The sequence below is a fragment of the Shewanella baltica genome, assembly GCF_900456975.1.
GTDB classification, from domain to species: Bacteria; Pseudomonadota; Gammaproteobacteria; order Enterobacterales; family Shewanellaceae; genus Shewanella; species Shewanella baltica.
This window is the reverse complement of the sequence record NZ_UGYM01000002.1, coordinates 1,038,087-1,153,429: the sequence shown is the minus strand read 5'-3', so window position 1 is coordinate 1,153,429 and position 115,343 is coordinate 1,038,087. Positions and strand designations below refer to the sequence as shown.

Below are 115,343 nucleotides of genomic sequence, written 5' to 3'. Positions count from 1 at the left end.
TAATCCCCTCTCAGCGCTTTCTTCATGCCACTAAACTTACTGTCTAAAAAGCCTAATGACATTTGATATTCAAGGGCATTTTGCATGAATGCCGATTGTTCCTGTTGGATATCAACGGTATTGCCATCACCGGTATCGGGTTGATTTGGCACACGGAACTTAACAAATTGACCTGTCAACTCAGCAAGACCAAAATGCTTGTCTGACTCTTGCATTTCAAGACTATTACGCTGCTGTTGTTGGCCACGGGCGGCCTGCATTGCCGCAGAAAAATCAACATCACGGGCTTTATAATGTGGCGTATCGGCGTTAGCGATATTGCTCGAAATGACTTCAGCTCGCTGCGCTCTAATACCGAGAGTGTACTGATGCACACCCAGTGCATTATCAAAATTGATCGCCATAAAATTGCCTCCTCGTGTTACTCACGGAAATAAAGCAATTCATGTGCCAACATAGGGGAATAATGATAATAACAATAGAGATGAGCAAGTGATGGGTAAAAAATTACCGACAAATGTCGGTAATTTTCTTTAAAGCAGCAGACTTAAGTCTTTTTCTGGTAATAAATCCCAGGGTTACAACGGACCATGTCAAACTCATCCGTTAAACCAGCTATAGATTCAGAAGCACCAAGAAATAAGATCCCTTTGGGATTAAGAGCGGCAGCGAATTGCCGCAAAATTTTTGCCTTTGCCTCAGGCGCAAAATAAATCAGCACATTGCGGCAAAAGATAATGTCGAACTTACCAAGTAAGCTATAACTTTCAAGCAGATTATGTGCCCTAAAGTTCACCAAACGCTTAACATTATCCTTTAACTTCATATTGCCTGAAGGTAAAGCATCAAAAAACTGACGCTTTCGCTCTTCGGATAAACCGCGCGCTAATGCCAAGCTATCGTACTCAGCATTTTTGCAACGTTCCAACATGGAAGGCGATAAATCCGTGGCTTGAATTGACGCACTGCCCGCAAGCGCACCAGGCTTCTTCTGCTGATACTCAAGAATCGTCATCGCCAATGAATAGGGTTCTTGCCCAGATGAACACGCGGCTGACCAAATCTTAAGTGGACGACCTAAACGACTGTACTCAGGTAACAAAACGTTATGCAATAACTCAAATGGATAACGATCACGAAACCAAAGGGTTTCATTGGTCGTCATAGCATCGATCACTTCAGCCCGAAGCGCACGTTCCGTTGGCTTCATCGAATGCTTAACCACATCGGATAAGGATGGCAGGTTATATTTCCCCATCAGAGGAGCTAGACGACTGCGCACCAGATATTGCTTATTTTCACCCAGTACGATGCCGCTGTGTTGCTCTAAGAACAACCTAAATTGATTATATTCAGCTTCAGCGAGTGATTTATTTGGCACATTCACATCCTAAATCCTATAGCAAGCACCAAAATCAGTGCGAAACCATCATGTTATAAAGTCGAGATTATAGCGTAAAGCGTATCTAGGTACTAACTACTGCACTTACAAACTTAAGTGTTTATTCACGGCAGCAGCCAGTTCGTCGGGATTAAACTTAGCGATAAAGTCATTGGCCCCCACTTTTTGAACCATTGCCTGATTGAATACACCACTTAACGATGTGTGCAGTACCACTTTAATATGCTTGAGCTTAGGATCATCTCGGATCTCAGCGGTCAGGGTATAACCATCCATTTCAGGCATCTCAATGTCTGAGATAATGAGAGGGATTTCATCGGCAACATTGTCCATTTCTTTGGCGATTTCTTTAAGCTTATCTAATGCTTCTCGACCATCTTTTGCGGTATCAATTTGTAAGTTCAATGACTCGAGTGAACGAATAATTTGCTTACGCGCCACGGCAGAATCATCGATAACCATAATATGGTAATGCTGGGTTCTGTCGAGGGTCAGCTTTTCATTGGCTTCTTCACTGATAGCGGTTTTAACCGGTGAAATCTCATCTAAGATTTTTTCTACGTCGAGAATTTCAACCAATTCACCTTCAATCTCAGTTACAGCCGTCAGATAAGAATAACGACCGGCGCCTTGAGGCGGAGGCATAATCGCTTCCCAATTCATGTTGATAATCCGCTCAACAGAACTGACCAAGAAGCCTTGAACGCTGCGGTTATATTCAGAAATAATGATGAAACAGTTTTCAGTACTCGCTAAAGGTCTACCACCTGTTGCCGCACTCAGATCAATAACTGAAATAGTCGTACCGCGAATATGCGCGACACCTTTAACATAAGGATTAAGTTTAGGCAAAGTTGTCAGTGGCGGGCACTGCAGTACTTCTTTCACCTTAAACACGTTAATCCCAAACCGTTGACGACCGTTTAATTTAAAAAGCAGCAATTCTAAACGGTTTTGACCAACGAGCTGGGTTCGTTTGTTGACTGAATCAAGAATACTCGACATAACTCTGCCTTGTTGTTCTGTTTATGTACGGCCCTATGACTCGTTTGAGTATAGGCATATTAATTGCTTACGTCTTATCTATCGATAAACATAGTCGAAACTGAGTCAATCTTCTGACAGTGATGCAAAATATTATTACAGTGGTCAGCTTCGAACTTGATAAAAGTATAGGTGCATTCTGGCGTTACAAGCTAGTCTCTTCATTATGAAAGTAAATTTAGTCTGTTTTTTTAGTGTTTTCGCCCTCTTCATGCCCGCTTTTGCGAGTGCAGAGCCTATTGTTCCCACCGTATCGGCCATCTCAGAATTAGCTAAAGCGCTTATTTCAGAAAAGATATCCGTGCCAGCGAATGCCAAAGTCGATATTTCGCCGCAAATAGTTGACGCAAGAATGCTGCCGTCACAATGTTCGTCGCCAATTCAGGTTGAATTGGCTAGTGACAGGGAAATTAGCCGTAATAACACCCTAAAAGTCAGCTGCAATACGCAAGAGCTCGCTTACCCTTGGCAAATTTATATCTCGGTTAGAGTGGATATTTTATTCCCCGTTGTTGTCACAACTGAAACCTTAGCACCTGGCGAACTCATCTCCCCTAGCCAAGTTGAAATCCGTTACATTGAGCAAAATAGTTTACGGGGCGCTGAATTTGATGATCCAAGTAAATTAGCTGGTGTGCGAGTCAAACGACGCGTCTCGAAGGATTATCCTATATTGAGCAATAACTTATGCTTCGTGTGTAAAAACGACTCGGTATCTATTTATGTTCGTTCTAACTCATTCGAACTTAAAACTGCGGGCGAAGCCCTACAAGATGGCAATAAAGGCGATCGGATCAGAGTCAAAAATAGCAGTTCAAACAAAGAACTAGATGCTATAGTCACGGGCATTGGCGAAGTTGAAGTAAGAATGTAAAATAATCTAAAGCTTTTTTATAAGCTGCCGATACCCCAGTTAAGAAATCCCGTACACACGACGCTGGAGCCGAAAATGGCAATTGATATTAGCAAACTCAACACTGCAACGACCACACAAGTTCGTTCAGGTGCAACTAAAACTAGCAGCGATCAATCTGCTCAAGTTGCCACAAAATCGACAACACCACAAAGAAGCGACTCAGTGGTGATTACAGCGCAAGCGCAACAACTTCAAGGAGCTCAGACTAAAATGGCGAGCCTTCCTGAAGTTGATCAAAAGAAAGTGGCCGAAATTAAACAGGCTATCGCCGAAGGCCGCTATAAAATTGACCCTGAAAAGTTGGCTGCCAATATTGCAAGTTTTGAAGCCGAACTTAATGACTTGAATAAAGAGTAACTATGACTGAAATAGCTAAACTGGTAGATCTACAACACGCCCATTTGGCTGTTCTTAAGCAAATCATACTCAAGGAAAAAGGCGCTTTGGTTGACCAAAACGCCGATTTACTGCTTTCTCTTGCTAACGAAAAATCACAATGTCTGAAAGAACTCAAGACTAATGACGATATTCTGGCAAACCACACTGATAAGTCTCAACTCACTCAGCAAAGTGAACTCGTGCATAAAATGGCCGTTGTCAAAGACGCATTAACTGAATGCAAAGAACTGAACGATCAAAATGCCAGTTTAATTGAGATGAATTTAGCCAGCCTGAATCGCTTCGCTCAAGCTTTACAAGCTAGCAGAAACGCCTCCAGCCTTACGTATAACGATAAAGGCAAGACCTCAACTATCTCAAGTTTAGGCAATGATTTAAAGGCCTAACAGGCGCATCAATTTCCACTCTGTATTTCCCGCTTCTAAGCTCTGCTTTGATTAAAGATTAGACTTTGATACTTGTGCAGAAAAAGAAAAGCCGCATAACTACTCGCATAGTACGCGGCTCAATAGAGTCATGTAGAAATGACTAGAAATACGTGACTTCTTTCACTCGCTGTGGACGACTCTGTTGTTGATACAGCGCCCATACCTGTGAAAAATCCAGTTCTAACTCAGTGACATAATGATCGCCAGCTGGATAACTCTTAACGACCCGCGCCCCACGGATCACACCAGAAACCGACGCTTTAACATTATCGTCCGTCAACATCCAATCACTGACACTGCTGTTTGCCGTTATTTTCTGCCCATAAACTTGTTCTGCTAATTCACGATAGGCCACAATTTTTGATGCTTGCATGGCCATCAACACTCTTTGTGATTGCTCTTTAGCCGGTTGAGTCGCTAAGGGCGCATATCCTATGGCCGTTAACTTAGGAAAACTCGGCGGCGGCACATCTTCCCATTGCACATATCTATCTTTAGCAGCGCAGCCAGTTAGCATTAGCGCCGCAATAACTAAAAGGTAGCGTTTCATTTTCCATCTCCTAAAACACGGACTTCATTCATGCCTGGACTCGCCTGACGATATAAGATGCCATTTTGTGACACAATTTGCTCCGAAGGCTGCATGTAGTTTGCCAACTCTTTTTGAGTCACAAAAGTTTGAGAGGCTGATACCACACGATTGTTACTTATGTTCACAATCCGAGTATTGATCGCCATACCATTGGTAACGGGGCTCATAGTCGATACAACAAGATGCTCAACGGGAAGATTTTTCGACAATTGTTGCCAATCTCGCGTCAAAATAAAATCCCCATTAGCCGTCACTCTCAAGCCATCAGCTAAATTTAAATCCACTACATTAAACTGAAAGCTATGGAGCGACGTCATTAATCCTTGCTGTAACTGCTGCGCCAACGCATTTGTGCCATTCATGTCACCCACTAATACAGGGGTTGCGACAACAATTGGTTGATCAGAACGCAGAGCATCATTTTGCTTAACGAGCTCTGTCACAATTCGCTGTGCTAAATGGTTGATCACTGCCGTTGGCGGCAACCCATTGCCATCCACTAAACTCGGCTTGGGCGGTGTAACCGATTTAGCCACACATCCACCTAACATCAGTAATGTTAAGGGAATAATCACACGCTTTAGCATTGGATTTACCTCATCTGTGGGTGTACTGGCAATTAAATCACTCACACTCTACGCGTCTCATTTTTGTGAGTAACAAAAGCCAGCAATCTTCGGACCAAAATTGCTCCAGCCCGACAATATTATGCTCATACGCTGTATATCGACTGCGCCAATGGAAACTTTATCGAAAACTCTCGTTACTCAGGCATGAAATTTGCTTTGTCGGTATATTAGATTAAGTGTCAGGAAACTGGCTCGATTAGCAAGCTCGCCAATAGCTTAGCGATAAGGATTGTATTGATGCACATACCACGTTCAGCTTCGCTCATCATTTTGAGCCTTGCACTGCTGTCTTTGCCTACTCGGGCCGAATGGATAGAAGCCAGTGGTGAAGCGACTATTATCAATGGTAATACGGCTCAAGCAAGGGAAGAAGCAATTAATCAAGCCGTTAGCTACGCTACATTAAGCACAGGCATTCAAATCTCCAGTGAACAACAAACCTCTAACGGAAACCTTACACAGAATAACTTCGCGATAAATCGCAACGCCCAAGCCATCAGCATCCAACTCGTTAGCGAACGAATCCAGGGAAACAAAATTTATGTGTCCCTACGACTCGATCTAAATGATGATCCTACGCAGCAGTGTCCAAATGGACAATTAAAGGCCGCGATTCTAATCCCTCAAGCACAAATCAAAGATCGTACTCAGCTCAGATACGGACAGCTTTCAGGCTTTGAAGAAGTGATCTCAGAAAAATTAGGCAGTGTTATAGAAGATTACTCTTCCACAGGTTTTAGCCACACTCACGCTAAAGAGCTGCTCGATATTAAACAAGATCTAGTGGATATTCGCGGTTATCGACTCCCAAGCTGGCTCAGTGAAATTACCGACAGCCAATATATCCTCCAACCACAAATCATGGATATCTCAATGGAGCCATTGCAGCCAACCTTCCTAGGATTCTGGGATGAAGCTCCACTCAGGCAATTCCAGTTCAAACTTAGCCTTTATCATGGGATCAGTGGCGAAGAAGTCTGGAGTAAAAGCTACAGCACATCATCGCCATGGGAATTTGAAGAACAAGCCATTATTGCCCCGAATACGGACAGATTCTGGCGATCATCCTATGGCAAAAATATTACTAAGTTAATGCAACAGGCTACCCACGATTTAGACAGTACACTCAATTGCAGACCCTTACTCGGCCAAGTCGTGAGCCGCCAAGCGGACAGGATCATTTTAAATCTCGGCCGTAAACATGGCATTCGTGTTGGGGATAAATTCCAAGTCGTATTACAGCAAAACCTACCCGATCGACTCAATGAAATGCGCGCAGTCGCAACCAAAAGTCGAGCCACGGTAAAAATCGAACAAGTGAGTGAAGAAAGCTCTACAGCAGTACTTTTAGACCAAAATGCAGCCTACAATGTGCAGATAAACGACATAGCGCTTAAGATTTAAGCAACTAAATCATAAGCCTTTTAATCAGAGATAAAACCAGTATAATCACTGTCGTCTCTCTATAGCTCAACAGGATAGAGCAGCCGCCTCCTAAGCGGCCGATCGGGGTTCGAGTCCCTGTGGAGAGACCAGATAGTGATCGAACTGGCGTCTGAAATAAGCAATTCCAGAGGATGCGGAATGACCGACCTGTTCACATCAAACATTGCCATTATCGAACGTCGCTGGCCTATCGTCGCGGCAACAATTAAAAGCCAATCTATCAACCACCTAGATTCGCACCTAGTTCAAGGCCAAAACCAAACAATTAGCGTTAATGGTATTCAATTGAGCAGTCGCCATGACCGTATGGCAGAAGTGAATCTCAATATTGATCAGTTACCTTCTCATAGTCATATCGTTCATTTGTATGGCTTAGGCTTAGGCGATTTACCTCGAGAACTCTTACTTAGCTACCCGCTAGAAAAACTGAATGTAACCTTGCTTAATGTGGCGATCACTCAATTAGTGCTCAGCTATACCGATCAAACCGATTGGTTATCCAATCCTAAATGCGAATTGCATCTCGCCACACCAGAAAGTACATTAATCTTACCTTTCATTACCTCTTCAGCGGAATTGGTGTTAGCCGATGATGATGGTGCAGTGTTAAGAAATAAAATATTAATCCACTACCAGACTCTCTTTGCGGCAAGATCACATCAAACCCAAGACCCTCAAATTCTGGCGCGCTTTCAGCAAAATACAGCGCTAGTACAGCAAGACGATGATGTTTCCGAGCTTTACCTTGTACCTCGACAGCAAGTCATCGTAGTCGGTGCTGGCCCTTCTTTAGAGGCGGCGCTATCTCAGCTTGAGTGTATTTCTAAGCGTAAAAATCGGCCACTTATCATTGCCGTTGATACGGCATTAAAACCTTTATTACAAAATGGTATTAGACCGAATATAGTAGTGAGTATCGATGCAGATATTAATGAGACACATCTGTTGCCAACTCAATCGGCGGGGATCAATTTAGTCTATTTTCCAAGATTGTCATCAGAGGTACTAATACGTTGGCAGGGAAAGCGATTTGTAGCCTATGGCAAACACGCCTTATATGACAGTCTGCGAGCGATTAAGCATCATGATACTCTTTATACTGGAGGCAGTGTGCTTCACCCAGCAGTTGACCTAGCAGTAAAAATGCAAGCAAAAGAAGTGTTTTTAATTGGCTGTGATTTGAGTTTCCCCAATAATAAAACCCATACATGTTGGGCCGATGGCGAACTTAATATGCACATTGCATCGCAAGCATCGCACCAATGGGTGTTAAATAACCAAGGCAAAAAGGTAACTACCAGCCTTAGTTTCATTAGCTATATCGATGCCCTCGAAGCTTATATTAGAGTTCATCCCAACACCGTTTTTCACACGACCAGTACACTCGGCGCCAAAATTAAGGGGTGCCAACATATGGACATTAAAAACTTAAGGTCAAAGTTATGACAGTAGATGTCGATAATGTACTCATGGATTTACGTGCTGCTGCTAAGCATTTTTTACTGGCAGAAGAATCCTTCGGCGCTGAATCAATGTTACAGGTAATTGATCGACTGATTGCACTTTCTAGTCAATTGTCGCCCCAAGCACAATATACACTGAATCAACTTGTTGGACAGGCTTTCGCGGCTCAGCAACGACACGACTTAATTGGATTAGCGGATTATCTTAATGTTGAATTATACGACTTCATTCAACAATTCGACGATTCTAGAGATTAGTTGAAACGCTAGGCCCTGATGCCTCTTTCAAAAGCAAAGGATTATCATGAAAAAAGTACTAGTGACTGGAGCGGATGGGTTTATCGGCTCTCACCTTGTCGAAATGCTAGTTGCACAAGGTTATCAAGTAAGGGCACTTAGCCAATATAACTCCTTCAATTATTGGGGTTGGCTTGAAAACATTGATTGTCTCGATGAGGTTGAAGTCATTTGTGGAGATATTCGTGATCCGCACTTCTGTAAACACTTATGCAAAGATATCGATGTGATTTATCACCTTGCAGCGCTTATCGCAATTCCTTATTCCTATATAGCCCCCGATAGCTATCTTGATACCAACGCGAAAGGCACCCTCAATATTTGTCAGGCCGCACTTGAAAATAACGTTTCAAGAGTGATTCACACCTCAACTAGTGAAGTCTACGGCACAGCTAAATACGTCCCCATTGATGAACAACACCCTCTGCAGCCACAGTCACCTTATAGTGCCTCAAAAATGGCGGCAGATGCGATGGCAATGAGTTTTCACAATAGCTTTGAGTTACCGCTCACTATCGCTCGACCATTTAATACTTATGGTCCGAGGCAATCGGCACGAGCTGTGATCCCGACGATTATTAGCCAAATTGCTGCGGGAGCGACACAAATCAAGTTAGGCGATATCTCCCCTACCCGTGATTTCAACTACGTGTTAGATACTTGCCGTGGCTTCATCGCATTGGCGGCGCATGACAATTGCATCGGTGAAACGCTCAATATCTCGTCCAATTATGAAATATCAATTGAAGACACTCTGAACATTATCAAGCAAAACATGCATAGTGATGTGGAATTCATTACGGACGACGCACGCTTAAGACCTCAACAATCTGAAGTGTTCAGATTATGGGGAGATAATAGTAAAATCAAAACACTAACTGGATACCAACCTCAATTCGACATTCACATAGGATTGAAAGAAACCATTACTTGGTTCACCGAACCAGCTAATCTGAGCAAATATAAGTCTACTATTTACAATAGATAATAGGAGTGTGGCATCAATGACGGCATCATGGGATCCAGTATGGGAAACAGTATTCACAACCCAAGCTTGGGGAAAATACCCAGGTGAAGACTTAATTCGATTTGTTGCCCGTAACTTCTATAAAGCGCCAAACCGAATCAACGTCGAATTACTTGAAGTCGGATTTGGTACTGGGGCAAATTTATGGTTTATTGCCAGAGAAGGATTCACAGTTCATGGTGTAGAAGGCTCCCCTTCGGCATTGAACATGGCGATTGAGCGACTCAATCGAGAAGTACCTGATTGGAATGGAGATTTATGTCAAGGCGATATGCTCAATCTTGACTATCCCGACAATCGCTTTGACGCGGTTATTGATAATGAGGCTATTTATGCGAACAGTTTCGAACATGCGCAAACAATGTATAAAGAAGCTCACCGAGTGTTAAAACCAGGTGGACTAATGTTCAGCCGTATGTTCACAGATGAAACCACGGGATATGGGACAGGGCAGCAAGTTGGCCCCCATGCATTTATGGTTGATACCGGGCCCATGGCTGGCAAAGGATACACTCGATTTACCACAAGAGAATGCTTAACTACCTTATTTTCACCATTCACATTAGTCGAATTACAATTAATTAGTCGCGAAAATGATCATGGAGAAAAAGTGAGTGAATGGATTGCCATTGGTCAAAAAAACATGGTTGAATAGCATGAAGACATCATCCATTGATCACACCATCAAATTTATCCGTGAACTTTACAACATCAATGGAATCTTGCCGTTGCATGCCCCCTATTTTGACAGTGATGAAATCAATATGGTCACTGATACGATACACAGTACATTTGTATCGAGTGTCGGAAAGTACGTCGATCAATTTGAGGGATTAGTCCAAGAATACACCCAAGCTGGTGCAGCAGTGGCAACTGTTAATGGCACGGCTGCGCTTCACGCTGGCTTATTTTTAGCAGGGGTCAAACAAGGTGACTTAGTGATCAGCCAGTCACTCACATTTGTCGCAACATGCAATGCAATTCATCATTTAGGTGCCCAGCCACTGTTTATCGACGTTTCATTATCACATTTGAGTCTCTGCCCTGTCTCACTCGACAACTATTTAACTGACCACGCTCAAGTGACAGACAATAATGAGTGCCGTCATAAGTTGACAGGAAAAATCATCAGAGCCATGGTTCCCATGCATACATTTGGACATCCGGCAGACCTCGATGCATTAGTCGCTTTGGCCCAGAAGTGGTGCATTACCTTAGTGGAAGACGCTGCGGAAAGTTTAGGCTCATTTTATAAAGGCAAACATACAGGTACCTTAGGTAAATATGGTTGTATTAGTTTTAATGGTAATAAAATCATTACGACAGGCGGTGGCGGCATGATTTTATGCCAAACCTCGTCCGAGGGCATTTCAGCTAAACACATTACAACAACTGCAAAACAGCCCCACTCTTTTGAGTTTTACCACGATGAAGCCGCATTTAATTACCGAATGCCCAATTTAAATGCGGCACTAGGATGCGCGCAAATGAACAAGCTCAATCGGTTCCTTGTGCAAAAAAGAGCCATAGCCAATCAATATGAGGTTTTTTTTGCCAACACTGAATATCAATTTATTAAGGAACCACCGGAGTGCAGCTCTAACTATTGGCTAAACGCTATATTGCTGCCGGATCCAGCACAAAAAAGCACATTTCTTGAGCAAACAAATCAAGCTGGCGTCATGACAAGGCCTGTTTGGCAGTTAATGCACACATTACCCATGTATTCAAATTCGCCTAAAGGACCACAAAGTAATGCCGAATGGCTTTCGCAACGACTGATTAATTTACCCAGCAGCCCACAAGCAAAAGCAAAAAAATATGGATGCTAACACTCTGATTAAAGACATCTACTATCAAGATGCATATGCCAAGCTTTACCTTAATGCCATAGACTCACTGAGCCACTTTGAATATAGTGAAGGCAACCAATGGTTTAGGTGTTTAAGTATTAAACGCCCCATTCCTCACACTCTTGAAGTTGGACTTGAAGACCCACTCTTTGATTTAGAAACGCCCTATGGGTATGGTGGGCCTGTCACCAACAGTGATAACATCAACTTCATCCGCCGCGCAATGCAACATTACCGTACTGATTGCCAAGCCAACCATATTGTGTGTGAATTTATTCGTTTTCATCCACATAACCCACTTGCAACGAACGCTAGCTTGTTTGATTTTCATCTCCAAGAACGTCGGGTCGTTAGCGTCAATCTGCTCGCAGATGAACAACTGCGCTGGCAAGGCTACTCGAAGACAACTCGTAATATTATTCGTAAATGCCAACAGAAACTAACGTTAGATGACAACATCAGTGTGGATGAGTTCATCACTCTCTACCGTCAAACTATGGACAAAAATAACGCTGAACCCTTTTTTTATTTTCCCCGAGCCTATTTTGAAACCCTTAGACAACAGAGTCACTGTCAGCTTTTAGGCGTTCGAACATTAGATGGGGCGTTAATCTCAGCGGGCTTTTTTTTCCACATAGGACCCCTTGCCCACTATCACTTATCAGCCAACAACTTGGAACGGCAACACGAAAATGGCAATTACTATTTGCTTGAGCAGGCCTTTATTTGCGCAAAAGCGGCTGGTTGCAAAAGTATGATCCTCGGTGGCGGAAGAACATCAGCAGAAGATGACAGCTTATTTAGATTTAAAGCTAAGTTTTCAAAAGATATTTTACCTTTTTACATTGCCGGATTAGACTTTAACCCTGAGCAACGACAACGGCTCAACGATGCATGGCAAGCGCGTCATCCTGATTTGAACCTTCATCGATTTCAAAAGTATCGGCTGATACCCTAGGATATTTAATGACGAACAAAACCTTCATCATTGCCGAAGCTGGCGTTAATCATAATGGTGATATTCAGCTGGCAAAGGCACTTATCGACGCAGCGGTAGCCGCTGGAGTGGATTGCGTTAAATTCCAGACATGGAAAACAGAGCTATTAGTCACGCAAAAAGCCGAGATGGCACAGTATCAAATTGAAAATACGAAAGAGAACATATCCCAATTTGATATGCTCAAAGCACTAGAATTAAGCTATCCAGATTTTGTTGAACTCAAAGCCTATTGCGAGCAACGTAGCATTATATTCATGTCAACGCCTGATGAAACTGAAAGTGCCACCTTTTTAAATGGCCTGCAAAATCAATTTAAAATTGGTTCGGGCGAGCTTACCAACCTCCCCTTTTTAGCGCATATTGCCAGCTTTGGTAAGCCTGTGATCCTTTCTACAGGAATGAGTAACTTAAGCGAAATAGAACTGGCTCTGGAAGTACTGCAACAACACGGTATTTCGTTAGAGATGATCACCGTCTTACACGCAACAACGCAATATCCAACCCCAATGGATGAAGTGAATTTATCGGCAATGAATACCATTAAACATGCATTTCCTGGTATTAAAGTGGGCTATTCCGATCACACATTAGGAATTGAAATTCCGATTGCAGCGGTTGCACTTGGCGCAACCATTATCGAGAAGCATTTTACGTTAGATAAGCACATGATAGGACCGGATCATAAAGCAAGTCTCGAACCACCTGAGTTAAAGCAAATGGTCAATGCTATACGAAATTTAGAAGTCGCGCTGGGTAACGGCCAAAAGATTCCTAGTAAAAGTGAAATAGATAACAAACGGATCGTGCGTAAAAGTATTGTCGCAGCCAAGGTCATAAAGAAGGGGGCAATACTAACCGAAGATGCATTAACTATTATGCGTCCAGGCACAGGGTTACCTCCGAGTCGCTGGAATGAAGTGATTGGTTCAGCAGCTAAAGTTGATTATGCGGAGGGGGATCTTATCCAATGAGTCGTAAAATATGTGTCGTGTCAGCGACTAGAGCCGAATATGGACTGTTAAAACCCCTGCTAACGGCTATACACTATGATGTTGATTTGATATTGCAACTTGTTGTTACAGGGACACATCTTTCACCTGAATTTGGGTATACCCTCAAAGAAATCCAAAAAGATCCCTATCCAATTGCAAAAAAAATTGAAATTTTACTCTCATCCGACTCAGCCGTTGGCGTTAGCAAAAGCATGGGATTGGCCCAAATATCCTTTGCAGAAGCCTTCGATGACCTACGTCCAGATCTCGTCCTAGTGTTAGGGGACAGGTATGAATTATTACCAATTGTATTAGCTGCGAATATTGCACACATCCCCGTAGCACACCTTAGTGGTGGCGAGCTAACAGAAGGCGTTATGGACGAATTGTTTCGCCATGCCATAACGAAATTGGCTCACCTGCACTTTGCCGCCATAGAAGACTACCGCCAAAGGATCATTCAGATGGGGGAGCATCCCAGCAGAGTGTTCACAGTTGGAGAAGCTGGCTTAGATAATATTCGCGAAATGACCTTGATGAATAAAGCGGAAATTGAAGAGAGCTTGCAATGCCCGTTAAAGTCCAAAAACTTAATCATCACCTATCATCCCGATAGTCACGATAATCTAGAGGCCATTAAACAATCATTCCGTACGATACTGGCAGCACTTGATACGCTTGAGGATACACTACTCATCTTTACGAAAGCCAATAGTGATATTGGTGGCCGGCTCATCAATGAGCTTATTGATGAGTATGTTTCGTTAAATCCACGCAAATCTCTTGGATTTACCTCTCTGGGGCAAAGAAGATATCTGTCTTTACTTCAATATGTCGATGCTGTGGTCGGTAACTCATCCAGTGGTATTGTCGAAACACCGTCATTTAAGTTACCGAGCATCAATATTGGTCCTCGACAGCAAGGTCGGATCCGTGCGAACAGTACTATCGATGTGGAATGTGAAACACAAGCGTTAACCACTGCTCTTTCTACAATTTACAATGAGGCATTTTTAGCAACGATCAAACAGACTCAAAATCCTTACGATCAAGGTGGAAGTTCTCTCAAGATTAAAGAGATAATCAAGCAGTTTGATCTCAGTAATCTAGAAATGAAACGCTTTTATGACTTACCCAAACATTAAACCCATCGGTGGAGAGGCTGAATATGAGGCGACTCACTTTGAGGCGATCACCCAAACAGGGCGTTCATCGCTACGATTGATCATTGAAAGTGCCAAGTTACAAGGTAAACACATTGCCTTGCCTGATTATCTTTGCAAGATTATCGTTGATATTTTTAAAGAGTATCAATCAATTATTCACTTTTACCCAATAACTCAAGATTTATCACCCGATTTTAGCGCTCTAACAGAACAATTTGATGTGTTATACATCATCAATTACTTTGGAATGGATTTTGGAAAAAGGTTAACACTGCCACTCAAGGATGGGCACACTGTCATCATCGATGATGTTTTTTATCCGATACCACGCATGATAGAAACTGCCACCGCATGCTATGCGTTTAACAGTCTGAGAAAAATATCAAAACTTGCTGATGGCAGCCTTATTATGGCTAATAGACCTTTACAGCTGGAACTAATCACCAGCGCAACAGATTCTCAATTTTCAGCGCAAAAATACTCAGCAAAAGCCTTGAAACATCAATTCATTCATCAACACATAAAGCCGCAAATACATTTATCTGAGCTGCAATATCTCGCTGAATTTAAACAAGCCGAACAGCTGCTCGATAGCCAAAAAAGCATCGTTGCGGCCTCAATGCAGAGTCAAATAATGGCTATGAGATTTTATAGACAATTACAAGATAATGCACAGACTAGGCAACAAAACTACTTGTGTCTTAAACATCTGCTAACAAAGAAATTAGTGCCCATTGATACTGACTTTTATTCATTTGCGGTGTTCAAACATACACAAAAAAACGAGTTAAAACAGTTTCTTGCTAGCCAAAGCATCTACCTCCCGACGCATTGGCCCGTGTTAGAAAACGATTCACTGAAGGCAATCAATGCTATTAGTGTTAATTGGCTATCAATTCCACTCGATACTCGCTATACAGTTCAGGACATGGAACGATTATCAAAAGTCATATTAGACTTTGACCAACGCTCACCTTGTTTCTAAGCTAATTTTCCAATCTGCAGTAGCATTGTTGCTGCTAGCTTATTTTGCGGCTCAACATCCAATACATAATCACATGCAATTTGTGCAGACTCTATCGCACCTAGCTCAAAGAAAATTTTCGCTAACGCCATCCACGCTTGGGTATCATCTCCGAAAAGAGTCAAATACTGGTTATAAGCATCGATAGCAGCCATTGGCTCATCGGTTAGATACTGCAAATGCGCTAACTTAATAAAGTATCTCGGAGAGAATGCACATAACTCTCTTAAACCGACGATGGCCTCAGCGAAGCGCTTTTCCCCAAGCTCTATTCCCACAATATGATTAAGCGCATACATACGATGACTATCGACATTAGTTTGCTGAAAATGAGCTAGTGCTTCATTATTATCATCTAACAGCACATAAATATAACCAGATAACAGATGAGCTAAAGAGTCTTTAGCCACATCATTCTGAGGCTGTAACGATAAACTAAGTGCAAGCTTCTTCAACCCATTTAAATCTCGTTTTGCGAAAAGCTGCGTAGCCTTATGCTCAACCCCATCAACACTGGCTCTTTTTGCGATAAATTGAGCATGCTCGGTGTCATTTGAATTAATCACGGCATGATACTCGGAAAATACCCGCTCAAAGCTTTGTTGAGTAGCAAGGGACTGTTCTGCTAAAGGATGTTTTTGTGCCCAAATATAAGCTCGCCCAAGCTGTTTATCTCGTATCCAAGCGGAAAAAATCAATTCAAAATCTGGATGAATTTTCATTTCTTCTTTACGAGATAGCACACGATCAATACTCGCATCGATTAGCTTTAACAGTTTTTTTGCACTTTTCTTATACGCTTGATAATAAAGGTCACCGCTTTTTTCTAACTTAGCATCATCCCAATGGTCAATTGAACTAGGATCCATATACTCCACAAAATAACTAAGCCCATAGGTTTTAAGCAGCCGTGCAAGATACGCAAAATTTTTATCTAGCTTGCTCTGGATCTTATTTAATTTAACTGTAATGCGATCCTTTTGATGTTGATCTTTACTGCCATACAACTTCTTATTAGCCAATATTCCTTCATTGGCGAGTAATATTATTTTCTTCAGATCATTTTGAACCTTAGACAGCTCTTTAAAGACCATATTACTATCTTGATATCTATTTTCCTCGGTAAAACTATGGCAGTAATCATGCATTTTTTGCTTGGCACTATCAGGAAAACCAACAATTTCAACATCCTTGATATTTTGATAATTCACACCCTTTATTTTGGCTGCATTCAACGCAAGATTGATAATTTCGAATTTATCATCTGGCTGTTCAGCAATCATAATTTCAAATTGCTCACGGGCAGAGGCCAATGGAAATGATGTTTCAGCCATCTCATTTGCATTGGTTTCGACCCACAATCCATCAGCAGTAAGTAAAGGACCTTGAGCTGTTTCAATACTGCCTTTTGCATGTGTATAACCTTCCTTAGAAAAGCACAGATCCACACCCGCAAATAAAATTTTAGAGCAACCAATTCCTAACGTAAATGACAAAGCAGAATTGGTCACTGTTGGCCCTGCTGAATAAAAGTTTTCACCATTATTGGGTGTTTTCCATGGGAAACGTAAACCAAGATAAAGATTTGGCCCCCGCCACTGCGCTAATAACTTTGAAACAACATGATATGAATTTACAAATACGACGGAAGGCGGAAACTCCAACATCTCCTTGCTGACATCAAAACTATCATCGAAAGGATCGACTGATACAAACACATCAGGGATTAAATCAACTTCTCGTAGGCGTTTGGCAATCCTTGATACCGCGATAACGACCAGTCGTTCGCGATACTCAATGACCCAAGGAAGTACCTCATCTAATGATGGACCACCAGCTAGAATAATGGCCGTGCACCCTGAAAATACATCTTTGAGCGGCATCGCGGAAAGATAATTTTCAGAGATATTTTGTAGCTGGCGCACGATAAAGTTTTCACTACCTAGCGTAACGCGATTTAAATAGGAAAGCTGCTCTAAACTGGCATGCACTTTAAACTTTAGCGCATGATAATCATCCAAGTATTCATATCTAGCGCCTAATGAGTCAAAAAAACGTAATTTATTTTTATAGATGAATTGCGCTATTTCCGAACGCTTTACCGCCGATTCCCACTCATCGGATCCATAGATGTAAATATTGGAATCTTCTTCAATAAAGCAGTTTGTGTTAACAGCTCCCACCAAAGACTGTAATTCAACAAATATATACACTGAATTATCTTGCTTACGGTGTTGCCTAACATAATCAACCAGCAATCCAGAGTCAGTCCCAATAATGACATTAAATGTATCATCGCCCCATAATGCTTCATGATAGTGTGCCTTGAAAACACTGTGTGAATCGTACCGGTCAAAACTGATTTGATTGACAGGATATAAATATCTCTCACCAAAAGCATTAGTTGAGAAATCTAATTTTCCTTCAGAGGGGGTCATTATATTATCCTTTAAATACGGAGGGTTAACTATTTTTTAGATACCAAAAATTCACCAAATTGAAAATCAATCTCGGTATCAATATCAATGGAGTCTTCTTTACTCATCACATGAGCAAAAACGTTTGGGGAATAGAAAAATGACTTTCTTAGCTGTAACTGTTGCACATCAAATAAATAGATAGCGCCATTAAATCGATAGTAAGCAGGCAAATCCTGGCTGCGCAATTCACTGATTTCAGATGCAATAAAACTATCGAGTGACTTAGATTCAGACAAGACATTAGCCCACAAAGGACTATGTTCGCACTCACAGACTGAAATCACCCCTTGCGCATTACTAAGCATAAAAAAATCAATTGCACTGGATATATCCGATGAACTTCTTAATGGAGATGTGGGCTGCAACAAGAGTAATAGATCATAATCTCTCCCACTCTCAGACAAAAAGTCGATAGCATGCAAAACTACATCAATTGAAGATGCAGTGTCCGATGACAAATTATCAGGACGCATAAATGGTGTTTCGGCCCCATATTGTCTTGCTATCGCAGCGATATCTTCACCATCGGTGCTTACAACAACATCCGTGATATTCTCACAAGCTTTAGCAGCTTCTATGGTCCAAGCTATTAATGGCTTACCAGCAAAAGGCTTAATGTTTTTGTTTACAATACGTTTACTGCCCGCGCGTGCGGGAATAAGGGCTAATACGCGTTTATTCATTTGTTAAATCTCTAGCATGGCAATATCGGCTTGAGCACGGTCAAAATCATCTAAACGGCCGATATCCAACCAATACTCATGGATGGGAAACATGAGCACTTGTTCCATTTTATCAATCGTATTTTGTAATAACGTTGGCATATCGATTTTAATGTCTTGCCGTACTTCTCGAATCAATTCTGGCGTTAATACATAAATGCCTGCGTTCACAAAGAAACGTTGAATAGGCTTCTCTTCCATCGACAAAATATGATGACCATCGCCAACAATGACACCATAAGGAACTTGGTATTCATAATCTCGCACGCACATAGTTGCCGTCGCGCCATTATCATTATGGAATTCGATTAATCTTTCAAAATCAACATTGGTGAGGATATCCCCATTCATCATAATCATGGGTAAACTCGGCATATCTCGAGGCAATAGACTTAGAGCACCAGCAGTACCTAGTGGCTGATCTTCCTGAACATACTGAATGCTAACGCCCCATTTGCTTCCATCACCAAAGTAACATTTAATAATCTCTGGTTTGTAGAAAACCGAAATATAGAAATTTTTAAACCCAACCCGAATAAAACTTAACAAAATGGTCTCTAGTATAGGACGACCACCAACACTCAACATTGGCTTTGGGGCATGGTCGGTCAGCGGCCTTAATCGTGTACCAAATCCCCCTGCCATTAAAAAAACTGGATTATCATACACATTTTTCTTTGAGACTGATTTTAACGTTTGAACATCTATGACTTTGCCATTATCAAGGATAGGTATCGATGTGATCGATTTTTGATCCATGATTTTAGCGAGTTCACGTTTAGGTGTCCCATTGATTGCGGTAACGGGATTAACAAACATGATCTCCTCTACAGAAGACTGTAAAGAGACGCCTCGCAAAATACCTCGTCTGATATCCCCATCTGTTATCGTGCCACGCAAACAGCCAGAATCATTAACGACCAATACGACTTTGAGTACTTCATTGTTCAATATCTCAATAGCCCTCAATATTGTGTCGCTAGGCTTAATTACTGACTTTTTCCAACCATTATTCATGACTATCTCCCGCCAAACGACTACAGTACTGTTAGCATAAGTTATTTTATTGACAACATAGTAAAACATTGTACTTCAAGCAAAAGTTACGCCACCTATACCGTAAGATATGATGCAATGTAACACCACAAAAAACAAAATAGATAAATACCAAAAATATTATTACCACTCTGATAAAATGATGCGTTGTACAATCCTTCTCTCAGCACTTGTTCCTTGATGGTATAAATTTAAACATGAATAGTTACATAGCCTTACAGAATTTCAAACGTAAGTGGATTTTCAACCACAAAGACTTGCCTGTCACTGACGAAGACAAGGCGCATATCCTGCCGTTAACAGATAAAAGTGCGATGAAAATCTGGAATCAATGGATCAGTAACAAGAGTAGTCGTGCGGAGCAATTTACTAAGGGAGACTGGGCGGCGAAGGCAGATGCTTGGTTGGAAACAGATCATTGGCAGAGTGCTTGGGATAGTGAAGATAGCTGTTTACCCGACATGTTAGCCGAGTTCATTCAATGGCCCGATGAGACAACCGTCTATTTTTGCTATGAAAAATATCAGATTATTGAAACTCGTTGGGATGTGTTCGTCCGTAATTGGAAGTGTTTTCTCTTCTTCGACGACGGTCCAATTTTGATCTCACCAAAACAGAAACAAGCTGTGATGTTCGAACAGAGTGGTCAGTACAAACTGGGCACTCGGGGATAATTTTCACGCAGAAAGTGTAACGTTGGTGATTTGCCGCCGATAGTTTTACGTCAATACTTTTACGCGATAAGTCATCTTGTTGGCATGCTCATACTTAATGATGAGTATGTCATATTTAACCATTTTCGAATGATGCTTTGGCACAATTAGCCTATCTCTCCCCTCTTCTTTAGATTAACATCCATTTTCGGTGCCGAGTATTTGAGAAGTTGGGGTCAACTTTCTGCTGTAAATACTCATAAAGCTTTACTTAAAACCCAATAATTAAAATAGAAAAATGAGGTGTATTATGAAGTTACTCTCCACTCTTACCCTAGCAAGCGCGCTGTTATTACCCCACACATTAATGGCCAAAGAAGTATCAGGTGTGCAAGTCGCCGATACTGTGACGTTAGATAGCCAAGCATTACAGCTCAATGGCGCGGGCGTTCGCAGTAAGTTCTTTATGGATTTATATGTGGGCAGTCTGTATTTGCCAGCAGCCTTGAGTAGCACAGCAGCGGTTATCGATGCTCCGATTGCGGCAATCCGCCTTAATATTACCTCTGGCATGATCACCTCAGAAAAAATGCACGATGCGATCACTGAAGGTTTTGAGCACGCGACCGCAGAAAACACCGCCGATATTCAACCGCAAATCGATGCCTTTATGGCGCTGTTTAACGAAGAAATTAAAGAAGGTGACCAATTTACCTTAGTCGCCAATAAAGCCCGCGGCGTGACGGCCTATAAAAATGGTCAGGAACAAGCCACCATCGAAGGTGAAATGTTCCGTCAAGCACTGTTAAAAATTTGGCTAGGTGACAAGCCTGCCCAGAAAAGCCTCAAAGAGGCCATGCTGGGTAAATAACTGACATTAACGTTAGAATTTGAATTCGATATCCAAGGCCGCAGCGCCTTGGCTATCCATTTCAAGTGCGGCTTGGTCGGTCACTTCTAACTCACCATCAAAGTAATAACCGGCGTAAAGATTCACTGTTAATGCTGGGGTTGCTTGCCAACCGCCACGTAAATAACTCACCCATTCGTTCGTTTCTACCACAGTGTCATCATCTTCGATAAGGAATCGCTCAGTACGACGCGAACTACCAAAGCCGACATTCCAATCGGAATTAAATCGATAACTCAGCTCTAATCCTGCAGGTCCACTAAACCCGGCTTGGAAAGGATTGGCGAGTGCCCAATGTTCATCTATCTGCCAGCGCATGGCGAGATATGGTACTGTGCGAACTTCATCGATATCATTAAGATACGCGACGCCAAAGCCAATCATATTCCCCGAATCAAATGCATACATGGCAGACGCCACAATACCGTAACTCTGGGCTTCGCTGGCCGATGCAGTGTCGGCGTAGGCATATTGGATCTGCGGCGCTAAAAAGAAGGTCCAATGTTTATCCATGCGATAATTTAACGACACTCCGGCACGGTAACGATTGATATGATCCCAATTCTGCCCGTCGGTACCAAAAAGCGGTGCGACATTGTTAGCCCCAGTGAGCGTGATATTGCGCCAATCATAATCCAGCCTGTCGTAACCCACACGAAAGCCCAAAGACCATTGCTGATTTAACGGAACATTCATCCCTGCACTCAGTAATAAACTGTCCCTTTGTAGCTCAGTATTACCATTGGCAACCTCGGCACTCTGGGTGCTGATCTGCGCGACACTTAATCTAAAAGGCTTATATTCCTGCGAAGGTTTATCCGCTGCAATAGCAGCACAGCTCATTAACGGCAACAGTAATACAGCGCTTTTCAGCAGGCGCAGTTTTGCGCTCGATGGTGAGAGTTCTCGATTAGCCACGTCAGCTCCTTGCATTTAAAATGATTAACAGATTTTTGCGCATAATACGCGCTATCAAGCTAAAAGGTTCATGCTTTCAATATTGAGATACAAAATGATACTTTTATATTGTGCAAGTTTTATTAAACCCGATGCGCCTTCAGGAACATGTCTGCACAACCCAAAATATACTCATTTCTATCGCCAACGAGTTCATCTGCCGCTAAGCCCAATTCTAATTTGAGTTTTAGCTCACCAAACAACATTAAACATAAACGCACCGCACTATGGTGCGCATTACCGAAGCGATATTGCCCTAGCGCTTCTACTGTTACTAAATAATCAGCCAATAATCCCACTATATGTTTCGGGCCCGCGTCGAAGAACAACTGCGACACTTCAGGATGGCTTTCGGATTGCGCCACACAGGCTTTGAATACCGTAATAGCTTCAGGGCTGACAATCATCTCTCCAAATTGCAGGGCAAACTGAGTCAATGCCGATTCAGGCTTAGTGGGATCACTTAACAAATCATCATTAAGATTATGGCCAACACACTTAGATTCGATTGCCGCAACAAATAATTCATCTTTGCTGCCGTAATGGGAATAGACGGTTTGTTTTGACACGCCCGCAAGCTTGGCAACCTCATCCATACTGGTATGGGGAAACCCTTGACGACAAAATAAATCAATAGCAGCCACAAGCACTTGCTGACGTTTTTGTTCGCTACGGCTCAGAGGTAACTGCGTCTCAGAGGAATGCGTCATATCGACTCTCGAATAGATAGAGATAATAAATTGGCATTAGTTAAGCATAAAATAGACTAGACAGTCTAGTTGTGCAGAACTAGACTAGCAAGTCTAGTTACATTGCATTAACGTTTAACTTACAGCGGAAGCACTTAAAATGGATCGAACTGCCCGACGTTCTTGGCGCACTATCAGCGTCTGCGTGTTTGCTTTAGTCACATTATCCGCCTGTCAAAAGGAAGTCACTGAACACGCCACGACAACCATACTGCCCACAGTCACAAGCAAAGCGTTGATCCTGACCCCAAGCTATCAGCACGAGCAAACCTTCACGGGGACTATCCGTGCGGGTAACACAACTGGCGTCGGCTTTGAACTTTCAGGAAAGTTAAACGAGCTACAGGCCGATTCCGGTATCAAAGTGAAGCAAGGTCAAATACTGGCAATCCTCGATACCCGACTACTCGAAGCCGAGCGTCAAGAGATCCAAGCGAGTCTGGCGCAAACCCAAGCCGATGTTGATCTGGCCACCAGCACTCTAAAACGTAATCAAGAATTGAAAAAATCGGGTTATGTCTCTGAGCAGCTATTAGATGAAAACCGCTCACAATTAAATAGCTTAGCCGCGGCGAAAAACCGCCTACTTGCCTCACAGCATGCCAATCAACTTAAGCTCGATAAATCCATCTTAATGGCGCCCTTTGACGGCACCATCAGCCAAAAACTGCATAACTTAGGCGAAGTGGTTGCTGCGGGTAGCCCTATTTTCACCTTAGTGGGCAATATCAATCCTGAAGCCTACATTGGCGTACCTGTCGCGTTAGCGGAGCAGTTTCACGCCGGACAGCAAGTACAAGTCAGCTTGCAAGACCAAACCTTTACCGCCGAAATCGCCGGTATCAGCGCCGAAGTCAATCCCGTCAGTCGCACCCTACAACTCAGAATAAGCCTGCCACAAGATGCCCGTGTGATTAACGGTGAAATTGCATATCTGCATCAACTGCAGCAAATTAAGCAAGCTGGGTATTGGGTGCCAATTTCAGCGCTAACGGATGGCATTCGCGGATTATGGAATCTGTATGTCATCGCAAATGATGAACAGCAATCCATCATAGAGCGACGAGATGTGGAAATCCTCTACACTACCCAAGACATGGCCTACATTCAAGGCGCGATTCAGCCCAATGAAATCTATGTTAGCCAAGGACTCCATAAGCTGGTCGTAGGCCAAGCTGTATCTCCCATTGCCGCAGCCACGAGGTAGTTATGATTAAAGCCTTTGTTGAAAACGGCCGCTTAGTCAGCCTCGTTATTGCACTATTACTGGTCGCGGGCTTTGGCGCTATCTCGAGTCTGCCGCGCACTGAAGACCCACACATAACCAACCGTTTCGCCTCTGTGATCACCCAGTACCCTGGTGCCTCTGCCGAACGGGTCGAAGCCTTAGTCACTGAGGTGCTCGAAAATCAGCTCAGACGTTTAGAAGAAATTAAGCTGATCCAATCGACCTCTCGGCTGGGGATTTCAGTCATACAGTTAGAATTGAAAGACACAGTCATGGAGACAGATCCCGTGTGGTCACGGGCGCGGGATTTATTAGCCGATGCGAAGATTAATCTGCCCGAGGGTATACAATCCCCGACACTTGATGATCAAATTGGTTATGCCTACACCGCCATTTTAAGCTTAGTGTGGAATAGCAATACGCCCGTTCGAGTCGATATGCTCAACCGCTACGCGAAGGAATTACAGAGCAGACTCAGGCTGTTGTCAGGCACGGATTTTGTCAAACTCTACGGCGCACCGACCGAAGAAATGCTAGTGCAGCTCGATGGCAACAAGATGAGCCAGTTACAACTCACTCCAGCTTCCATCGCCCATATTCTCAGCGACGCCGACAGTAAAATTGCCGCGGGTGAAATTAATAACAGTGAATTTCGCGCCTTAGTCGAAGTCTCGGGCGAACTCGACTCATTAACACGCATTCGCCAAGTGCCACTAAAAATTGATAACCAAGGCCAAATTATTCGCCTTGGGGATATTGCCACTGTCACGCGCCAAGCCAAAACGCCCGCGGACAGCGTAGCCTTAGTCGATGGTGAACAAGGCGTTTTTGTCGCCGCGCGCATGCTTAACAATAGCCGTGTCGATCTCTGGCAAGCACAAGTGAATAGCGTCGTCGATGAACTTAATCACGAAGTGCCCGCCAATATCCAGATCCAATGGCTATTCGAGCAAAACAGTTACACCAGCGATCGCCTTGGCGGACTCGTGGTTAACCTGCTGCAAGGATTTGTGATCATCTTGCTGGTATTGCTACTCACCCTCGGACTACGAAACGCCATCATAGTGGCGATTTCATTGCCCCTTACAGCACTGTTTACCTTGGCCTGCATGAAATATATCGGCCTGCCCATACATCAAATGTCGGTGACAGGCCTCGTCGTCGCCCTTGGGATCATGGTGGATAATGCGATTGTGATTGTTGATGCCATCTCACAACGGCGCCAACAAGGGATGAGTCGCCTAGCCGCAGTGAGCGAAACCATACACCACCTTTGGCTGCCCTTAGCAGGTTCAACGATTACCACGATTTTAGCCTTTGCGCCCATAGTGCTGATGCCCGGTGCCGCAGGAGAGTTTGTCGGTGGCATTGCCATGTCAGTGATGTTTGCGCTGCTGGGCTCTTACCTGATTTCCCACACGATAATTGCGGGACTCGCGGGACGATTTAGCCATGAAGGCAAACATGATGCCTGGTATCAACACGGGATCAACCTCCCACTGGTGAGCCAATATTTTCAAGCGAGCCTCAGAATCGCCCTTAAACGCCCTATTCTCAGTGCGCTGCTTATCGGCATTACGCCAGTATTAGGTTTTTACGCCTCGGGCAAGATGACAGAGCAATTCTTTCCGCCATCGGACAGGGACATGTTCCAAATTGAAGTCTATCTTGCGCCCCATGTGAGTTTAGAAAACACTTTGAACCAAGTGCAACTGATGGATAAAAAGCTCCATGCCGTCAATGGGATTACCCAAGTCGATTGGGTGGTGGGCGGCAATACGCCCTCATTTTATTACAACCTGACACAGCGCCAACAGGGCGCGACTAACTATGCGCAGGCCATGGTGAAAGTGACCGACTTTGAACGTGCCAATGAGCTGATCCCCGAATTACAACAGCAGTTCGACAGTGCTTTCCCCGAGGCACAAGTGCTGGTACGCAAACTCGAGCAAGGTCCGCCCTTTAATGCGCCGGTAGAGTTGATGATCTTCGGTCCAAATCTCGATACGTTGCGTTCACTGGGCGACGAAGTCCGCAATATCCTCGCGCAAACGCCGGACGTACTCCATACCCGAGCAACCTTGAGTGCCGGTGCGCCTAAGCTGTGGCTGCAAGTGAATGAAGATGCCAGCTTAATGAGTGGTTTAAGTCTGACGGATATTGCCAAGCAGATCCAAATGTCGACCACGGGCGTTATCGGGGGCAGCGTGCTTGAGCAAACGGAGTCATTACCCGTTCGAGTGCGACTCGGTGATGGCAGTCGCGAACAAGTCACCCGCCTTTCAGAAATTCAATTAGTGACCCCTTCGGGTGAGTCGGTCGCGCTCTCTGCCCTCGCCCACAACGAAGTGCAAGTAAGCCGCGGCGCCATTCCAAGACGTAACGGCCAAAGGGTGAATACAATAGAAGCCTATATTGTCAGTGGTGTGTTACCCGCCCAAGTGCTTAACGATGTCAAAGATAAAGTGGCTCAACTCGCGCTACCATCGGGATATCGCATTGAAATCGGCGGTGAAAGCGCGAAACGTAACGAAGCGGTCGGCAATTTACTGTCCAATGTGATGTTAGTCGTCACCTTGCTATTGGCCACTGTGGTGTTGTCGTTCAACTCCTTTAGGCTCACGGCCATCATTTTGTTGAGCGCGATACAATCAGCGGGACTTGGCCTATTAGCCGTGTTTGTGTTCGGCTATCCCTTTGGATTCCCTGTCATCATAGGTTTGCTAGGCTTGATGGGACTGGCCATTAACGCTGCCATAGTGATCTTGGCCGAACTTGAGGATATGCCGAGTGCCAGACTCGGCGATATGGAAACCATAGTCTCAACCGTCAGCAGTTGTGGCCGCCATATCAGCTCGACAACCATCACCACAGTAGGCGGGTTTATTCCGCTTATCATTGCTGGCGGTGGATTTTGGCCTCCCTTTGCCATTGCTATCGCGGGCGGCACGCTACTGACGACTTTGCTCTCTCTGGTTTGGGTACCGACTATGTATTTGCTGTTGATGAAAACCCGTAAGGCGAACAATCAGTCCGCCATTCCAGCTTAAATCGCATCGTGGACTAGGTATTGATACAGTTTATCTTTGAGGTTTAACCGCTCTAATTTTAACGCTAAAAAGTGCTCATCGGCGGTGGGCACTTTAGTTAACTCAAGCGCCCTAATTTTATTGTCGAGCTCATGATAACGACTGGCCATAGTCGCAAAGGAGCTATTATTGACTTTTAGATGCTTAATTTGATCGACAAAATCAGGAAACTCATAAACTAACGCATGATTCTCACCTAGCATATACACTTCCCCTATAATGGTTCTGACTCAATGAACTCCATTCACCTTAAGCAGCTTAGTCCATGCCATCACAATACGGCCAGTTAGCAGGACTTTTTATCTGCCGACATGTCTGTGGAATGAATCCATTAACTCAAGTCTAAAACTGTTAAAATATCAAATAATTGACTATACAATTGCTTAAATACTAGACCCATATCAAGACCATGGAGTGAAACTTAGGCTACATTGATGTAACCGTTACCTATAGGATCGTACGATGAATTATAAAAATTGGCCTATTGCAAAACAAATAGGTGCCCTTGCGTTTATTCTCACACTCACCATTTTTGGCATACTCAGTACCGTTTCCTACAAAGCCGCTTCAAATGTATTAGAAGATAAAGGCATGAGTGCCATGAAGTCCGAAATGCGAGCCGTTTCAGACATGTTAGAACTGCAATACGATAGCCTTTTGCAGCTTGCAAGGCGCAACGCCGATGTGTTTAAGGAAATGTATCCAGGGCAATTTAGTAAACCAAATAAAACCGTCAATGTGATGGGAGTCAGCTCCCCCGCCCTCATGCACGAACAAGAACAAATTAACTCCTCAAAAAGTAAAGTCGATCGTTTTGCTAACCTGACAGGCGGCACGGCAACGGTATTCGTGCGTGATGGCGATGATTTTATGCGGGTGTCGACCTCACTCAAAAAAGCCGATGGTAGCCGTGCATTAGGGACCTTCCTCGGCAAAACGCATCCAGGCTATCAAGCGCTGATCAGCGGCCAAGAATACGAAGGCTACGCCAAACTCTTCGGCAAAGACTATATGACAGTCTATCGCCCAGTAAAGGACGTCCAAGGCCAAGTCATTGGTATCTTGTATATTGGTTTTGATATCACCAGCTCATTAAAACAATTACAAGACGCAGTAAACAGACTCACCCTAGAAGAAAGCGGTCATTTTCTGTTAGTGCGTAAAGCGGACAATGTACTTGTCGCGCATCCTAAATTTAATGCGGGCGACGTTATCACCGAAAGTATGCTCGATGGGTTAAGTGTGGCTGAGGCCACGAAGGATGATTCTGAGTACAGTTATAGCAATAGTAAAAATGAGCCTATGTTTGCCTATAGCCAAACCGTAACCGGCTGGAATTGGATGTTGGTAGGCCAAGTTAAGGCAAGTGAACTCAATGAAGAAAGTATGCAGTTACTCACTATCAACGCTATCGTTGCCCTCACAGGGATTGCGCTGATCACAGCACTGCTGTCTGTGGTATTAATCCGTGCACTTAAACCGTTACATGCCCTACAAGTGCATATGGAAAGGCTAGGCAGTGGCGATTTCAGTCATCACTTAGCGCCATCAGAACCACAGAGTCAAAACGAAGTTGATCGCATCACCACCAGTGTATCGACCATGTCCTCAGAGTTAAGGCAGTTAATCATTGCCCTGCAGGATTCGGTAATGAGCTTAGAGCAGCAGGCTTCTAAGGCACAAAGTATCGCCAAACAGAATGGCGAAGAAGCTCAGGCCTTAATGCTACAAACGGATCAAATTGCTACTGCCATTGAAGAAATGTCGACCTCTATTCGCGATGTGGCGAACCATGCCCAAGATGGCGCAGTTCAGAGTCAGCAAGTGGATGCCGCGGCGAAAGAAGGCCAAGATCAACAAGTTAAAGTAGTGCAAGATTTACTCAAGCTCAGTGAACAGCTCAGTAACAGTCATCAGTCGGTTGAAAAAGTCAGCCACGAAAGTGAAGCCATCAGTAAAGTCACCGAAGTGATTAACAGCATTGCCGAGCAGACAAACTTACTGGCACTCAATGCGGCGATTGAAGCGGCGCGCGCAGGCGATCAAGGTCGAGGTTTTGCGGTCGTTGCCGATGAGGTGAGAACCTTAGCTCAGCGTACCCAATCATCCATTTTAGAAATTGGCCAAACGATTGGAAAGCTACAAACCCAAGTGAAAAGCACCACAGAGCAAATGGGCCAGAGTCATCAATTAGGCATGGAATCCGCAGCACAGGGTGAAGCTACTGGCAAGCAGCTTAAGGAAATCACCCGCCGAATTGGCGAACTTGCCATTAGTTCACGCAATATCGCCTCAGCTACCGAGCAGCAAAGCAGTGTTGCAGAGGAAATTACTCATAATCTGCATCAGATCAGTGAACTGGCAAATGAAGGCGAGCACCGTGCCACTGAAACCGTGCAGTCAGCTAATGAACTGTCATCCTTAGCTGCGGCCTTAAAACGCCAAATAAGTCAATTTAAGGCCTAGATAGACTCGCTCGACAGGTTCAATTAACACCACTAGCGCAAATGTCTAATGAGTTATGTATCTAATGCCACCCACACTGGGTGGCATTTTTATGGGAGCGAGGCACGGGAGTTTTGAGGCATTATTTAAGAAAGTGATAGGAGACCATTATTGAGGATAGCTTTTAGATGAACCCAACACAGGTTAAACCTTGCCTTATCCAGCAAATAAATCCCAATAAAAAACCCCGCAAGTGCGAGGCTTTTTAAATCGAGTTTAGACGTTACTCGGCATCATCAGCCGATCTGTCCATGTTCTCAGTATTCTCAAGCCACAGGGCATTGATAATCCCGAAAGAACAGGCCAACAAAACCCCTAATATCCACGTAAAATACCACATAGCAGATGCTCCTTAATGCCTAATAGAGAGAGGCTTTGTTATCTTCAATATGTTTACGACCGATACGGCCAAACATTTTGAAATAAGTCCAAACAGTGTAGCTCAATACTATAGGGACGAAAATCGCAGCGGCAGCAGTCATCACCCCTAAGGTAGTTTTACTGGCTGTTGCATCCCACATAGTCAAACTGACGTTAGGGTCTAGTGATGATGGCATGACGAATGGGAACATAGCTGCACCGCACGTCAAAATAACCATAGCGACAGTCAGCGAACTGAATAGGAACGCAAAACCTGAACGGTTAAAGCGGCTCACCAGAATCACTAACAGCGGCAATAGCACACCTAAGAAAGGGAACAACATAGTGATGGGGTATTTGTCATAGTTGGCAAGCCAAGCACCCGCTTCAATCGCGACTGTTTTCATTGCTGGGTTAGACACCGCATTATGGTCAAGGACTGATGTCACGACATAACCATCAATACCATTGGCTAACCACACGCCCGCCGCAGCAAACAACACAGCCACTAATAGTGCGAAGAATTGCGTGGCTTTCGCAGCACGAACTCGCAGCTCGCTATCAGTCTTCATTTGTAGCCAAGAAGCGCCTTGCATCATAAACATGCTCACGCTCACAAGACCTGCCAGTAGACCGAAAGGATTCAACAGACCGAATAGACCACCGTGGTAAGTCGCACGTAGGAACTCGTCGAATTCAAACGGTACGCCTTGTAACAAGTTACCAAAGGCTACGCCTATGATCAGTGGAGGTACAAAACCGCCGGCAAACAAGGCCCAGTCCCACGACTTACGCCACTTTGGATTTTCAATTTTAGAACGGTAATCGAATCCGACTGGACGCATGTAAAGGGCAAACAGCACTAACATCATGGCGACATAGAAGCCAGAGAAAGACACTGCATACACCATAGGCCAAGCGGCAAATAACGCACCACCTGCTGTGATTAACCACACTTGGTTGCCGTCCCAATGGGGAGCAATAGTGTTGACCATGATACGGCGTTCAGTATCGTCTTTACCTATGATTGGCAGTAACGCACCGACACCCATGTCAAAACCGTCAGTAACCGCAAATCCGATGAACAGTACGCCGATCAGAGCCCACCAGATAACTCTTAATATTTCATAATCAAACATAATGAAATCCTCTGCTTAGGCTTCTAGGTTCTCGAAATGATAACGACCAGTTTTTAAACTGCTCGGACCAATGCGGGCAAACTTAAACATCAAGAACATCTCAATCACCAGCAGCACAGTGTAGAACAGGGTGATAGAAAGGATACTGAACCATAAGTCGCCAGTCGTTAAGCTTGATGCAGACATAAAGGTCGGTAGTACCTCAGAAATCGTCCAAGGTTGACGACCATACTCAGCCACAAACCAACCACACTCAATCGCGATCCAAGGTAATGGCAAGCTATAAAGTGCAGCTTTAAGTACCCATTTTTTCTCAGCGATTTGATGACGTGTGCTTTGCCAGAATGCCGCAGCAAATACGAACAACATGATAAAGCCTAGACCCACCATCACACGGAAGCTCCAGAAAATCGGTGCTACGTTCGGGATAGAATCTTTAGCCGCTGCTTTAATTTGCTCTTCAGTGGCATCGACCACTTTGTCTGTGTAGCGTTTCAACAAGAAACCATAGCCTAAGTCGACTTTCGCTTCTTCGAAGGCCGCACGCAGTTCAGGTGTTTCTTCACCCGCACGCAGCTTCACTAACATGGCATAGGCTTTCATACCGTTACGGATGCGCACTTCATGCTCAGCAATCAAATCATGGATACCCGTGACTTCTTCATCCAATGAGCGTGTTGCCACAATACCCATAGCATAAGGAATTTTGATCGCATAATCCGTGTGCATGGTTTCTTGATTTGGGAAACCAACCGCAGTAAAGGCCGCAGGAGCAGGTTCAGTGTGCCATTCAGCTTCAATCGCCGCTAACTTAACACGCTGTGCTTCACCGACTTTATAGCCAGATTCATCACCTAACACGATAACCGATAGAATTGCCGCCATACCAAAGCTTGCCGCAATCGCGAATGAGCGACGGGCAAAAGGTAAGTCACGTTTCTTGAGGATGTAATAAGCACTGATTGCCAGTACAAACATGGCACCCGCGACATAACCCGAAGCCACAGTGTGAACAAACTTCACCTGCGCGACAGGGTTAAACACCACTTCGGCGAAGCTGGTCATTTCCATGCGCATGGTTTCGTAATTGAACACTGACCCCACAGGGTTTTGCATCCAACCGTTTGCCACTAAAATCCACAATGCCGACATGTTAGAGCCAAAGGCCACTAACCAAGTCACCACTAAATGTTGACGTTTAGTGAAACGATCCCAACCGAAGAAGAACATACCGACGAAGGTAGATTCGAGGAAGAAGGCCATTAAACCTTCAATAGCCAGAGGCGCACCAAAGATGTCCCCTACGTAATGCGAATAGTAAGACCAGTTAGTACCAAACTGGAATTCCATTGCCAAACCTGTGGTAACCCCCAAGGCAAAGTTAATACCAAATAACTTACCCCAGAACTTAGTCATATCTTTATAAATTTGTTTATCCGTCATCACATACAGTGATTCCATGATAGCCAGCAAAAATGCCAACCCCAACGTCAAGGGAACAAACAGGAAGTGATACATGGCTGTCAGCGCAAACTGCAACCGCGATAGCTCAACAACCTCTTCAACAATCATCGGTGACTCCTTACTTGGTGCGTCCAATTGCTATGATAAAACCCGCGTTAATCACAGCAAGTGCCTTTGTAGGATAGTGAGTTTTCATTTTGTGTTTATATCTGAACATCAGTATAAACCGTTAAATTTAATCTTTTGCATTAGTTCGAAGCAGCAAGGGCTAAAAAGTACCAATATCCGTCGCATATTGAGACGCGAGTCACACTATCGCAAGTAACTGAGACCGACACCTTACCACTCAATCAATCAAATGATCTCATCGATATAAATATCAGATAGTTAAGATATTTATTCGTTTTCATTTGTGGCTATTTTATACCACCTCGCTTTGATGCAAATCAATCAAACTCAGTGGTTTAGGTGGGTTTTGCGGTGAGGCACACACTTCCCCATTGAGAGGGATTGACAACTACATAAAACAGGAGTAGTGAGCAAGCGTTAATTAATATAAACCCCTACTTTTATTGATTAGCCGCCACAAATCAGCTCCAGCCACCAAAAAACTAACAAACAAATAATGTTGCAACAAATTAACTAAAAAAACTTAAAAATATTTTTAGCGTAAATTAATTTAAAACCTTTAAAATCAACAGTTAAATACATATATTGAAATGGCGATATAAAAACAGCATTAAAATTCATTAGTTTTAATAATGAATAATTGTATTTTTTCTCGTTTGAGAAGCTTATCAGAGTTGTTTAATATATGTCCTGTGTTAAGGAGACAATTTGGTAGAACTGGTGTCGTAGCCCAGTCAATGCCAACTTCGCGCACATAGGTATTAACTTTTGGTGTGGAGATATCGATATGACTAAATTATTTGAACGTGTGGTTAACAGCTACAAGCGTGTTTTTGTTGAACTTTATACAGCTAATGAGCTGAAATAATTCCCCGAATTACTCGTGAAATTTATTGCATTAATTTGAAGTTTTGTTAGCGCAAAACGAGCCCCCCTCTCCTTGAGAGTGGGGGCTTTTTCTATTCTAAAGCCACAAAATCTGCCTTCAACTCTAGAACCCCATAAAACGTCACTCTCAGTATCAAGTACGCAACATACCTATTAATAGGTATTTACCGTAAAAAGATGCTGTTTTATCACTTTGGTCCATTAGATTATTTGCAACAAGTGTTAATGATTTGAAATGCAAGATATTTCATAAAAGTGCATTTTAAATATAAAAAAAGGAGCGAAATTATCGCTCCTTTTTTACGATTAACTAAACCCGTTTTTACCCTTCAAAACTGGTAAAAGCCGCTGAGTTTACTCGCTTAACCTAAGGTCACTCGCGCATTACGGAACATACGCATCCAAGGGCTATCTTCACCCCAAACATCCGGATGCCAAGAGTTCGCTACAGTCCTGAACACACGTTCTGGGTGTGGCATCATCAACGTCACGCGGCCATCAGTCGTACAAATCCCCGTCAAGCCATTTGGCGAGCCATTCGGATTTTGTGGATACTGAGTCGCGATATCACCCTTACCATTGACAAAACGCAGGGCAATTGTGCCTGACGCTTCGGCAATCGCCAGCGCTTCAGGGCTGGCAAACTCAGCCAAACCTTCACCGTGCGATACAGCGATAGGCATACGCGAACCAGCCATACCTTGGAAGAATAACGACGGGCTCTGTTGCACTTCAACTAAGCTGAAACGCGCTTCAAAACGCTCTGAGCGGTTACGCACAAAACGTGGCCAATGTTCGCTTCCTGGAATGATTTCTTTCAGGTTTGACAGCATTTGACAGCCGTTACACACGCCGAGGGCAAAGCTTGAATCACGTTCAAAGAAACGTGAAAACTCATCGCGTGCACGGTCATTAAACAGAATCGACTTAGCCCAACCTTCACCTGCGCCTAATACGTCACCATAAGAGAAACCACCACAGGCCACTAGACCTTGGAAATCCTCTAGGCTGATACGGCCAGATAAAATGTCAGACATGTGCACGTCGCGGCTTTCAAATCCAGCACGGTCAAAGGCAGCGGCCATTTCCACGTGGGAGTTAACGCCCTGCTCACGCAAAATCGCCATCTTAGGCGCAGCGCCTTTAAGAATATAAGGCGCGGCAACGTCAGTGCTTGGATCGAAGCATAAGTTAACCGTTAAGCCCAAATCGGTTTCGTCTTGCTTAAGTTTGAACTCTTCCAGTGCACACGCTGGGTTATCACGCATGGCTTGCATACGATAAGTGGTTTCTGACCACAAGGTACGCAGCGCAACACGGGTATCACTGAAAATTTCACGCGCGCCATCTTTAATGGTGATGCGTTGATCGTCAGCTAACGTCCCGATCACGTGGCAAGGTACGCCCGCGATTGCAAACTGAGCGGCAATTTTCGCAGCGTTGTCGCGGCTTACTTGCAGCACAGCGCCGAGCTCTTCATTAAAGAGTCGCTCTAAATCCGTGCCCTGCAAATCTTCTACATCTATGTCTAAGCCAGTATTACCCGCAAAGGCCATTTCCACTAAGGTGGTAAATAAACCACCGTCGCTTCGGTCGTGGTAAGCGATAACGGATTTCTTAGCCACTAGATTTTGCATGGTTTCAAAGAAACCGCGCAGCAGTGCAGCATCATCAAGATCCGGCGCAATATCACCCAGCTCACCAAACACTTGGGCTAAACAAGAACCGCCTAAACGATTTTTACCCGCACCGAGATCCACTAACAGTAAAGACGTTTCGCCTTTATCTGTGCGAAGCTCTGGCGTCACTGTATTACGAATGTCTTGTACCACGCCAAAAGCAGTAATCACCAATGACATTGGCGACGTCACGGTTTTATCCGCGCCATCTTGCTGCCATGCGGTCTTCATCGACATAGAGTCTTTACCGACCGGAATGGTTAGGCTGAGCTCTGGACACAGTTCTTCACCTACGGCTTTCACCGCTTCATAAAGACCCGCATCTTCACCGGGGTGACCCGCAGCAGACATCCAGTTAGCAGAAAGCTTGATACGCTTAAATGAACCGATATCGGCACCGGCGATGTTCATGATTGATTCAGCCACTGCCATACGGGCAGATGCGCCAAAATCAAGCAGAGCCAGCGGTGTACGCTCGCCCAGTGACATTGCTTCACCGGCGTAGGTATCAAAGCTTGCCGCAGTGACAGCGCAATCGGCCACAGGCACTTGCCATGGACCGACCATTTGGTCACGGTTAACTAAACCCGTTACAGTGCGGTCGCCAATGGTGATAAGGAAGGTTTTATCCGCAACTGTAGGCAAGCTCAGCACGCGTTTAACCGCTTCTTTAACATCAATATTATCTTGCGCTAGCGCTGGAGATACCGCTTTGGCTGATACCACATCGCGGCTCATCTTAGGCGCTTTGCCTAATAAGACTTCGAGCGGTAAATCGATAGGATTATTATCGAAATGGCTGTCGCTAAGGGTCAGGTGTTTCTCCGCCGTCGCTTCACCCACAACCGCAAACGGTGCGCGCTCGCGCTCACAAATGGCAGTAAATAGTTCGAGGTTTTCAGGGGCAACTGACATCACATAACGTTCTTGTGATTCGTTACACCAGATTTCCAGCGGGCTCATGCCTGGCTCATCTGAAGGCACGTTACGCAGATTAAATAAACCGCCGCGCTCGCCGTCATTCACAAGTTCAGGGAAAGCGTTCGACAAACCGCCCGCGCCCACATCGTGGATAAATTGGATAGGGTTTTTATCGCCAAGCTGCCAACAGCGGTCAATCACTTCCTGACAACGACGTTCCATTTCTGGGTTTTCACGTTGCACTGAAGCAAAGTCGAGATCTTCACTCGATTGACCCGATGCCATAGATGAAGCAGCGCCGCCGCCCAAACCAATGTTCATCGCAGGGCCACCCAGCACAATCAGCTTAGCGCCGACGGTGATTTCGCCCTTCTGTACATGCTCTTCACGAATGTTGCCCAAACCACCGGCTAACATAATCGGCTTATGGTAACCACGGACTTCTACGCCGTTATGGCTGCTGACTTCCTGCTCGTAGGTACGGAAATAACCGACCAGCGCAGGACGACCAAACTCGTTGTTAAATGCCGCACCGCCCAGTGGGCCTTCGGTCATGATATCGAGCGCGCTAACGATACGATCTGGCTTACCGTAGTTACCTTCCCATGGTTGAACAAAACCCGGGATTTTTAAATTTGATACGCTAAAGCCCGTTAAACCTGCTTTAGGTTTAGAACCACGACCCGTCGCGCCTTCATCACGGATTTCACCACCTGAACCGGTTGCAGCGCCAGGATAGGGGCTGATGGCGGTTGGATGGTTGTGGGTTTCCACTTTCATCAGGATGTGCATAGGTTCAGTGTGGTAGTTGTACACCCCATCTGGATCGGGGAAGAAACGACCGGCTACCGAGCCTTCCATCACAGCGGCGTTATCTTTGTAGGCAGATAACACGTGATCTGGTGTGGTTTCAAAGGTGTTCTTGATCATTTTGAACAATGACTTAGGCTGAACTTCACCGTCAATTGTCCAATCTGCGTTAAAAATCTTATGACGACAATGCTCAGAGTTCGCTTGAGCAAACATCATCAATTCGATGTCATGGGGATTACGGCCTAAACGGACGAAGTTTTCGACTAAATAGTCGATTTCATCTTCGGCTAAGGCAAGGCCCAATGCTGTGTTAGCCACTTCAAGTGCGCGGCGACCTTCGGCAAGAATATTGACGCTCTTAAACGGCGCAGGTTCAGTGCGTTTGAATAACACATCGGCTTTGGCAAAATCATCAAGCATGATTTCAACCATGCGATCGTGCAACAGCACATTTAAGGCTTGTTGCTGCGCCACTGTCAGTGCATCTGACTCGACATAATACGCAACGCCTCGCTCCAAACGCTTCACTTTACCAAGGCCACAATTGTGCGCGATGTCAGTGGCTTTTGAAGACCAAGGAGAAATAGTACCGGGGCGAGGAGTGACAAACAGGAGTGAACCTTGGGGGATATGAGCTTCTATCGCAGGTCCATAGGTGAGAATTTTTTCAAGTTGCTGGCGTTCATTTGTATCAAGCAACTCGCTCAAATCCGCTAAATGGACATACTCAGCATAGATTTGGCGTACCGGAAGCGCAGCGTTTTCGCAGGCCTCCATCAGCTTTTGCACCCTAAACGTCGAGAGTGCAGGGGCTCCGCGGATGATCTCCATCACGTCTATTCACCTTATTATTTATTATTGCAGGGGTCAGAGGTGGCGCTATTATAAGGAAATGTCTGCCACAAATCACCTGTGACCTTACGCAAAACAGTGTTTCCTGTGATATAAAAAACGCGACCATTTTAAGTCGCCATTTTCCCCCACGAATGATTTTTTTACGTTATCGCAGACAAACGGATATAATCCCACCAATGTCGGCCAGTTCACCACGCATGCCCCACTGTTAACTCGCTATCTATAATATTGATTTTATTTACTATAAGCACATTTAATGACACGATTCCTGTTCGCTCTTATCTTAGGTTTCTTACTGACTGCCTGTCAGCAGGTGACCGTGGACGAAACAGAATTCGTGCCGAAGAAATTAACTGAGTTAAGAGTCGGCACACTTTACGGCCCACAGATTTATATGACATCGGGCCAAGGTGATAGCGGTTTCGATTACGATATGGCGGTACTGTTCGCCGAATACTTAGATGTGCCCTTAAAAATGGTGCCCTACACTAACCGCACCGAGCTGTACGAAGCCCTTAAAAAGAATGAAATCGACCTGATTGCTGCGGGCATGACAGAAACACCCGCAAGGCGAGAACAGTTCCGCCTAGGACCGCCGCTGTACCGCGTTAATCAAGTATTGGTGTATCGCGAAGGCATGCCAGCGCCCAAAGACATCAGCGACTTAAAAGGTAAGATCACTGTCATCGCTGACTCTTCCTTTGTCGAGACATTAACTCAATTGCAAAAGCATTATCCGACGCTGGTGTGGGATCAAATTACCGACAAAGACAGTGAAGAATTGCTGGCCATGATCGCGAATAAAGAAATTGACTACACTATCGCCGACTCCAGCAGCGTACAAATCAACCGCCGCTACTTGCCCGATCTGCGTTCAGGCCCCGTACTTGAAGAAAAGCTCGATGTGGTCTGGCTATTGCCGCCGACCCGCAGTGATGAACTCATGAGTCAGTTACTGGCCTTTTGGCACCAAGAAAAACTGGCCGGCACGCTCGATCATCTCAACGAGAAATACTTTGGTCATGTGAAACGCTTCGATTATGTCGATACTCGGGCATTTATTCGCGCCATCGAAACCGTCTTGCCCCGCTATCGTCAGTTATTTGAAACCCATGCGGGCAATTTAGATTGGCGTAAGCTTGCGGCGACTAGCTATCAAGAGTCTCATTGGAATCCCCATGCCCGATCGGCAACGGGGGTACGCGGCATGATGATGTTGACTCAACCTACAGCAAAAGAAATTGGCATCACCAACCGTTTGGATGCGGAAGAAAGCATCCGCGGCGGCGCGGCTTATTTGAACGATATGATCAATCGTCTGCCGGAATCCATTCCCGAGAGTCAACGCATGTGGTTTGCACTGGCGTCCTACAACATAGGGTATGCCCATGTTGAAGATGCGCGAAAGCTGGCCGAATCGATGGAATTAAATCCAAATGCGTGGCGAGATTTAAAGAAAGTGCTGCCACTGCTGCAAAAACGTAAGTACTATCAAAAAACCCGCTACGGCTATGCCCGTGGCAGTGAAGCCGTCCATTACGTCGACAGTATTCGCCGCTACTACGACACATTAGTCTGGGTGGATAATCAGTCGAAACAGCAAAACCCCGAAGAAGAACCGAGCGATCTTGCGTCGGAAGAACCCGCCATTCCCGCTGGAACATTAAGCCCAGAACAACCTAAGTAATCTGCATTGCCTGAGCCAAGCGTTAGAGCTAGGTTTCTAGACAATGATGAATAGAACCAGCTTCTAGATCTAAGCTCAGTGATCTCAGTGAGCTTAGGTTTAGAAGCTAGAGCTAGAGTCAAAACTAGATCCAAGCTGGCTTAACTGGGCTGGATCCAACTCAGGTTTACGATTAAAACATCACTTAGTTCAGCTTATCTGACCAGTGCTATTGCTGCACTCAAGTGCAACTGCTACTGTCTTGGGGTTATGACCTGCGATACATCTCTGCAGGGCATCGATAATAACAATGAATGGGGTCAATATGAGAAGAAAAACCATCAGCAATACTGTCGCGCGTCGTCGTACTTTACTCAAAGTTCGCCATCGTCGTATTTTGAATCGTCAGAAACTGTTCTTTACTTTTATTCAGTCTCAGGATTAATCCTGTCGCTTTTACCGCTGTTTACTCAATCGCTTGCTGCGCCTTTTGAGCCTGTTTCAGGGCTTTTTTCTCCTTTCTACGCCGTTTAAAAAAACGACTCAATTGCGCGCTACAGGCGTCGGCCAATACACCCGATGTCACTTCAACTTGATGATTAAATGCCGGGTGTTGCAGTAAATTCACTACAGTCCCCGCTGCACCGGTTTTTTCATCCCGAGCACCAAAAACCACCCGCGCGATCCGGCTGTGCACCATGGCACCTGCACACATAGCACAAGGTTCAAGCGTGACATATAAAGTCGCGTCTAACAGGCGATAGTTTTCGACCAAACGCCCCGCTTCCCGTAAACATAAAATTTCCGCATGGGCGCTAGGATCGTGCTGACTAATGGATAAATTGTAACCGGTCGCAATTTGCTGGCCGTCTTTGACCAATACCGCCCCCACAGGCACTTCGCCCTCAGCTTCGGCTTTCTCGGCCATCAGCATCGCGACTTGCATCCATTGCTCGTCTTGCTGCGATTGTTCATTTTGCTGCGTTTGATCCACTCATGCCCTCTACCGATTAGCCAAAAAATAATGCCGGATTATATCAGTCAAACACAGATATTTCACGTTTGAGTCATTCAACTTAAATTAATCTATCAAACAACAAAAAAGGCGCACTAGGCGCCTTTTAATCGTTAATTCAAATAATTAACTTATTCCCATTCGATCGTCGCTGGCGGCTTGCCAGAGATATCGTAAACCACGCGGGAAATGCCATCGACTTCGTTGATGATGCGGTTTGATACGCGACCTAAGAAATCATACGGCAAATGTGCCCAATGGGCAGTCATAAAATCAACGGTTTCAACAGCGCGAAGTGACACAACCCAATCATATTTACGGCCATCACCCATAACACCGACTGAGCGTACAGGTAAGAACACGGTAAAGGCTTGGCTGACTTTATTGTACAGGTCAGCTTTATGCAGTTCTTCGATGAAGATAGCATCGGCGCGGCGCAATAAGTCACAGTATTCTTTCTTCACTTCACCTAAAACACGCACACCAAGACCTGGTCCTGGGAACGGGTGACGATAAAGCATGTTGTATGGCAGACCTAACTCTAAACCAATTTTGCGCACTTCATCTTTGAACAGTTCGCGCAGTGGCTCAACTAAACCCAGTTCCATATCGTCAGGCAAACCGCCAACGTTATGGTGCGACTTGATCACATGTGCTTTACCTGTGGCGCTGCCAGCAGATTCAATCACGTCAGGATAAATCGTGCCTTGCGCTAGCCATTTTGCATTAGCGCATTTTTTCGATTCTTCATCGAAAATTTCCACGAATACGCGGCCGATGATCTTACGCTTAGCTTCTGGATCGGCTTCGCCTTTCATCGCATCGAGGAAGCGATTTTCCGCATCAACATGAATGATATTCAGGCCGAAATGATCGCCAAACATTTCCATCACTTGCTCGGCTTCGTTCAAACGCAATAAACCGTTATCAACGAATACGCAGGTCAGTTTTTTGCCGATAGCGCGGTGCAGCAACATAGCCACAACCGAAGAATCGACACCGCCCGAAAGCCCTAAAATCACTTCATCATCGCCGATTTGCTTCTTCAAGCGCTCAATCGCATCTTCGATGATAGAGGAAGGTTTCCAGTTAGCCGCACAACCACAAATGTCTAAGGTAAAGTGCGATAACATCCGCATGCCTTGGCGAGTGTGGGTCACTTCTGGGTGGAACTGTACGCCGAAGAATTGCTTCTCTTCGTTTGCCATAGCGGCAAAGGGACAAGTATCCGTTTTAGCGACCGCCACAAACCCTTCAGGAATGGCCGACACTTTATCGCCGTGGCTCATCCATACGTCGAGTAAGGGTTTACCTTCGCTGCTAACCGCATCTTCGATGCCTTTGAATAGCAAGGAATCTGTTAGCATTTCAATTTGAGCGTAGCCGAATTCACCTTCGCCCACACCTTGGATCACTTTACCACCCAGCTGCTCAGACATGGTTTGCATGCCGTAGCAAATGCCCAGTACAGGCACACCCGCAGTAAATACGTATTCAGGCGCACGCGGCGAGTTTTCAGCCGTTACACTTTCAGGTCCGCCAGCAAGAATAATACCGTTCGGGGCAAATTCGCGGATTTGGGCTTCTGTTACGTCCCAAGCCCATAATTCACAGTACACACCGATTTCACGGATACGACGGGCAATCAGTTGAGTGTACTGAGATCCAAAATCGAGGATCAGTATCTTGTGCTCATGAATATCGCTCATGGGTAACCTTTATCTCATCTATTGTTTTAACATTGCTCAACGCGGCGAGAGCCAGCCTTGAGTATTGGATCACACGCTTTACAAAGGGGCGGCTTATTGCCGCCCCCTCTTATCAAACGATTAAGAACCTGAACGGTAGTTCGGTGCTTCTTTAGTGATAGTAACATCGTGCACATGGGACTCGCCCATGCCTGCTGAAGTCACTTTCACAAATTGGGCTTTTTCATTCAGTTCTAGAATGGTGGCACAACCCGTTAAGCCCATGCATGAACGCAGACCGCCCATATGTTGATGGATGATTTCCTTCAACTTGCCTTTGTAAGGCACGCGCGCTTCAACACCTTCTGGGACTAACTTATCGGCAGCATTATCGGATTGGAAATAACGGTCAGAAGATCCTTGAGACATAGCGCCTAAAGAACCCATGCCGCGATATGACTTGTATGCACGGCCTTGATAAAGTTCAGTTTCGCCTGGCGCTTCCTCAGTTCCCGCAAACATTGAGCCCGCCATGATGCAAGATGCACCCGCGGCTAATGCTTTGGCTAAGTCACCAGAGAAACGAATACCACCATCGGCAATAACAGGAATACCTAGGCTCTTCATGGCTGCGGCAGCATCTGAAACGGCTGTGATTTGTGGCACGCCAACACCAGTTACGATACGAGTCGTACAGATAGAACCAGGGCCAATGCCCACTTTAACTGCGTTAACGCCCGCTTCGACCAGCGCTAATGCGCCTTCAGCCGTGGCAACGTTACCGCCGATAATTTGCAAATCAGGATGTTTTGCGCGAGTTTCACGAATGCGCTGTAAAACGCCTTCTGAATGTCCGTGGGAAGAATCGATAAGTAATACGTCAACGCCAGCTTTAACGAGTGCGTCAACTCGCTCTTCGTTACCTGCGCCCGCACCAACTGCAGCGCCAACACGTAAACGGCCTAACTCATCTTTACAGGCGTTAGGTTTACGTTCGGCTTTCTCGAAGTCTTTAACTGTGATGAGGCCTTTCAGCTTATAGTTATCATCAACCACAAGCACTTTTTCGATACGGTGTGAGTGCATCAACTTTTGCACTTCATCTAATTTAGTGCCTTCGGCAACTGTGACTAAACGCGCTTTAGGCGTCATCACTTCCTCTACCGTTTTGCTCCAATCCGTCACGAAACGTACGTCACGGCCAGTAATGATACCGACCAGCTCGTTTGCTTCGTTAACCACGGGATAACCCGCAAAACCATTCTTCAGTGTTAACACTTTCAGATCGGCTAAGGTCGTTGATGGTGTCACAGTTACAGGTTGTTGAACCACGCCCGCTTCGTAAATTTTTACTTTACGAACTTCTTCGGCTTGTTTTTCAATGCTCATGTTTTTATGAATAAAGCCTAAGCCGCCTTCCTGCGCCATAGCGATCGCAAGACGAGCTTCGGTAACTGTGTCCATAGCGGCAGACACAAGTGGGATATTCAATTCTATGGTATTGGTCAGGCGAGTTTTAAGAATGGCGGTATTTGGGAGTACAGTCGAATGCGCAGGAACAAGCAACACATCGTCAAAAGTAAGCGCTTCTTTAATTAAACGTAGCATATGCAACATCTCCCCAGTTGAGTAGGATTTAGAGGTGAAATATTGCGGCGGGATTATACCTTGCATATCGGCACTGGTAAATGGAAAATAGCAAATATCCCCATTTAATTGAGTAATTCGATGCAAGGCACCAAAAACAATATTTATACTGTCTCGCGGCTCAATGGTGAAGTCAGACAAATTCTCGAGGGACAACTGGGTAAAATTTGGCTCAATGGCGAAATATCCAACTTTTCCTCCCCCAGCTCAGGTCATTGGTATCTCACCTTAAAAGACCACTCTTCCCAGATCCGTTGCGCCATGTTTAAAGGCCGTAACCAAACGGTCAGCTTTAAGCCCATCAATGGTCAGCAAGTGTTAGTCAAAGGCGCGATCAGCGTGTATGAACCCAGAGGCGACTATCAATTATTAATTGACTCCATGCTGCCCGCAGGGGATGGATTACTCGCCCAGCAGTTCGATGCGCTCAAAATGAAGCTCGCCGCCGATGGATTATTCGCCGCCGACACCAAAAGACCATTGCCGAAAAATATCCAACGTATTGGCGTTATTACTTCGCCAACCGGCGCAGCGATTCGCGATGTTCTACACGTACTCGCAAGGCGCGACCCTTCAATTGAAGTCATTATCTATCCGACTCAAGTTCAAGGCGAAACTGCAGCGCAGAGTATTTGTCAGGCAATCAATATCGCCAACCAGCGTTTAGAGGTCGACGTATTACTGCTTACCCGTGGCGGCGGTTCGCTTGAAGATTTGTGGTGTTTTAACAGCGAAGCCCTCGCCCACACAATTTATAACAGCGCCCTGCCCGTAGTCAGCGCCGTCGGCCACGAAGTCGACACCACCATCAGTGATTACGTTGCTGATATTCGCGCCCCAACACCGTCTGCAGGTGCCGAGTTGTTATCCCAAGATAGCGACAATAAGGCGCAAAAACTCGCAACAGCCTTATCGCGCCTGCAACAAAGTGCGAAACATTATCAACTTAAGCAAGAAAGACGGCTCAGTTTGCTTGAGCACAGACTACAGCGCCAAGATCCCAAACGCACCTTGCAACAGTTCGAGCAAAGATTCGATGAGATGCAATTAAGACTGGAGTCGGCGCTGTCGAATCGCTTGCACATACTCAGCCGCCGTCAGCAGTTGCTCGCAAGTCGCCTTGAACAGCAATCTCCCAAGCATAAGCTCACCATTGAGGGTAACCGCCTAAGTTATCTTGCGAGTCGCTTACAGGATGCATTACAGGACAAACTGAGCCAAAGTGAGCAACGGATAAAATACGCGGCCCATCAACTCGAAACCGTCAGTCCGCTTGCTACCTTGAGCCGTGGTTACAGCATCACCACTGACATCCACAATCAAGTGGTCGACTCCACGGATAAACTGACAATCGGTGATAGCCTGCAAACCCGCTTGCGCCATGGACAAGTAATATCAACCGTCACTCAGATCAAGCCGCTCGAATAAATCTATATGACGCAGAAATAATCTAACCAAGGCTGGCATAGTTTAAGTAAGGCTGAAATAGTCTTAAAACACAAAAGGAACCCTAAGGTTCCTTTTGTTTCAAATGTGTCTGGTAAAAAACACTATTTGGTTTTTCTGTCTTTGATATGGCTTTGTGCGCGCTTGCGGCGACGCTCTTGGCTCATAGTCAACTTCTCAGTCTTGTTTTCAAATGGGTTATCACCCTCTTGGAAACGTAGCTGGATTGGTGTGCCCACCACTTTCAATGAACGACGGAAGTAGTTCATCATGTAGCGCTTATACGAGTCTGGCAGTCTACTCACTTGGTTACCGTGAATGACCACGATTGGCGGATTATAACCACCGGCGTGAGCGTATTTAAGCTTCACTCGGCGACCATTCACTAATGGCGGCTGGTGATCGTCCTGCGACATTTGCATGATACGTGTCAGCATAGAAGTACTGACGCGGCGCGTAGCACTGTCGTAGGCTTCTTCAATCGATTCAAATAAATGGCCAACACCGGTACCGTGCAGCGCCGAAATAAAGTGAATACGGGCAAAGTCGATAAAACCAAGACGACGGTCAAGCTCGCTCTTAACGCGATCTTTAATACCTTGGTCGATACCATCCCACTTGTTGACGGCAATAACTAAAGCGCGACCCGCATTGAGTGCGAAACCTAACAGACCTAAATCTTGCTCGGCGATACCTTCACGGGCATCGATGATAAGTAACACCACGTTAGCATCTTCAACCGCTTTCAAGGTTTTGATCACTGAGAATTTCTCAATGACTTGATGTACTTTACTGCGACGACGAACACCCGCGGTATCAATAATCACGTACTCGCGACCTTCACGTTCCATTGGAATGTAAATACTGTCACGGGTCGTGCCGGGTTCATCAAATACCACAACGCGCTCTTCACCTAGAATACGGTTAGTCAGGGTTGACTTACCGACGTTAGGTTTACCGATGATCGCCAGCTTGATAGGCAAATCTTGCAGACGCTTTTGCTCAGCTTCCGCTTCTTCTTCGGTATATTCACGCTCTTCAGTAACTTCGTCTTCGCCTTGACGCACAATGCCCATCGCTTCGGCATAAGGAGTCAGCGCGTATTCAATCATGTTGGTCACGCCGCGTCCTTGAGACGCCGCCATTTGGTAAACTTCACCTAGACCTAAAGACCAAAACTCAGCACAGGCCGAATCGGCATCGATACCGTCTACTTTGTTCGCAACCACGAAAGTGGTTTTTTCACGGCTACGTAAGTGCTGTGCAATCGACAGATCCGCAGCGGTTAAACCCGCGCGCGCATCGGTCATAAATAGAACAACATCGGCTTCTTCAATGGCGGCAAGGGATTGCTCAGCCATTTTCGTCTCGATCCCTTCTTCAGTGCCATCGATACCGCCGGTATCGACCACAATGAACTCATAGCCGGATAAGAATGCTCGACCATATTTACGGTCACGTGTTAGGCCAGGAAAGTCAGCAACCAGCGCATCACGCGTGCGCGTAAGGCGATTAAATAGGGTGGATTTACCGACGTTCGGCCGACCAACAAGGGCCACTACAGGGATCATGATTTTGCCTCTAAAAAACTTTTCAATAAAAAGCCCCCGGAACACACTTCCAGGGGCTCTACAAGGATAACACTTTTAACTATGGAAGTGTTACAACAGCTAACTTTCCACTGCGACCTTGAACATAGATTTTATCGTCAACCACTAATGGCTGGCTGTATAATCCAGAGCTGTCCACTTGGACACGACCCACAATCGTCCCTGTACTGCGATCGATGAAGTGTAAATAACCTTCGAAATCACCCACAACTAAATAGTCTTTATACACAGCTGGTGACGTCAGAGTGCGGTTAGCTAACTCTGAGTTGCTCCACAGTTCTAGACCGTTACGTTTATCAACTGAGTAGATACGGCTGTGATCGTCAACGACGAACAAACTTAAGCCCGCTGATGCTAACTCGTTAAAGCTAGAATACTTACGTGTCCACACAACTCGACCCGTGCGCAGTTCCATCGACACTAAGTTACCGTTGTAGCTCACCGCATATAAGTTGTCGCCAAGGATCAGCGGCGTCATATCCACGTCGGCCATACGCGTAAACTCATTACCGCCCGTTGGATTGTAAATTGCCTGTTCCCATGCAGCTTGACCATTGTTTTTAATCACAACAGCCACTTTGCCATCGGCAGTACCGATGAAGAAACCGCCCGCTTCATAAGCTGCAGAACCTGTACCGCGCAGGGTCAGATTCGGCAATTGCATTTCATACACCCATAACTTAGCGCCAGTATCGACGTTAAAGGCTTCGAGTGAACCTGAGCTGGTGCTGACAACCACGACGTCATCGGCAACCGTTGGTGCTGATAATAATTCTCCGCCCGCAATCACATGCCATAACACTTGGCCATCTTCGGCGTTCAGCGCAGCTAACAGGCCGCTTTCACCACCTAAAAAGACTTTATTACGCGCAGCAGTCACGCCGGCGGCAATACGCGCACCTTTGTTTTTTGCTAACGCGTTATCACGAAATTCTTCGCTGAAATCTTTAGTCCAAACGCGCTCGCCAGTCGCTTCATCAAACGCGGTGACTTCGCCATAACGATCGGCAGCAAAGATTTTTCCATAACGGACTGCGGGAGCGAGGCGAGAATAATAATCACCCACACCATCACCGACAGAGGCGCTCCAACTTACTTCAGGGAACACTGTCGCCTGAATGGCAGTTAACTCACTGACAGGCTCGTCTTCAACATCGCTCGACGAACAGGCGGATAACATGGCCAGACTTAATCCGGCGGCTAGCAGGTTTTTGCACCAAGACTTCATCAAGGGATCCCTTATGCCTGATTTAGGCTATCAAGTTTGATTTTAAGCGCTGGGCTTGTCACCACACCACCATTGTCCATGGCAGCTTGATAAGCTGTTTTCGCTTTCTCAACTTCACCTTGACGTACTAAGAAATCACCTTTTAATTCATCGCGCTGGGCGAAGAAGGCTTTATCTGTGACTTGATCTAAGGTCGCCAGAGCGGCGTCAATTTGACCTTGTTCGGCTTGGATTCGGGCTACACGTAAAGTTGCAATCACATCTAAACCAGCACCTGGCTTAGCCGCGATAACCTTGTTCAAGGCTTCGATTGCTTTAGGGTAATCCTTGGCTTCTACCGCCGTTTTAGCCACGATCAGTTCTAACAACGCCTGATAGCCCTTTTGATCATGACTTTTAGAAAACTCGGCGACGCCCGCAAGCATTGCAGCTTCGTCGCTTGATTTAGTGGTCAACTCGTGGAAGGCTTTTGAGGCTTCTTCCGCTTGGGCCACTTTAACGTCAGAATAATAATTCCACGCATACAGGCCGCCTAAACCGACGACGGCACCGATTAAAATTGAATTTCCGTAATCTTTCCAGAACTGCTTGATAGCATCAACTTGTTGTTCTTCTGTGCTATAAATTTCCACGCGCACGTCCCCTTATATGATCTATTACTTAATGGCCAGTTCAGCTAAAAATGCGCCTAAGGCACTTCGAGCTACCCGTTGTTGTTCGATGTCATTGCGTAAATGTTTAACCGTCACCATACCTTCGGCAAGTTCATCTTCGCCTATCAGTAACGCCACACTCGCACCGCTTTTGTCGGCACGTTTCATTTGTTTCTTCACGTTGCCGCCACCGCAGTGACTCATCACTTTAAGGTTTGGCAGCGCGCTGCGTAATTCCTGCGCAATTTTAATCGCTTCAACCAGACAGCTATCGCCCATGACAGTGACATACACATCCACTTCTGACGGAATATCTTTGTTCAGCTCTAAGGTTTCAAGCAGCAAGACAATGCGCTCTAAGCCCATAGCGAAACCCACCGCTGGGGTATCTTTACCGCCTAATTGGGCAACTAAGCCATCGTAGCGACCACCCGCAAGTACTGTACCTTGCGAGCCTAAACTCGATGTAACCCATTCAAATACAGTGCGATTGTAATAATCTAAACCACGAACAAGGCGCGGATTAATGGTGTATTTGATACCCACTGCGTCAAGTAGTTCACGCAATTGTGAAAAATGTGTCTTCGATTCTTCACCGAGGAAATCCATCAACTCAGGTGCACCAGCCAAAATAGCTTGGACATTTTGGTCTTTTGAATCCAATACTCGCAGCGGATTGCTGTACATGCGACGCTTGCTGTCTTCATCGAGCGCATCTTTATGCTGCTCTAAAAACGCAATCAAGGCATCACGGTAAACCGCGCGCTCAGCAGGATCGCCTAAGGTGTTCAGCTCTAACGATACGTGATCGCTAATACCGAGTTTTTCCCACAGGCGGGCTGATAGCATCAAGACTTCAGCATCAATATCCGCCGTGCCTATGCCATAGACTTCCACGCCAAATTGGTTAAATTGGCGATAACGGCCTTTTTGTGGACGCTCGTGGCGGAACATAGGACCCATATACCAAAGACGTTGTTCTTGGTTATACAGCAGACCGTTTTCGTTACCCGCACGCACTGTCGATGCCGTACCTTCTGGGCGCAGCGTTAAGCTATCACCGTTATTATCTGCGAAGGTATACATTTCTTTTTCAACAATATCAGTCACTTCACCGATAGAGCGTTTAAAGAGATCGGTATTTTCCACTATTGGAGTGCGGATTTCGCTGTAACCGTAAGCACTGACGCTCGAACGTAGTACCGCTTCCACTTTTTGCCATAGAGGACTTTGAGTTGGCAGAATGTCATTCATTCCGCGAATCGCTTGGATCTGTTTTGCCACTGTATCGACTCGTCCGATTTAGCTAAATTAATAAAAAATGTCACGCATTATAGGCTTTTGAACGTAAAACGTAAAACGACCCCGTCGGTTTCGGGGCCTAGCTCAAAATCATTAGGCGTAATCTATGCCCAAATGCAGATGCATATTACTCAGTTGTGTCTTTTATTTGAATCCGGTTCGCCATTTGACTGGCCTTAGCGCGAATTTTCGCTTCGAGGGAATCGACAATGTTGTCGTTATCAAAACGTTCTTTTTGACGTTCGCCCTCGTCGTAATATCCGCTCTTATTGTGTCCGCCGGTTAAACCGATATGCGACACTAAGGCTTCGCCAGGACCGTTCACTACGCAGCCGATAATAGACACATCCATGGCGGTAGTCACGTCTTCGAGGCGACGTTCTAACTCATTGACTGTGCTTATCACATCAAACTCTTGACGGGAGCAAGATGGGCAGGCGATGAAGTTAATCCCGCGGCTACGGATACGCAGCGATTTTAAAATGTCAAAACCGACTTTGATTTCTTCGACGGGATCGGCGGCAAGGGAAATTCGCAGGGTATCACCGATACCTTCAGCCAATAACATGCCTAAACCCACTGCCGATTTAACTGAACCTGCGCGTGCGCCGCCCGCTTCGGTAATACCCAAATGCAACGGCTGACGAATTTGCTTTGCCAATAAACGATAGGATTCAACCGCTAAAAACACGTCGGAGGCTTTCACGCTGACCTTGAATTGGTCGAAGTTCAATCTATCAAGAATATCCACATGGCGCATGGCTGATTCGAGCAATGCTTGTGGCGTGGGCTCTTTGTACTTGTCCATCAGATCTTTCTCTAATGAACCGCCATTCACCCCAATACGGATGGGAATATTGTGGTCACGGGCGCATTCAACCACGCTGCGAATACGCTCTTCATTGCCAATGTTACCCGGATTAATACGCAAGCAATCGACACCATACTCAGCAACTTTTAAGGCAATGCGATAATCGAAATGGATGTCGGCCACTAAAGGCACGTTGACCGCTTGCTTAATGAGTTTAAAAGCTTCAGCCGCATCCATAGTCGGTACTGAGACACGTACTATGTCGGCACCGACTTTTTCCAAGGCACGAATTTGAGCGATAGTCGCTTCAACGTCTGTGGTCTTAGTATTGGTCATTGACTGAACGGCAATCGGCGCCCCATCACCAATCGGTACATTACCCACATAGATGCGGGTGGAAGGACGTCTTTTTATGGGAGTTTCATTATACATGCTTAATACGCTCTATTTCGGTACGTGCTGCAGATCATTACGCGGTCGTTAGGCTCTCGGCAAGGTTAAACGTGCGACACGTCCCTTGGGGAAATCCGCTAAGCTAACCATTTGACCATCTAAGCTTAAGGTCGCCACATGGGGCGCCCCTAAAATAATTTTAAACGGTGGCACACCGCTCACTTGTACTGCAGCGCCGGCGCCTTTCACACCATCGACTAAGGCTTTGCCTTTAGCATCGACAATGTTTATCCAGCAATCACCGGTTAACTGGACATCAATAATTGATTGTCCAGCAACAGCGACCAGAGTGTTGACTGAGGTGGCTGGCGATGTTGAGGCAGGTGAAGGCGTTGCGGTGGCAACTGGCTGTTGAGCTACAGGTTGTTGAACTACAGTTTGTTGAGCTACGGGAGCAGCCGTTTGCGGCGCTGTGGTGGCCGCGATAGCTGAGCCACCATCTTCATTGCTCGTATCCGTCGTTTGAGGATAATTGTTGTCAGTAGGCCCTGTGCTCACATCGATAGTGCTGGCATCAGTATCTTTAATCGGACCATCGATTGACATAGAGCCGTTAGCCGCTATTTCAGTCAATTGCTGGCTGGCATCAGTTTCGGTCAATAGCACGTCACCGGGCAGCGTTTGATTCACCGCAGCGACCTCTTCGGCCGTAGGCTGTGACACATCGATAGTGCTTAACAAGGTCGTTTTTTGCATCCACCAGACGACTAACGAGCCGAGTAACACAATAACGATAAAAATACTCAGCCAAGTTAAACGTGTATCGCTAGCTTGGTAAGTCGTCTTACGTGAAAAGCTTTGCATCGCTGGCTCAGTCACCACCGGCACTTGCCGCACTAAACACGCTTCAATCAAGCCCGCATCGGCACTGACCATGCGAGCATAGTTTTTCACATAGCCACGAACATAAGTGGATGAAGCTATATTGGTAAAATTGTCAGCTTCAATGTCTTCAATAATGCGAGGACGTAGATGCAGTTTAACCGCCGCATCTTGAATGCTAAGGCCCATTTTTTCGCGGGCGTCTTTTAATAAGGTTCCAAGCGTTACATCTAGCGCGACTGATTGCGGAGCTACCGACTCAACTGGCGCATTGGTTTCATGATCTTTCATTGATGCAAATTAACTCTGTATTGCTTGGCCTGAGGTGATGCTGGGAATTTGGCAAGCAATAAAATACCAAATCTCTTCACAGCGGCATCATCATTCACTGCCTGCTCTATTTTGATTCCGAGCGCTAAACTTTCTGGAGTTTGCTCAGCCACTTGGTGATATCGCGCTAATTGGTTTCGCGCCTGAATAAAATCACCTTGGTCGACTTCTAACTCTGCCATCTCCAGCAATGACACCGATCTTCTCGGGTCATACTTTAACGCCATCTGAAAATACTGTCGTGCCTTTTCTGCTTGTCCTGCTTCACGGCTACAGAGACCTAAGTTCTCGTAGCTTGAGGCCGTTCGCGTATATTTAGGCATCTCGATTGCGGCCAAAAACATTTTTTCAGCTTTGTCGTATTGCTTTTGTTGACACAAAAACACCCCGAAATTATTCATGGAATCGCCAGAGGCGTCCTTGGTACTAATGGCATTCATGTACGACTCTTCGGTACGTACTAGATCGCCCACGGTTTGATAGTAATAAGCCAAAGCAGTATGCACATCTTCGAGCTCTGGAGCATATTCTAATGCTTTATCAAGATTGTATTTGGCTTGTTCCGAGTTACCTCGATTTAAATAGGTTAAGCCGAGCTGCAAACGCTCGCGCGCGGCGGCGACTTTGTCTAACTTTCGTTCCGAAACAGGAATATCTGTCCCAGTATAAGTACGCTCAGTGACGCACCCTGTCATCAATAATGACAGGGTTAAAATCAACGAAAACCTTGGCAATCCATGCTTCATGGGCAAGCCTATAAATCTGTGCAAACAAAGAGTTAATTCATTGTGACTGAAATCTGGTTTTCTTGCATGCGTTTTTTTGCTAAACGTTTCGTTCTATCGCGAATATCACCAGCTAACTGACCACAAGCAGCATCAATATCATCGCCACGGGTTTTACGCACGATCACTGTAAAACCGTACTCCATTAGCACCTTAGAAAAACGGTCGATACGTGAGTTAGACGAACGGCCGTAAGGCGAGCCAGGATACGGGTTAAATGGGATCAGATTTACCTTACAAGGTGTATCTTTCATCAACTTAGCTAACTCATGGGCTTGATCTGTGCTGTCGTTGATGTGATCTAGCATCACGTATTCAACCGTCACGCGGCCACGGTTTGCATTAGATTTAGCGATATAACGACGAATACCCGCTAAAAACTCATCCAGCGGATATTTTTTATTGATTGGGACCAGAATGTCACGCAGCTCATCATTTGGCGCATGGATACTGACGGCAAGTGCCACATCGATGGCATCGCCCAGTTTATCTAACGCTGGCACTACGCCTGATGTTGATAAGGTCACGCGGCGTTTTGACAAGCTAAAACCAAAATCATCGAGCATGATGTCCATCGCAGGGATCACATTAGCTAGGTTGAGCAATGGCTCGCCCATACCCATCATCACGACGTTAGTGATAGGACGCTCGCCCGTGTCTTTAGCAAAACCTAAAAAGTGCGATACACGCCAAATTTGGCCGACGATTTCAGAAACCGTTAAGTTACGGTTAAACCCTTGCTGACCCGTTGAGCAGAAAGTACATTCGAGGGCACAACCCACTTGGGATGAGACACACAAGGTCGCGCGGTCATCCTCAGGAATATAAACCGTTTCAACTTCTTGGCCTTGGCCAACGTTGATCGCGAATTTAATCGTCCCATCGGTCGATTTTTGGAAACTCGAAATTTCTGGCGCAACGATCTCGCAGCGTGCCGCCAATTTTTGACGTAACACTTTGTTGATGTTGGTCATCTCTTCGAAGTCACTGACACCGAAATGATATAGCCATTTCATGAGCTGATCGGCACGAAAGGGTTTCTCTCCCATGTCCGCAAATAATGCGCGCATCGCCTTACGATCAAGGTCTAATAAATTGATCTTCTTTTCACTCATATAGCTAACCTCAACACCAAAACCGGATCCTGTAACAGGGCGGCGAATTATACAGACGCAAATAAATTTTAGCCAGTAACTCAATTAACCTATGCTAGAATCTCCACGGGCTAATGTTGGCCTAAAATACGGAGTTGTAATTCCACCTATATGTTAACCCTCATCATTATAGTGCTTGTCGCTGTCGGAGTTTCTTTTCTGTGCAGTGTGTTCGAAGCTGTTCTGCTATCGGTTACCCCAAGTTATATCGCATCACTCGAACAAACTGACAGTGCCGCAGCCACGCGCTTGCGTAAACTGAAAGAAAATGTCGAAGCCCCTTTGGTGTCAATCCTTACGTTGAATACTATCGCCCATACCGTCGGCGCCGCCGTTGCGGGTGCGCAAGCAGCGAAAATATTTGGTGACGATATGTTGGGTGTTTTCTCGGGCGTATTGACCTTTATTATTCTGTTCTTCTCAGAAATCATTCCTAAATCATTGGGTGCCAACCATTGGCGTCGCCTCGCACCGAGCGTTTCTGTTGCCGTGATGTGGATGAAGCGTGTCACTAGACCGCTGATCTGGATGTCGCAGCAAGTCACTCGTTTGATGGGCAAAGGTGATGAAGGCCATTATATCCGCCAAGAAATGAGCGCGATGGCCAAAATCGGCCATGAATCCGGTGAGCTTGACGAGCAAGAGTCAAAAATTCTGACGCAAATGCTCAAGGTACGTGATATGCCCGTTACGGCAATTATGACTCCGCGCACTGTGATGTTCTCACTGCCAGTGGATCTGACTCAAAATGAGTTTGTGCGCCAATATCGCGACAAACCTTTTACCCGTATTCCCGTGTACGACCAAGATCATGATGATGTGATTGGTTACATTACCCGCACCGATGTGTTGCTGGCTGAGCGTTACACGCCAGAAGCGCCGATTGGTGAGCTTAAACGGAGTTTATTTGTGGTGCCTGAAACCGCAAAAATTCTGCCACTTTTTGAGCGTATGATTAAGCGTAACACCCAAATTGCTATGGTGGTCGACGAGTACGGCAGTAGCCAAGGTATCGTGACTCAAGAAGATATTATCGAATCTATGTTAGGATTAGAGATTGTCGATTTAAACGACCCCGCGACCGATATGCAGCAATTAGCACGTAAACTTTGGACTAAGCGCATGAAGCAAAAAGGCATTCGCCTATCCGATGACGGTGATTTTGAAGCCGCATCCGATGATGACGAAGCCAAATCCGGCTGAAGGCTAAGCAAGTTTAGTGCTTGTTAATATAAAGGGAGCCTAGCTCCCTTTATTCTTTTAGAATGCAAATGACTCAGAACCGTCTGAGCCTCGCATTTTGAGGTCGCTTGGGTATATACTCACCCGCCGTAATAGAGGTAAGTTATGACACAGGGTTACACACTCTCACTCGCGCACATCAATGACACCCATTCGAATTTTGAACCCAGCCGCGTCCAATTTAACCTTAACATCGGCCAGCATAAGCTTGATGTAACCAGCCATAGCGGTGGTTATGCCCGCATCGGCCATCACATCACTAAGGCACGTCAAGCCGCCGCACAAACCGATACGCCGTTTGTTTTCCTGCACGGTGGTGACAGCTTCCAAGGCACGCTTTATTTCAGCCATTTTAAAGGCAAGGCCAACGCCCACTTACTCAATCTGTTAGCGCCTGATGCTATGGTCATTGGCAACCACGATATCGATGAAGGTAACGCCAGACTTGCCGAGTTTGCTAAGCAGATTGATTTCCCATTGCTTGCGGGCAACATGGATTTAAGCCAAGAAGATCTCAACAAACCCGGTTGTCTGCGCGGGTTACCTAATATCTTGGATTATGATCACCAGCAAAAACGCGCGAAATACCTGCTTAAACCTTTCCACGGTAAGACGTTAGCCATTGTCGGCATTACCTTAGATCAAATGAAAGAGATCGCTCGCCCCGATCCTGACACTCATTTTGTCGATGCTATAGCCACAACCGCACGCACGGTTGAGCACCTTAAAAATCAAGGCATCAAACATATTATCGTGCTCAGCCACTTAGGCTTAGATCAGGATAAGCGCCTCGCGGCCGAAGTCGATGGTATTAGCCTGATCGTAGGCGGTCACACGCATACGCTACAGGGCGATTTTCGCGCCTTAGGTTTGAGCAACCTGCCCTACGGTGAAGTCATCAACAACACGCCGATAGTGCATGCGGGTAAATATGCCGAAGTCGTCGGCTTAGCCGAGATAACGTTTGATGCTGAAGGGAAAGTGCTGAATTTAAAGGGCGGCAACTATTTCATGCTGGATCAACACTTTATCTTAAGTGCTAACACAGCTGTCGATAATCAAGATTACCAAGCGGTGCGCCAACAGCTCAGTCAGCACCCGAATGTCCTTTGGGATGATGCCGATGCCGATATTGATGGCGTGATCCGAGACATCTACAAACCCGCCATCGCGGATATGGAGAACAAAGTCTTAGCACTGGTGCCAAAAAACTTAGTCCATACACGCCTGCCCTCTAAGGCCCTGCCCCACGGCAGTGAAATTGCGCCTTGGGTCAGTCGCAGCATGTTCCAAGAAGCTAAGCTTGTCGATCCTAGGGTGAACTTTGCCCTGCATAATGCCGGCGGTGTGCGCCAGTCGGTGGCCCAAGGCCAGTTGACGTTGGCGGATGTGATGGGGCAATTACTGCCCTTCGAATTGCCGCTGGTTAAGTATGAAATTCAAGGTCAATTCCTCTATCAAGCGCTCGAATCGGCGATTAACGCGGCGACCAACAACAGCGTCCGTGGCACAGGTGCGGGCAGTTTCCCTTACACCTACGGCTTACGGTATTACTACGATGGCCGCCGTCCACTGGGCGAACGTTTATTCAGATTAGAGATGATGCAGCCAGACAGTCACTCCCTTTGGTATCCAGTTGAACAAGAGTCACTGTATGTTGGAGTATCGACCTCTTACACTGCTGCGGGTAAGGAAGGCTATCATCCATTGCTGCAAGCTCGCTGGCAGGAGTCGATGGAGTCTCTGACGTTGCCACAGGCCTTTATTCGATTCTTAAATCGCTCACCGAATCTGTCTGATTTACTGTCGCAACACGTGCATTACACCAGCCACAGCCAACGTATGGGTTAAGTGCCGATGCTCCTCATGGCGTCAACATTGATGCAGTGAGGAGCAAAGTAAATTAATGAGTGACGACATAGAAAACGTTGAATAGACAGTGATGCAAAACAAACGTTGCTCTCATTGCCTGTCATCAAAATTGCTAGACTTATAAAATTGCTAGGCGCCTAAAACTGCCAGTCGCATTGTGGCAAGCGCTCAGTAAACCAATCCTTTGCCTTGCCCTGCGCGTCTTTACGCCACGCCATAAACACAGCTTGGGGTGGGCGCGGCATTTCCACATGGCAAGCCACTAAGCTTCCCGCCGCCAACGCATCCAAAATCAAGTGTTTTGGAATATAGCCTACGCCGAGTCCCAATTGCTGCGCTTTAATCTTGGTCTGCATATTCGGCACACGGATCACTTGGCGACTATCAAATAGGCCGCTCGAGCGCTGCGCTAAGGCCGTCGAACTGTCAGCCACCACAATGGAAGGGAATTGCAGCAATGCCTCGGTCGGAATAGGGCCCGCATGTTGCGCCAATGGGTGGGCGGGATTTAAGGCAAACACAAACTCCAACTCACCGATTTCGACCACATGATATTGACCTTTTGGCAGTTCACCCGTCACGCCGATGGCGATATCGGCACGGCCCGAATAGAGTGCATCCCAGCCGCCGCCTAAGGACTCTTCACTGATGTTCACCGTCACTTGCTTACCCAGCTCAGTAAATTCCCCGATCAACTGCAATAGGGGCAAATCCGGCACGACAGTATCGATTGCTAAGGTTAACGAAGACTCCCAGCCGGTCTCGAGTTGACGCACCGCTTCTTCGAGCCTAGACGTTGCCGAAAGGATTTCTCGACCTTGGCGCAGCACAAGTTGGCCGACTAAGGTCAGTTCGGCGCGTTGGCCCTTACGTTCAAATAATTTTGTGCCTAAATCGCTTTCCAGTTTCTGCACTGTGTAGGTCAGCGCCGACGGCACACGGAACAAGGACTCGGCCGCTGCGGAAAAACTGCCTTTTCTATCAATGGCATCGAGTACGATTAATCCATCGAGACTAATAGATGGCAACATAAAAACCTCATATTCAAATTATTTGAAGTAGACATTGAAAATGTTCCGATTTTCTTTGCCAAAGGTCAAGTCTACACTGCTTAGCAATGGAGAGATTCTGCGGAACTCACTACCAAAATCGGATGTAGACACTGAGTAAAGTTAAGTTAGAACAGATTTAAAAACTGAGTTAAAACTGATTGAACAACACACTTAAATACTTGTTAAATAATTTGAAATAAGGAATGCCCCATGAAAGCACTCATCGCAAAAACACTGAAATCAGCCCCTAGTCTTGCCCCACTGGCACTGCGTATTCCTATCGGGATTATCTTAATCGCCCATGGTTCACAAAAACTGTTTGGCTGGTTCGGTGGGTACGGCTTAGAAGGCACTGGACAATGGATGGCATCCATTGGTCTGACGCCAGGTTACTTAATGGCACTGATGGCAGGTTCAAGTGAATTCTTCGGCGGCCTATTCCTGTTACTCGGCCTGCTGACTCGCCCAACCGCCCTCGTATTGTCATTCACTATGATAATAGCGATTTTCTCAGTACACATAGGCAACGGTCTGTTCCTTGCCAACAACGGTTACGAATTTGGTCTCGCCCTACTAGCAGCCACAGTGTCATTGGCGGTTTCAGGTGCCGGTAAGTTCGCTATCGATAACCTATTCGCTAACCGCATCAAATAAAGGGGAAGCAAGATGATCACATTAAGAAAAGCACAGGACCGCGGTCAAGCAGATTTAGGCTGGCTAAAGAGTCAACATACCTTCTCTTTCTCTAGCTACTATGACCCAGAGCACATGGGGATTTCATCCCTAAGAGTCATCAACGATGACAGAGTAACGCCCGGCGCAGGTTTTGATACCCATGGTCATAAAGACATGGAGATCATCAGTTACGTGATATCTGGCACTATCGCCCATAAAGATAGTTTCGGTAATATCAAAACCTTACCCGCAGGTGAGTTTCAATTGATGTCGGCGGGTAAAGGCATTTACCACAGCGAGTTCAATGCTTCTAATACTGAGCCGCTACACTTTTTACAGATTTGGATCCGCCCAGATACCTTAGGCATCGATGCGGGTTATCAGCAAAAGGCATTCGAGCAGAGCTCACCGCTGACGGCTGTGGTGACACCAAACGGTGAAAATGGCACGCTGAAAGTGCAACAGGATGCGACCCTATATCGTTTAGTGTTAAGCGAAGGCGAAAAAGTGACGATGGCCAGAACCGCCGAACAAGCGAGTCGTCATCTGTATGTTCAATTGATTGAAGGTACGCTGGATATCAATGACACAACACTGACGGCGGGGGACGGCGCACATCTGATCCAACTTGCGAGTGTCGACTTTACGGCAACAAGCGGCCAAGTCACCGCACTAGTATTCGACTTGTCGGCTAATGCGTAATACGAGCGGCTTAACTGAACCACTCAGTACAGCCGCTTAACGATTGAGCAAACGATTAAGCAAGTCATTGAGCAAGTGATTACATGCCAGCTTGATAAGCACTCACCTAGAAAACCTAGAAGCACTGCCACAAGTCATCTTTGGCTGTGTTTTTTATTGGCGTTTTTATGGTCATGTTATAAGGCGATGTTATAAAAGCAGTGCTAACGGCCTCGTTGAGCGAACCAGACCCGCACTTTGATAAGCTGAGTTAAAGCGCGAGTGTCATGCTGAAATTAACCAACACTTGGGCTTGGCCCTGTGCTTTATCCGCCGCATTCAAAAAACGCTTATGTTCATTACGGCGAATACTGCGAAATCCTTGTTTTTCAAAAAAAGGTCGCGCGAGATAGGATGCTTCAACCGTTAATCGTTTCAGCGCTAAAATTTTAACTTCTTCAAACAACGCAAAATACAAAGAGGTGGCCACCCCAGAACGGGCATATTCGGGATGCACGAACAGACATTCCACTTCAGCAGCGGCTTCAACTTCACTGTCAGCACCTATCTTAAGATTGATAAATCCCACTAGCATGTTATCGGCTTCAGCAACCCAAATCGTGGTGCCCTTTAAGCGTTCGAGCCAATAGTTCTCACTGCGGATCTCACCTTCGATATAAGCCCATGCAGAGCGTTCGGCAAACGAGTAAAACTCGCCAGAGCCTTGCATTACACTCGCCTCAAAGATCGCCGCCAGCTGCGAGACATCCGATGGCGTAAATAGTCGGATCTTCATTTTCTGCCCTCCATCTTGAATTGTTAATCGCTTAAGATTAACCGTATTCTAATTTAAGTTAAATAGTGCTGATTTAACTTAAATCGTGTCACTCAACGGCGTTAAGCTAATGTTTTACTGTGGAATACCTTACATCACTTTTTGGTTGAAACCATAGTAAGCTAACGTTAAATATTCTTCTCCATATAGAAGCCAGGGATCACTTGCCCTAGTTTTTGCTGATAACTACGCTGTATTTGAATGAATCCCATACGGGTAAATAACCCTTTAGACAGATAAGATGCATCCACACTCAAGCGCGCATAGCCTTGCGCCTTAGCCCACGCTTCTAAAACAAGATAAGCACGCTCACCCAATCCCTTAGCTTGATAATCTGGATGGATATATAAGCTATCTACATAACCTTGGTGGGCAAAATGGGTTTCGACATTGATAAAACCGCAGCAAATTGAAGAAGCTGTCGCTACATTTTTGGCTAATACCACCCACGCCTTTGAGCGGTTTAAGCGCAAATCCCAATGTTTAGCCGATCTTGGCGCCGCAGACCAAACTGCAAGTTGCGCCTGTGAATAACGAGCATGGGTGATGTTATGCACGCAAAGATGAAATAACTCACTCACCTCTCGGGCATAACATGACTGATAAGGCTGGATCTCGAACTGTTCAAACGCCGTCACTTGAGTGTTCTCTGTTGAGTAATAACCGCTAGCAATAGTGCTATTTTGCCGCGTTTCGCTTAATCGAGATAGACTCAAATTTTGCGGCATTGAAGGCTAAAAACAAAAACGGCCTCGAAGGTATCGAAGCCGTTGGATTAAAGAGGCGCACAGGTTAGCGCACTCGTCACTGTTACTTCTTATCGATTTGACCGACAAATAACAGTTTATCAAAGGTGCGGTTTAAGGTTTTGCTAGTGAATTCGTTCATCCACATTTGCTCAACCACAGCCACTTTATCGCCTTTACTCACTTCAGTTTGAGGACCTGCAGCCCAAAAAGTGGTGTCAGCTTCTTTAATCTGTACGTAGGTGTAACCACCACCGTTCATCGTATCAACAACAGTACCTTCGTGGGTGACACCCTGAGCCCAAGCACTTGACATGCCTAACGCTAAAGTCGCTACCGCCGCTAATTTTACCCATTTTGCCATCATGCCTGCGTTCCTTTTGTTTTGCTAATATGCTGCATTAAAGCACGCTAAAAACAATAAATCGCTAATCTCTATCACGAAATACAACACTTATCGCAAAAGCAGTATTTTTCTTCAAAGAGGGGAACTCATTTCAACAGCGGTTTTAGCATGCCTTCTAAACCATTAAGCTTGATTTCGTACATTAGGGCTAATTGCTCACCGAGTTTGCCCTGGGGGAAACCTTGCTTATGGAACCACACCAAATAGGGCTCGGGTAATTCCAGCAACTTACGTCCAGCGTACTTACCAAAGGGCATTTTTTGATTTACAGCGTCGATGAGTAGTTGCTGATCCATAGATTGTTATCTCGTGCAGGTCGTCCCGATAATCCCACGGATGCTACAACATAAGCCAATCAATGTCGCCGTTAACTCATACAAAAAAGCACACAAAAGTGACCCGACGCCCAAAGGCCAAGTTGGCATCATCGACGCACAAAATTCTCCACACAGAACCCTAAGCAACAATCTTTAATAGATTTGGCCCTAAGTTAGCGCATGGCGCATATTGAAAACCATATTCACTGCATAAACGCTCAGACTCGCCATGGGCGGTAATGCTGATACAAGTTCCAGAACTTGCGTGTCCATCGACAAAGTCCATCACTCGCTCAAGCATGATCTTCGCCAGTCCATAGGATTGGTATTCAGGCAACACGATAAAATCTTCAATGGCCAAATGCCCAGGCTTATTGCCGTAAACACACGCCGTTGCTAACAGATTAGACTTAGCGACTCCCGCGCCAGCATGCTCCATTTCAGCATTGTCACTCAATCGGATAGAGACCCAAAACAGTGCCTGTACATCCGCAAGCTCAACGCCGATAGAAGGGCGGCCCACAGTGCTACGCAAATTGAGGAGTTCATGGAATAACGGTGCGGTTTCAACGAGTTCAAACTTAATAGGCATAATAGTTTTGATATCCATTTGGCGTCCCTTCTCTCATGGTTGAAATTTCAAGCGATTTAGACGGCAGTCTATAGAGATGATAAAGCCAGCATTTGGCAGTTTGATGACAAGCACCTCACCAAACAAGACCACTTTCGACTGAGAAGCCGATTCTTTACACAGATTTGTTAATAACATTTAGCAATATAAAATTAACATTTATACCGATAGAGAAATAAAAAACCAGAATTCACATCCTGTGCATAGCCATCGATTACAACAAACAAGCCTGCAAGTAGATATAAAATAAATAAAACCATTTAAAACCAATAAGATAAAAAATCGTACTGATACATCCCTCCTCACCTGTTGCTCGTCAAATTAACGGCGCATGACCAGATACTGACAAAAAATGATGTGCGACAATTTAATTAAAAACCGTCAAAAATCAGCCAATTGACCGAGATTAACATAAGGTTTACATTCGATTTTGAGCATAAATGCGGTGTGGCTCCAAACTCATCAACTCGCTGCCCAAGGGTCATCAAAAGAATTAAGGAATGCGTCATGATAGTGTTAATCGGCGGAGAAAAAGGCGGCAGCGGTAAAAGTTGCTTAGCCCAAAACATAGCAGTTTTTCTAACCACAGAATGCAATGCCTCGGTCATCATGGTGGACTGCGATCCCCAACGCACCACATCAGATTGGATCCAGGCGAGAAACAACAATCCCAAACTGGCCAGCATTAATTGTGTGCAGCTTTACGGCAAGATCCGTAATGACTTGCTCAGTCTTGAACAACATTATGATGTGGTCATAGTCGACTGTGGTGGTCAAGACAACCTAGCGCTGCGAGCAACCATGTCAGTCGCCGCTTACATTTTAATGCCCTTAAGACCTAAGCGCCGCGATTTGAAAACCGTTTGCCACATGGATGATATCGTCGCGACCTGTAAAATGATAAACCCTAAGTTACGGGCTTCATTTGTGATCACCCAATGTCCAAGTTTACCTAATCAAGCTAACCGAATTTTAGAAGCCAAAGAAGTCTGTAAAACCTATGATATCAACGTCCTTGATGCGATAACGTACTGCAGGAATGTGTATGATGACAGCGAAGAGTCAGGTCTGTCAGTGATTGAAATCGACCCTAGCGGAAAGGCCGCCGACGAAATCCGCACTATCGCCTGTGAACTGTTCCAAGTCGATTGCGCCGCCAATTTAGAAGACCGCCTACATCCTGCACTGCTCGCTCAGAGAGCTGGTAAGGGTCAGATGCACAATGGTTTGACAAATAATGGTTTGCTCCATCAAACTCAACCCACTCACCTTAACACTCAAAAAAGGGGGCAAAATGGGACTCAGCGACCTCAAGAAAAACGCTATGCCATCTAGCAGCATACAACCGTCGCTTTCGTTAGATGAGTTTATTGAGGCAGCAAACTTATATGCCATGGGACAAAGCCTAAATAAGACAAAAAGCAGTCATTTCGCTTTTGAAGTGGATGCAACAAACGCTAACACCGCTGACTCAAAGGTCGCTAACATAACGACCGACATCGGGCTAAGTCATTCCAATGTGCTGCTCTTGCACAAGCAGAGCTTAGGGACTGAAGTCTTATCGCCAGCAAAAGTAGAGGCCACAACTCACTATCGCAAGGCAACCTTTTCACTCAGCGAAGCGGCTATTAGCCAACTCGCCACCTTGTCGGAAGAAAGCACGCTCTCCAAATCGAAACTGCTCCGATTCTTGATTGAACAACATTACGAACTGCCCATTGCCCTGAGGCAATTACGAGAACAACAGTTCCAAAACCGTTAACGCTTCGCAATACTCCCACCCTTTTCCGGTAACTCAGCTAAGCTCGGGTTATCGGCTTTTTTACTTAAGAACAAGCACCAAGATAAAAACCACAATAAAATCGCGGCATAAGTTCTGATCCCACCTATCCTTAAATGTACAGAATGCTGAATAAATGATATTTATTCAGGGTTAACACGCAACATTAAGGTGTATTTTTTGTTAAAGCCGATCCGACTTATTTGCCTTTGTTTAAGCGCCGTGTTTCTGATGCCCTGCTACGCAGAGTTTTCATTGGCACAAATACCGCCGCTCACGAACAAAACGCCCATTACCTTAGTCGCAGAAAAGGGATTTTGGACCGACTATTTAACCCAAGAAATGTTGCCTAAATTTACCGAAAAAACTGGCGTCAAAGTGCAAGTGATCAGCACTGAGCTAGACACTATGTTTAACTTACAGACCCAAGATTTACTCCAAGGTTCGGGCAAATACGACTTGCTAACGATGGAAGCTGGCTGGGCAAAAGAATGGGCCGCCAATGGCTACACTGTGCCCTTAGTCGAACTCGCGAAACTGTACGATCCCGATGGCGAAAAGGCCATGGAGAAATACCTAGAACCCTATTACCCATCACTACTGAATATTTTATCCTACCATGGTGAAATCCATGCGATTCCCTACAACAACTATGTGATGGGCAATCATTACCGAGCGGATCTCTTCGATAATAAAACCGAAAAAACACGCTTTCAGAGCCAGTTCGGCTACCCACTCTCGCCAGCAAAAACCTTAACCGAGTTACGGGATCAAGCCCAGTTCTTCACTCGTAAAGCGGGCGCTATGTTGGCGGATAAAATGTTGACCCACGACTTTTACGGCCTAGCGCTAATGTCGGGCGATAAGCCACATATTAACGATGAATTTTCCAGCATGATCTGGAGCTTAGGCGGCACTTGGATGCAGCCAATTTATAATGACCAAAAACAGATCAGTCATTTTGAAGTGCCGATCATCAACCATGAAGCGATCGAAGCCGCTAAGCTTTATCGCGAATTAATGCCCTATGCCGTACCTGCTAACGAGCAATTTGCCTTCAATGAGGCCGCCAATGCAATCGCCACAGGCCAAGCGGCAATGTGGCCTTTTGCCTACAATAATTTGTGGCACAAATCTTTTAAAGTTGAACAAAATATTCCCGGCGCACGCCTTGCGGTGAGTCAAGTGCCCGGCGGTTATCCCTATAACGGCGCCTATGCTTTTGCCGTGAGCTACGACAGCAAAAATCCCCAAGCGGCCTATTGGCTCATCAAATACATGGGCACCTATGAGGCGCAACACGCTTATGCCCTAGGCGGCGGTAATCCCTGTCGTATGGATGTCGTGACCGCCCCCGAATTTAAAAGTGAATCGTTAAGGACCATAGCGGGCGCATTCGAGGCAAGCCATATCGCTAATATGTTTTGGTCAACGAAAGTGCTAGAACTTGGGCATTTTACCAGTACCGCAATGGGACAGATTTACCCTGAACTCAGCCATGCTTGCTATCGCGCTAGCCGCAGGCCCGCTGACAGCGAGGATATTTTCGTTAAATTAAGTGCAGAGATAAAACACCTCCAAAATACCTATGGAGAGGTACCTGCGATTGACAAGAAAACCAATGACAAGCACTAAACCGCTGAAAAGCCTAAAACAAAAAATAACCTTAGCCTTCTATATCATAGTGGGCATGGCGCTGTTTAATGGTGTCGTCGCCATACTGCTGTCACAGCAACTGAAATCAGAAATTGAGCATTTAGTGGGAGTGGATGTTGTTAAAGTCACCACTGCGCTGCAACTGGCAAAAAACAGTGAAAAACTGCAAATCATCACAGCACGTTTAAATCATTATGATAATGAACAGCAAAGACTTCGCCTATTGAGTGAGCTCTCGGCGCAGTGGGAACTATTAATTAATGACTCCCGATTACTGGCCTTGATTGAAACCTCTAGTGTCAGTAAGCAAGAATTGAATCACGCGTTAGATATTCAACTGTATTATTTACAACAGCTGCCATTACTTGCCGAGTTAACCGATTCCGCCCTACAAGCCAATTTACAAGCAACAAATATTCAAGCCAATTTAACCTCAATGGCATCGGGATTTACTGATGAAATGCAGACCCAATTTCACAGCATCAATGCCGATTCAGAGCGTCAGCTTAAGCTGAAAAACTTTGACAAGATTGCGATGAATATCAATACCAACCAGCAATTGTCTCAATTTAGTCATTTGGGGGAACACTTATTTACCCGCCTATCTCAAGTAAAGATTATCGACAATCTGGTTGAACTTAACCGCACCCAAAGAGAAGCGATGCGGCTGCTGTTAAATATGGAGGCGATTCTCGAGGGCGTTAGCGGGGATACCAGTTTATATTTCAATTTGTTATCGCAAATAAAACAGACCATGGTCGGTGAAGATAACCTGTTTGAACTGTCCCGCAAGGCCATTAAAAGCACGCATATCGCCAATGCGCATTTAGAGTACCAAGCCGATGCCGTGCAAATTGTCGCAACCTATACCCAAAATCTGGTCAACCAAGTCGAGAATGAAATCCAACAAACGGGCGGCGAACTTAAAAGCGACAGTACCGCATTTATCATATTGATTTTTTGCAGTGGTATTCTGTATTGCTTCTTCATCTGGCTCACCAGCTGGCACTTTATCACTAAGGGCATTATCAAACCTGTGATGGCGACGCGAGATGCCATGAACGCTATCGCCAATGAAAAGCTCGACACCCACATGCCGGTCACTGACAACCTAGAACTGCAGCAAATGGTGAACTCTTTAGAAACACTAAAAAGCTATGCGGCCCAGGTTAAAGGAATGGCGGAAACTGACGGACTAACAGGCTGCTACAACCGCCGTTATTTAGACATACAACTCCAAAAAGAACTCGAGTATGCAAGGGATCACAATATGCCTCTTGGCATTATTCTGTTTGATATTGATAACTTTAAACAATTTAACGACAGATATGGCCATGTCGCCGGCGATCAATGCCTGAAAAACATTGTTAACGCCGCTAAATCCATCTTAAAACGCCCAACTGACATGCTTGCCCGCTATGGCGGTGAGGAATTTATGATAGTGCTGCCATCGAGTCATCTCGAGGAGGTCTATCAATTTGCCGAACTATTACGGGAGAAAATCATCAGCCTAGAAATTCCCCATGAAGACTCTCCCCATGCGGGCATACTTACCATCAGCGCCGGGATTACTTGCTGGCAACTACCGCAACAGCTGGATGCCAATAGTTTAATTAATCGCGCCGATGAAGCCCTCTATCATGCCAAACTGACGGGGCGTAACCGTACCGAAGCCCTCCTCGGCCAACCCATTCGCTATTCCTAAGCCGCCAATCGCGGCGGCAGAAACGTTTCTTTTTCCAGCAAAGGATTGAGTTAAGTCCTCTTCACCCCCATTAGCTAATACTAAGTTAATCAGGATCAGGTCAGGGAAAGTATGCTCGCCATTGTTATCACGCTTATCCTCGGAGTCGGGGCAATCGCTTGGCTACTTTCAAGTCGTTGGCGCAAAACCTTGCACCGCCGCCGAGTCACAGCAAAACCCTTTCCAAAAGAATGGCGCAGCATTCTCAAAAAAAGACTGCCTTACTTCCATGCGTTACCGACAGATTTACAGCTACAGCTCAAACGGCTTATCCAAATCTTCATCGATGAAAAGGAGTTTGTTGGCTGCGATGATTTCGAGATCACCGATGAAGTGAGAGTCACTATCGCAGCACAGGCGTGCCTCCTGCTGCTCAATCGAAAAACAGATTTTTACCCCAAACTGAAACAAATTTTGGTCTATCCCGATGCCTTTATCGTTAATAATCAACATAGAGACACGAGCGGTATCGTGTGGGAACAGCGCAATGTGCTGGCGGGCGAATCTTGGGAATACGGCAAAGTGGTGCTCTCGTGGAAAAATACCTTAAACGGCGCCGCCGATCCCCACGATGGCAATAATGTCGTGATCCACGAGTTTGCCCATCAGCTCGATCAAGAAGACGGCCAAGCTAATGGCGCGCCGATACTGCAACATTTTGCCGATTACAGCACTTGGTCAGAAGTGCTAAGTAAGGCTTTTACCCAATTACAGCACAGCGCGAACTTTGGCACGCCCTCATTATTTAATTACTATGGTGCGACGAATCCCGCTGAATTTTTTGCCGTTATTACTGAAGTCTTTTTTGAAAAGCCAGAGGATTTCTACCAACAACACCCAGACTTGTATCGGGAACTGAGCCGCTTTTATCAACTCGATCCGATAAACTGGCATTAACCACTCAAACTAGAGACACGCAAAATGCTCAAAGACACTCATGCATTTGCAGTTAAAGGCACCACTGTTAATCGCCCCGCTAATATGTGTCGCGCGACTAAAGCCAGTCGTGCCACTAATATAAATCGCACTAGCTTGGGGTTACTGCTCAGCGTATTAATGCTCGGCGGCCTTAATGTAAGCGCACAGGCACAGGACCCGCCAACACAAAGCGCTCAAACACAAGACACTCAAGTCCAAGGCGCTCAAACAACATCGAGTTCAGACCAACAAGCGGCAGCTCAGGTGTTGGATTTACTCAACCAATATTCAAGCGATGCCGATTGGGATAAGTATTTTGCCCTGTACCGAAAAGACGGCATTTTTATTGGTACGGATGCGAGTGAACGTTGGGGAATGGCGGAATTTGAACATTACTCCCGCCCTACAAAAGGTTGGCGCTATGATTTAACGGAGCGGCATTTAATCCAACATGGCGACGTCATATTGTTCGACGAGTTATTAAATAGCCCCACCTATGGTGTCAGTCGAGGAACCGGTACTTTGATCAAAACCGATGGCTACTGGAAAATTGCGCAATACCACTTAAGTTTCCCAATCCCCAATGAGATCGCGAAACAGATCACCACCGAGATCAAAGCCGCAAACAAGCAGTAATGCCGTACTACCCAGAATGCAGTTTCGAAAGCGTACAATTTATAAAAGTGCGATTTCGATAGCATCGCTGTTTCAAATTGTACGGTTTCAAAGAGTACGGTTTCAAAAAAAGCAGCGTTAAGATAAAACAGTTAACAGCGAACGCTATCTCAAGGACACGGTAAAACACACATTCGCCAATTGGGAAAAGTGGATAAAACTTTGAAAATCCACTTCTTCAAATGCCCTTTGTGAAGGGCCCCGATCCGCGTAATAAAACCCGATAACTTTGCTGTCGATCAATAATGGTGCCATTAAAAATCCCTGCCGTGACACGTGCCGCGCTTGCAACTCCTTGCACTGCTCCTGCCATTTTTTAGAGCTGGGATCGTCCACCCAAAGTGGCGCCTTATGCTCCATCGCTTGATGAAATAGCCCACGTTTGTCACTCAAATCGATAATAAACTCTTGTTTTATCGCATCGGCATCACGGCCCAATATCACCCTAGGTTGGAGCTGTTTACGGCTTGGCGATAACAACAAAACGCCGCAGCGGTCAACACCCACGCCCTCAAGAATACCTTCAAGGACCGTCTGCATTATCTGATTAAAATCTGCTTTATTAATGGCAAAACCTGTCAATTCACGCAACTTAGCTAACTGAATATTCAAGTTAACTTGATAGACTGGCATATCTAACGGAATGGGAGGTAGATCGGGTTCAGCGGCGACAATACGTTTAGGATCGGGTAGATAATCGAGTAACACTTTAGCACCGTACACTTCTGCCAACTTATGGGTCGCATTCGCGCAGCGCTGCATTCGTACCAAAAACTCTTTCTCTTCTAGCCCAGTAAAACTCGCCGCTTGAGTCATACGTTTCGCTAACTCGAGCTTATCGAGAACGGGTTGCGATAAAATGTCGCAGAGCTTATCGGCAAGAAAAATAGCCCGAATATCTGGCCGCTGATCCTCTGGATAATTCAACGCTTGGATCAGCAACTCACCCAATCCCCAATTGCGGGCAATACTCTGGGTGAGCTGCAAAAAAGAAGCACCAAGGGCTTCGCGGGTAGCACTTCTCTCTTCGGCGGGCGTTTCACATTGGCTGAGTGTTAAGTCTAATTCTTCGGTAAATTCGCCCCCAATACTCCAAAAAGCGCTCTCGCCTATGTGATACAACAAAGAGGCAATAAAGGCTTCCTCCTGCATCTCCTCGTCATGATGACTCAACATCATCCGCGCAATCATGGCCGCTTGAAATGCTTTGGCCATCAACTTAATTAACCTTTGATAGACATTGGGCGCGAGATTTTTACTCTCCAACAAACTTGAGAGTAACTTAGCTGTAATACAGATATTTCGCACCGCATCGAAACCAAGCACTATGGCGGCGCGGCTAACGGTGGAGATTTGGCTACTTCCTTTATGGTAAATAGCACTATTGGCGACTCGAAGAATACGAGAGGTTAAGGCGTTATCGTGCATCACGCTACGCCCAAGTAATGCGAGAGAGGAAACGTCATCCTTGGCGAGCTTTTCTAGCGATTTAACAGTCGAACACAGTGCGGGCATTTCTAATTCACTGATCCGATTTGTCCAATAATCGACCCCTTTATTAGTATTGTTATTAGGCTTCAACCCAAATTTACCTTAGCAATAAAACTTTATTGTTTTGAGTATAGATAAGCACAAATATTTCGCCCGTGGTCTAAGGCTTGTTTTCACCAATCAACAGTTAATTGCTCAATAATTAAACATCTAGTTATACCCGCAAATAAAAATGCCCGAGACAAAGCTCGGGCATTTAGAGGTTTTAAAACAAGCTGCGTTTAGGCAGTGAAGTACTGCTTAACAACACGCAACACTTTATCTATATCCTGACGGCTCACATCTTTGTGAGTCACAAGCCGAATCGTGCGCCCAGGGCTTATCAGAATGCCTTCAGCTCGACAGTGTTTTGCTAATAAATCCGCATCAACTTTAGGCGCTAATTTGGCAAATAACATATTGGTTTGTACTGCGGCTAAATCGACGTCGAACTCACTCAACTCTGCCAACTGGCGAGCCAAATACGCCGCGTTGTCATGATCTTCACTCAGTCGTTGCACTTGCTCAGTTAAGGCGAGCTTACCTGCCGCAGCAAGTATCCCAGCTTGACGCATGCCGCCACCGAGCATTTTACGCCAGCGTATCGCCTTCTTAATCAAACGCTCGTCACCTAAGAGTAATGAGCCAACTGGCGCGCATAACCCTTTGGACAGACAAATCGAAACAGAATCAAAATGCGCAGTAATCTTACTTATCGCGATATTCTGCGCCACAGCCGCATTAGCAACTCGCGCGCCGTCGAGATGGATTTTTAATCCGCGATTAAAGGCCAGAGCCTGCGCGTCCGCTAAATAGCTTTGCGGGATCACTTTACCGCCAATCGTATTCTCTAAACTGAGCAAACGCGTGCGGGCAAAGTGGATATCGTCAGGCTTAATGGCGGCTTCAATATCGGCCAAGGCAATGGTGCCATCGACTTGATTCAACAAAGGTTGAGGTTGAATGCTACCTAAGACAGCGGCACCGCCACCCTCAAATTTATAATTGTGGGCCTGCTGGCCGCACAGATACTCATCACCACGCTCACAGTGGGCCATCAAAGCCAATAAATTCGCCTGCGTACCTGAACAGGTAAATAATGCGCTTTCAAAGCCAAACATCTCTGCGGCCATATCCTGCAGACTATTTACCGTGGGATCATCACCGTAAACATCGTCACCTACTTCGGCTCTGGACATGGCTAATCGCATCGCTGCTGTTGGCTGGGTAACAGTATCACTGCGTAAATCTATCATCTCGTCCTCAACTTAAGGTTTGGTTGGCGCTTAATGGGCTCAAGACTCTAGCGCCAAAGGCTTATTTTGTATAGTTTATCATCATGCTTATTCATCATGTTACTGACTCCAAACGTGAATACATGGGCGAAGTGATGATCTGAATATTGGCTTCAACTAATAAAAACATAAATATACTCAAGATATTGCCGATATATGCCTGTCGATGAGTTAACGCGTGAACGCGTTTCACTTGGCGAAATGCGCCTAAGTCGATAGAATGCCGCACTAAGATGGTCATGCTACAACCATGCGATCACTTTAGTAATTTTGACTAGTACTTATCGTTCAATAGGTGATTTGTAGTGAAAAACTCCCAATCTCGATGGATTCAGCTGGTACTTTTACTATTAAGTTTAAGCCTGACATCGCAGGTATTCGCTTGGTCTGATACTGACCAAGATGGCGTGCCTGACATCAAAGATGCCTGCCCTAACACAGCGCCAGACACGCAAGTAATGGCCAATGGCTGTGTTGAAGAGGTCGAGGTGGAAGCGACTGCATCAGCAGATTGTAGTACGAGTAATCCCAATGCTGAGTTCAGCGCAGATTGTCATAATATTTCTGCCGCTGTGGTGTATTTTGAATTTGCCATTGCCGAAGTTGACTTTTCGCAATGGAAAACTTTAGCCTTAGTGAAAGCATATTTAGCAGCGAATGATGTCGCATTAACCTTAGTGGGCCACACGGATATCGTTGGCACGCCTGAGTTTAATTATCTGCTGTCACTTCAGCGCGCTCAAAATGTGAAACGTATTTTGGTTGAAGATTATGGCTTTAATCCAAATCGCTTTACCGTAATGGGTAAAGGTATATCTGAACCTGTAGCGGACAACCGTTCTAGCGAAGGGCGCAGTTTAAATCGACGAGTACAATTTATCGTCAATAATAAATAGTTTTAGTTAGCGTATATTTAGGGAGTTATTAAATGGAAAACCTTGAAGGTTTATTAAAGCAAGCACCGGATCTGATTGTGACTTATGGCTTAAAAGTTTTATTTGCCATTATCATTTTCTTTGTTGGTAAATACTTTGCCGGCGTAGCACAAAAGCTGGTTCGTAAATTACTGAACAGCCGTAAAGTTGATCCGACCGTTGTTTCATTTGTCGCAAACCTCGCTTGGGCAATTGTGTTTGTTTTCGCAGTGATTGCCACCTTAGGCCAAATTGGCGTACAAACCGCATCGTTGGTCGCCGTTATCGGTGCCGCTGGTTTAGCGGTGGGTTTAGCGCTACAGGGTTCTCTGTCTAACTTCGCATCGGGCGTGTTAATGGTGTTATTCCGCCCTTGCCGCGTTGGTGACTATATTGAAGCCGCTGGCATTGCCGGTACTGTTGATGAAATTACTATATTCTCAACCAAACTTCGCACACCAGACAACAAGGTTATTGTGGCGCCAAATTCATCCATCATGAATGGCACTATCACTAACTATTCGGCAATGGATACTCGCCGTATCGATTTAGTGATTGGCGTGTCTTATTCTGCCGATATCGCACTCACGAAGAAAATCTTAACTGAGATTTTAGACAACAACCAATATGTGTTAAAAGATCCATCATATACAGTTGGACTGGCTGAATTAGCGAACTCTTCAATTAATTTCGTGGTTCGCCCTTGGGTAAAAACGGCTGATTATTGGACGGCTCGTTTCCAACTGCTTGAGCAAATCAAAAATGCATTAGATGCAGCAGATATCGGTATTCCATTCCCACAAATGGATATTCATGTCAAAGAATTGCCACTCAGCAAATAACCCTAAATGAATAACAAAGGTCGGCAATTGCCGGCCTTTTTTTATGGTTCTGCATAGCATTTTAGCGTACCTTAAAGGACAGATATTAGCGAAGGCACAGATATTCATGTGCGAGGAAATCCAATGCAAAAATACGTTTCATTTTTAGCCGCCAGCTGTATTTATGGCTTAGTGCTGATGAGCCCCAATGTGCTTGCCAGTGAGAAAAACCAGGTTCTTATGGGTGAAAAAACCGTCACCTTGGAAGGCAAGTTACCTAAGCTGTCGCAAATGGCGCCAGGATTCAAAGTGGTTGATGATCATTTTGCGCCAGTCATGCTTAGCGACTTTAAGGGTAAAACCGTGTTGATAAGTGCCGTACCAAGCTTAGATACGGGCGTGTGTGCACTACAAACTAAACGTTTCAACAGCGAAGTGGGCCATTTTTCCGATGACGTGGTCATGCTAACCATCAGTGCCGATTTACCCTTTGCACAGAAACGTTTCTGCAAAGTAGAAAACGTAGATAAAATCAAAGTACTATCCGATTCTGTCTGGCGTGATTTTGGTGAAAAATATGGCTTGTTGATTCAAGATTACGGCTTGCTCGCGAGGGCTATTTTCATCATAGATGCCGAAGGTAAACTCCAATACCAAGAGTTAGTTCCGAATATCACCGAGCATCCTAACTACGATGCTGCACTTGAAGCGCTGAAAAACATTCAAGCCCAGCAGTAATTTACCGCTAAAAAAACAGGGCAGCCTTAGCTGCCCTGTTTTTTTACGATTGTATATCTACGATTTTTTACGATCTAATGTGTGTGCTGATCGCCATTGGCCTGATAATCAAAGGTCGGCATAGACCAATGATAGCGCAGCGCTAACATCCGCAGGCTAAAACCAACGCTCAGACAAATAACCAGATTAATCCACTCGGTTAATTGATAGGCTTTTAAGACTATATACAAACCAGCCGTCAGTAGTGAAATCACCGCGTAGAGTTCTTTCTTAAAAATCAAAGGCACTTGATTACACAGGATATCGCGGATAACGCCACCAAAAACGCCCGTCACCAATCCCATCACCACGGCAATCGTTGGGCTAAATCCCAACATTAAGGTCTTCTGCGCGCCCACGATAGAGAACACGGCTAACCCTAAGGCATCGATAGCTAAAAACAACTTAGACAAATAACGCATCACAGGAGCGATAGCGACTGTGAGTAAAGAAGCAAATGCAATCGCAATAAGGTAATTCACGTGCTCAACCCAAATTAAGGGGTAATTGCCGAGCATCATGTCCCTTAGTGTGCCGCCACCAATCGCCGTTGCGCAGCCAATGATCACCACACCAAACAAATCCATCTGCTTGCGACCCGCCGCCAGAGCGCCCGTCATAGCCTCGGCAATAATACCAATCAGCCAAAGTAATCCAATAATCTGCGTCTCATGCATCTTTGCTACTACCAACAAGGTAAAGAAACAGATTCTGCCTGAGAAACCCTCAGTTCTATAATGATTTTATTTTGAATTCATCATTAGAAAAATTAATTCATCACTTCATCAATAATGAATTGCCAATACCTACAACCACAAAATGGCACTGTATAAATTGCAAACAAAATAGCCAGTTATACGTAAAACTACTTCTCACGACTGTTTAGATAACCAAAATTTTTAATAAGTATTAATAACGTTAATTCAATCAGATGATAAATAACTGCAGATCATCTAATCGAATGGGCAAAACGCATAAAAATCAGCCACAAAAAAGCGGCCCTCAGGCCGCTTAATTTTTATTCAAACTGAGTCAGGACTACTTAGTGTCAGGCTTAGGGGGATAATTTGCCATCACACTACCCACCGCTTGATTGATGATCTGTACTCTTTCTTCTGGGGTATTTTTGTCGCGAATGGTATCGGCAACAGAACCACGCCAGATAAGCTTAGTGGTTTTATTATCAACTAAATCAATAATCAGAGTACCAACTTCATATTCTCTCACTGTAGTTTGGGTCTGCATATTGCCGCCCCAACCCCATCCTGGACCATAGTATGGGTTGTAGCCAAAATTACTATTGAAGGTATCAACGTTGATTTTCTTATCGACTTTGGTGAGGTAGTTAACCAATACATCAGCGTCTTTCGCATCGACTAATGTCATGCCTTTACTCGCTAACTGGCTATTAACCGCTTCTCTTACTCTTTGATCCATCAAGCCATCAAGATGATATCCGGCAGAATCGGCTTTCTGAGCAACCCAGGCATAGGTTTTATATTGGGTAAAATTGGCGCTAGGATCATAGTCCCAACCAGACTTCATCGAGCTACAGGCACTTAATGCCAGCACGGCTAAAGCTACAAAAATATTTTTCATCTTAATTTCCTCAGATGTTCGAACCGAACAAAGACAAGTATCAGAGATATGAATTTAGCTTACAGAGCAATCATCTGATCTACAACTCAATTGATTAAAAAGCAGCATCTCATTCAGCTTGACTTCAGCAAAACCAAAGATGATAATGATTATCAATTGAGATTAAGAGGGATAATGAAATGTACTGGTTTATTAGCGCGTTTTTGGTTGCATCAGCCATTTTTTTCCTTGCGCCAGAAAAAATCTCACTCGAGGCAAATAACGCAAAAATAAAGCGCCATTTGCCCGTCAGCTTACTGATTTTACCTCTCATTGTACTTGGCTGGTTGGTCATCGATGCCGTCGCGAATGGCACTAATTATGCGACAGTCGCCGCATTCGGCTTTGTAACCACCGCCTGCTTAATTGCGTTACCTAAGCTGCATAAATTTATTATGCCCAGCGCCTTAGTGACCGCAGTAGCGCTGATCGTCATGGTCTTTATGCGCATGAATTAAAACGGCGGATAACGCTCTCTTTTTCAAAAATATGCTTACTTCCCTGCAAAGAGTTAGCATTTTGTTCAGACCACTTAAGGATAATCCTCAAGTGGTCTTTTTTTACCTCCCAGAACCCCTGCAAATTTGATAAACTCAACGGGTATAAGTCATCTTTTAACACCAATGAATGAAATCTATGAAAGCAGATCCTAATGTATCCTTAGTGTACAGCACCGACAAAGGCCGTATTAATGCAGAGCCCGTCACTAAAGCGATTCCTGAATCCGACGGTATAGTCAGGATCCATAGAGACAGTAAGGGCCGCAAAGGCAAAGGCGTTTCGATTATCTCAGGCCTAGGTCTCGATGAAACCGCGTTAAAAGCAATGGCTCAGACCCTTAAAAAACAATGTGGTTGTGGTGGAACGGTTAAAGATTTCACTATTGAGGTCCAAACCGATAACCGCGAGCAATTAAAGCTATTGCTTGAGAAGCAGAACTACAAAGTTAAATTAGCTGGCGGTTAATCTCGCCCGACTTAGCAATATAGCAGCATGCTAGATCAACTTAGCCACATCGAACGGAGTAGTTTAATGGAGAGTTTGCAGAACCATTTCTTAATTGCCATGCCTTCACTGCACGATACGTTTTTTGAACGCTCAGTCATCTATATCTGTGAACATGATGCCAAAGGCGCCATGGGACTGGTGATCAATAAACCGCTCGGTATCGAAGTTAATTCGCTATTAGAACAAATGGATTTGCCAGCTGAGCAAGTCTCCACCGATTTAGCGTTCAATGCCAATGTCATGATGGGCGGACCCGTTTCCCAAGATCGTGGCTTTGTACTGCATACCTCTCAGCCCTATTGGGCCAACAGCACAGATCTGGGTTGTGGTTTAATGCTAACCACCTCACGCGATGTGTTAACCGCTATTGGAAGCAACAGATCGCCAGAGAAGTTCCTCGTCGCATTAGGATATGCTGGATGGAGCAAAGATCAGCTCGAACAAGAGCTTGCCGATAATTCTTGGCTAACGATTCCAGCAACCAATGCACTCTTGTTTGACATTAAACACGAAGACCGTTGGCCACAGGCCAGCCGAGCTCTTGGATTTGATGCTTGGCAGGTTTCAGCTCAAGCGGGTCACGCTTAAGCCTATTTCTTAATATAAGTCAGCACACTATGAATTCGAAAACCGTATTAGGCTTTGATTTTGGTACTAAAAGTATTGGTGTGGCTATAGGCCAAGAAATCACCGCTAGCGCCACGCCATTATTGTCAATCAAAGCCGTCGATGGGATCCCCAACTGGGATCAGATAGGCGATTTAATCAAAGAGTGGCAACCCGACCTAGTGGTTGTTGGTCTGCCCTTAAACATGGATGGCACTGAGCAAGATATGACCCACAGGGCGCGTAAATTTGCGAACCGTATCAATGCTAAGTTCAAAGTCAAAATAGCCACTCAAGATGAGCGATTAACCACTACCGATGCTAAGGCAAGATTATTCGAGTTAGGCGGATTCAAGGCGCTCACCAAAGGCCAAGTCGATGCTGTGTCTGCCGTACTGATTATTGAAAGCTACTTTGAAAATAACTTCAGCAAGTAATGCCACAATAAAAAACCATATATAAACAAAAGGATAAGTTGCCTTATCCTTTTCAGTTTTATGTTTAACCCGATATATTACCGGATCAAAAATGTGGCTTCACTAAGTTGGCCATCATAGTAATGTGCGCATCATCATCGTTTAGTGCAGCAATATAACGGAACTTCTCACCACCCGCCTCGGCAAAGAGATGACCATTCTCACCAACAATTTCTTCCAGCGTCTCTAAACAATCGGCGCTAAAAGCGGGGCAAACGATAGCAATATCGCGCACGCCTTGTTGCGGCAACGCTTTCAAAGTCGCATCGGTATAAGGTTGTAGCCATTTTGCTTTACCAAAACGCGATTGGAATGTCATCACAAACTCATCTTTGCCTAACCCAAGCTTTTCGGTAACTAGTCGAGTCGTTTTCATGCAGAAGCAATAATACGGATCGCCTAAATGCAAATTACGCTCAGGCATACCATGATAAGACAACACCAATTTTTGCGGTTTACCATGGGCTTCAAAATCAGCCGTGATCGAACTCGCTAACGCATTAATAAAATCAGCATTATCATGATAAGTATTAATAAAATGCAACGATGGAATATAGCGCCACTTAGACAACTCAGCCGCAATCGCATCAAAAGCAGAACCCGTAGTTGGCGCCGCATATTGGGGATACAGAGGTAACACCACGATTTTATCAATGCCATTTTGATGCATAGTTTGCAAAGTACTGGCGACCGATGGACTGCCATAACGCATTGCTAAATGGACAGAAACATCATGGTTATCGGCGTTAAGTTTATCGGCTAACTTCGCCGTTTGACGCAAACTAATGTCCATTAACGGTGAGCCGGCCGCTGTCCATACCTTCTGGTATAACGCCGCCGATTTTGCTGGGCGTACCCGCAAAATGATCCCGTGTAAAATCATCATCCACACTAATTTAGGAATTTCGACTACGCGGGGATCTGCTAAGAACTCAGCTAGATAACGCCTAACAGCCGATGCTGTGGGTGCATCTGGCGTACCTAAATTTAATAACAGCACGCCCACTTTGCCGCGCTGTCCGTGTCCAACTTCTTTGGATAAGCCTGAAAATTTAGCCAAAACAGCCTCTTAATTAATAAATACTTATAAAATTAAAGTACAGATTCTATTGCTTGCTTAAGCTCTTCGCTATCTGGCTTCACTTTAGAATTGAACTGTTGCACAACTGCGCCATCGCCGCTAACGACATACTTATAAAAATTCCACTTAGGCGCACCGGTTTTTTCGGCTAAGTATTTAAATACGCTATTGGCGTCACTGCCACGCACAGCTGAAGTCGACAACATAGTGAAAGTGACACCATAATTGATGTAACACACCTTAGCCGTGTCTTTCTCATCATTTTCTTCTTGGAAAAAATCATCCGATGGGAAACCAATAACCACTAAGCCTTTGTCTTTATAGTTTTCATGCAATGCTTCGAGCGCTTTAAACTGCGGGGTATAACCACAGTTACTCGCAGTGTTAATAATCAACACTGGCTTTCCCTGAGTCAATTCACACAGATTAACTGTCTCTTCAGAATGTAATTTTCGTACTTCAAGGTTCAAATACTCAGGACAAGTGGCCGCCATAGCACCAACACTCATCAAGCTCGCTGTCATAGCGAATATCATAGGTAATTTTTTCATTGCTTTCTCCTTTACCGGTACATTACGTAAACGTACTAGGTAAAGATCATATTGAATTAAAAAATAAAAGCTATGGTTAACGACCGCATAGCGATGAAGTAAAACCGATTGAGCTGAACGAAAATCTAACGACACCAACAAAAAGCAGCCCATAAAGAGCTGCTTAACCTAGAACCTGACTCTCGCGTTAGTCCATGTCTAAGGTGACACCTTCCATAAAGCCTGAGCCCGTGGATTCTTTATTCTGCAATTTAATCATCAAACGTAAATCGTTCGGTGAATCAGCATGATGCAGCGCATCGGCGTAACTAATCTCGCCATCGACATAAAGTTTCAACAAGGCCTGATCGAACGTCTGCATACCCTGCTCATTCGATTTAGCCATGGTTTCTTTGAGCAAATGCAGCTCGTTCTTCGCAATTAAACTCGCCACCCTTGGGGTGTTGATCAATACTTCAATCGCGGCGCGGCGCCCAGTGCCATCGACTTTTGGGATCAATTGCTGCGCCACAATACCGCGCAAATTCAATGACAAATCGAACAATAACTGCTGATGTTTACTCTCAGGCACGAGGTGCATAATGCGGTCTAATGCTTGGTTGGCGTTGTTGGCATGCAAGGTTGCCATACAGAGGTGGCCTGTTTCCGCAAACGACAGGGCGAACTCCATCGTCTCTTGGGTACGAATTTCACCAATCAAGATCACATCGGGTGCTTGGCGAAGGGAGCTTTTTAGCGCCGCATCGAAAGACTCAGTATCTATGCCCACTTCACGCTGGGTGATAATGCTTTTTCTGTGGTCGTGAACAAATTCGACTGGATCTTCAATCGTGAGAATATGACCACGAGCATGACCATTACGATATCCCACCAAGGCCGCCAGAGATGTTGACTTACCCGTACCCGTTCCGCCCACCATAATGATGAGGCCACGTTTACTCATCACCAGATCTTTCAGAATGGGTGGCAGTTTTAAATCATCGACGTCAGGGATTTTAGTCTCAATACGGCGCATCACGCAGCCAGGCGATTCACGCTGCCAAAATGCACTCACCCGAAAACGACCTAAATCCTTTGCCGCAAAAGCAAAGTTACACTCACGAGTCGAATGAAACTCTTGTTTCTGCGCTTCGGTCATTAAGGATTCAACAAAATCCAGTGATTGTGCCGGAGTAAAGGCACTTTCGGCCAAGGGACGCAACTCACCGTCAATCTTAGCACTTGGCGGAAAGCCAGCTGTGATAAACAAGTCGGAGGCTTTGCGCTCAACGATCACTTTTAAAAACGGAAGAACATCCATCATAAATCCTTAAAATGTCGCTTGTTTATTCGAACTCTTCGCCATTGCATCTTCACGGGTGATAAGACCGCGATTGACTAAGTTCTGTAAACATTGCTCTAAGGTCTGCATTCCGTGGGCCATACCGGTTTGAATCGCCGAATACATCTGCGCCACTTTGTCTTCACGAATAAGGTTACGGATAGCGGGAGTGCCCATCATGATTTCATGGGCGGCGACACGGCCTCCACCAACCTTTTTAATCAGTGTTTGCGAAATAACCGCTTGCAGCGATTCCGACAACATAGTGCGTACCATGTCTTTTTCACCGGCGGGGAATACGTCGACCACACGGTCAATGGTTTTCGCGGCGGAGGTGGTATGCAAAGTACCAAACACTAAGTGGCCTGTTTCTGCGGCGGTCATCGCCAAACGAATGGTTTCAAGGTCACGCATCTCACCAACTAAAATCACGTCCGGATCTTCACGCAGTGCGCTTCTAAGCGCCGCATTAAAGCTGTGGGTATGGCGGTGAACTTCACGCTGGTTAATCAAACATTGCTTGTTTTGGTGAACGAATTCGATAGGATCTTCAATGGTTAAGATGTGATCGTGTCGATTTTCGTTAACGTAATCCACCATAGCGGCAAGTGTGGTACTCTTACCCGAACCCGTTGGTCCAGTCACTAGGACTAATCCCCGAGGGAAACTGGCGATTTTTTTAAAAATCTCCGGCGCACCTAATTGCTCAAGTGACAAGATGTCGCTAGGAATGGTACGAAATACGGCCGCAGCACCACGGGATTGATTGAATGCGTTAACACGAAAGCGCGCAAGATTAGGGACTTCGAACGAGAAATCGATTTCTAAATGTTCTTCGTAGTCCTTGCGCTGCTTATCATTCATTATGTCGTACACTAGGCTATGTACGCCTTGGTGATCGAGCGCGGGCAGGTTAATCTTTCTCACTTCACCGTCGACACGGATCATGGGAGATATCCCTGCAGAAAGGTGTAGATCCGAGGCTTTGTGTTTTACACTAAATGCTAATAACTCAGTGATTTCCATCGTTTGGGATATCCTTGCAACTAGATAATTACATCATGACAACAATAGCAGACAGACTCGCAATCGCCCAGCGCAGGATCGCACAAGCGGCGCAAAAATGTGCCCGCCAACCTAGCAGTATTCGCTTACTTGCCGTCAGCAAGACCAAACCTATTGAAGACATTATAGCAGCCTATCAAGCGGGTCAGCGTTGCTTTGGCGAAAACTATGTCCAAGAAGGTGCGGAGAAAATTATCGCACTCAAGGGGGATTTTCCGGACATTGAATGGCACTTTATCGGGCCACTCCAATCCAACAAAACCAGCATAGTCGCCCAGCATTTCGATTGGATGCACACTGTCTCGCGCGACAAAATTGCCCAACGTCTCAATGACCAACGTCCAGCTGAATTAGCGCCATTAAACATCTGCATTCAAATTAATATCAGTGCTGAAGACACAAAATCTGGCATAGATGCGGCGCAAATGCTGCCACTGGCAGAGCTTATCGCTCAGTTACCTAATCTTGCACTGAGAGGCCTAATGGCAATCCCAACGGCTACTGCAGATACTGAGTTACAGCTTAAAGAGTTTTCTATGTTAAACAATCTATTTCAAGAACTTAAATCACATTACCCCAATGTAGACACGCTTTCCATGGGGATGAGTAATGACCTAGATGCAGCGATTAGCTGCGGTTCAACTATGGTGCGTATTGGCAGTGCCATTTTTGGTGAGCGCAATTACGCTGCGTAAACTCACTCGAGGCATGAAGTTCGAGGTCAGTGTACGAGCTTGACCTTGTTTTTAGCGCTTTATGCCCAAATACTGTATTTAAGTTCACGACATTTAAGATCAATTAGCGAGAGCCGACTAATCTGGCTCTGACATTCAAATGACTAACCGTTTTATCATCTTGATTTAAGGTGAGTCTGTTACAAATTAACGGTTAACACACTGAAGAGAATCAAATGGATCAACAGAAAATCTGCTTTATCGGTGCCGGCAACATGACGCGCAGCATCATCAGTGGCCTAGTTCATAGCGGCTATCCTGCTCAACTCATCCAAGCGACCAATCCTAGCCAAGGTAAACTCGACGCACTAAAAGCCGATTTAGGGATTTTGGTTTCTCAAGACAATTTAGCCGCAGCGCAAGCTGCCGATGTCATAGTGCTGTCGGTAAAACCGCAATTGATGCAGCAAGTGTGTGAAGCATTACAAACTGTCGACATGTCGCAAAAGTTAGTCATCACTATTGCTGCAGGCATTAAAGCAAAACGTTATACCGATTATCTGGCGCAGGATATTAAACTTATTCGCGCGATGCCCAATACACCGATGCAGATTAGTGTGGGCATGACTGGCCTCTATGCGCCTCAGGCTATTTCTACCGAGCAAAAAGCCATTTGTGATCGTTTGATGTCCAGCGGCGGCGAAATTGTGTGGGTTAATGAAGAGTCAGAATTAGATCAAGTGATTGCACTATCGGGCAGTTCACCGGCTTATTTCTTTTTGCTAATGGAGTCTATGATAGATGCAGGCAAAGAAATGGGAATGGATGAAGACAAAGCCAGAACTTTAGTGCAGCAAGCCGCGCTCGGCGCTGCTATGATGGCAAAGCAAAATCCACAACTGACCTTAGGTAATCTAAGGGAGAATGTCACCTCAAAGGGCGGTACCACCGCACAGGCGCTGGCGACATTTGAAGCTGCGGATATGCGTGGTTTAGTAAAAAAAGCCATGGAAAACTGCATTAAACGTGCAGAAGAAATGGCTAAGACATTTTAATTTCCACTAACGCGTTTTTATATCGGACTTTAATAGGTAGAAATCTCGATGAATGCATTTACCTTTTTAATCACCACACTATTCGACTTATATTTGATGGTGGTGATTTTGCGGATTTGGCTGCAACTGGCAAGGGCGGATTTTTATAATCCTTTTAGCCAATTTATTGTCAAAGCGACTCACCCGCTCATCGCGCCAATGCGCCGTATTCTGCCTTCCTTAGGACGGTTTGATACCGCATCATTCGTCCTCGCGTTGCTGGTCGTGATGGTCAAAGTACTGCTGATCAGTCTTATCGCGGGTGGTGGCATAGACATACTGCTGTTTTTGATGTTTGCCGTCGTATCTGTGATCAAAAAAGCAGGGGTATTGCTGTTTTGGATGCTGTTGATACGCGCAATATTGAGCTGGTTTAACCAAGGCTATAACCCAATAGTGATGGTCATGGGTCAGTTAACTGAACCCGTATTAGCGCCAATCCGCCGTATCATACCGCCAATTGGTGGCTTAGATTTATCGGTAATGTTGGTGATTATTGGTATGAATTTCCTCAATATGTTACTTGCCCAATATATCCCTTATTGGGCTGTGATCTAATGAGTGCAGTGACTTTGCAGCAAGGTGACTTGCTGCTTAATCTCTACATTCAGCCTAAGGCCAGCCGAGATCAAATTGTAGGACTGCACGGTGATGAGCTAAAAGTAGCCATCACTGCGCCGCCTATTGATGGCAAGGCCAATGCCCATTTAAGCAAGTACTTAGCAAAGACCTTTAAAGTGCCAAAGAGCGACATTCATATAATGAAAGGTGAACTTGGCAGGCATAAGCAAATCCGCGTGATTGACCCTAAGATCATCCCAAGCATCATTACTGAGCTGATGGGACAAACTAGCTGAGCTAATGCTGTTGAAAGGCTAAAAACCAAAAAACTTCTTTGAATGCGGTTAAATTATCGATAAACAGATAGACATAAACAATAGTCACAGCGACCTATACTCAAACATTCCCTAATATGAGGTATCCCATCATGTTCCGTAATATTCTGGCTGTATTAGCCCTCACCGCTAGCCTTTGCGGTGTGGCAAACGCAGAGCAAAAAGAAACTGTCGGCAATTTTGACATTCATTACATGGCACTTGGCAGTACATTTTTAACGCCTAGCATAGCCAAATCCTATGGCATTCAACGCAGTAGCTATACAGGCATTATCAACATTGCGGTGTTAGATATCAGCGAAGCGAGTAAACCCGCAGTACCCGTTGAAATTACCGGTGTCGCCAATAACTTATTAGATGCTCGAATCAACTTAACCTTCAAAGAGATCCGTGAAGGTGATGCGATTTATTATATTGCCGAAGTTCCTTACCGCGATGATCAGGAGATAAACTTCAATATCGCGATCAAGCATGGTAATCAATTAAATACCAACTTGCAGTTCAAGCAAAAATTCTACGTTGAATAAGCCAAGCTGAGATTGCCGTAAGACATAAGTAACTTTGGGACGATACAAGTCTGTACCGTCCCGCCCTTTTCCTGTCCTTTAGCCCTCAGCTTGGGTATCATTGCCGCAGTATAAGTCGCCCCAATGATATAGGTGTTCCATGCAACAAATCGTCCTCGCCAGTGGCAACAAAGGCAAACTCGCCGAATTCGATCAAATGCTCGCCAGCTACGGTGTCACTGTACTGCCGCAGAGCCAATTTAATGTCAGCGAAGTGGCCGAAACGGGCACCACTTTTGTCGAAAATGCTATTATCAAAGCCAGACATGCAGCCGAAATCACCGGACTTGCCGCCATTGCCGATGATTCAGGTTTAGAAGTGGATTTACTCCAAGGCGCTCCCGGCATTTATTCAGCGCGTTACGCGGGCGAAAATGCCAAAGATCAAGACAACGTATTGAAACTACTTGAGACAATAAAAGACCAGCCAGCACCTCGCAGTGCGAGATTCCAATGCGTACTGGTGTATATGCGCCACGCCAAAGATCCAACCCCAATTATTTGCCAAGCTGCATGGGAAGGCCAAATCGACTTTAACCAACGTGGCGACAATGGCCATGGTTACGATCCGATTTTTATCCCTGAAAATTATCAATGTAGCGCGGCGGAGCTCAGCAGCAACGAGAAAAATGCCTTAAGCCATCGTGGTAAAGCCCTAGTGCAACTCATCGCCGCCATGCAAGCCCAAGGCGTGTTAACTGGCGGGAATGCACAATAATGTCGTCAACTGCCGTGACTACTGCGATGAAGCTCGAACTGCCGCCACTCAGTCTGTATATCCATATTCCTTGGTGCGTACAAAAGTGTCCTTATTGTGACTTTAACTCCCATGGTCAAAATGGTGAGCTGCCACAGGAAGCCTATGTTGATGCGCTATTAGAAGACTTACGCCAAGACTTACATCTCGTCCAAGGGCGGCAAATTCATACCATCTTTATCGGTGGCGGCACACCATCCTTATTCGATGCTTTGCAAATCAAACGCATACTCGATGGTGCCAATGCGCTAATCCCCTTTAGTGACAATATCGAAATCACCATGGAAGCCAACCCTGGCACCTTAGAACACGATGATTTTAGTGCCTATCGCGCAGCCGGTGTCACTCGTTTATCTATCGGTGTGCAGAGTTTTTCTAAGGATAAGCTCAACTTACTTGGACGTATTCACGATCAAAACGAGGCACAAGTCGCTGCTCAAAAAGCCAGTCAAGCGGGATACTTGAGTTTTAACCTCGATTTAATGCATGGATTACCCAACCAAAGTTTTGCTGAAGCCATGGCTGATATCGACACGGCAGCGGCGCTCAATCCGCCCCACCTGTCTTGGTATCAGTTAACAATTGAGCCCAACACCCTATTCCACTCAAAACCGCCGCAGTTGCCCGATGACGAAGCCCTCTGGCATATCTATGAGCAAGGTCAACAAAAGCTGGCCGCATTAGGGTATGAGCAATACGAAATATCCGCTTATGCGAAACCCGGTTACCAATGTAAGCACAATCTCAACTACTGGCAGTTTGGTGATTATCTAGGCATAGGCTGTGGCGCCCACGGTAAAGTGACGCTGCCAGAAGAAAACCGCATTATACGCACGGTAAAAATTAAACATCCCAAGGGATATCTGAGTGCCAGCAACTACACCTTCGAATCGATTGATGTGGCAGAGGAAGATCGCGCGCTTGAATATTTAATGAATCGCCTGCGCCTGATGACACCTATCCCTAAGCAAGAATTTGAACTGCGTACCGGACAGCACAGAGACACATTGACCGAAGGAATGGAAAAGGCCAAACAACGCGGTTTACTCACAGAATCCGCTGAACATTGGCAATTAACCAGTAAAGGTCACATGTTTGTTAATGATTTACTGACACAATTCTGCTAACACTGCCGTTAAAATAGCTATATAAATAATGTGTTAGTGGTCAATAGTGCAGTTTAATACTATTACTGCTAACACATTTTCTAACATTAATATCCATACATTCTTGTCCAGCTTCTTTAGAATTGATGCAACTCAATCCAGGAAGCTTGATCATGCCAATAAAAACTAAAATCAGCTTAGTCGCACTGACCCTTTCAGCTCTACTGACCATTCCCGCATATGCAGCATCAACTTCGCCAGCCTTACACAGTGCAAGCGAACCTATGAATGCAGTGGTGCAAACCGAGTCAGACAAAGCCAATGCGTTGTTCGAAACCCTCTTCATGGAAAACATCATGGCGAGCCCCATTTCGCAAACCTATATGGGGATCAAGCAAGACTATGATAAATGGGATGAACTGGGTGATGCCGCCGATGATAAAGCCCTAGCGCGCACGAAAAAACAACTGGCGCAGGTCAATCTGATTGATGCGGCCAAACTCGATCCACAAACAAACCTCAGCCTCACCTTACTCAAACAAAATCTGCAAAATGACATCGAAGATGACCAATGGCGCTACCATAATTACCCTGTAAATCAAATGTATGGCGGCCACTCTATGATAGCCTCCTTCTTGATTAACCAACATCAAATCACAGATGTCAGCGATGCCAAGGCCTATATCAGCCGCTTAAATGGCGTGCCAAAACGCTTAAGTCAATTACAGACAGTATTAGACGCTCGCGCAGTTAAAGGCATTATCGCGCCTAAGTTCGTATTCGCTTATGTCATTTCAGACAGCCAAAACATCATCAAAGGTGCGCCTTTTGATAAGGGCGACGACAGCGCGTTACTCGCCGATTTTCGCCGTAAAGTGAACGCATTAGCGATTAAAGAAACGGAAAAGCAAGCACTGATTCAACAGGCTGAGTATGCACTAGTAACTCAAGTCGAGCCCGCCTATAACAAGCTCATCAGTTACATCAAAACCTTAGCAACCAGAGCTGACGACCGCGATGGTGCGTGGAAACTCCCTAATGGCGCGGCCTTTTACAATAATGCTTTGGCCCGCACTACCACCACAAATATGACCGCCGATCAAATCCATGACTTAGGCCTTTCTGAGGTGGAACGTATTCATAACGAAATGCGCGCCATTATGAAGAAGGTCAATTTTAAAGGCGATTTACAGCAATTCTTTAGCTTCATGCGTGATGATCCCCAGTTCTACTACCCCAATACTGCCGAAGGCAAAGCCGCCTATTTAGCTGAGGCGACTAAGCTCATCGACAATATGAAATCGCGCTTGGATGAAGTATTCAAAGTAAAACCTAAAGCTGCCATGATAGTGAAACAGGTTGAAGCCTTTAGAGAAAAATCCGCGGGCAAAGCCTTCTATGAGCAACCTGCGCCGGATGGCTCGCGTCCCGGTAGCTACTATGCAAACCTATATGACATGAAAGCCATGCCGAAATACCAAATGGAAGCACTGGCCTACCACGAAGGTATTCCGGGTCATCATATGCAGATAGCCATTTCCCAAGAGCTGCAAAATATTCCTAAGTTCCGCAAGTTTGGTGGCTATACCGCGTATATCGAGGGCTGGGGTTTATATAGCGAATCTTTCCCGAAAGAAATGGGACTCTACGCCGATCCCTATTCTGACTTTGGTCGTCTAGCAATGGAGCTATGGCGTGCATGTCGCTTAGTCGTTGATACTGGTATCCACGCTAAAAAGTGGACCCGCGAGCAAGGCATTGCCTATTACGTGGATAATACGCCCAATGCTAAATCAGATGCGGTGAAAATGGTTGAACGCCATATCGTTATGCCATCGCAAGCGACAGCCTATAAAGTGGGCATGATTAAGCTGCTGGAACTCAGACATAAAGCAGAGCAACAGCTTGGCAGTCAATTTGATATCCGCGACTTCCATACGCTAGTACTTGCTAACGGCGCATTACCGCTGGATGTGTTAGAGCAACAAGTCGATCTCTGGATAGCCAGCAAGAAGAAGGCCTAATACCCTGATGTTTTAATGCCTTAATGCCTAGCCGTGAAGCATTGTTAACCTGCTTCACGACTAAAGCGACATCGATGAAAGTCTTAAGCTACGCCCAATAAAAAAGCCACTCGAAAGTGGCTTTTTTATTGGTACCATTATCCCGTTAGATAACAGAACCCTTCTCACTGTGGGTCACTATATTTGTTGTATTAATTTATGCTTTAGCACTCGCCTTCACATCACTTAACACACAGTTGCGACTTTAGGGTACAGGGAGACAAAACTTGTGCTCAAGGCTGCACAAACCATCAATAAAAAATTACCTCAGCGATAAGGCTGAGGTAAACCAAAAACTAGGATGATGGTTTAAAGAGCCAACATTGTTTTAGTTCTCAAACTTCTGTTGGCTGTGATCCAAAACTGCATTAATGCCGACCTGTACACAAAAATTGAAAGGGGTCATTTCCAATAAACGTATAGGACTCAGGTCATTCCGAATCAACTGTTACCATTGTATTCAATTAAGAACAGAGTTCAAGGGTGTTATAAAAAAGTGCTTTAGAACACCCTAAAAAATCATCAGCAAATGTACTCATCAACTCAATCTAAAGTATTGATTTTAAATGGCCATAAAAGTGCTTGGTTAATTTGAAATCACATAGAACTGGTTTTGAGAACAATGTTTCCTATTCTACTGACGTTTACTGAATAATTCGACATAGGGCGCATCCCAATACGGCGGCGTGCCTATGTGATCTTTGATGAATTCGATAAAAGAACTGACCTTAGGTGCTAAGTGCTTACGACGGGGATAAACCGCCTGCAATGGCAGATGGTGGGTCAATTGCCAATCCTTCAGTAAAGGCACTAATGTTCCCTTGGCAATTTCATCTTCCATCAAATAACTTGCAAGATACACAACCCCGAGACCACTGATTGCAGCAGATTTTAAGGCCGGTGCGTTATCCACCCTGAAATTGCCCGATACGCCAATTTCACAGTAATCATCACCCTTCTTAAATTGCCACATGCTGTGCTCGTGCCACTCGCCTTGATAGACCAAACAATTGTGGTCAACTAACTGCTCAGGTCGAGTTGGCTCGCCATGTTGAGCAATATAGCCAGGAGAAGCAACTAACAGGAATTGGCACTTCATCAGAGGTCTAGCAACCATACCAAGCGGTAATTGCTCCGACATAGTTAACAATAAATCTAAGCCTTCACTCACGACATCTACTTTATGGTCCAGTAAGCTCACTTGTAGCTCAAGCTCAGGATGTTTTGCCATAAAGGATGGCAGCGCAGGAATGATATGCATCACCCCAAAGGATTGGGAAATCCCCACCTTGAGCACACCGCGGGTCGCATCATTTAAGTTATGCACGCTGGCTATCGCTTGTTCAGCGTCACGCAGCAATTCTTCACCTTGCAGATACAGCAAATGCCCTGCTTCAGTCAGGCTTAAGCTGCGGGTGGTACGTTGGATTAATTGAACACCAAGTCTATGTTCAAGATCGGCGACTTGTGTACTGACCTTAGACTTAGAGATCCCAAGCCTTCTTGCGGCGGCACTAAAACTACCAGCTCTGGCCACATGAGTAAAAATCGCAATAGGTTCTAACAGTTCTAACATGGAAGTCGCCTTAAGCTGTTTACGACAATGATATTAACTTTCGGTGAGTAGCAGTGGTTAGCGTAATTATCGCTTAAAAATAACCATAGCATTGATATCTCGCATTAAAGTGATATAACGCAGAGATTTAGACCGAAAAAGTCCACTAAAGTAGGGTGTTATATCTGACTGATATGCCAGCTTTTAATTATATTTTAAGAGTATACCAAATATTCGTCTCTAGACTGTAACATTCCGAACTAAATCGCTGCAAGCCAAGCCTACAAGCCACATCGACTTGGCCATAAGGGTTTTGCCACGACTAAACATTAGCCAATAAAAAAGCCCCTAGGCGATAAATTAACTAGGGGCGTAGCATTCAAATTTGACTCATGCACAAGGAGATAGAAGTTATTGCAGTTAAAACTCAGGGCTATTCACAAAAACTATTAGTAAGGACGATTTACAAGAACTATTCACGCAGCTCCTTGGTTGAGTTTTGTGTCAACGCATAAGGCGCGAGTTCTGGTACCTCTTGGCGTAATTGATTTTCAAGCACTAACAGATTTTCAAATCGGTCGCACAAACGGTCAGCTTTAGCTTCCAGTCCCTTAGATTGACTCTCAATTTGTTGCTCAATATCTTGTCCTAAGTTGTCCATTTTTTTGGAGAAGGCATCCATCTTGGCTTCAAAACTATCACCGTCACCCGACATGATTTGGCCACCTATGGTCATCATAATGGTGCCCACTGAGTTCTGAACAATTTGCTCCATTTCCTGCTCGAATTCGTCGTTAAAGGTGTTCTGAATTGAGTCTTCCGTCGCACCGAGATAGAAGCTATCGCCATGACGGTAGGCCACTGAATCAACGCGCTTTTGGACACCTGCCATCATTTCATCGAATTTAGCACCGGCCGCATCGCCCATTAAAGGGGTTAACGCCATGCTCACCGCTTGGGACGCTAATGCGACGGCCTCGTTCACGACTTCAATCACTTCAGGCACTTGCGTCGACACTTCATCGGCGTATTGAGTCACTAGCTTTTTTTGCTTATCGGTTAAGCTTACTTGTTTACCCTCAACAAATAACTTATCGACTTCGATGCGATACTTTTCTGTACCCTTCTCGCTCATGACTAATTTTTTAGGCTCAACCATAACGTCATAATTTAAAGAGACTTCACAGCGGTCATCGACTTTAGGTTCAGTTTGCGCTTGCGCCAACTGTAGGCTAGATGCCCCTAAAATCACGCCGGATAAAGCAAATCCAGTTAATAGCTTATTTAATTTCATGTTGTTCGTCCTTTAATCTGAATAATTCGATAAACCTAAACTACTGAATAGCTTAAAGCAGGAGACGTGCCAACATTATAACAATATGATTATATTGGATTTAGGAAAGTTAGCACTAAAAGGTCATTAGCGAAATTCGCTAACTTTTAGTCTGATAGTGCTAATAAAAACGAGAGGTAAAGCTAGAAAATAGATCGGCCAAGACGCTGACTTAAGTGCTCAAGCATGGCAGTGCCAGCAAGTGAATTGCCATTGCCATCGAGTTCTGGCGACCAAACACAAATCGACAGTTCCCCAGGAATAACGGCAATGATGCCACCACCGACGCCACTTTTACCTGGCATACCAACACGATAGGCAAACTCACCTGCACCATCGTATAGGCCCGAGGTCGCCAACAGGGCATTAAGCTGCCGAGTTTGCACCTGAGAGATAAGCTCAGTCCCCGTGATACTTTTGCCGCGATTAGCCAAGTACAACATGGCCTTGGACAAGTCAGCACAATTCATCTTCAAGGCGCAATAATGAAAATACGTGCGCAGCACAGTATCGACATCGCCTTGAAAATTACCAAAGGACTTCATCAAATAAGCAATCGCCGCATTGCGCGCACTATGCTGATATTCTGAGTCGGCCACTTGTTTGTCGAAACTGACTTTATCGTTTTGGCTTAGTTGCCTGACTAACTCGAGCATTCTGTGTTTAGGTGCACCTAAGCGACTCTGCAATAAGTCAGCAATCACTAACGCACCAGCATTGATAAATGGGTTGCGCGGCTTGCCACGTTCTAACTCGACTTGTACTAAAGAGTTGAATGAATGGCCCGAAGGTTCTTTGCCAACTCGGCTCCAAATTTCGGCTTCTTCATATAAAGTTAACGCTAAGGTTAAGCTGAAAACTTTGGAGATACTTTGAATCGAAAACGGCTCAAGGTAATCGCCCGCACCTAAGGTTTCACCATCAACGGTTGTGACGGCAATGCCTAATTTGCCAGCATCAACGCTGGCCAGTGCGGGGATGTAATCTGCAACCTTTCCTTGGCCGAGCAAGGGTCGAACTTTCTCGACCACTTCCTCAAGTAATGCCAACTCGGGCATTAACCCCACCAAATGTCGTACAGTTCGCTAACTTCAACCTGAGAAACTTTTTGGTTCGCCCAGAATGCCTTAACTGCAGCAATATCTTCTTCGGTACATTTGCCGATCGTTTGGGTTGCGATAATGCCTTCCCATTCGATGTGACCGCCGCCATGGAAACCTAACTTACGGGTTTCGATCACTTCATCGATGAATTTATCTACAGTTGCATCGATATCGGCTTCAGATACTGATGCATCAAAAGTCCAAGCCATATCAAAACCTAACTCTTGGAATTCATCAACGCGCATTTTCTTACGTAAACGACGGCTACGATTAGTTGCCATAGTGACTTTCCCCGTTGTGTTAAAAAACTAATTAATTAATTGAAATATCTAGATTAAGCGATACGCTCAAACATCAGATCCCATACACCGTGACCCAATCTATGGCCGCGGGCTTCAAACTTTGTCAGTGGGCGATGATCAGGACGTGGCACCACAGTGCCGTCACTCGACTGGTTTTTATAACCAGGAGCCGCCTGCATCACTTCCAACATATGCTCGCTGTATTCTTCCCAATCGGTTGCCATATGGAACACGCCGCCAATTTTTAGCTTACGGCGGATCAGTTCAGCAAATTCAGCTTGTACGATACGACGCTTATGATGACGTTTCTTATGCCAAGGATCGGGGAAAAACAATTGCACTCGGGCCAATGAACCGTCGGCAATCGCATGTTCTAATACTTCCATGGCATCATGATGATACACACGTAAATTAGTCACACCCGCGATGGCTGCATCGCTTAAGCAAGAACCGACACCCGGTTTATGCACTTCAATACCAATAAAATTTTGCTCTGGTGCGTCTTTAGCCATTTGCACTAAAGAGGCGCCCATGCCAAAGCCAATTTCCAGCACAGTATCGGCTTCACGGCCAAAAACGTCGCTCAGTACCAATGGCGTTGGGCTGTAATCTAACCCCATTGTTGGCCACTGGCTTTCAATAGCTTGGGCTTGGCCTTTAGTTAAGCGACCTTCTCTTAGGACAAAGCTTCTGATCTTACGCAGATACTTGCCTTCTTCATTAAATTCAGCGGTAGTGACTTCGCTCATTTTTGCCTCGTCTAGTGGACAGCACCATCATAAAAGAAGGGCATTATCCAAAGTTCAACATACAGTGCAAGCACTAATGGGGCGAAAGTATACCAAGATTATTTGAGAGTGCGAATTTAGCAGTGATTTTCGGCTTTTTAGCCCTTATCCACTTGTCTTTGAGCTTGTCTAAGAAGATAACTGCCGCTACACTGCGCCGATGAAATCTACAGCCTCCTTCGCTACACGTATCGTCTCTTGGTACGACAATCACGGTCGTAAAACCCTCCCTTGGCAGCAAGATAAAACCCCATATAGCGTATGGGTTTCTGAAATCATGCTGCAACAAACTCAGGTTGCGACTGTAATTCCCTATTACCTTAAATTTATGGCGCGTTTCCCCGATGTGTTAGCACTTGCTAACGCGCCAGATGATGAGGTGTTGCATCATTGGACTGGCCTTGGGTATTACGCTAGGGCGCGTAATCTGCATAAAGCAGCCAAGATGGTCCGCGACGATTATCAGGGATTATTTCCAACGGATTTTGAGCAAGTACTTGCTCTGCCTGGCATTGGTCGCTCGACAGCGGGCGCGGTATTGTCACTGTCACTTGGGCAGCATCACCCGATCCTCGACGGTAACGTCAAACGCGTGTTAGCAAGACACGGCGCTATAGCAGGTTGGCCGGGGCAAAAAACGGTCGAAGCGCAGCTTTGGCAGCTAACTGACACGTATACGCCGCAGCAAGATATTCAGAAATATAATCAAGCCATGATGGATATCGGCGCTAGTATTTGTACTCGTAGCAAACCTAACTGCGCCGCTTGCCCTGTGGCGATTGATTGCAAAGCTCAGCTGATTGGCAGACAAACCGATTTCCCCGGCAAGAAGCCTAAAAAAACCATACCGACCAAAGCGGCGTGGATGTTAGTGCTAATGCAAGACAATCAAGTGTTTTTAGCTAAACGTCCGCCAGCGGGAATTTGGGGCGGACTTTGGTGTTTCCCTGAGTTTGCCACCCAAGCCGCACTTGAAACCCACCTCGAAGAGCAAGGGTTTGCTACGCAGCCACTAGAATGGCTAACTGGCTTTAGGCACACGTTTAGCCACTTCCATTTAGATATTCAGCCCATGATGCTTAATTTAGATAAAACCCACGGCAATAAAGAGAGCGTGGGCGCTGTCATGGAACAAAACCAGTCTCTCTGGTATAACATAAGTCATCCTTCCAAAGTGGGACTCGCCGCCGCCACCGAGCGCGTGCTAGCCAATTTGGGATCACTCGTTCAATCCGCAGTCAGTAAGGAATAATCATGGCGCGTACAGTCAATTGCGTATATTTAAATAAAGAAGCCGACGGCCTAGACTTTCAACTGTATCCAGGTGATTTAGGTAAGCGCATTTTTGATAACATCAGCAAAGAAGCTTGGGGCCTATGGCAAAAAAAGCAAACCATGCTGATTAACGAAAAGAAACTCAACATGATGAATGTTGATGATCGTAAGTTTCTTGAAGAACAAATGACCTCTTTCCTCTTTGAAGGTAAAGAAGTAGAAATTGAAGGTTTTGTGCCTGAAAAAGACCAAGATTAATTCTTGTCGTTAACTTAACGACAAAGCTTACAAAAAAGCGCCTTTCGGCGCTTTTTGTTTATTAATCTCGTGAAGAATAACTGAGCGTTACTTACGCACGCCTTCAACCACAAGATCTAACTCAACATGGCTAGACGCTGGGCCTAAATCCATTTTGATACCGAAATCTTTCATCGCAAACGTGGTTGTGCCCGTAAAACCTGCACGGTAACCACCCCATGGATCTTGACCTTCGCCCACTGCATGGGCATTGATCGCTAATGGCTTAGTGACACCATTTAAGGTTAAGTTGCCGTTAATCACTAAGTCGCCATTACCTTTATCTTCAACTGTGGTTGAGGTAAACGTCGCTTGCGCAAACTTACTCGTGTTAAGGAAATCGGCGCTACGAATATGCTTATCACGCTCGGCGTGGTTTGAATCTACACTGAGCGTATTTACAGTCACATTCACTTTAGCCGCAGTGGGTTTAGCCGCGTCATAGCTAAAGTCGCCGCTAAAATCATTAAAGCGGCCAACGACATAGCTATAACCTAAGTGGCTCACTTTGAAAGTAATAGAGGCATGTGCTCCTTCACGGTCAATGACATAGTCCGCCGCTGAAGCCGCCATCGGAGCCAATAGAGATGCACCAATCAGTGCGCTTAACAGTTGCTTTTTCATTGTATTATCCTCGATTAAATTTAATCATTTTGAGTAAAGTTGCGTCTTTATCGATAAAGTGATGCTTTAACGCACCTGCTGCGTGGATTACCACGAGTGCGATTAAGCTATAAGCTGCGTATTGGTGGATATCGCCTGCTATATCAGCTTGGTTTTCAAAAAAAGGTCCAAATCCTGGTAGTTCAAACCAGTCAAACACCATAATTCCACGGCCTTCTGCCGTTGAAATAAGAATGCCGGCACACATGATCACCAGCAGCAATATATAAATAGCCAAATGCGCAATATGAGCAGCCAGCCTCTCCCAAGGCTTATGATTCGCCTCTGGTACGGGCTTAGGATTCACTAAGCGCCACAACAGGCGGAATAACGTCACTGCCAAGAGTAAAATCCCGACGCTCTTATGTAGATGTGGCGCTGTCTTGTACCACGCGCTGTAGTAGGTTAACTCCACCATCCACACACCTACCGCAAACAACCCAATGACGACGATCGCACTCAGCCAATGAGTCACAATTGCGGTTATCCCATAAGCCAACTTACTATTTCGAAACATACTGCGACTCCGTATTCGCGTTTTCTTCATGCCATCCATGAAATAATATTCATTATCATAAGTCTAATTTTAAAAACTAAAATCAGTAAAAATCGCTCATATCTTTCTAAATTTTAGAAAGTAAGCCGAAAATTAGGATTTATGAGCACAAATCTATAGTAAACATCAGCATCCCCCTGACTTGAAAAATACAGTCAACGAATGAAATTGACCTGAATTCACAGAATAAGAGATAAAAAACAGCCAAGATGCACATTAAACCGCCGAACGAGTTATTAATTGGAAAAAAGCACTTGCAGAGGTGAAACTCACTAGCTAATATAGCCGCACTTCGAACGAGACGGCTCAGCTAGCGAGTTCAAAGTAGTCAACTAACGCTTAGTTTAGTTGCCCGAATAGCTCAGTCGGTAGAGCAGAGGATTGAAAATCCTCGTGTCCCTGGTTCGATTCCGGGTTCGGGCACCATTATTTTGCAGTATAAGTTTAGCCGGCATAGCTCAGTTGGTAGAGCAACTGACTTGTAATCAGTAGGTCCCGAGTTCGACTCTTGGTGCCGGCACCATATAAACAAAAAAGCCACTCAATGAGTGGCTTTTTTGTATTTGAAATTTAAATAATTTGAGCAACAGCAAAGCCTTTGGTCACCGCAACTGACTTACTCTCGATAAACCAGTAGGTCCTGAACTCGACTCTTGGTACTGGCACAGTTAAAGCAACGAAGCCACTCGATAAGTGACTTTTTTGTATCTGAAATTTGAATGATTCAAACAACAAAGCCTGTAGTCAATCGCAACTGACTTACTCTCGATAAAATCAGTAGATCCCGAGTTCGACTCTTGGTGCCGGCACCATATAAACAACCAAGCCACTCAATGAGTGGCTTTTTTGTATTTGAAATTTGAATGATTTGAGCAACAGCAAAGCCTTTGGTCACCGCAACAGACTTACTCTCGATAATACCGGTAGGTTTTGAGATAGACTTTTGGTCGTTCAATTCATGCCAGTTCAAAATCATAGTTGCAGACAAACATAGCTACCAAAATCTGCTGTCGATAAAAGTACCGTAACACTCACTAAACTTCACCATCAGACGATATTCCCCTCCCCTTCGCATACATTGCATGCCTTAAGTGTTAATTTTCTTTCTTAAAACACAGATTAAACGAGCACTGAAGTTAACCTTATCAGTCTAAAGGCAAGGCTATCGTCACTAAAATGCTGAAACTTTCAGCGACTCAATATGAGTAAAGTGGAAGAATCAAATAAATGTTCGATTTTTGTTTAATAGTTAATCAGTCATTTAAAAAGGGCTTGCACAGCCAAAGCGAGCACTATATTATACGCGCACTTCGAACGAACAAGGTCTTTACGACTTAGTTTGAAGTAGTTAACTAACGCTTAGTTAGTTGCCCGAATAGCTCAGTCGGTAGAGCAGAGGATTGAAAATCCTCGTGTCCCTGGTTCGATTCCGGGTTCGGGCACCACTATTTAGCCGGCATAGCTCAGTTGGTAGAGCAACTGACTTGTAATCAGTAGGTCCCGAGTTCGACTCTTGGTGCCGGCACCATATAAACAACGAAGCCACTCTATGAGTGGTTTTTTTGTATCTGAAATTTGAATTAGTTCAAAGCAAAGTGCAACTGACTTACTCTCGATAATTCCAGTAGGTCCCGAGTTCGACTCTTGGTGCCGGCACCATATAAACAACGAAGCCACTCTATGAGTGGTTTTTTTGTATCTAAAATTTGAGTTAGTTCAAAGTAAAGTGCAACTGACTTACTCTCGATAATACCAGTAGGCCCCGAGTTCGACTCTTGGTGCCGGCACCATATAAACAACCAAGCCACTCAATGAGTGGCTTTTTTGTATCTGAAATTTGTAGTCAATCGCAACTAACTCACGTCAACACCAGCAGTTTGTTTGTTGCTTATCCTGAAAAGAACTTAATAGCGAACCCCGCCTTACCCAAGTACTCGATAAATTGCGTAAACAGAGCATCAATACTCACATCATAAAAAAGCCACTCATTGAGTGACTTTGGGCTCTTATACAAACTATCAGCTCAAGCAGCTCGCGCTTATTTGATTAGCTCGAGTGGCATAGGCCTATCACCGGCTTGAACTTGATGTTGAACATGGCGCCACCCTTGAGTGAGCTCACTAAGATGGGCTTTTCTCTCGGGGAATTGCGCAGAAAGTTTTTCGATAACATCGATTTGCTTCTTACACAATAATGACCAACGATCTGCATTTGATAAGTACATGGCGTTTTCCTTAACTGAGGGGTTACTTTTCCTTAGCCAGTTAAGTCTAGGCGGGAATGATTTTATTGCCAATTCAAAATTGCGTGTTAGCGCACTGTTAAAACAAGTCACTCAGGAGTATCTTTGACCTATAAACATAAGATAGGAGGCGTTATGACAGCCGATATTTTCAAACTCATTTTTGTCGCTATTGGTATATTTCTCGTTTACAAACTGATATTTGGTGGCAAGAAAGGTCTGACTATTTTTGAAATGCATTTTAAAGATGGTCGCATGACTCAGCATAAGGGCAAGATCCCCGAACGATTCGAGCGGGAATGCCGCCACATTGCTAAAGCAGAAAAACTGACGTGTACTGTTAGGGCTGAAAAATCTGGAGATGTACGCTTACATATTTCTGCCAACGTGAGTGACAATGTGAAGCAAAGGATACGTAATCTGTTTCCGTTTGAATATTATGACAAAAAATCGATAGATAACAGTCGTCAAGCAGGCTAGTTCTTCGCCTTTCCCCTAGCAACCTCAATACTTAACCCACAATACTTGTTGAAGGTTAAGTATTGAGGGTTAAGTATTGAGGTTGCAGCGAGTCCCTAAAGCACTCTTCTTATTTAAACTTAACCGGATACATAGGTTTTAAAAAATCGGATTCTAAACGACCATCTTCCCTCGCATCTCGAATACGACGTTCATTATCTTGCACCATAGGATCGCTGGCAGGTTGATGAGCATCGGCTTTTGTCTCAGCTTGTTCCTCAAACATAACGTCAAAAGATGAACAAGCCGTTAACGACAAACTCAACAAGGCTCCCCATAGAACTAAGTGTTTTTTAATCATTTATCTATACCAACTTAAACTCGGAATAATTAAAATAATAAACAATGAGTTACACCAACATGACTCTTATATTTATCACTTTATGCCGCTAGCAAAAAATGCCTAGCTGACACTTTGGTTTGAGCTGAATACTTTAGTGCAGACAAAAGGTGATTATTAGCCAAGCTATACTGTTTAACTCAAGTTAAGCCTTAATGAACATGTAAGCCATAATAGGCCTAGTTAATCCAAGACAAACTGAGATAAATGTAATTAAGCTAAGCCAACCTAGGCAAAAATTGGCTCATGTTATTTTTGGATCACTAAAGTCACCTGGGCGACTGTGATACCAAACTTAATAATATCGCTCTGATTTATAATGGTATTGTCATTCACTAAGAACATCCAATCGTCGAAATGAACTTGGTATTCATCGCCATCCACGGGTAATAACATATCGTATTTCCAACGTAGCGCACTACCACTGGATTGACCATCGGCGGTGCCGATAATGTCACCTGCAGTTCCCGAGTATCGCCCTTCCCCTAGCGCTTTAATGCGCCACACACGAGTTTGAGTTTCGCCATCATCATAAACAAACCATTCATTAATGACGCCCTCGTTTCCCTGCCAACTGGCTTCCATAGTGACATTGAATTTGCGGATCACTTTGCCACTAAAATCATGCACTATCCCAGATGCTTTTAATGGCCCATTAAAGAATGATTCCAACACCAGTGTGGGATGAGTATCTTTATAATCCGTCACTTCCACCGATGAGCAACTCGATAGCAGACCTATCATTATTAGGCCTAACAATAACTTTTGACCGATAAGTCGTGTTAACAATCGCATGGTTTTTCTCCGAGTAATTGCGCCCGCAAACTCGGACGGCTAGTGTCTTTCGATAACCAAATCGCTAAAAATGCCTCAGCAAAATTAGCATCGTGGATAATGTCGAGTGGTTGATGATTAAAGAAAAACTGACTCGTTTGCCCATCCATAACCTTAAAACTTAAATGGTCGCCCTGCTTCACATCTGGCCAAGTGGCAGTTAATAAACTCAGCCAACGCTGGATATCATTTTCGGCAAACGCTAGATGCTGCCATTGATCCTTTGTCGCCTCTAACAGATCTTCAGACTCTATATCTCGATAATATTCAATATCTAGCAGCAGAGGATATTGCCCCTGTTGATAACGGCCATTTACCGTCAGCAGTCTCGCCTTATACAAACTAAACCACAGCCAATCCATTTCTCCGCGCCCTACTTCCTGAAAAGTCTGCGTCACATCGGCGGCATCATTCAGCTCGATAGTAATGTTTTCAAAATCTGGCGTTTTCGCCTCTAATGCTTTTAGAGGTGCGGTCAATAAACTGAGCGCCAATAAACTTAAGCAGCTTGAATTCAAAAATGAAAAACCAATATTTGAGCTGCGATTACGAACTGACGACATAGGATCCCCTTTGACTGCATAATGTCTTACAACACCTATTGACTAAAAAATGACTTAACCGGACTCAATTCCTAGATTTCAATAATTAACGTCCAAACACAGTAAAAGAGCGAGCCTTAGTGCTTCGATTAAATCCATAGGGATTAGCAAGTTGGATTAAAAATGGCAGCAAGACTAGCCAAACAAAAAATAACACCACAGCAGAAATGACATTGCCGTAGGGCAAAGTCACCGCATTAAACTGCGCGCCCGCGACATAGCTTAACGTGCCAAATATTCCTCCGAGTAACGCCTGCAATATCAGCGGTAAGGGTCGCATAAACGCTAAGCTATGATTCAAACTCAAGCCAAAGTGCAGCCATAAACAGCCAAGCCACCAAGAGAAGGCAGCAAACTCGAACAGTCCTAAAACCGACAGCACAGTATCAATGCCAATCCCTAGGGCGGCAACCTTGAGCATTAATCGCAAATCCGCCTGACGATACTGGCGCTTACCCGACGAGGACAACAGGATAAAGTGAAGCAATAATAAAGGTATAGTAAGCAGAAGTGACAAGTTAAGCCAAAGCACACTCGACCACCACACAGCCTGAAAACTCAGGGCGTTATAGAGTATAAAACCCTGATGTTTAGGCAGATGCCGAGAGTTAGCTAACATTGACTTCATCTTTGCCTCACTTTTATCTTGCTACAACTACAGCGACAATTTCATTTAAACGGATGCATCTAAACGAACTACTCTCAACGGCTAATCTAACCGGCTAGCCGCAGGAACAGCCTGGCTAGGCTGACTATTGCCTAGAACGCGATAGTCCGGACGTACGGCAACTAAATGCACTGTGCTTGTGGTGCGTTCTAAAAATCCACCTTCACAATAACTTAGGTAGAATTTCCACATGCGGATAAAGTCTTCGCCATAACCTAAGATTTGGATTTCACCCACGGCATGATCGAAATTCTCATGCCAATGCCTCAGAGTTTTAGCGTAATCGAGCCCCATATCATTGAGCGACCAGACCACCATGTCCGTCTGTTTGGCAATATGACCGACCATTTGACTGACAGAAGGTAAGCAGCCACCGGGGAAAATATAGCGCTGAATAAAATCCACACTTTTGCGATAGCTGTCGTAACGTTGATCGGCAATCGTTATCGCCTGAAGCAGCATACGCCCATGGGGCTTTAAAAGTGATTCCAGCTTTTTAAAGAAACCCGGTAAATATTCATGCCCTACCGCTTCAATCATTTCAATAGAAACAACCCTGTCGTATTCCCCCGTCAGATTGCGATAATCCTCGGTCAGCAGAGTCACTTTATCGCTCAGGCCTTCGCTTTCAACGCGCGCTTTGGCATAGGCGTATTGCGCATCTGAAATCGTCGTCGTTGTCACGTGCACGCCATAGTGCTTGGCCGCATAAATAGCCAGTGCGCCCCAGCCAGTACCAATCTCAAGCAAGGTTTGACCTGGCTGTAAATCGAGGCGCTCGCAGATAGTCATCAGCTTAAACAGCTGGGCTTCCTGCAAACTGGCTTCCTCATGGGGATAAAGCGCACTCGAGTACAACATTTCACGGTCGAGGAATTGCTCGTACATGGCATTACCCAAATCGTAGTGGGCCAGAATGTTGCGCTTCGAGCCCTCCTGCGAGTTACGATTCAGCACATGCTTCACGCGGTTTATCGTGCCGGTTAACCAAGAAAACTTGGCTTCAATCCTATCGAGCAAGGCTAAATTGCGGGCAAACAGTTGCACAACTTTGGTGAGATCTGGGCTCGTCCAATGGCCTTGAATATAACCTTCACCTGCACCAATGGAGCCTGAAAGCATTATTTGACGATAAAAACTGGGGTGTTTAACCACAAGCGTGGCATGTAAATCGGTATGACTCTCACCAAAACGATAACTCTTATCGCCCTCAACTAAGGTCAAGCAACCGTGGGGCAGACTTTCCAGCGCCTTGAGCAAGACTTTACGCGCAATACTGTCGGGCAGTTTCCCTGTGGCGACTGAGGTTTGCGAAGCAGTATTTTCCATGTTATTTCTCCATCTGAGCTGGATGCGGCACAAAGGGCACACGTTTGAAAAAGAGTTTCAGCGCTTGCCAATAAATCCCGAAGAAGATCTTGAGAGTCATAAAAGGAAAGCGAAATAAAAGCGTCCGTAAATTGGCCGCCGTGATCGGTTGGCGTTTCATCATTAGATTGGCATTAAACAGTTTTTTACCATTCTCTTGCATCGACTTGTTTTCAATACCAATATTTAAGTCTTCACTCGGCGCAGCCACATGCCATAGATAACGCATATCAAGGGTCATAAAGGGGGAAACGTGAAACACTTTGTCAGAAGGTTTGGGCGCGGCTACATCTACTAAATAGCAATGGCGTTGATCCCAAGGCGTGTTACTCACCTCGGCCAACATGTATAAAGGCGTTTTATCTTGATAACAAAAATAGAAATTTACTGGGCTGAAATACACGCCAAAATGACGGATCTGACCCACAAACAAGACTCGGTTACACTGCTTATCAGCACCTAACTCGGCCACTTGCGCCAGCACTCGACTCTTAAGTGCCGCGGCGCTCGGATCGGCAACTGCCACTTCAGCGCTGTCATTGGATTTGGTCGTAAAAGAAGTTAAATAGTCTTTCGGATTAAATCTCAGTAAAGCGCGGCGCTGACTGGCAAAAACTCGCCCCATGGCACTGATCTTATCGACTTCATCTAAGTCAATCGCCAGCAGCGCCATTGCATAACTAAAGCTATGTTTAATCGGCGTAAAACGGCTGTGGGATACAGTGCCGTAATAAATGCCGCTATTGAGCTCTGTTATATTTAAGCTTGTCACATTTACATCGGTCATAGGCTGACACCAAAATGGGCACACACATCCAGTGCACTGCGAACACCATCTTCATGGAAACCATTGTGCCAATAGGCTCCAGCAAAATGGGTATGATTTTGGCCGGATATTTCCTCACGGCGGCCCTGGGCCTTAAGGCTGGCTTCGTTAAACACTGGGTGGGCATAATTGAAGCGGCGTATCACTTTCGCCTCATCAATCAACTCTGACTGATTCAAAGTGACACAAAACGTCGGAGCATTGGCTGGCAACTGCTGCAGTATGTTCATGTTGTAAGTCACTGACGCTGGGCGTTTTAGATTGCCATCTAACCGATAGTTCCAACTCGCCCAGGCCGCTTTTCGCTTAGGCAAGATGCGCGTATCCATGTGCAGCACCACATCGTTATTCTGGTAGCTGAGATCGCCTAAAATGGCGCGTTCTGTGGGCGTGGGATCGTTTAACATCCGCAGTGCTTGGTCGCTATGACAGGCTAAAATCACCTCATCGAATTCCAACCATTCACCGTGGACCTGCAACTTCACCCCATTGCCATGACGTTCAATACCTGTCACAGGAGAGTTAAGGCGAATATTGTCTTTAAATGGCGCAATAAGATCAGGAATATAGCTGCGCGAGCCGCCCTTTAGCACATACCACTGGGGCCTATCACTGACATTTAATAAACCGTGGTGCTGGAAGAAGCGAATAAAAAACTTCAACGAAAACGCACGCATATCTTCTATGCTCGAAGACCAAATTGCCGCGCCCATGGGCAAAATATAGTGCTCGGCAAAAAAGCGCGAAAAGTTTTCACTGTCTAAATAATCACCTAAGTTGCCTTCAGGGTAAATATCCTGTTGATAGAGTGCCTTACAGCCTTTATTGAAGCGTAGAATTTCTTTTAAAAAGGCCCAAAAGCGCGGATTCAGCAGGTTACGCTTTTGGGCAAACAAACTCCCTAAATTGTGGCCGTTATATTCAAGCCCTGTCAGCGCATTATGGACGCTGAAACTCATCTCAGTCGGTAATATGGTCACGTTAAGGCGAGCCAATAAACGCTCAAATCGTGGATAGGTTCTGTCATTAAACACGATAAAACCTGTGTCTATGGCGTAGGTTTGGCCTTGGTGCTCCACATCGACTGTCGCCGTGTGGCCGCCGATATAGTCATTGGCCTCAAACACTGTGACCTTGTGCGACTCGCTTAATAGATGGCCGCAGGTTAATCCAGAAATGCCGGTGCCGACAATGGCGATATTTTTCATAAACTCTTGTCCTTAAGCGGCTTGGCTTGAGTATCGTTTGCAATCATTTTTTGCCACACAAAGGCAGGTAAAAACGACATCAATTTCAATAGATAAGTAAAGCGTCGCGGAAAATGGATCTCGCGCTTGCCACCTTTAAGTCCATTGCGGATTGCCTTAGAAGCGGTTTGCACACTCACTTGCATTGGCATAGAAAAATCATTTTTTGCGGTCAGTGGCGTCGCCACAAAACCAGGGCAAATCAAGCTCACACCTATGTCATTCTTAGCAAGATCAAGCGAGAGACTCGAAGCGAGATACTGCACGCCAGCTTTAGAGGCGCCGTAGGCTTCAGCGCGAGGGAAAGGTAAGTAAATAGCGCTGGAACTCATTAAACCAATACGTGAACCCCTTGGCATTAAAGGTAAAAATGCGCTGAGACAATATCCCATCGCAATTAAATTGGTATGGACGACGCGCTCGAATAACACATCATCGAAGGCCTTAGCATCGTCTATATACTCACAACTGCCTGCGTTCAAAACCACCAAATCGAGCTGACAATCGGTTTTCGCCAACAGCTCGGCTAAATCGTGGCCAGCTTGTTGAACTTGGTCGCGCTGGGATATATCAAAAATTAACAGCGTGGCACCTACGAGTTCATTCAAGGCTAACGCATCTAATCTTTCTTGGGAGCGGCCACAGGCAATGACGTGCCAACCTAAGGCTAAATAATCCTGCGCCAGTTGCAGCCCAATTCCTGAGCTTGCACCTGTAATAAGCACGGCATTTATTTTCAATGGCTTAACAACGTCCATTACTTAGCCGCCCTGTCTTTAAGCAAGCGGATAAGCCCGCCCATGCAAGGCAAATGCTCGTACAACATTTGCCCTAAGTCGAAGTAATCCCTGTGAAAATAAATCTTGTCGTTGAATTTAAGTTGGCTCATGCCATCAACACGGATAAGTCCGCCTTTATTCAACTTAGGGTGGCTATATTCCATCTGCCAAAACAGCGCAGCTTGATTCGCATCCTGCTGTACTTCTTTGATCTCAAACTGAATATGCTTAACATTCTTATATAACTTCGCGAAGTACTGAGTTAACGACTCTAGCCCTGTAATTTGATGCATAGGATCGGTAAAGCTAATACTGTCGTCGTAAACTTGACCCAACAGGTGCAAGTTATCTTTATTCAAGGCTTGATAAAGCTGAATAAAATCATCAATAAGCGTATTAGTCTCAGTCGTCGCTTGGTTTGTCATCTTGTTATTGCTCCTGATCCTATTTATTGGGCCGTGGCCTTTTTCAATACGCCTAGTACGGTTAACGCCCTTGCTCTTGCTGCACTGTGCTCGACAATCGCACTCGGATAAGCCGTTTGAGTGTTAAATAACGGCTGTTCAAACAAGGACGGTGTCTGCGCTGTACTGGGTTGATGTAATTGCTTAATTCCCCAAGATGCGAGCTCTGGTAAGTACTTACGGATGAAGCTGCCATCTGGATCAAACTTTTCACTCTGGCTCATAGGATTAAAAATGCGGAAATAAGGCTGGGCATCGCAGCCACAACCTGCGGACCACTGCCAACCGCCATTATTTGCAGCCAAGTCACCATCGATGAGCTTTTGGCGAAAATAACGCTCGCCCCAACGCCAATCAATCAGCAGATGTTTCGTTAGGAAACTCGCCACCACCATACGCAAACGGTTATGCATCCAACCCGTTTGATTGAGCTGGCGCATTGCCGCATCGACAATCGGATAGCCAGTACGACCTTCACACCAAGCGGCAAACTCCTGCGGATTATTGCGCCACTGCACATGGTCGGCTTGTCGATTGAAATTATGATTTTTAGATAAGTCAGGAAATGCCACCAGCAAATGACGATAAAACTCACGCCAGGTAAGCTCATTTAACCAAGTACGAGCTGGGCTAGTATCGTCGACAATTACCTCGGGGAAGTCATGCAGCAACGCGGCAACGCATTGTCTTGGGCTAACGACGCCAATGGCTAAATAGGGTGAAATTGAACTGGTACCATCGATGGCAGGGAAATCCCTATCTTGCTTATAATCCTGCACTTTTTGTTGAATAAATGCAGAAAGCAAACGCTTTGCCTGCCCTTCTCCCGCAGCCCAAAGTTCACTCGATACTTTAGTGACATTGTTAAACAAATGTGGCTTTGGCTCGGTCAACACAGGTCCAAGCGGCGCCGGAACTGGAAGCGGCAAAATGGCATGGCGAGCGGCAATTTCTCGCCACTTACGGCTAAAAGGGGTGAAAACCTTATACATGTCGCCGGACAAGTTCAGCACTGTGCCCGGCTTAAGCAAACAATGCTCATCGGTTAATACCAGAGGAATACCCGCCTGAATACAGGCTTGGTCACGCTGTTGCTCGTTAATCTCAGGCTCACTGCCGGCAAACACGCGGCTAATACCTTGCTGCTGGCAGTAATCACTGATAAACGCTGGCACATCGGCAAAGGTATCTAACTGAATTAATTCGAATATAATCCCCAAACTCGCCAGCCCTTGGGCAAGTAAATTAATATGACGTTCGATAAAATCCAACTGAATGGGCGCCACATCATGGCGTTGCCACTGGGTTGGCGTAGCGATATAAATCGCCTTAAGTGCCACGCCATTCTCCCGAGCCCAATCGCAAGCAGCGGTTAGCGCCTGATTATCGGCGAGGCGTAAATCTTGGCGAAACCACATCAATGCATTATTGCCCTGCACTTTTATTGACATTGAATCTATTGGCATTGAATCGTTAACTGATGTCATTGTTTTCTCCACTATTGCCCTGCTCGCTTTGACTCACGCCAATACTTTTCCCTTTGCCTTTGTGACTTCTGTTGACCTTCCCCACTGAGCGAGACGGCATTTGTCCAATAAAGTCAGTCATCGAAGGCGCCCAGAAAGCCGATAAGGAAGTCAACGTCGGTACAAAGGGGCCAACAAATCGGCAGGGGAAACTCATTTGTGCCAATACAGTGAGCATTTCAGTCTGCTCAGACCCCGAATGATTTGGATCAGGGATCAGCAAAAGTGCATCGACGTTAAGCCTACCCTGCAGCAGCGGTAAACTACCTATGGCCTGCTCGCCAAGGTCGATAACCGATACTCGAAGCGACGCTAACTCGAGCGATAAGAGCTGAGAAAACAAGCTTTTAGTACGGGAAGAATTAGGCGGAGTGGACGCGCCGCGGGATAACTGCACCACAGCCATTCGCGCCGCAATGGCCTGTCCGGTAAAGGCATAACGCCCACCAACTCGGCTGAGTAATTCACTTTTTAACCAAGCGAGAATTAACTCGGCATCGAGCCGCTCATCCACTAAGTCTTCGAGTTGATTAAGCCAAGGTTGCAGTAACTTTTCTTTCACTAATTGAAACGGATATAAGCCAAATGCATCGTCTAATATCTGCTGCAATTTATGCTGATTGAAGTCGAACAATGCCGCATTCAGCGCAGTAATTTGCTCCCCCCACAGATCGACAACTTGGGATTCAATCATTTCACTTGATAATTTGGCGGCACTCATCAACAAAGGTTTAACCTTGCTGATCGCAACACCTTTAGCTAACCATGCATTAATCTCATGGATTTCTTGGATATTTTCACTCGTATATAATCTGTGTCCCTTGGGCGTGCGCGCAGGGATCACTAAACCAAAACGGCGCTGCCATGCCCTTAAGGTCACGGCATTCACGCCGGTTAAGGCCGACACTTCACCAATGGGGAGTAACACGCCATCATTGGGCTCATCGCTGGTCATGGACTGGGTATCTTGTTTCATATATCAGTAATAACTCACTACATTCAAAGCTAAAAACCACTCAGTACGGCAAAGCCAATACTAGTAGGCATAGCGCAGCTTCAACGCCTCTGGATGGGGATTCAAATACACTTGCTCTTCTATGTAAGGCGTTGGGAATTCCCGCAGATAATGGTTGATAAGCGTGATAGGCACTAACAGAGGCAATAAACCTTCGCGATATTTCATAATCGCTTCAGACAGTTCTGTCTTTTGCTCTTTGCTCAAATGCTTTTTAAAGTAGCCCTGAATATGCTGCAGCGTACTGGTATGATTTTTACGGGTCGCATTGATTTTGAGGGCCGTCATAAAGCCTTCAAAGTAGCGGGTTGCGCTTTGTTCAAGATCCTCAATATTGGCCACTATCGGCCCAAGCTCGCGATACCATGTAGGGCTATGCGCCATTAATAAATATTTATAGCGGGAATGAAACTTCACTAACTTATGCTTAGTCAGCCCTTCATGCTTCATCAGGTGCCAATCGTGATAGGCATAAACGCGGGTGAAAAAGTTCTCCCGTAGCACCATGTCATGCAAGCGGCCTTCTTCTTCCACAGGCAATAGTGGATATCGCTCCATCAACTTGCGGGCGAACACACCAATCCCCGACTTAGAGCCATTGTTAGTGCCAATTTTGTACTCTGTCACCCGCTCCATGCCGCAGGTTGGCGACTTAGCGCAAAGCAAGTATCCGCCGAGGAAATCAAGCTCTTCAACCTTGTTTTCGCTGTATTCATTGAGCTTATCGGTCACATCTAAGCTACCGTCACCGCTCTGCACTAAGATGATTTCACCATCACGGACTAAACGGATACTTTTACGGGGTGCACCTAGGCCAATCGCCATTTCTGGACAGATAGGCACATAATCGAAAAATTGCTTAATCTCTTGATTACAATAGGTAGAATTTTTATGTCCGCCATCAAAACGAACCTTCTCCCCTAATAAGCAAGCACTGATCCCAATCTGAATTCGCTGCGGGTTAAACTTGTACATAAGTCGACTCCTTGTATCACTATGTCTTTAATTACGGACCATAGTTGTACAAGGATCAATTTTTTGTATAAATATTTTTTAAAAGCCTCGTTCAAGCGTGACTTCTGATAAATCAATCACGAATGAACCATACATAAACCCCACATAAGCCTGAGTTGGCCTCTAACTTGCTTAATAAAATACCGAGCATCATTAGATTGAGTTGAACGCCCAGTAGCACCATTTAACCGCACAGCATTAAAGCCAAAGGTGACCAAGGGACTCAATCGCAACCACTGGGCCATACCAAAAGGAATCGGACATGAGCACAATCAATCCCAACAGCTATACCAATCCCTATGCAAATTTAGCACTCACGCAACTCAAATCGAGTCAGAGCAGCCAAGCCAATGATCCCACTTTGATTAAGGCATCGGGTTCAACAGCAAGCCAAGATACTGTAACCCTCTCCTCTTCTGCGCCTGTAACGACAGCCGATACCTATAGCCATCTCGCACCTAACGCTAAACAAGGCTATACGGGTAATGTGCAAGCTATTGCTGGCACCCCTGAGTCAGATAAAAGCACCGACAAATTGGCTGAAGCCATGCAGACGATTCTCGATAAACGTACAGGTATCGATAGGGAAAAACTGAAGCAGCTAGAGGCTGAAATGGAAAAAATTGCCAACGATGAAAGCCTGTCTAATGAAGAAAAAGCCAAGCAGCTAGAATTACTGCAAGCGCAAAAAATGGATCTGATAAAGGAGTCTTCAGAGAAAAATGAACAGAGGCAGCGCAGAGTCGATCCCGAGGTGTATTACAGCTAACCAAGCAATGGTATGCCAAGATGTTAAGCGGATTGGGTGTATTGAGTATTGAGTATTGAGTATTGAGTATTGAGTATTGAATGAGGTGTGGGTGAGAGTGTAAGCGGGTGTGGAAGATAGACTGATGACGTGAAGATTGGCTTATTCGTTAAAATCAGCCTAAGCATTTGAACTTAGGCTGATCTTTAATATTTTTTGGCTAACTCTTTTGCTAAAAGCTGGCTAAGAGAAAGTGGCTAAAAACGAGCAGCTAAAACGCGGTACCAGCAACTGTTCTAAGACGCTTAAGCTTGTTTCTCTATCTTGTTAATACTGCCCTTATAACCCGTTTCATCAACGGCCTTGAGTAAATTATCGAGATTAAAATCCTCTGGCACAGTCACTATTGCTTGCTCAGTTTTCAACGAAGCTTTGGCCTTAATCACCCCATCGGTTTTACGCAGGGCTTTATTCACGACAGTGACACACAGCGGACAAGTCATGCCCTTAACATTCAAGGTAACCAGCACGTTTGCCGCCCAGCTCGACGCTGAACACAAGCTCAAGGCGAGAAATAACACTAACTTCATTCGAACACCTCTAATAACCAAGGTAATACAAAAGGATATAACTGAAATGCCAGCACGACAGGCACAGTTAACCAGTACAGCCACACCATCTGAGTACGACTCAACGTCGCAGTACACAATAGTTTTTTAGCAAAATAGAGCCGCCAAAATCCCATCAGGATAAGTCCAGTAGACAGTATCAACATGGGCACTTGCAGCCAGCTCAGCTGCTCAATCCCCGACAGGCTCGCGGCCGACACCCCGAACACCAGATAAATAAGCGGGGCAATACAGCATAGGCTTGAAGCAACCGCAGCAATCACTGCGGCGGCCATCGTCGCTAAGAGTCCCTTAGCGTTGTTCGGTTGACTGGTAGTCATAGGCAAACACTTTTGGTTCATAATAATTCACAGGATCGCCATCGACCTCCGCATACGGATAACCAAAGTTATTCAGTGGTGTCTGCTCGGCTTCAGGGAATAAATCAAAGTCGCGACCATAGTTAAAGCCAACCCAGTTCATTTCCCAGTTACCAAAGAGATAATCATTCACTGCCTGAACCGCAGGATCGCTGTGCTCTTTTTTCTCTGTTAAGCGCATTTTAGTCACATCGGCAGGATCGGCGGGCAACCAACCATAACCCGCTAAATAGAACATAGCGCGGCAATGTTGACCGCCACTGACATCGGCAGCCCCTTTGTCATCGGCGCTCCCAAAGGCCTTTTTAGAGTAATGACCCATCTTGATCGCCTGACCTAAGCGAATACCAAACATTTCACGGGCAGGGATACCCACAGCGCGCATTAACGCCACAAATACCGAGTTAATGTCGGTACACTTACCGCCTAACTTGCCACTTTCTAAAATGCTGGCCACATCACCTGTACCACAGCCAATCACACTATTGTCGCGGAACATATTGGCGCTAACCCAAAGGTAAATCAGTCGCGCTTGTTTCAGTGGTTCAGTTTCGCTACCGACGATTTTATCCGCCGTTTGCTTCACAATACCGTTAATCGGCATATGTTTAGTCGGCAGTAAATAACGTTCTACCTCTGCAGGATAGTGGATCTGTGTTGGTGTGCGATAGTGAGTCAAAGCGCCGCTTTTAACCGGTTCCCAATCTAAGGTTTCAATATCTAACTCAACGGTCATTGTCATGCTGCCTTTGGCATCTGGCCAAGTCGCAAACAGCGTTTTGGCGCCATAACTGTTGTTTGAGCTGATATAAGCATCTTTAAAACTGCCGGTGAAATTCAGCTTACTGACCCGTTGGAATTGCGTGTCTTCAGGCAAAGGGATCCACAACTTAACCACGCCCTCAGAGCCTTCAGGAGCAACAAGATGGTAAGTGTTTGTTAAGATAAAACGGCGACGTCCATCGCTTGCGCTAGGTTCAACGACACTCGATTTAGAGGAAGATGCCAGTACCGGCGTGATAAAACCCGCAGTCGACAAAATAGCCGCACTTTTTAAAAAATTGCGTCTTTGCATTATGACATTCCTTTTATTGGATCATGTTAGAAAGAAGAGAACTCAACATCACAGAGCAAGATTATAGGTTCTATGACCCTATGCAGCAATCAAACCCAATTTAGGCTGCTCACCATACAGTACAAAGACCGTAAATCGGAGAAAAAGACGCAGTAAAATATGCCGCAGCGCGGCATACTCGTAAAAATGGGATAAATGTCAACTTTTCTTAGAAGAGCAATTTTAGAAGACTAAGACGATGAAAAATTAAGAGGATTATATAAACTGAACAAATTCAAGCCGACTAAAACAAGTATCACTCGTATTTCATTTATAATCACACCGCAAAAAAATATCAACATTAGTCGAAGTTAATATTTATGAGGGAGATAATTCCTAGTTATTTATCGTGCAAACGTGCAGAGTTCTCATTTAATAAAATGAGTTATTCTCTTGGCCGAACTATTATTTACAAAATATGCTTTACAACATTTTCATCTGCAAAAATGAAACAGAATTCGAATTTAGTGACTAAAATTTATACGCTTAAATCTGCAATTTAAGTGTGCACTAAAATTGCGACCTCTAAACTTGCCCGAATTCAGGTCTAGATATTTGGCGCATCTAGCGCTTTCAACTCACTTTCAACTCAATAATCACAACATAAATTCCAAACTCATCGTCCGAAATGGGACTTAGACCACTGTGTTGCAAAAATGTTCCATAAAAGTTTGCGTATGTTCACACCTGTTCTAGGCTTAAAAACGAATATACCTCACTTTAAAGGGCTTTTTTATGAAACATAAGTTTTCATTAGGTCTTTGCTCACTCTTGCTCAGCACCACCGCGTATGCAGAAGTGAACATTTCAGGTTTTGCCTCAGT

The 115,343-nt window shown here is 45.2% G+C and carries 115 protein-coding genes and 5 tRNA genes (2 of these 120 cut by a window edge); 55 read left to right on the top strand and 65 right to left on the bottom strand.

The genetic code is table 11. The features are described 5' to 3' along the window. From flgB to DYH48_RS05175, 3 genes are all read right to left on the bottom strand, one after another. A protein-coding gene (gene flgB / locus DYH48_RS05185; protein WP_006082429.1) for a flagellar basal body rod protein FlgB crosses the window boundary here: on the bottom strand, positions 1–404 show its 5' portion. Its footprint begins 1 nt before the window's first position; only the first 404 of its 405 coding nucleotides appear in the window; the start codon lies at positions 402–404; only part of the stop codon is in view: it crosses the left edge, with 2 bases visible at positions 1–2. Positions 405–547: 143 nt separating this feature from the next. Then, entirely contained in the window at positions 548–1,387 is an 840-nt protein-coding gene (locus DYH48_RS05180; RefSeq protein ID WP_006082430.1) for a CheR family methyltransferase, read from the bottom strand. A gap of 99 nt (positions 1,388–1,486) precedes the next feature. After that, on the bottom strand, positions 1,487–2,407 hold the full coding sequence (locus tag DYH48_RS05175) for a chemotaxis protein CheV (RefSeq protein ID WP_006082431.1): 921 nt from the start codon (positions 2,405–2,407) through the stop codon (positions 1,487–1,489). Positions 2,408–2,612: 205 nt separating this feature from the next. On the opposite strand from DYH48_RS05175, the gene flgA reads away from it, so the two are divergent. The 3 genes from flgA to DYH48_RS05160 all read left to right on the top strand — a co-directional run bounded on the left by flgA (position 2,613) and on the right by DYH48_RS05160 (position 4,147). Next, positions 2,613–3,320 carry a flagellar basal body P-ring formation chaperone FlgA gene (gene flgA, locus DYH48_RS05170; RefSeq protein WP_011847320.1) on the top strand — a complete coding sequence of 236 codons (708 nt, stop codon included), beginning with the start codon at positions 2,613–2,615 and terminating at the stop codon, positions 3,318–3,320. 75 nt (positions 3,321–3,395) lie between these two features. Continuing rightward, a complete protein-coding gene (flgM, locus tag DYH48_RS05165; protein WP_006082433.1) occupies positions 3,396–3,719 on the top strand; it encodes a flagellar biosynthesis anti-sigma factor FlgM in 324 nt (107 codons plus the stop codon). Positions 3,720–3,721: 2 nt separating this feature from the next. Then, complete coding sequence (locus DYH48_RS05160; RefSeq protein WP_006082434.1) at positions 3,722–4,147, top strand: flagella synthesis protein FlgN; 426 nt, start codon at positions 3,722–3,724, stop codon at positions 4,145–4,147. A 142-nt stretch (positions 4,148–4,289) separates the two neighbouring features. Here DYH48_RS05160 and DYH48_RS05155 read toward each other — a convergent pair whose 3' ends face one another. Together DYH48_RS05155 and DYH48_RS05150 are read right to left on the bottom strand one after the other, a co-directional pair. Beyond that, on the bottom strand, positions 4,290–4,739 hold the full coding sequence (locus tag DYH48_RS05155) for an LPP20 family lipoprotein (protein WP_006085649.1): 450 nt from the start codon (positions 4,737–4,739) through the stop codon (positions 4,290–4,292). Beyond that, positions 4,736–5,368: a FlgO family outer membrane protein gene (locus DYH48_RS05150; RefSeq protein WP_006085650.1), complete on the bottom strand. Its 633-nt coding sequence runs from the start codon at positions 5,366–5,368 to the stop codon at positions 4,736–4,738. The genes DYH48_RS05155 and DYH48_RS05150 overlap by 4 nt, the downstream gene beginning before the upstream one ends. 279 nt (positions 5,369–5,647) lie before the next feature. Here DYH48_RS05150 and DYH48_RS05145 point away from each other — a divergent pair, with 279 nt between their 5' ends. The 11 genes from DYH48_RS05145 to DYH48_RS05095 all read left to right on the top strand — a co-directional run bounded on the left by DYH48_RS05145 (position 5,648) and on the right by DYH48_RS05095 (position 15,639). Continuing rightward, positions 5,648–6,814, top strand: a complete 1,167-nt coding sequence (locus DYH48_RS05145; protein ID WP_115334210.1) for a flagellar assembly protein FlgT — start codon at positions 5,648–5,650, stop codon at positions 6,812–6,814. 55 nt (positions 6,815–6,869) lie between these two features. Beyond that, a tRNA-Arg gene (locus tag DYH48_RS05140) sits at positions 6,870–6,945 on the top strand. A gap of 49 nt (positions 6,946–6,994) precedes the next feature. Further along, positions 6,995–8,302 (top strand): motility associated factor glycosyltransferase family protein, encoded by a 1,308-nt coding sequence (locus DYH48_RS05135; protein WP_006085653.1) that lies wholly within the window; start codon positions 6,995–6,997, stop codon positions 8,300–8,302. After that, complete coding sequence (locus tag DYH48_RS05130) at positions 8,299–8,577, top strand: hypothetical protein (RefSeq protein WP_006085654.1); 279 nt, start codon at positions 8,299–8,301, stop codon at positions 8,575–8,577. The genes DYH48_RS05135 and DYH48_RS05130 overlap by 4 nt, the downstream gene beginning before the upstream one ends. 46 nt (positions 8,578–8,623) lie before the next feature. After that, on the top strand, positions 8,624–9,604 hold the full coding sequence (locus tag DYH48_RS05125; RefSeq protein WP_006085655.1) for an NAD-dependent 4,6-dehydratase LegB: 981 nt from the start codon (positions 8,624–8,626) through the stop codon (positions 9,602–9,604). Between the two features lie 16 nt (positions 9,605–9,620). After that, positions 9,621–10,298 (top strand): class I SAM-dependent methyltransferase, encoded by a 678-nt coding sequence (locus DYH48_RS05120; RefSeq protein ID WP_006085656.1) that lies wholly within the window; start codon positions 9,621–9,623, stop codon positions 10,296–10,298. 1 nt (position 10,299) lies between these two features. Next, positions 10,300–11,475, top strand: coding sequence for a LegC family aminotransferase (locus DYH48_RS05115; protein WP_012089718.1), 1,176 nt, complete (start codon positions 10,300–10,302; stop codon positions 11,473–11,475). Then, positions 11,465–12,454, top strand: a complete 990-nt coding sequence (locus tag DYH48_RS05110; RefSeq protein ID WP_006085658.1) for a GNAT family N-acetyltransferase — start codon at positions 11,465–11,467, stop codon at positions 12,452–12,454. The genes DYH48_RS05115 and DYH48_RS05110 overlap by 11 nt, the downstream gene beginning before the upstream one ends. Positions 12,455–12,462: 8 nt before the next feature. Continuing rightward, entirely contained in the window at positions 12,463–13,467 is a 1,005-nt protein-coding gene (gene neuB, locus DYH48_RS05105) for an N-acetylneuraminate synthase (protein WP_006085659.1), read from the top strand. Then, positions 13,464–14,633 carry a UDP-N-acetylglucosamine 2-epimerase gene (gene neuC, locus DYH48_RS05100; RefSeq protein ID WP_006085660.1) on the top strand — a complete coding sequence of 390 codons (1,170 nt, stop codon included), beginning with the start codon at positions 13,464–13,466 and terminating at the stop codon, positions 14,631–14,633. Before neuB ends, neuC begins: the two co-directional genes overlap by 4 nt. Further along, positions 14,614–15,639, top strand: a complete 1,026-nt coding sequence (locus DYH48_RS05095; RefSeq protein ID WP_006085661.1) for a hypothetical protein — start codon at positions 14,614–14,616, stop codon at positions 15,637–15,639. Before neuC ends, DYH48_RS05095 begins: the two co-directional genes overlap by 20 nt. Here DYH48_RS05095 and DYH48_RS05090 read toward each other — a convergent pair. The 3 genes from DYH48_RS05090 to DYH48_RS05080 are packed head-to-tail and all read right to left on the bottom strand — an operon-like array spanning position 15,636 to position 19,897. Next, on the bottom strand, positions 15,636–18,116 hold the full coding sequence (locus DYH48_RS05090) for a 6-hydroxymethylpterin diphosphokinase MptE-like protein (protein WP_006085662.1): 2,481 nt from the start codon (positions 18,114–18,116) through the stop codon (positions 15,636–15,638). The genes DYH48_RS05095 and DYH48_RS05090 overlap by 4 nt on opposite strands. 29 nt (positions 18,117–18,145) lie before the next feature. Next, positions 18,146–18,841, bottom strand: a complete 696-nt coding sequence (locus tag DYH48_RS05085) for an acylneuraminate cytidylyltransferase family protein (protein ID WP_006085663.1) — start codon at positions 18,839–18,841, stop codon at positions 18,146–18,148. A 3-nt stretch (positions 18,842–18,844) separates the two neighbouring features. Next, positions 18,845–19,897, bottom strand: a complete 1,053-nt coding sequence (locus DYH48_RS05080; protein WP_006085664.1) for a nucleotidyltransferase family protein — start codon at positions 19,895–19,897, stop codon at positions 18,845–18,847. A gap of 236 nt (positions 19,898–20,133) precedes the next feature. Here DYH48_RS05080 and DYH48_RS05075 point away from each other — a divergent pair, with 236 nt between their 5' ends. Together DYH48_RS05075 and DYH48_RS05070 are read left to right on the top strand one after the other, a co-directional pair. Beyond that, the gene (locus DYH48_RS05075) at positions 20,134–20,610 is read left to right on the top strand and encodes a DUF2947 domain-containing protein (protein ID WP_115334209.1); all 477 of its coding nucleotides are present in this window, start codon (positions 20,134–20,136) and stop codon (positions 20,608–20,610) included. 289 nt (positions 20,611–20,899) lie between these two features. Continuing rightward, a complete protein-coding gene (locus DYH48_RS05070) occupies positions 20,900–21,460 on the top strand; it encodes a chalcone isomerase family protein (protein WP_115334208.1) in 561 nt (186 codons plus the stop codon). A 12-nt stretch (positions 21,461–21,472) separates the two neighbouring features. On the opposite strand, the gene DYH48_RS05065 is transcribed toward DYH48_RS05070, so the two are convergent. After that, a complete protein-coding gene (locus DYH48_RS05065; RefSeq protein ID WP_006082463.1) occupies positions 21,473–22,417 on the bottom strand; it encodes a DUF6268 family outer membrane beta-barrel protein in 945 nt (314 codons plus the stop codon). Between the two features lie 122 nt (positions 22,418–22,539). Next, on the bottom strand, positions 22,540–23,166 hold the full coding sequence (locus DYH48_RS05060) for a TetR/AcrR family transcriptional regulator (protein ID WP_012587195.1): 627 nt from the start codon (positions 23,164–23,166) through the stop codon (positions 22,540–22,542). Between the two features lie 139 nt (positions 23,167–23,305). Here DYH48_RS05060 and DYH48_RS05055 point away from each other — a divergent pair, with 139 nt between their 5' ends. Further along, the gene (locus tag DYH48_RS05055; protein ID WP_115334207.1) at positions 23,306–24,412 is read left to right on the top strand and encodes an efflux RND transporter periplasmic adaptor subunit; all 1,107 of its coding nucleotides are present in this window, start codon (positions 23,306–23,308) and stop codon (positions 24,410–24,412) included. Positions 24,413–24,414: 2 nt separating this feature from the next. Beyond that, a complete protein-coding gene (locus DYH48_RS05050; protein WP_115334206.1) occupies positions 24,415–27,483 on the top strand; it encodes an efflux RND transporter permease subunit in 3,069 nt (1,022 codons plus the stop codon). On the opposite strand, the gene DYH48_RS05045 is transcribed toward DYH48_RS05050, so the two are convergent. Next, positions 27,480–27,725 (bottom strand): HP1242/YdcH family protein, encoded by a 246-nt coding sequence (locus DYH48_RS05045; protein ID WP_115334205.1) that lies wholly within the window; start codon positions 27,723–27,725, stop codon positions 27,480–27,482. The two genes, DYH48_RS05050 and DYH48_RS05045, sit on opposite strands and share 4 nt — an antisense overlap. Positions 27,726–27,984: 259 nt before the next feature. Between DYH48_RS05045 and DYH48_RS05040 the strand changes: the two genes are divergently transcribed. Then, the gene (locus tag DYH48_RS05040) at positions 27,985–29,988 is read left to right on the top strand and encodes a methyl-accepting chemotaxis protein (protein ID WP_115334204.1); all 2,004 of its coding nucleotides are present in this window, start codon (positions 27,985–27,987) and stop codon (positions 29,986–29,988) included. 262 nt (positions 29,989–30,250) lie between these two features. On the opposite strand, the gene cydX is transcribed toward DYH48_RS05040, so the two are convergent. The 4 genes from cydX to purL form a co-directional block, all read right to left on the bottom strand. Continuing rightward, positions 30,251–30,367 carry a cytochrome bd-I oxidase subunit CydX gene (cydX, locus tag DYH48_RS05035; RefSeq protein WP_006082469.1) on the bottom strand — a complete coding sequence of 39 codons (117 nt, stop codon included), beginning with the start codon at positions 30,365–30,367 and terminating at the stop codon, positions 30,251–30,253. 19 nt (positions 30,368–30,386) lie between these two features. Then, positions 30,387–31,526: a cytochrome d ubiquinol oxidase subunit II gene (gene cydB / locus DYH48_RS05030; RefSeq protein ID WP_106651105.1), complete on the bottom strand. Its 1,140-nt coding sequence runs from the start codon at positions 31,524–31,526 to the stop codon at positions 30,387–30,389. A 15-nt stretch (positions 31,527–31,541) separates the two neighbouring features. Further along, a complete protein-coding gene (locus tag DYH48_RS05025) occupies positions 31,542–33,098 on the bottom strand; it encodes a cytochrome ubiquinol oxidase subunit I (RefSeq protein WP_115334203.1) in 1,557 nt (518 codons plus the stop codon). A gap of 1,271 nt (positions 33,099–34,369) precedes the next feature. After that, entirely contained in the window at positions 34,370–38,251 is a 3,882-nt protein-coding gene (gene purL, locus DYH48_RS05020; RefSeq protein ID WP_115334202.1) for a phosphoribosylformylglycinamidine synthase, read from the bottom strand. 280 nt (positions 38,252–38,531) lie between these two features. Between purL and mltF the strand changes: the two genes are divergently transcribed. Next, entirely contained in the window at positions 38,532–39,962 is a 1,431-nt protein-coding gene (gene mltF, locus DYH48_RS05015; RefSeq protein ID WP_006082473.1) for a membrane-bound lytic murein transglycosylase MltF, read from the top strand. A 445-nt stretch (positions 39,963–40,407) separates the two neighbouring features. On the opposite strand, the gene tadA is transcribed toward mltF, so the two are convergent. From tadA to guaB, 3 genes are all read right to left on the bottom strand, one after another. Then, positions 40,408–40,935: a tRNA adenosine(34) deaminase TadA gene (gene tadA / locus DYH48_RS05010; protein WP_012197403.1), complete on the bottom strand. Its 528-nt coding sequence runs from the start codon at positions 40,933–40,935 to the stop codon at positions 40,408–40,410. A gap of 152 nt (positions 40,936–41,087) precedes the next feature. After that, a complete protein-coding gene (gene guaA, locus DYH48_RS05005; protein WP_115334201.1) occupies positions 41,088–42,665 on the bottom strand; it encodes a glutamine-hydrolyzing GMP synthase in 1,578 nt (525 codons plus the stop codon). 120 nt (positions 42,666–42,785) lie between these two features. Continuing rightward, positions 42,786–44,252, bottom strand: coding sequence for an IMP dehydrogenase (gene guaB / locus DYH48_RS05000; protein WP_006085677.1), 1,467 nt, complete (start codon positions 44,250–44,252; stop codon positions 42,786–42,788). 120 nt (positions 44,253–44,372) lie between these two features. On the opposite strand from guaB, the gene xseA reads away from it, so the two are divergent. Then, positions 44,373–45,719 carry an exodeoxyribonuclease VII large subunit gene (gene xseA, locus DYH48_RS04995; RefSeq protein WP_115334200.1) on the top strand — a complete coding sequence of 449 codons (1,347 nt, stop codon included), beginning with the start codon at positions 44,373–44,375 and terminating at the stop codon, positions 45,717–45,719. Between the two features lie 122 nt (positions 45,720–45,841). Here the strand turns inward: xseA and der are convergent, their stop codons facing one another. The 8 genes from der to rlmN form a co-directional block, all read right to left on the bottom strand. Continuing rightward, positions 45,842–47,308 carry a ribosome biogenesis GTPase Der gene (der, locus tag DYH48_RS04990; RefSeq protein ID WP_006082478.1) on the bottom strand — a complete coding sequence of 489 codons (1,467 nt, stop codon included), beginning with the start codon at positions 47,306–47,308 and terminating at the stop codon, positions 45,842–45,844. A gap of 79 nt (positions 47,309–47,387) precedes the next feature. Continuing rightward, positions 47,388–48,575, bottom strand: a complete 1,188-nt coding sequence (gene bamB, locus DYH48_RS04985) for an outer membrane protein assembly factor BamB (RefSeq protein WP_006082479.1) — start codon at positions 48,573–48,575, stop codon at positions 47,388–47,390. Positions 48,576–48,586: 11 nt separating this feature from the next. After that, positions 48,587–49,207, bottom strand: coding sequence for a tetratricopeptide repeat protein (locus DYH48_RS04980; protein ID WP_107402303.1), 621 nt, complete (start codon positions 49,205–49,207; stop codon positions 48,587–48,589). A gap of 24 nt (positions 49,208–49,231) precedes the next feature. After that, a complete protein-coding gene (gene hisS / locus DYH48_RS04975) occupies positions 49,232–50,512 on the bottom strand; it encodes a histidine--tRNA ligase (RefSeq protein WP_115334199.1) in 1,281 nt (426 codons plus the stop codon). 145 nt (positions 50,513–50,657) lie between these two features. Next, positions 50,658–51,773 (bottom strand): flavodoxin-dependent (E)-4-hydroxy-3-methylbut-2-enyl-diphosphate synthase, encoded by a 1,116-nt coding sequence (ispG, locus tag DYH48_RS04970; RefSeq protein WP_006082482.1) that lies wholly within the window; start codon positions 51,771–51,773, stop codon positions 50,658–50,660. Between the two features lie 48 nt (positions 51,774–51,821). Beyond that, complete coding sequence (locus DYH48_RS04965) at positions 51,822–52,907, bottom strand: RodZ domain-containing protein (protein ID WP_115334198.1); 1,086 nt, start codon at positions 52,905–52,907, stop codon at positions 51,822–51,824. Then, on the bottom strand, positions 52,904–53,692 hold the full coding sequence (pilW, locus tag DYH48_RS04960; protein ID WP_006082484.1) for a type IV pilus biogenesis/stability protein PilW: 789 nt from the start codon (positions 53,690–53,692) through the stop codon (positions 52,904–52,906). Before pilW ends, DYH48_RS04965 begins: the two co-directional genes overlap by 4 nt. Before the next feature lie 32 nt (positions 53,693–53,724). Further along, positions 53,725–54,846: a dual-specificity RNA methyltransferase RlmN gene (gene rlmN, locus DYH48_RS04955; RefSeq protein ID WP_006082485.1), complete on the bottom strand. Its 1,122-nt coding sequence runs from the start codon at positions 54,844–54,846 to the stop codon at positions 53,725–53,727. A 150-nt stretch (positions 54,847–54,996) separates the two neighbouring features. Between rlmN and DYH48_RS04950 the strand changes: the two genes are divergently transcribed. After that, the gene (locus DYH48_RS04950; RefSeq protein WP_006082486.1) at positions 54,997–56,088 is read left to right on the top strand and encodes a CNNM domain-containing protein; all 1,092 of its coding nucleotides are present in this window, start codon (positions 54,997–54,999) and stop codon (positions 56,086–56,088) included. 144 nt (positions 56,089–56,232) lie between these two features. After that, the gene (locus tag DYH48_RS04945; RefSeq protein ID WP_115334197.1) at positions 56,233–57,978 is read left to right on the top strand and encodes a bifunctional metallophosphatase/5'-nucleotidase; all 1,746 of its coding nucleotides are present in this window, start codon (positions 56,233–56,235) and stop codon (positions 57,976–57,978) included. A 158-nt stretch (positions 57,979–58,136) separates the two neighbouring features. Here DYH48_RS04945 and DYH48_RS04940 read toward each other — a convergent pair whose 3' ends face one another. Then, a complete protein-coding gene (locus DYH48_RS04940) occupies positions 58,137–59,030 on the bottom strand; it encodes a LysR family transcriptional regulator (RefSeq protein ID WP_107402308.1) in 894 nt (297 codons plus the stop codon). Between the two features lie 231 nt (positions 59,031–59,261). Between DYH48_RS04940 and DYH48_RS04935 the strand changes: the two genes are divergently transcribed. Both DYH48_RS04935 and DYH48_RS04930 read left to right on the top strand, forming a co-directional pair. Further along, positions 59,262–59,705 (top strand): DoxX family protein, encoded by a 444-nt coding sequence (locus DYH48_RS04935; RefSeq protein ID WP_011847349.1) that lies wholly within the window; start codon positions 59,262–59,264, stop codon positions 59,703–59,705. A gap of 12 nt (positions 59,706–59,717) precedes the next feature. After that, the gene (locus DYH48_RS04930) at positions 59,718–60,428 is read left to right on the top strand and encodes a pirin family protein (RefSeq protein WP_006085686.1); all 711 of its coding nucleotides are present in this window, start codon (positions 59,718–59,720) and stop codon (positions 60,426–60,428) included. A 250-nt stretch (positions 60,429–60,678) separates the two neighbouring features. Here the strand turns inward: DYH48_RS04930 and DYH48_RS04925 are convergent, their stop codons facing one another. The 5 genes from DYH48_RS04925 to DYH48_RS04905 all read right to left on the bottom strand — a co-directional run bounded on the left by DYH48_RS04925 (position 60,679) and on the right by DYH48_RS04905 (position 63,321). Beyond that, a complete protein-coding gene (locus tag DYH48_RS04925) occupies positions 60,679–61,203 on the bottom strand; it encodes a GNAT family N-acetyltransferase (protein WP_006082491.1) in 525 nt (174 codons plus the stop codon). A gap of 167 nt (positions 61,204–61,370) precedes the next feature. Further along, a complete protein-coding gene (locus DYH48_RS04920; protein WP_115334196.1) occupies positions 61,371–61,970 on the bottom strand; it encodes a GNAT family N-acetyltransferase in 600 nt (199 codons plus the stop codon). Between the two features lie 82 nt (positions 61,971–62,052). Next, entirely contained in the window at positions 62,053–62,355 is a 303-nt protein-coding gene (locus DYH48_RS04915) for a hypothetical protein (protein WP_006082493.1), read from the bottom strand. Between the two features lie 125 nt (positions 62,356–62,480). After that, complete coding sequence (locus tag DYH48_RS04910) at positions 62,481–62,690, bottom strand: DUF3820 family protein (protein WP_006082494.1); 210 nt, start codon at positions 62,688–62,690, stop codon at positions 62,481–62,483. Positions 62,691–62,850: 160 nt separating this feature from the next. Continuing rightward, a complete protein-coding gene (locus DYH48_RS04905; protein WP_006082495.1) occupies positions 62,851–63,321 on the bottom strand; it encodes a GNAT family N-acetyltransferase in 471 nt (156 codons plus the stop codon). 528 nt (positions 63,322–63,849) lie between these two features. Between DYH48_RS04905 and DYH48_RS04900 the strand changes: the two genes are divergently transcribed. The 6 genes from DYH48_RS04900 (at position 63,850) to DYH48_RS04875 (ending at position 70,076) form a co-directional block, all read left to right on the top strand. Beyond that, positions 63,850–64,677, top strand: a complete 828-nt coding sequence (locus DYH48_RS04900; RefSeq protein WP_115334195.1) for an AAA family ATPase — start codon at positions 63,850–63,852, stop codon at positions 64,675–64,677. Beyond that, on the top strand, positions 64,637–65,104 hold the full coding sequence (locus DYH48_RS04895; RefSeq protein ID WP_063883282.1) for a hypothetical protein: 468 nt from the start codon (positions 64,637–64,639) through the stop codon (positions 65,102–65,104). The genes DYH48_RS04900 and DYH48_RS04895 overlap by 41 nt, the downstream gene beginning before the upstream one ends. Before the next feature lie 249 nt (positions 65,105–65,353). Further along, positions 65,354–66,757, top strand: a complete 1,404-nt coding sequence (locus tag DYH48_RS04890) for an ABC transporter substrate-binding protein (RefSeq protein WP_115336098.1) — start codon at positions 65,354–65,356, stop codon at positions 66,755–66,757. Next, the gene (locus DYH48_RS04885) at positions 66,744–68,483 is read left to right on the top strand and encodes a GGDEF domain-containing protein (protein WP_115334194.1); all 1,740 of its coding nucleotides are present in this window, start codon (positions 66,744–66,746) and stop codon (positions 68,481–68,483) included. Before DYH48_RS04890 ends, DYH48_RS04885 begins: the two co-directional genes overlap by 14 nt. A 111-nt stretch (positions 68,484–68,594) precedes the next feature. Beyond that, positions 68,595–69,419, top strand: a complete 825-nt coding sequence (locus DYH48_RS04880; protein WP_115334193.1) for a M90 family metallopeptidase — start codon at positions 68,595–68,597, stop codon at positions 69,417–69,419. Positions 69,420–69,443: 24 nt separating this feature from the next. After that, complete coding sequence (locus DYH48_RS04875; RefSeq protein ID WP_115334192.1) at positions 69,444–70,076, top strand: nuclear transport factor 2 family protein; 633 nt, start codon at positions 69,444–69,446, stop codon at positions 70,074–70,076. A 144-nt stretch (positions 70,077–70,220) separates the two neighbouring features. Here DYH48_RS04875 and DYH48_RS04870 read toward each other — a convergent pair whose 3' ends face one another. From DYH48_RS04870 to DYH48_RS04860, 3 genes are all read right to left on the bottom strand, one after another. Further along, entirely contained in the window at positions 70,221–71,696 is a 1,476-nt protein-coding gene (locus tag DYH48_RS04870) for an HDOD domain-containing protein (RefSeq protein WP_115334191.1), read from the bottom strand. Between the two features lie 191 nt (positions 71,697–71,887). Beyond that, positions 71,888–72,901, bottom strand: a complete 1,014-nt coding sequence (gene ltaE, locus DYH48_RS04865; protein ID WP_115334190.1) for a low-specificity L-threonine aldolase — start codon at positions 72,899–72,901, stop codon at positions 71,888–71,890. 94 nt (positions 72,902–72,995) lie between these two features. Next, complete coding sequence (locus DYH48_RS04860) at positions 72,996–73,181, bottom strand: hypothetical protein (protein ID WP_037391073.1); 186 nt, start codon at positions 73,179–73,181, stop codon at positions 72,996–72,998. 64 nt (positions 73,182–73,245) lie between these two features. On the opposite strand from DYH48_RS04860, the gene DYH48_RS04855 reads away from it, so the two are divergent. The 3 genes from DYH48_RS04855 (at position 73,246) to tpx (ending at position 75,413) form a co-directional block, all read left to right on the top strand. After that, a complete protein-coding gene (locus DYH48_RS04855) occupies positions 73,246–73,836 on the top strand; it encodes an OmpA family protein (RefSeq protein ID WP_115334189.1) in 591 nt (196 codons plus the stop codon). Positions 73,837–73,868: 32 nt separating this feature from the next. Continuing rightward, a complete protein-coding gene (locus DYH48_RS04850; RefSeq protein WP_006082505.1) occupies positions 73,869–74,696 on the top strand; it encodes a mechanosensitive ion channel family protein in 828 nt (275 codons plus the stop codon). Between the two features lie 123 nt (positions 74,697–74,819). Continuing rightward, on the top strand, positions 74,820–75,413 hold the full coding sequence (tpx, locus tag DYH48_RS04845; RefSeq protein WP_115334188.1) for a thiol peroxidase: 594 nt from the start codon (positions 74,820–74,822) through the stop codon (positions 75,411–75,413). A 74-nt stretch (positions 75,414–75,487) separates the two neighbouring features. On the opposite strand, the gene DYH48_RS04840 is transcribed toward tpx, so the two are convergent. Together DYH48_RS04840 and DYH48_RS04835 are read right to left on the bottom strand one after the other, a co-directional pair. Then, on the bottom strand, positions 75,488–76,129 hold the full coding sequence (locus DYH48_RS04840) for a trimeric intracellular cation channel family protein (protein ID WP_006082508.1): 642 nt from the start codon (positions 76,127–76,129) through the stop codon (positions 75,488–75,490). A 361-nt stretch (positions 76,130–76,490) separates the two neighbouring features. Then, complete coding sequence (locus DYH48_RS04835) at positions 76,491–77,051, bottom strand: DUF4136 domain-containing protein (protein ID WP_006082509.1); 561 nt, start codon at positions 77,049–77,051, stop codon at positions 76,491–76,493. A gap of 179 nt (positions 77,052–77,230) precedes the next feature. Between DYH48_RS04835 and DYH48_RS04830 the strand changes: the two genes are divergently transcribed. From DYH48_RS04830 to ruvX, 4 genes are all read left to right on the top strand, one after another. Continuing rightward, positions 77,231–77,548 (top strand): hypothetical protein, encoded by a 318-nt coding sequence (locus DYH48_RS04830; protein ID WP_012089750.1) that lies wholly within the window; start codon positions 77,231–77,233, stop codon positions 77,546–77,548. Positions 77,549–77,726: 178 nt separating this feature from the next. Further along, positions 77,727–78,056 carry a stress response translation initiation inhibitor YciH gene (yciH, locus tag DYH48_RS04825; protein WP_037392612.1) on the top strand — a complete coding sequence of 110 codons (330 nt, stop codon included), beginning with the start codon at positions 77,727–77,729 and terminating at the stop codon, positions 78,054–78,056. Positions 78,057–78,122: 66 nt separating this feature from the next. Then, positions 78,123–78,686 (top strand): YqgE/AlgH family protein, encoded by a 564-nt coding sequence (locus DYH48_RS04820; protein ID WP_006082512.1) that lies wholly within the window; start codon positions 78,123–78,125, stop codon positions 78,684–78,686. A 29-nt stretch (positions 78,687–78,715) separates the two neighbouring features. Continuing rightward, entirely contained in the window at positions 78,716–79,141 is a 426-nt protein-coding gene (ruvX, locus tag DYH48_RS04815; RefSeq protein WP_006082513.1) for a Holliday junction resolvase RuvX, read from the top strand. 85 nt (positions 79,142–79,226) lie between these two features. Here the strand turns inward: ruvX and hemH are convergent, their stop codons facing one another. The 4 genes from hemH to DYH48_RS04795 form a co-directional block, all read right to left on the bottom strand. Further along, positions 79,227–80,240, bottom strand: coding sequence for a ferrochelatase (gene hemH, locus DYH48_RS04810; protein WP_006085703.1), 1,014 nt, complete (start codon positions 80,238–80,240; stop codon positions 79,227–79,229). A gap of 32 nt (positions 80,241–80,272) precedes the next feature. Further along, the gene (locus tag DYH48_RS04805; protein WP_115334187.1) at positions 80,273–80,812 is read right to left on the bottom strand and encodes a glutathione peroxidase; all 540 of its coding nucleotides are present in this window, start codon (positions 80,810–80,812) and stop codon (positions 80,273–80,275) included. A gap of 187 nt (positions 80,813–80,999) precedes the next feature. Continuing rightward, positions 81,000–82,112: a PilT/PilU family type 4a pilus ATPase gene (locus DYH48_RS04800; RefSeq protein WP_006085705.1), complete on the bottom strand. Its 1,113-nt coding sequence runs from the start codon at positions 82,110–82,112 to the stop codon at positions 81,000–81,002. A gap of 9 nt (positions 82,113–82,121) precedes the next feature. After that, positions 82,122–83,159, bottom strand: a complete 1,038-nt coding sequence (locus tag DYH48_RS04795) for a type IV pilus twitching motility protein PilT (RefSeq protein ID WP_006082517.1) — start codon at positions 83,157–83,159, stop codon at positions 82,122–82,124. Between the two features lie 35 nt (positions 83,160–83,194). On the opposite strand from DYH48_RS04795, the gene DYH48_RS04790 reads away from it, so the two are divergent. The 8 genes from DYH48_RS04790 to DYH48_RS04755 all read left to right on the top strand — a co-directional run bounded on the left by DYH48_RS04790 (position 83,195) and on the right by DYH48_RS04755 (position 90,315). Then, positions 83,195–83,893 (top strand): YggS family pyridoxal phosphate-dependent enzyme, encoded by a 699-nt coding sequence (locus tag DYH48_RS04790; RefSeq protein ID WP_012197408.1) that lies wholly within the window; start codon positions 83,195–83,197, stop codon positions 83,891–83,893. A gap of 215 nt (positions 83,894–84,108) precedes the next feature. Then, entirely contained in the window at positions 84,109–84,927 is an 819-nt protein-coding gene (proC, locus tag DYH48_RS04785; protein ID WP_006082519.1) for a pyrroline-5-carboxylate reductase, read from the top strand. Between the two features lie 48 nt (positions 84,928–84,975). After that, positions 84,976–85,524 carry a YggT family protein gene (locus DYH48_RS04780; RefSeq protein ID WP_006082520.1) on the top strand — a complete coding sequence of 183 codons (549 nt, stop codon included), beginning with the start codon at positions 84,976–84,978 and terminating at the stop codon, positions 85,522–85,524. Beyond that, positions 85,524–85,823, top strand: coding sequence for a DUF167 family protein YggU (gene yggU / locus DYH48_RS04775; protein ID WP_006082521.1), 300 nt, complete (start codon positions 85,524–85,526; stop codon positions 85,821–85,823). The genes DYH48_RS04780 and yggU overlap by 1 nt, the downstream gene beginning before the upstream one ends. 131 nt (positions 85,824–85,954) lie before the next feature. Beyond that, complete coding sequence (locus DYH48_RS04770; RefSeq protein ID WP_011847369.1) at positions 85,955–86,389, top strand: DUF4426 domain-containing protein; 435 nt, start codon at positions 85,955–85,957, stop codon at positions 86,387–86,389. Between the two features lie 139 nt (positions 86,390–86,528). Beyond that, on the top strand, positions 86,529–87,146 hold the full coding sequence (rdgB, locus tag DYH48_RS04765) for an RdgB/HAM1 family non-canonical purine NTP pyrophosphatase (protein WP_012089754.1): 618 nt from the start codon (positions 86,529–86,531) through the stop codon (positions 87,144–87,146). Next, the gene (gene hemW / locus DYH48_RS04760; RefSeq protein WP_115334186.1) at positions 87,146–88,312 is read left to right on the top strand and encodes a radical SAM family heme chaperone HemW; all 1,167 of its coding nucleotides are present in this window, start codon (positions 87,146–87,148) and stop codon (positions 88,310–88,312) included. The genes rdgB and hemW overlap by 1 nt, the downstream gene beginning before the upstream one ends. A 152-nt stretch (positions 88,313–88,464) precedes the next feature. Then, positions 88,465–90,315: a DUF885 domain-containing protein gene (locus DYH48_RS04755; protein ID WP_115334185.1), complete on the top strand. Its 1,851-nt coding sequence runs from the start codon at positions 88,465–88,467 to the stop codon at positions 90,313–90,315. Positions 90,316–90,988: 673 nt separating this feature from the next. On the opposite strand, the gene DYH48_RS04750 is transcribed toward DYH48_RS04755, so the two are convergent. The 5 genes from DYH48_RS04750 to trmB form a co-directional block, all read right to left on the bottom strand. Then, complete coding sequence (locus tag DYH48_RS04750; protein ID WP_006082526.1) at positions 90,989–91,930, bottom strand: LysR family transcriptional regulator; 942 nt, start codon at positions 91,928–91,930, stop codon at positions 90,989–90,991. A 451-nt stretch (positions 91,931–92,381) separates the two neighbouring features. Beyond that, entirely contained in the window at positions 92,382–93,203 is an 822-nt protein-coding gene (locus tag DYH48_RS04745) for a YggN family protein (protein WP_012089757.1), read from the bottom strand. A gap of 182 nt (positions 93,204–93,385) precedes the next feature. Beyond that, positions 93,386–94,300: a glutaminase B gene (glsB, locus tag DYH48_RS04740; RefSeq protein WP_006085711.1), complete on the bottom strand. Its 915-nt coding sequence runs from the start codon at positions 94,298–94,300 to the stop codon at positions 93,386–93,388. Continuing rightward, on the bottom strand, positions 94,300–94,626 hold the full coding sequence (locus tag DYH48_RS04735) for a YggL family protein (RefSeq protein ID WP_006082529.1): 327 nt from the start codon (positions 94,624–94,626) through the stop codon (positions 94,300–94,302). The genes glsB and DYH48_RS04735 overlap by 1 nt, the downstream gene beginning before the upstream one ends. Before the next feature lie 53 nt (positions 94,627–94,679). After that, on the bottom strand, positions 94,680–95,396 hold the full coding sequence (gene trmB, locus DYH48_RS04730) for a tRNA (guanosine(46)-N7)-methyltransferase TrmB (RefSeq protein ID WP_012587161.1): 717 nt from the start codon (positions 95,394–95,396) through the stop codon (positions 94,680–94,682). A gap of 199 nt (positions 95,397–95,595) precedes the next feature. Between trmB and mutY the strand changes: the two genes are divergently transcribed. Continuing rightward, positions 95,596–96,687: an A/G-specific adenine glycosylase gene (gene mutY, locus DYH48_RS04725; protein ID WP_115334184.1), complete on the top strand. Its 1,092-nt coding sequence runs from the start codon at positions 95,596–95,598 to the stop codon at positions 96,685–96,687. 2 nt (positions 96,688–96,689) lie between these two features. Beyond that, positions 96,690–96,968 (top strand): oxidative damage protection protein, encoded by a 279-nt coding sequence (locus tag DYH48_RS04720; RefSeq protein ID WP_006082532.1) that lies wholly within the window; start codon positions 96,690–96,692, stop codon positions 96,966–96,968. An 87-nt stretch (positions 96,969–97,055) separates the two neighbouring features. Here DYH48_RS04720 and DYH48_RS04715 read toward each other — a convergent pair whose 3' ends face one another. Further along, a complete protein-coding gene (locus tag DYH48_RS04715) occupies positions 97,056–97,631 on the bottom strand; it encodes a YceI family protein (RefSeq protein WP_006082533.1) in 576 nt (191 codons plus the stop codon). A 4-nt stretch (positions 97,632–97,635) separates the two neighbouring features. Beyond that, positions 97,636–98,187, bottom strand: coding sequence for a cytochrome b (locus tag DYH48_RS04710; RefSeq protein ID WP_012587159.1), 552 nt, complete (start codon positions 98,185–98,187; stop codon positions 97,636–97,638). 389 nt (positions 98,188–98,576) lie between these two features. On the opposite strand from DYH48_RS04710, the gene DYH48_RS04705 reads away from it, so the two are divergent. Both DYH48_RS04705 and DYH48_RS04700 read left to right on the top strand, forming a co-directional pair. After that, a tRNA-Phe gene (locus tag DYH48_RS04705) sits at positions 98,577–98,652 on the top strand. Between the two features lie 21 nt (positions 98,653–98,673). Beyond that, positions 98,674–98,749: transfer RNA gene (locus DYH48_RS04700), tRNA-Thr, on the top strand. Positions 98,750–98,950: 201 nt separating this feature from the next. On the opposite strand, the gene DYH48_RS23910 is transcribed toward DYH48_RS04700, so the two are convergent. Continuing rightward, positions 98,951–99,214, bottom strand: coding sequence for a hypothetical protein (locus DYH48_RS23910; protein WP_256613028.1), 264 nt, complete (start codon positions 99,212–99,214; stop codon positions 98,951–98,953). 381 nt (positions 99,215–99,595) lie between these two features. On the opposite strand from DYH48_RS23910, the gene DYH48_RS04690 reads away from it, so the two are divergent. Together DYH48_RS04690 and DYH48_RS04685 are read left to right on the top strand one after the other, a co-directional pair. Beyond that, positions 99,596–99,671, top strand: a tRNA-Phe gene (locus DYH48_RS04690). A 7-nt stretch (positions 99,672–99,678) separates the two neighbouring features. Beyond that, positions 99,679–99,754, top strand: a tRNA-Thr gene (locus DYH48_RS04685). 510 nt (positions 99,755–100,264) lie between these two features. Here the strand turns inward: DYH48_RS04685 and DYH48_RS04680 are convergent. Continuing rightward, positions 100,265–100,450: a hypothetical protein gene (locus DYH48_RS04680; RefSeq protein WP_006082535.1), complete on the bottom strand. Its 186-nt coding sequence runs from the start codon at positions 100,448–100,450 to the stop codon at positions 100,265–100,267. A 153-nt stretch (positions 100,451–100,603) separates the two neighbouring features. Here DYH48_RS04680 and DYH48_RS04675 point away from each other — a divergent pair, with 153 nt between their 5' ends. Continuing rightward, positions 100,604–100,948, top strand: coding sequence for a DUF3634 family protein (locus tag DYH48_RS04675; RefSeq protein ID WP_006082536.1), 345 nt, complete (start codon positions 100,604–100,606; stop codon positions 100,946–100,948). Positions 100,949–101,057: 109 nt separating this feature from the next. Here DYH48_RS04675 and DYH48_RS04670 read toward each other — a convergent pair whose 3' ends face one another. From DYH48_RS04670 to DYH48_RS04615, 12 genes are all read right to left on the bottom strand, one after another. Next, positions 101,058–101,288, bottom strand: coding sequence for a hypothetical protein (locus tag DYH48_RS04670; protein WP_115334183.1), 231 nt, complete (start codon positions 101,286–101,288; stop codon positions 101,058–101,060). A gap of 288 nt (positions 101,289–101,576) precedes the next feature. Continuing rightward, on the bottom strand, positions 101,577–102,122 hold the full coding sequence (locus tag DYH48_RS04665; RefSeq protein WP_107946882.1) for a DUF3833 domain-containing protein: 546 nt from the start codon (positions 102,120–102,122) through the stop codon (positions 101,577–101,579). Further along, the gene (locus DYH48_RS04660; RefSeq protein ID WP_115334182.1) at positions 102,110–102,724 is read right to left on the bottom strand and encodes a chalcone isomerase family protein; all 615 of its coding nucleotides are present in this window, start codon (positions 102,722–102,724) and stop codon (positions 102,110–102,112) included. Before DYH48_RS04660 ends, DYH48_RS04665 begins: the two co-directional genes overlap by 13 nt. Positions 102,725–102,809: 85 nt before the next feature. Next, positions 102,810–103,391, bottom strand: a complete 582-nt coding sequence (locus tag DYH48_RS04655) for a DUF2878 domain-containing protein (protein WP_115334181.1) — start codon at positions 103,389–103,391, stop codon at positions 102,810–102,812. Between the two features lie 81 nt (positions 103,392–103,472). Next, complete coding sequence (locus DYH48_RS04650) at positions 103,473–104,759, bottom strand: SAM-dependent methyltransferase (protein WP_115334180.1); 1,287 nt, start codon at positions 104,757–104,759, stop codon at positions 103,473–103,475. A gap of 1 nt (position 104,760) precedes the next feature. After that, positions 104,761–105,585: a DUF1365 domain-containing protein gene (locus DYH48_RS04645; RefSeq protein ID WP_172481154.1), complete on the bottom strand. Its 825-nt coding sequence runs from the start codon at positions 105,583–105,585 to the stop codon at positions 104,761–104,763. Then, positions 105,582–106,832, bottom strand: a complete 1,251-nt coding sequence (locus DYH48_RS04640) for an NAD(P)/FAD-dependent oxidoreductase (RefSeq protein WP_115334179.1) — start codon at positions 106,830–106,832, stop codon at positions 105,582–105,584. Before DYH48_RS04640 ends, DYH48_RS04645 begins: the two co-directional genes overlap by 4 nt. After that, entirely contained in the window at positions 106,829–107,629 is an 801-nt protein-coding gene (locus DYH48_RS04635) for an SDR family NAD(P)-dependent oxidoreductase (protein ID WP_115334178.1), read from the bottom strand. The genes DYH48_RS04640 and DYH48_RS04635 overlap by 4 nt, the downstream gene beginning before the upstream one ends. Next, positions 107,629–108,075: a nuclear transport factor 2 family protein gene (locus DYH48_RS04630; RefSeq protein ID WP_115334177.1), complete on the bottom strand. Its 447-nt coding sequence runs from the start codon at positions 108,073–108,075 to the stop codon at positions 107,629–107,631. The genes DYH48_RS04635 and DYH48_RS04630 overlap by 1 nt, the downstream gene beginning before the upstream one ends. A 23-nt stretch (positions 108,076–108,098) precedes the next feature. After that, on the bottom strand, positions 108,099–109,601 hold the full coding sequence (gene phrB / locus DYH48_RS04625) for a deoxyribodipyrimidine photo-lyase (RefSeq protein ID WP_115334176.1): 1,503 nt from the start codon (positions 109,599–109,601) through the stop codon (positions 108,099–108,101). After that, a complete protein-coding gene (locus tag DYH48_RS04620; protein WP_115334175.1) occupies positions 109,588–110,616 on the bottom strand; it encodes a MerR family transcriptional regulator in 1,029 nt (342 codons plus the stop codon). Before DYH48_RS04620 ends, phrB begins: the two co-directional genes overlap by 14 nt. 60 nt (positions 110,617–110,676) lie before the next feature. Continuing rightward, positions 110,677–111,630, bottom strand: a complete 954-nt coding sequence (locus DYH48_RS04615; protein ID WP_012089769.1) for a YbgA family protein — start codon at positions 111,628–111,630, stop codon at positions 110,677–110,679. A gap of 301 nt (positions 111,631–111,931) precedes the next feature. On the opposite strand from DYH48_RS04615, the gene DYH48_RS04610 reads away from it, so the two are divergent. Further along, the gene (locus DYH48_RS04610; protein ID WP_115334174.1) at positions 111,932–112,438 is read left to right on the top strand and encodes a hypothetical protein; all 507 of its coding nucleotides are present in this window, start codon (positions 111,932–111,934) and stop codon (positions 112,436–112,438) included. Positions 112,439–112,722: 284 nt separating this feature from the next. On the opposite strand, the gene DYH48_RS04605 is transcribed toward DYH48_RS04610, so the two are convergent. The 3 genes from DYH48_RS04605 to DYH48_RS04595 are packed head-to-tail and all read right to left on the bottom strand — an operon-like array spanning position 112,723 to position 114,480. Further along, positions 112,723–113,007 (bottom strand): heavy-metal-associated domain-containing protein, encoded by a 285-nt coding sequence (locus DYH48_RS04605; protein ID WP_012089771.1) that lies wholly within the window; start codon positions 113,005–113,007, stop codon positions 112,723–112,725. After that, positions 113,004–113,321: a membrane protein gene (locus DYH48_RS04600; protein ID WP_041411469.1), complete on the bottom strand. Its 318-nt coding sequence runs from the start codon at positions 113,319–113,321 to the stop codon at positions 113,004–113,006. The genes DYH48_RS04605 and DYH48_RS04600 overlap by 4 nt, the downstream gene beginning before the upstream one ends. A gap of 16 nt (positions 113,322–113,337) precedes the next feature. Beyond that, on the bottom strand, positions 113,338–114,480 hold the full coding sequence (locus tag DYH48_RS04595) for a transglutaminase-like domain-containing protein (protein WP_115334173.1): 1,143 nt from the start codon (positions 114,478–114,480) through the stop codon (positions 113,338–113,340). 774 nt (positions 114,481–115,254) lie between these two features. Between DYH48_RS04595 and DYH48_RS04590 the strand changes: the two genes are divergently transcribed. Next, positions 115,255–115,343, top strand: the start of a protein-coding gene (locus DYH48_RS04590) for a hypothetical protein (protein ID WP_012587141.1). The gene runs 988 nt beyond the window's last position; the window shows 89 of its 1,077 coding nt (coding positions 1–89); it begins with the start codon at positions 115,255–115,257; its stop codon lies beyond the right edge, outside the window.

Coding starts and splice junctions, on each gene's coding strand:
- DYH48_RS05175 (WP_006082431.1), bottom strand. CDS start 2,407: ATGTCGAGTATTCTTGATTCAGTCAACAAACGAACCCAGCTCGTTGGT.
- flgA (WP_011847320.1), top strand. CDS start 2,613: ATGAAAGTAAATTTAGTCTGTTTTTTTAGTGTTTTCGCCCTCTTCATG.
- flgM (WP_006082433.1), top strand. CDS start 3,396: ATGGCAATTGATATTAGCAAACTCAACACTGCAACGACCACACAAGTT.
- DYH48_RS05160 (WP_006082434.1), top strand. CDS start 3,722: ATGACTGAAATAGCTAAACTGGTAGATCTACAACACGCCCATTTGGCT.
- DYH48_RS05155 (WP_006085649.1), bottom strand. CDS start 4,739: ATGAAACGCTACCTTTTAGTTATTGCGGCGCTAATGCTAACTGGCTGC.
- DYH48_RS05150 (WP_006085650.1), bottom strand. CDS start 5,368: ATGCTAAAGCGTGTGATTATTCCCTTAACATTACTGATGTTAGGTGGA.
- DYH48_RS05145 (WP_115334210.1), top strand. CDS start 5,648: ATGCACATACCACGTTCAGCTTCGCTCATCATTTTGAGCCTTGCACTG.
- DYH48_RS05135 (WP_006085653.1), top strand. CDS start 6,995: ATGACCGACCTGTTCACATCAAACATTGCCATTATCGAACGTCGCTGG.
- DYH48_RS05130 (WP_006085654.1), top strand. CDS start 8,299: ATGACAGTAGATGTCGATAATGTACTCATGGATTTACGTGCTGCTGCT.
- DYH48_RS05125 (WP_006085655.1), top strand. CDS start 8,624: ATGAAAAAAGTACTAGTGACTGGAGCGGATGGGTTTATCGGCTCTCAC.
- DYH48_RS05120 (WP_006085656.1), top strand. CDS start 9,621: ATGACGGCATCATGGGATCCAGTATGGGAAACAGTATTCACAACCCAA.
- DYH48_RS05115 (WP_012089718.1), top strand. CDS start 10,300: ATGAAGACATCATCCATTGATCACACCATCAAATTTATCCGTGAACTT.
- DYH48_RS05110 (WP_006085658.1), top strand. CDS start 11,465: ATGGATGCTAACACTCTGATTAAAGACATCTACTATCAAGATGCATAT.
- neuB (WP_006085659.1), top strand. CDS start 12,463: ATGACGAACAAAACCTTCATCATTGCCGAAGCTGGCGTTAATCATAAT.
- neuC (WP_006085660.1), top strand. CDS start 13,464: ATGAGTCGTAAAATATGTGTCGTGTCAGCGACTAGAGCCGAATATGGA.
- DYH48_RS05095 (WP_006085661.1), top strand. CDS start 14,614: ATGACTTACCCAAACATTAAACCCATCGGTGGAGAGGCTGAATATGAG.
- DYH48_RS05090 (WP_006085662.1), bottom strand. CDS start 18,116: ATGACCCCCTCTGAAGGAAAATTAGATTTCTCAACTAATGCTTTTGGT.
- DYH48_RS05085 (WP_006085663.1), bottom strand. CDS start 18,841: ATGAATAAACGCGTATTAGCCCTTATTCCCGCACGCGCGGGCAGTAAA.
- DYH48_RS05080 (WP_006085664.1), bottom strand. CDS start 19,897: ATGAATAATGGTTGGAAAAAGTCAGTAATTAAGCCTAGCGACACAATA.
- DYH48_RS05075 (WP_115334209.1), top strand. CDS start 20,134: ATGAATAGTTACATAGCCTTACAGAATTTCAAACGTAAGTGGATTTTC.
- DYH48_RS05070 (WP_115334208.1), top strand. CDS start 20,900: ATGAAGTTACTCTCCACTCTTACCCTAGCAAGCGCGCTGTTATTACCC.
- DYH48_RS05060 (WP_012587195.1), bottom strand. CDS start 23,166: ATGACGCATTCCTCTGAGACGCAGTTACCTCTGAGCCGTAGCGAACAA.
- DYH48_RS05055 (WP_115334207.1), top strand. CDS start 23,306: ATGGATCGAACTGCCCGACGTTCTTGGCGCACTATCAGCGTCTGCGTG.
- DYH48_RS05050 (WP_115334206.1), top strand. CDS start 24,415: ATGATTAAAGCCTTTGTTGAAAACGGCCGCTTAGTCAGCCTCGTTATT.
- DYH48_RS05045 (WP_115334205.1), bottom strand. CDS start 27,725: ATGCTAGGTGAGAATCATGCGTTAGTTTATGAGTTTCCTGATTTTGTC.
- DYH48_RS05040 (WP_115334204.1), top strand. CDS start 27,985: ATGAATTATAAAAATTGGCCTATTGCAAAACAAATAGGTGCCCTTGCG.
- cydX (WP_006082469.1), bottom strand. CDS start 30,367: ATGTGGTATTTTACGTGGATATTAGGGGTTTTGTTGGCCTGTTCTTTC.
- cydB (WP_106651105.1), bottom strand. CDS start 31,526: ATGTTTGATTATGAAATATTAAGAGTTATCTGGTGGGCTCTGATCGGC.
- DYH48_RS05025 (WP_115334203.1), bottom strand. CDS start 33,098: ATGATTGTTGAAGAGGTTGTTGAGCTATCGCGGTTGCAGTTTGCGCTG.
- purL (WP_115334202.1), bottom strand. CDS start 38,251: ATGGAGATCATCCGCGGAGCCCCTGCACTCTCGACGTTTAGGGTGCAA.
- mltF (WP_006082473.1), top strand. CDS start 38,532: ATGACACGATTCCTGTTCGCTCTTATCTTAGGTTTCTTACTGACTGCC.
- guaA (WP_115334201.1), bottom strand. CDS start 42,665: ATGAGCGATATTCATGAGCACAAGATACTGATCCTCGATTTTGGATCT.
- guaB (WP_006085677.1), bottom strand. CDS start 44,252: ATGCTACGTTTAATTAAAGAAGCGCTTACTTTTGACGATGTGTTGCTT.
- xseA (WP_115334200.1), top strand. CDS start 44,373: ATGCAAGGCACCAAAAACAATATTTATACTGTCTCGCGGCTCAATGGT.
- der (WP_006082478.1), bottom strand. CDS start 47,308: ATGATCCCTGTAGTGGCCCTTGTTGGTCGGCCGAACGTCGGTAAATCC.
- bamB (WP_006082479.1), bottom strand. CDS start 48,575: ATGAAGTCTTGGTGCAAAAACCTGCTAGCCGCCGGATTAAGTCTGGCC.
- ispG (WP_006082482.1), bottom strand. CDS start 51,773: ATGTATAATGAAACTCCCATAAAAAGACGTCCTTCCACCCGCATCTAT.
- DYH48_RS04965 (WP_115334198.1), bottom strand. CDS start 52,907: ATGAAAGATCATGAAACCAATGCGCCAGTTGAGTCGGTAGCTCCGCAA.
- pilW (WP_006082484.1), bottom strand. CDS start 53,692: ATGAAGCATGGATTGCCAAGGTTTTCGTTGATTTTAACCCTGTCATTA.
- rlmN (WP_006082485.1), bottom strand. CDS start 54,846: ATGAGTGAAAAGAAGATCAATTTATTAGACCTTGATCGTAAGGCGATG.
- DYH48_RS04950 (WP_006082486.1), top strand. CDS start 54,997: ATGTTAACCCTCATCATTATAGTGCTTGTCGCTGTCGGAGTTTCTTTT.
- DYH48_RS04945 (WP_115334197.1), top strand. CDS start 56,233: ATGACACAGGGTTACACACTCTCACTCGCGCACATCAATGACACCCAT.
- DYH48_RS04940 (WP_107402308.1), bottom strand. CDS start 59,030: ATGTTGCCATCTATTAGTCTCGATGGATTAATCGTACTCGATGCCATT.
- DYH48_RS04935 (WP_011847349.1), top strand. CDS start 59,262: ATGAAAGCACTCATCGCAAAAACACTGAAATCAGCCCCTAGTCTTGCC.
- DYH48_RS04930 (WP_006085686.1), top strand. CDS start 59,718: ATGATCACATTAAGAAAAGCACAGGACCGCGGTCAAGCAGATTTAGGC.
- DYH48_RS04925 (WP_006082491.1), bottom strand. CDS start 61,203: ATGAAGATCCGACTATTTACGCCATCGGATGTCTCGCAGCTGGCGGCG.
- DYH48_RS04920 (WP_115334196.1), bottom strand. CDS start 61,970: ATGCCGCAAAATTTGAGTCTATCTCGATTAAGCGAAACGCGGCAAAAT.
- DYH48_RS04915 (WP_006082493.1), bottom strand. CDS start 62,355: ATGATGGCAAAATGGGTAAAATTAGCGGCGGTAGCGACTTTAGCGTTA.
- DYH48_RS04910 (WP_006082494.1), bottom strand. CDS start 62,690: ATGGATCAGCAACTACTCATCGACGCTGTAAATCAAAAAATGCCCTTT.
- DYH48_RS04905 (WP_006082495.1), bottom strand. CDS start 63,321: ATGGATATCAAAACTATTATGCCTATTAAGTTTGAACTCGTTGAAACC.
- DYH48_RS04900 (WP_115334195.1), top strand. CDS start 63,850: ATGATAGTGTTAATCGGCGGAGAAAAAGGCGGCAGCGGTAAAAGTTGC.
- DYH48_RS04895 (WP_063883282.1), top strand. CDS start 64,637: ATGGGACTCAGCGACCTCAAGAAAAACGCTATGCCATCTAGCAGCATA.
- DYH48_RS04890 (WP_115336098.1), top strand. CDS start 65,354: ATGCCCTGCTACGCAGAGTTTTCATTGGCACAAATACCGCCGCTCACG.
- DYH48_RS04885 (WP_115334194.1), top strand. CDS start 66,744: ATGACAAGCACTAAACCGCTGAAAAGCCTAAAACAAAAAATAACCTTA.
- DYH48_RS04880 (WP_115334193.1), top strand. CDS start 68,595: ATGCTCGCCATTGTTATCACGCTTATCCTCGGAGTCGGGGCAATCGCT.
- DYH48_RS04875 (WP_115334192.1), top strand. CDS start 69,444: ATGCTCAAAGACACTCATGCATTTGCAGTTAAAGGCACCACTGTTAAT.
- ltaE (WP_115334190.1), bottom strand. CDS start 72,901: ATGATAGATTTACGCAGTGATACTGTTACCCAGCCAACAGCAGCGATG.
- DYH48_RS04860 (WP_037391073.1), bottom strand. CDS start 73,181: ATGACCATCTTAGTGCGGCATTCTATCGACTTAGGCGCATTTCGCCAA.
- DYH48_RS04850 (WP_006082505.1), top strand. CDS start 73,869: ATGGAAAACCTTGAAGGTTTATTAAAGCAAGCACCGGATCTGATTGTG.
- tpx (WP_115334188.1), top strand. CDS start 74,820: ATGCAAAAATACGTTTCATTTTTAGCCGCCAGCTGTATTTATGGCTTA.
- DYH48_RS04840 (WP_006082508.1), bottom strand. CDS start 76,129: ATGCATGAGACGCAGATTATTGGATTACTTTGGCTGATTGGTATTATT.
- DYH48_RS04835 (WP_006082509.1), bottom strand. CDS start 77,051: ATGAAAAATATTTTTGTAGCTTTAGCCGTGCTGGCATTAAGTGCCTGT.
- DYH48_RS04830 (WP_012089750.1), top strand. CDS start 77,231: ATGTACTGGTTTATTAGCGCGTTTTTGGTTGCATCAGCCATTTTTTTC.
- yciH (WP_037392612.1), top strand. CDS start 77,727: ATGAAAGCAGATCCTAATGTATCCTTAGTGTACAGCACCGACAAAGGC.
- DYH48_RS04820 (WP_006082512.1), top strand. CDS start 78,123: ATGGAGAGTTTGCAGAACCATTTCTTAATTGCCATGCCTTCACTGCAC.
- ruvX (WP_006082513.1), top strand. CDS start 78,716: ATGAATTCGAAAACCGTATTAGGCTTTGATTTTGGTACTAAAAGTATT.
- DYH48_RS04805 (WP_115334187.1), bottom strand. CDS start 80,812: ATGAAAAAATTACCTATGATATTCGCTATGACAGCGAGCTTGATGAGT.
- DYH48_RS04800 (WP_006085705.1), bottom strand. CDS start 82,112: ATGGATGTTCTTCCGTTTTTAAAAGTGATCGTTGAGCGCAAAGCCTCC.
- DYH48_RS04795 (WP_006082517.1), bottom strand. CDS start 83,159: ATGGAAATCACTGAGTTATTAGCATTTAGTGTAAAACACAAAGCCTCG.
- DYH48_RS04790 (WP_012197408.1), top strand. CDS start 83,195: ATGACAACAATAGCAGACAGACTCGCAATCGCCCAGCGCAGGATCGCA.
- proC (WP_006082519.1), top strand. CDS start 84,109: ATGGATCAACAGAAAATCTGCTTTATCGGTGCCGGCAACATGACGCGC.
- DYH48_RS04780 (WP_006082520.1), top strand. CDS start 84,976: ATGAATGCATTTACCTTTTTAATCACCACACTATTCGACTTATATTTG.
- yggU (WP_006082521.1), top strand. CDS start 85,524: ATGAGTGCAGTGACTTTGCAGCAAGGTGACTTGCTGCTTAATCTCTAC.
- DYH48_RS04770 (WP_011847369.1), top strand. CDS start 85,955: ATGTTCCGTAATATTCTGGCTGTATTAGCCCTCACCGCTAGCCTTTGC.
- rdgB (WP_012089754.1), top strand. CDS start 86,529: ATGCAACAAATCGTCCTCGCCAGTGGCAACAAAGGCAAACTCGCCGAA.
- hemW (WP_115334186.1), top strand. CDS start 87,146: ATGTCGTCAACTGCCGTGACTACTGCGATGAAGCTCGAACTGCCGCCA.
- DYH48_RS04755 (WP_115334185.1), top strand. CDS start 88,465: ATGCCAATAAAAACTAAAATCAGCTTAGTCGCACTGACCCTTTCAGCT.
- DYH48_RS04750 (WP_006082526.1), bottom strand. CDS start 91,930: ATGTTAGAACTGTTAGAACCTATTGCGATTTTTACTCATGTGGCCAGA.
- DYH48_RS04745 (WP_012089757.1), bottom strand. CDS start 93,203: ATGAAATTAAATAAGCTATTAACTGGATTTGCTTTATCCGGCGTGATT.
- glsB (WP_006085711.1), bottom strand. CDS start 94,300: ATGCCCGAGTTGGCATTACTTGAGGAAGTGGTCGAGAAAGTTCGACCC.
- DYH48_RS04735 (WP_006082529.1), bottom strand. CDS start 94,626: ATGGCAACTAATCGTAGCCGTCGTTTACGTAAGAAAATGCGCGTTGAT.
- trmB (WP_012587161.1), bottom strand. CDS start 95,396: ATGAGCGAAGTCACTACCGCTGAATTTAATGAAGAAGGCAAGTATCTG.
- mutY (WP_115334184.1), top strand. CDS start 95,596: ATGAAATCTACAGCCTCCTTCGCTACACGTATCGTCTCTTGGTACGAC.
- DYH48_RS04720 (WP_006082532.1), top strand. CDS start 96,690: ATGGCGCGTACAGTCAATTGCGTATATTTAAATAAAGAAGCCGACGGC.
- DYH48_RS04715 (WP_006082533.1), bottom strand. CDS start 97,631: ATGAAAAAGCAACTGTTAAGCGCACTGATTGGTGCATCTCTATTGGCT.
- DYH48_RS04710 (WP_012587159.1), bottom strand. CDS start 98,187: ATGTTTCGAAATAGTAAGTTGGCTTATGGGATAACCGCAATTGTGACT.
- DYH48_RS04680 (WP_006082535.1), bottom strand. CDS start 100,450: ATGTACTTATCAAATGCAGATCGTTGGTCATTATTGTGTAAGAAGCAA.
- DYH48_RS04675 (WP_006082536.1), top strand. CDS start 100,604: ATGACAGCCGATATTTTCAAACTCATTTTTGTCGCTATTGGTATATTT.
- DYH48_RS04670 (WP_115334183.1), bottom strand. CDS start 101,288: ATGATTAAAAAACACTTAGTTCTATGGGGAGCCTTGTTGAGTTTGTCG.
- DYH48_RS04665 (WP_107946882.1), bottom strand. CDS start 102,122: ATGCGATTGTTAACACGACTTATCGGTCAAAAGTTATTGTTAGGCCTA.
- DYH48_RS04660 (WP_115334182.1), bottom strand. CDS start 102,724: ATGTCGTCAGTTCGTAATCGCAGCTCAAATATTGGTTTTTCATTTTTG.
- DYH48_RS04655 (WP_115334181.1), bottom strand. CDS start 103,391: ATGAAGTCAATGTTAGCTAACTCTCGGCATCTGCCTAAACATCAGGGT.
- DYH48_RS04650 (WP_115334180.1), bottom strand. CDS start 104,759: ATGGAAAATACTGCTTCGCAAACCTCAGTCGCCACAGGGAAACTGCCC.
- DYH48_RS04645 (WP_172481154.1), bottom strand. CDS start 105,585: ATGACCGATGTAAATGTGACAAGCTTAAATATAACAGAGCTCAATAGC.
- DYH48_RS04640 (WP_115334179.1), bottom strand. CDS start 106,832: ATGAAAAATATCGCCATTGTCGGCACCGGCATTTCTGGATTAACCTGC.
- DYH48_RS04635 (WP_115334178.1), bottom strand. CDS start 107,629: ATGGACGTTGTTAAGCCATTGAAAATAAATGCCGTGCTTATTACAGGT.
- DYH48_RS04630 (WP_115334177.1), bottom strand. CDS start 108,075: ATGACAAACCAAGCGACGACTGAGACTAATACGCTTATTGATGATTTT.
- phrB (WP_115334176.1), bottom strand. CDS start 109,601: ATGACATCAGTTAACGATTCAATGCCAATAGATTCAATGTCAATAAAA.
- DYH48_RS04620 (WP_115334175.1), bottom strand. CDS start 110,616: ATGAAACAAGATACCCAGTCCATGACCAGCGATGAGCCCAATGATGGC.
- DYH48_RS04615 (WP_012089769.1), bottom strand. CDS start 111,630: ATGTACAAGTTTAACCCGCAGCGAATTCAGATTGGGATCAGTGCTTGC.
- DYH48_RS04610 (WP_115334174.1), top strand. CDS start 111,932: ATGAGCACAATCAATCCCAACAGCTATACCAATCCCTATGCAAATTTA.
- DYH48_RS04605 (WP_012089771.1), bottom strand. CDS start 113,007: ATGAAGTTAGTGTTATTTCTCGCCTTGAGCTTGTGTTCAGCGTCGAGC.
- DYH48_RS04600 (WP_041411469.1), bottom strand. CDS start 113,321: ATGGCCGCCGCAGTGATTGCTGCGGTTGCTTCAAGCCTATGCTGTATT.
- DYH48_RS04595 (WP_115334173.1), bottom strand. CDS start 114,480: ATGCAAAGACGCAATTTTTTAAAAAGTGCGGCTATTTTGTCGACTGCG.